111 protein-coding genes and 1 tRNA gene (2 of these 112 cut by a window edge) are annotated in these 115,343 nt (G+C 34.5%); 69 read left to right on the top strand and 43 right to left on the bottom strand.

The window, feature by feature from the left end:
• Nucleotides 1-320, top strand: the 3' end of a protein-coding gene (locus CSW08_RS14495) for a DUF349 domain-containing protein (protein WP_106660588.1). Its footprint begins 1,666 nt before the window's first position; only the last 320 of its 1,986 coding nucleotides appear in the window; its start codon lies beyond the left edge, outside the window; the stop codon is at nt 318-320.
• 36 nt (nt 321-356) lie between these two features.
• Here CSW08_RS14495 and CSW08_RS14490 read toward each other — a convergent pair whose 3' ends face one another.
• The 4 genes from CSW08_RS14490 to CSW08_RS14475 all read right to left on the bottom strand — a co-directional run bounded on the left by CSW08_RS14490 (nt 357) and on the right by CSW08_RS14475 (nt 2,316).
• Nucleotides 357-788 carry a DUF5606 family protein gene (locus CSW08_RS14490; RefSeq protein WP_106660587.1) on the bottom strand — a complete coding sequence of 144 codons (432 nt, stop codon included), beginning with the start codon at nt 786-788 and terminating at the stop codon, nt 357-359.
• Between the two features lie 59 nt (nt 789-847).
• Nucleotides 848-1,435 carry a peptide deformylase gene (gene def / locus CSW08_RS14485; RefSeq protein WP_106660586.1) on the bottom strand — a complete coding sequence of 196 codons (588 nt, stop codon included), beginning with the start codon at nt 1,433-1,435 and terminating at the stop codon, nt 848-850.
• An 88-nt stretch (nt 1,436-1,523) separates the two neighbouring features.
• Nucleotides 1,524-1,934 carry a Holliday junction resolvase RuvX gene (gene ruvX / locus CSW08_RS14480; RefSeq protein ID WP_106660585.1) on the bottom strand — a complete coding sequence of 137 codons (411 nt, stop codon included), beginning with the start codon at nt 1,932-1,934 and terminating at the stop codon, nt 1,524-1,526.
• A gap of 88 nt (nt 1,935-2,022) precedes the next feature.
• Complete coding sequence (locus CSW08_RS14475) at nt 2,023-2,316, bottom strand: hypothetical protein (RefSeq protein ID WP_106660584.1); 294 nt, start codon at nt 2,314-2,316, stop codon at nt 2,023-2,025.
• Nucleotides 2,317-2,647: 331 nt separating this feature from the next.
• On the opposite strand from CSW08_RS14475, the gene CSW08_RS14470 reads away from it, so the two are divergent.
• Genes CSW08_RS14470 through CSW08_RS14460 form a run of 3 tightly spaced genes read left to right on the top strand, consistent with a single transcriptional unit; the run spans nt 2,648 to nt 5,283 of the window.
• A complete protein-coding gene (locus CSW08_RS14470; protein ID WP_106660583.1) occupies nt 2,648-3,463 on the top strand; it encodes a 2,3,4,5-tetrahydropyridine-2,6-dicarboxylate N-succinyltransferase in 816 nt (271 codons plus the stop codon).
• Nucleotides 3,464-4,531, top strand: a complete 1,068-nt coding sequence (locus CSW08_RS14465) for a glycosyltransferase family 9 protein (protein WP_106660582.1) — start codon at nt 3,464-3,466, stop codon at nt 4,529-4,531.
• The gene (locus tag CSW08_RS14460; RefSeq protein ID WP_106660581.1) at nt 4,528-5,283 is read left to right on the top strand and encodes a glycosyltransferase family 2 protein; all 756 of its coding nucleotides are present in this window, start codon (nt 4,528-4,530) and stop codon (nt 5,281-5,283) included. The genes CSW08_RS14465 and CSW08_RS14460 overlap by 4 nt, the downstream gene beginning before the upstream one ends.
• A gap of 1 nt (nt 5,284) precedes the next feature.
• Here the strand turns inward: CSW08_RS14460 and CSW08_RS14455 are convergent, their stop codons facing one another.
• Both CSW08_RS14455 and CSW08_RS14450 read right to left on the bottom strand, forming a co-directional pair.
• Complete coding sequence (locus CSW08_RS14455; protein WP_106660580.1) at nt 5,285-6,049, bottom strand: Kdo domain containing protein; 765 nt, start codon at nt 6,047-6,049, stop codon at nt 5,285-5,287.
• Nucleotides 6,049-6,693, bottom strand: coding sequence for a class I SAM-dependent methyltransferase (locus CSW08_RS14450; protein ID WP_106660579.1), 645 nt, complete (start codon nt 6,691-6,693; stop codon nt 6,049-6,051). The genes CSW08_RS14455 and CSW08_RS14450 overlap by 1 nt, the downstream gene beginning before the upstream one ends.
• 93 nt (nt 6,694-6,786) lie before the next feature.
• On the opposite strand from CSW08_RS14450, the gene CSW08_RS14445 reads away from it, so the two are divergent.
• The gene (locus CSW08_RS14445; RefSeq protein ID WP_106660578.1) at nt 6,787-7,584 is read left to right on the top strand and encodes a glycosyltransferase family 2 protein; all 798 of its coding nucleotides are present in this window, start codon (nt 6,787-6,789) and stop codon (nt 7,582-7,584) included.
• 3 nt (nt 7,585-7,587) lie between these two features.
• On the opposite strand, the gene CSW08_RS14440 is transcribed toward CSW08_RS14445, so the two are convergent.
• Both CSW08_RS14440 and CSW08_RS14435 read right to left on the bottom strand, forming a co-directional pair.
• Entirely contained in the window at nt 7,588-8,505 is a 918-nt protein-coding gene (locus CSW08_RS14440; RefSeq protein ID WP_106660577.1) for a glycosyltransferase family 2 protein, read from the bottom strand.
• A gap of 107 nt (nt 8,506-8,612) precedes the next feature.
• On the bottom strand, nt 8,613-9,713 hold the full coding sequence (locus tag CSW08_RS14435) for a glycosyltransferase family 4 protein (protein WP_106660576.1): 1,101 nt from the start codon (nt 9,711-9,713) through the stop codon (nt 8,613-8,615).
• 76 nt (nt 9,714-9,789) lie between these two features.
• Here CSW08_RS14435 and CSW08_RS14430 point away from each other — a divergent pair, with 76 nt between their 5' ends.
• From CSW08_RS14430 to CSW08_RS14410, 6 genes are all read left to right on the top strand, one after another.
• Entirely contained in the window at nt 9,790-10,350 is a 561-nt protein-coding gene (locus CSW08_RS14430; protein WP_106660575.1) for an L-threonylcarbamoyladenylate synthase, read from the top strand.
• 35 nt (nt 10,351-10,385) lie between these two features.
• Nucleotides 10,386-10,775 (top strand): GxxExxY protein, encoded by a 390-nt coding sequence (locus CSW08_RS14425; RefSeq protein ID WP_106660574.1) that lies wholly within the window; start codon nt 10,386-10,388, stop codon nt 10,773-10,775.
• A 22-nt stretch (nt 10,776-10,797) separates the two neighbouring features.
• Nucleotides 10,798-12,216 carry a CCA tRNA nucleotidyltransferase gene (locus CSW08_RS14420; protein ID WP_106660573.1) on the top strand — a complete coding sequence of 473 codons (1,419 nt, stop codon included), beginning with the start codon at nt 10,798-10,800 and terminating at the stop codon, nt 12,214-12,216.
• 159 nt (nt 12,217-12,375) lie between these two features.
• A complete protein-coding gene (locus CSW08_RS18300) occupies nt 12,376-12,738 on the top strand; it encodes a four helix bundle protein (RefSeq protein WP_203226906.1) in 363 nt (120 codons plus the stop codon).
• A gap of 188 nt (nt 12,739-12,926) precedes the next feature.
• Nucleotides 12,927-13,949 (top strand): COX15/CtaA family protein, encoded by a 1,023-nt coding sequence (locus CSW08_RS14415; protein WP_106660572.1) that lies wholly within the window; start codon nt 12,927-12,929, stop codon nt 13,947-13,949.
• 36 nt (nt 13,950-13,985) lie between these two features.
• Nucleotides 13,986-14,501, top strand: a complete 516-nt coding sequence (locus tag CSW08_RS14410) for an IS1096 element passenger TnpR family protein (RefSeq protein ID WP_106660571.1) — start codon at nt 13,986-13,988, stop codon at nt 14,499-14,501.
• A gap of 12 nt (nt 14,502-14,513) precedes the next feature.
• On the opposite strand, the gene CSW08_RS14405 is transcribed toward CSW08_RS14410, so the two are convergent.
• Nucleotides 14,514-15,572 (bottom strand): hypothetical protein, encoded by a 1,059-nt coding sequence (locus CSW08_RS14405; RefSeq protein WP_106660570.1) that lies wholly within the window; start codon nt 15,570-15,572, stop codon nt 14,514-14,516.
• A gap of 137 nt (nt 15,573-15,709) precedes the next feature.
• On the opposite strand from CSW08_RS14405, the gene CSW08_RS14400 reads away from it, so the two are divergent.
• The 7 genes from CSW08_RS14400 to CSW08_RS14370 all read left to right on the top strand — a co-directional run bounded on the left by CSW08_RS14400 (nt 15,710) and on the right by CSW08_RS14370 (nt 32,353).
• The gene (locus CSW08_RS14400; protein ID WP_106660569.1) at nt 15,710-16,606 is read left to right on the top strand and encodes an ABC transporter ATP-binding protein; all 897 of its coding nucleotides are present in this window, start codon (nt 15,710-15,712) and stop codon (nt 16,604-16,606) included.
• A 1-nt stretch (nt 16,607) separates the two neighbouring features.
• Nucleotides 16,608-17,438: an ABC transporter permease gene (locus CSW08_RS14395; RefSeq protein ID WP_106660568.1), complete on the top strand. Its 831-nt coding sequence runs from the start codon at nt 16,608-16,610 to the stop codon at nt 17,436-17,438.
• 28 nt (nt 17,439-17,466) lie between these two features.
• On the top strand, nt 17,467-20,190 hold the full coding sequence (locus CSW08_RS14390; RefSeq protein WP_106660567.1) for a T9SS type B sorting domain-containing protein: 2,724 nt from the start codon (nt 17,467-17,469) through the stop codon (nt 20,188-20,190).
• A 125-nt stretch (nt 20,191-20,315) separates the two neighbouring features.
• Nucleotides 20,316-25,217 carry a T9SS type B sorting domain-containing protein gene (locus CSW08_RS14385; protein WP_106660566.1) on the top strand — a complete coding sequence of 1,634 codons (4,902 nt, stop codon included), beginning with the start codon at nt 20,316-20,318 and terminating at the stop codon, nt 25,215-25,217.
• Nucleotides 25,218-25,368: 151 nt separating this feature from the next.
• Nucleotides 25,369-28,659 carry a T9SS type B sorting domain-containing protein gene (locus tag CSW08_RS14380; protein WP_106660565.1) on the top strand — a complete coding sequence of 1,097 codons (3,291 nt, stop codon included), beginning with the start codon at nt 25,369-25,371 and terminating at the stop codon, nt 28,657-28,659.
• Between the two features lie 27 nt (nt 28,660-28,686).
• Nucleotides 28,687-30,690 carry an excinuclease ABC subunit UvrB gene (gene uvrB / locus CSW08_RS14375; protein WP_106660564.1) on the top strand — a complete coding sequence of 668 codons (2,004 nt, stop codon included), beginning with the start codon at nt 28,687-28,689 and terminating at the stop codon, nt 30,688-30,690.
• Nucleotides 30,691-30,775: 85 nt separating this feature from the next.
• Complete coding sequence (locus tag CSW08_RS14370; protein ID WP_106660563.1) at nt 30,776-32,353, top strand: Ppx/GppA phosphatase family protein; 1,578 nt, start codon at nt 30,776-30,778, stop codon at nt 32,351-32,353.
• Between the two features lie 180 nt (nt 32,354-32,533).
• On the opposite strand, the gene CSW08_RS14365 is transcribed toward CSW08_RS14370, so the two are convergent.
• Complete coding sequence (locus CSW08_RS14365) at nt 32,534-32,935, bottom strand: hypothetical protein (protein WP_106660562.1); 402 nt, start codon at nt 32,933-32,935, stop codon at nt 32,534-32,536.
• Nucleotides 32,936-33,293: 358 nt separating this feature from the next.
• Between CSW08_RS14365 and CSW08_RS14360 the strand changes: the two genes are divergently transcribed.
• Nucleotides 33,294-33,659 (top strand): DUF1456 family protein, encoded by a 366-nt coding sequence (locus CSW08_RS14360; RefSeq protein ID WP_106660561.1) that lies wholly within the window; start codon nt 33,294-33,296, stop codon nt 33,657-33,659.
• Nucleotides 33,660-33,694: 35 nt separating this feature from the next.
• Here the strand turns inward: CSW08_RS14360 and sucC are convergent, their stop codons facing one another.
• Nucleotides 33,695-34,888, bottom strand: a complete 1,194-nt coding sequence (gene sucC, locus CSW08_RS14355) for an ADP-forming succinate--CoA ligase subunit beta (protein WP_106660560.1) — start codon at nt 34,886-34,888, stop codon at nt 33,695-33,697.
• 202 nt (nt 34,889-35,090) lie between these two features.
• On the opposite strand from sucC, the gene lysA reads away from it, so the two are divergent.
• The 25 genes from lysA to tnpA all read left to right on the top strand — a co-directional run bounded on the left by lysA (nt 35,091) and on the right by tnpA (nt 59,251).
• The gene (gene lysA, locus CSW08_RS14350; protein WP_106660559.1) at nt 35,091-36,326 is read left to right on the top strand and encodes a diaminopimelate decarboxylase; all 1,236 of its coding nucleotides are present in this window, start codon (nt 35,091-35,093) and stop codon (nt 36,324-36,326) included.
• Nucleotides 36,327-36,464: 138 nt separating this feature from the next.
• Complete coding sequence (locus CSW08_RS14345) at nt 36,465-38,687, top strand: tetratricopeptide repeat-containing sensor histidine kinase (protein ID WP_106660558.1); 2,223 nt, start codon at nt 36,465-36,467, stop codon at nt 38,685-38,687.
• Entirely contained in the window at nt 38,687-39,430 is a 744-nt protein-coding gene (locus tag CSW08_RS14340; protein ID WP_106660557.1) for a LytR/AlgR family response regulator transcription factor, read from the top strand. Before CSW08_RS14345 ends, CSW08_RS14340 begins: the two co-directional genes overlap by 1 nt.
• A 200-nt stretch (nt 39,431-39,630) precedes the next feature.
• Nucleotides 39,631-40,410 (top strand): hypothetical protein, encoded by a 780-nt coding sequence (locus CSW08_RS14335; protein ID WP_238987279.1) that lies wholly within the window; start codon nt 39,631-39,633, stop codon nt 40,408-40,410.
• Between the two features lie 312 nt (nt 40,411-40,722).
• Complete coding sequence (locus CSW08_RS14330) at nt 40,723-41,238, top strand: nuclear transport factor 2 family protein (RefSeq protein ID WP_106660615.1); 516 nt, start codon at nt 40,723-40,725, stop codon at nt 41,236-41,238.
• Between the two features lie 124 nt (nt 41,239-41,362).
• Nucleotides 41,363-42,301, top strand: coding sequence for an NAD-dependent epimerase/dehydratase family protein (locus CSW08_RS14325; RefSeq protein ID WP_106660556.1), 939 nt, complete (start codon nt 41,363-41,365; stop codon nt 42,299-42,301).
• Between the two features lie 39 nt (nt 42,302-42,340).
• On the top strand, nt 42,341-43,288 hold the full coding sequence (locus CSW08_RS14320) for a nuclear transport factor 2 family protein (RefSeq protein WP_106660555.1): 948 nt from the start codon (nt 42,341-42,343) through the stop codon (nt 43,286-43,288).
• Nucleotides 43,289-43,571: 283 nt separating this feature from the next.
• The gene (locus CSW08_RS14315) at nt 43,572-44,354 is read left to right on the top strand and encodes a hypothetical protein (protein ID WP_106660554.1); all 783 of its coding nucleotides are present in this window, start codon (nt 43,572-43,574) and stop codon (nt 44,352-44,354) included.
• A 184-nt stretch (nt 44,355-44,538) separates the two neighbouring features.
• A complete protein-coding gene (locus CSW08_RS14310) occupies nt 44,539-44,754 on the top strand; it encodes an EthD family reductase (RefSeq protein WP_203226905.1) in 216 nt (71 codons plus the stop codon).
• A gap of 107 nt (nt 44,755-44,861) precedes the next feature.
• Nucleotides 44,862-45,650, top strand: a complete 789-nt coding sequence (locus CSW08_RS14305) for an SDR family NAD(P)-dependent oxidoreductase (RefSeq protein WP_106660553.1) — start codon at nt 44,862-44,864, stop codon at nt 45,648-45,650.
• 118 nt (nt 45,651-45,768) lie between these two features.
• Nucleotides 45,769-46,806, top strand: a complete 1,038-nt coding sequence (locus tag CSW08_RS14300; protein WP_106660552.1) for a hypothetical protein — start codon at nt 45,769-45,771, stop codon at nt 46,804-46,806.
• 95 nt (nt 46,807-46,901) lie between these two features.
• Nucleotides 46,902-48,224 (top strand): MBOAT family O-acyltransferase, encoded by a 1,323-nt coding sequence (locus CSW08_RS14295; protein WP_238987278.1) that lies wholly within the window; start codon nt 46,902-46,904, stop codon nt 48,222-48,224.
• Nucleotides 48,225-48,501: 277 nt separating this feature from the next.
• Complete coding sequence (ahr, locus tag CSW08_RS14290; RefSeq protein ID WP_106660550.1) at nt 48,502-49,506, top strand: NADPH-dependent aldehyde reductase Ahr; 1,005 nt, start codon at nt 48,502-48,504, stop codon at nt 49,504-49,506.
• A gap of 59 nt (nt 49,507-49,565) precedes the next feature.
• Complete coding sequence (locus tag CSW08_RS14285; protein WP_106660549.1) at nt 49,566-50,441, top strand: ester cyclase; 876 nt, start codon at nt 49,566-49,568, stop codon at nt 50,439-50,441.
• A gap of 5 nt (nt 50,442-50,446) precedes the next feature.
• Nucleotides 50,447-51,754 (top strand): DUF418 domain-containing protein, encoded by a 1,308-nt coding sequence (locus CSW08_RS14280; RefSeq protein ID WP_106660548.1) that lies wholly within the window; start codon nt 50,447-50,449, stop codon nt 51,752-51,754.
• Nucleotides 51,755-51,764: 10 nt separating this feature from the next.
• On the top strand, nt 51,765-52,241 hold the full coding sequence (locus tag CSW08_RS14275; RefSeq protein ID WP_157831505.1) for a nuclear transport factor 2 family protein: 477 nt from the start codon (nt 51,765-51,767) through the stop codon (nt 52,239-52,241).
• A 3-nt stretch (nt 52,242-52,244) separates the two neighbouring features.
• The gene (locus CSW08_RS14270; protein ID WP_106660546.1) at nt 52,245-53,150 is read left to right on the top strand and encodes an amidohydrolase family protein; all 906 of its coding nucleotides are present in this window, start codon (nt 52,245-52,247) and stop codon (nt 53,148-53,150) included.
• Nucleotides 53,147-53,302: a hypothetical protein gene (locus CSW08_RS18150; protein WP_157831504.1), complete on the top strand. Its 156-nt coding sequence runs from the start codon at nt 53,147-53,149 to the stop codon at nt 53,300-53,302. The genes CSW08_RS14270 and CSW08_RS18150 overlap by 4 nt, the downstream gene beginning before the upstream one ends.
• Before the next feature lie 7 nt (nt 53,303-53,309).
• Nucleotides 53,310-53,945: a hypothetical protein gene (locus CSW08_RS14265; RefSeq protein ID WP_106660545.1), complete on the top strand. Its 636-nt coding sequence runs from the start codon at nt 53,310-53,312 to the stop codon at nt 53,943-53,945.
• A 50-nt stretch (nt 53,946-53,995) separates the two neighbouring features.
• Complete coding sequence (locus CSW08_RS14260) at nt 53,996-54,631, top strand: DUF2306 domain-containing protein (protein ID WP_106660544.1); 636 nt, start codon at nt 53,996-53,998, stop codon at nt 54,629-54,631.
• Between the two features lie 11 nt (nt 54,632-54,642).
• Nucleotides 54,643-55,971 (top strand): MFS transporter, encoded by a 1,329-nt coding sequence (locus CSW08_RS14255; protein WP_106660543.1) that lies wholly within the window; start codon nt 54,643-54,645, stop codon nt 55,969-55,971.
• Nucleotides 55,972-56,052: 81 nt separating this feature from the next.
• Nucleotides 56,053-57,375: a DUF418 domain-containing protein gene (locus CSW08_RS14250; protein ID WP_106660542.1), complete on the top strand. Its 1,323-nt coding sequence runs from the start codon at nt 56,053-56,055 to the stop codon at nt 57,373-57,375.
• A 6-nt stretch (nt 57,376-57,381) separates the two neighbouring features.
• The gene (locus CSW08_RS14245; RefSeq protein ID WP_106660541.1) at nt 57,382-58,566 is read left to right on the top strand and encodes a DUF1624 domain-containing protein; all 1,185 of its coding nucleotides are present in this window, start codon (nt 57,382-57,384) and stop codon (nt 58,564-58,566) included.
• 17 nt (nt 58,567-58,583) lie between these two features.
• Nucleotides 58,584-58,733 (top strand): hypothetical protein, encoded by a 150-nt coding sequence (locus CSW08_RS18145; RefSeq protein WP_157831503.1) that lies wholly within the window; start codon nt 58,584-58,586, stop codon nt 58,731-58,733.
• 56 nt (nt 58,734-58,789) lie between these two features.
• Nucleotides 58,790-59,251: an IS200/IS605 family transposase gene (gene tnpA, locus CSW08_RS14240; RefSeq protein WP_106660540.1), complete on the top strand. Its 462-nt coding sequence runs from the start codon at nt 58,790-58,792 to the stop codon at nt 59,249-59,251.
• A 123-nt stretch (nt 59,252-59,374) separates the two neighbouring features.
• Here tnpA and CSW08_RS14235 read toward each other — a convergent pair whose 3' ends face one another.
• A complete protein-coding gene (locus CSW08_RS14235; protein WP_106660539.1) occupies nt 59,375-60,241 on the bottom strand; it encodes a PPK2 family polyphosphate kinase in 867 nt (288 codons plus the stop codon).
• Between the two features lie 125 nt (nt 60,242-60,366).
• Between CSW08_RS14235 and CSW08_RS14230 the strand changes: the two genes are divergently transcribed.
• The 7 genes from CSW08_RS14230 to CSW08_RS14200 all read left to right on the top strand — a co-directional run bounded on the left by CSW08_RS14230 (nt 60,367) and on the right by CSW08_RS14200 (nt 67,491).
• A complete protein-coding gene (locus CSW08_RS14230; RefSeq protein WP_106660538.1) occupies nt 60,367-61,119 on the top strand; it encodes a hypothetical protein in 753 nt (250 codons plus the stop codon).
• Between the two features lie 130 nt (nt 61,120-61,249).
• Nucleotides 61,250-61,579, top strand: a complete 330-nt coding sequence (locus tag CSW08_RS14225; RefSeq protein WP_106660537.1) for an ArsR/SmtB family transcription factor — start codon at nt 61,250-61,252, stop codon at nt 61,577-61,579.
• Between the two features lie 57 nt (nt 61,580-61,636).
• Nucleotides 61,637-62,104 carry a DUF6428 family protein gene (locus CSW08_RS14220; RefSeq protein WP_106660536.1) on the top strand — a complete coding sequence of 156 codons (468 nt, stop codon included), beginning with the start codon at nt 61,637-61,639 and terminating at the stop codon, nt 62,102-62,104.
• Between the two features lie 30 nt (nt 62,105-62,134).
• Nucleotides 62,135-62,752 carry a low molecular weight phosphatase family protein gene (locus CSW08_RS14215; RefSeq protein WP_106660535.1) on the top strand — a complete coding sequence of 206 codons (618 nt, stop codon included), beginning with the start codon at nt 62,135-62,137 and terminating at the stop codon, nt 62,750-62,752.
• Between the two features lie 2 nt (nt 62,753-62,754).
• Nucleotides 62,755-63,801 carry an ACR3 family arsenite efflux transporter gene (arsB, locus tag CSW08_RS14210; protein ID WP_106660534.1) on the top strand — a complete coding sequence of 349 codons (1,047 nt, stop codon included), beginning with the start codon at nt 62,755-62,757 and terminating at the stop codon, nt 63,799-63,801.
• Nucleotides 63,802-64,093: 292 nt separating this feature from the next.
• Complete coding sequence (locus CSW08_RS14205; RefSeq protein ID WP_106660533.1) at nt 64,094-66,376, top strand: DUF262 domain-containing protein; 2,283 nt, start codon at nt 64,094-64,096, stop codon at nt 66,374-66,376.
• Entirely contained in the window at nt 66,373-67,491 is a 1,119-nt protein-coding gene (locus CSW08_RS14200; RefSeq protein ID WP_106660532.1) for a PIN-like domain-containing protein, read from the top strand. The genes CSW08_RS14205 and CSW08_RS14200 overlap by 4 nt, the downstream gene beginning before the upstream one ends.
• Here the strand turns inward: CSW08_RS14200 and murA are convergent.
• The 3 genes from murA to CSW08_RS14185 form a co-directional block, all read right to left on the bottom strand.
• The gene (gene murA / locus CSW08_RS14195) at nt 67,469-68,779 is read right to left on the bottom strand and encodes a UDP-N-acetylglucosamine 1-carboxyvinyltransferase (protein ID WP_106660531.1); all 1,311 of its coding nucleotides are present in this window, start codon (nt 68,777-68,779) and stop codon (nt 67,469-67,471) included. The genes CSW08_RS14200 and murA overlap by 23 nt on opposite strands.
• Before the next feature lie 9 nt (nt 68,780-68,788).
• On the bottom strand, nt 68,789-69,451 hold the full coding sequence (locus CSW08_RS14190; protein WP_106660530.1) for a DUF4290 domain-containing protein: 663 nt from the start codon (nt 69,449-69,451) through the stop codon (nt 68,789-68,791).
• A 70-nt stretch (nt 69,452-69,521) separates the two neighbouring features.
• Entirely contained in the window at nt 69,522-69,815 is a 294-nt protein-coding gene (locus tag CSW08_RS14185) for a DUF493 family protein (protein WP_106660529.1), read from the bottom strand.
• A gap of 296 nt (nt 69,816-70,111) precedes the next feature.
• On the opposite strand from CSW08_RS14185, the gene CSW08_RS14180 reads away from it, so the two are divergent.
• The 5 genes from CSW08_RS14180 (at nt 70,112) to CSW08_RS14160 (ending at nt 74,735) form a co-directional block, all read left to right on the top strand.
• On the top strand, nt 70,112-70,654 hold the full coding sequence (locus CSW08_RS14180; protein WP_106660528.1) for an AAA family ATPase: 543 nt from the start codon (nt 70,112-70,114) through the stop codon (nt 70,652-70,654).
• Complete coding sequence (locus CSW08_RS14175) at nt 70,654-72,558, top strand: RecQ family ATP-dependent DNA helicase (protein ID WP_106660527.1); 1,905 nt, start codon at nt 70,654-70,656, stop codon at nt 72,556-72,558. Before CSW08_RS14180 ends, CSW08_RS14175 begins: the two co-directional genes overlap by 1 nt.
• An 87-nt stretch (nt 72,559-72,645) precedes the next feature.
• Nucleotides 72,646-73,593, top strand: a complete 948-nt coding sequence (fmt, locus tag CSW08_RS14170) for a methionyl-tRNA formyltransferase (RefSeq protein WP_106660526.1) — start codon at nt 72,646-72,648, stop codon at nt 73,591-73,593.
• Nucleotides 73,594-73,783: 190 nt separating this feature from the next.
• On the top strand, nt 73,784-74,056 hold the full coding sequence (locus tag CSW08_RS14165; protein ID WP_100611319.1) for an HU family DNA-binding protein: 273 nt from the start codon (nt 73,784-73,786) through the stop codon (nt 74,054-74,056).
• A 118-nt stretch (nt 74,057-74,174) separates the two neighbouring features.
• On the top strand, nt 74,175-74,735 hold the full coding sequence (locus CSW08_RS14160) for a YqgE/AlgH family protein (protein ID WP_106660525.1): 561 nt from the start codon (nt 74,175-74,177) through the stop codon (nt 74,733-74,735).
• Here the strand turns inward: CSW08_RS14160 and CSW08_RS14155 are convergent.
• Both CSW08_RS14155 and CSW08_RS14150 read right to left on the bottom strand, forming a co-directional pair.
• Nucleotides 74,732-75,574: an aminotransferase class IV gene (locus CSW08_RS14155; RefSeq protein WP_106660524.1), complete on the bottom strand. Its 843-nt coding sequence runs from the start codon at nt 75,572-75,574 to the stop codon at nt 74,732-74,734. The genes CSW08_RS14160 and CSW08_RS14155 overlap by 4 nt on opposite strands.
• Before the next feature lie 68 nt (nt 75,575-75,642).
• The gene (locus CSW08_RS14150; RefSeq protein WP_106660523.1) at nt 75,643-76,032 is read right to left on the bottom strand and encodes an START-like domain-containing protein; all 390 of its coding nucleotides are present in this window, start codon (nt 76,030-76,032) and stop codon (nt 75,643-75,645) included.
• 180 nt (nt 76,033-76,212) lie between these two features.
• On the opposite strand from CSW08_RS14150, the gene CSW08_RS14145 reads away from it, so the two are divergent.
• Nucleotides 76,213-76,286 (top strand) — tRNA-Met (locus tag CSW08_RS14145).
• Between the two features lie 571 nt (nt 76,287-76,857).
• Nucleotides 76,858-77,790, top strand: coding sequence for a helix-turn-helix domain-containing protein (locus CSW08_RS14140; RefSeq protein WP_157831502.1), 933 nt, complete (start codon nt 76,858-76,860; stop codon nt 77,788-77,790).
• Between the two features lie 362 nt (nt 77,791-78,152).
• Here CSW08_RS14140 and CSW08_RS14135 read toward each other — a convergent pair whose 3' ends face one another.
• The 8 genes from CSW08_RS14135 to CSW08_RS14100 form a co-directional block, all read right to left on the bottom strand.
• Complete coding sequence (locus CSW08_RS14135) at nt 78,153-78,941, bottom strand: DUF4138 domain-containing protein (protein WP_106660521.1); 789 nt, start codon at nt 78,939-78,941, stop codon at nt 78,153-78,155.
• A gap of 21 nt (nt 78,942-78,962) precedes the next feature.
• Nucleotides 78,963-79,889 carry a conjugative transposon protein TraM gene (gene traM, locus CSW08_RS14130; protein ID WP_106660520.1) on the bottom strand — a complete coding sequence of 309 codons (927 nt, stop codon included), beginning with the start codon at nt 79,887-79,889 and terminating at the stop codon, nt 78,963-78,965.
• Nucleotides 79,890-79,916: 27 nt separating this feature from the next.
• Complete coding sequence (locus CSW08_RS14125) at nt 79,917-80,522, bottom strand: conjugal transfer protein TraK (RefSeq protein ID WP_238987277.1); 606 nt, start codon at nt 80,520-80,522, stop codon at nt 79,917-79,919.
• Nucleotides 80,523-80,598: 76 nt separating this feature from the next.
• Nucleotides 80,599-81,429 (bottom strand): hypothetical protein, encoded by an 831-nt coding sequence (locus CSW08_RS14120; protein WP_106660518.1) that lies wholly within the window; start codon nt 81,427-81,429, stop codon nt 80,599-80,601.
• A 2-nt stretch (nt 81,430-81,431) separates the two neighbouring features.
• Nucleotides 81,432-82,022, bottom strand: a complete 591-nt coding sequence (locus CSW08_RS14115) for a conjugal transfer protein (protein ID WP_106660517.1) — start codon at nt 82,020-82,022, stop codon at nt 81,432-81,434.
• Nucleotides 82,023-82,060: 38 nt separating this feature from the next.
• Nucleotides 82,061-84,463, bottom strand: a complete 2,403-nt coding sequence (locus CSW08_RS14110; RefSeq protein WP_106660516.1) for a TraG family conjugative transposon ATPase — start codon at nt 84,461-84,463, stop codon at nt 82,061-82,063.
• Nucleotides 84,450-84,734, bottom strand: a complete 285-nt coding sequence (locus CSW08_RS14105) for a hypothetical protein (protein WP_106660515.1) — start codon at nt 84,732-84,734, stop codon at nt 84,450-84,452. Before CSW08_RS14105 ends, CSW08_RS14110 begins: the two co-directional genes overlap by 14 nt.
• A 26-nt stretch (nt 84,735-84,760) precedes the next feature.
• A complete protein-coding gene (locus CSW08_RS14100; protein ID WP_106660514.1) occupies nt 84,761-85,048 on the bottom strand; it encodes a hypothetical protein in 288 nt (95 codons plus the stop codon).
• Between the two features lie 177 nt (nt 85,049-85,225).
• Between CSW08_RS14100 and CSW08_RS14095 the strand changes: the two genes are divergently transcribed.
• Nucleotides 85,226-85,879: an N-acetylmuramoyl-L-alanine amidase family protein gene (locus CSW08_RS14095; RefSeq protein WP_106660513.1), complete on the top strand. Its 654-nt coding sequence runs from the start codon at nt 85,226-85,228 to the stop codon at nt 85,877-85,879.
• Nucleotides 85,880-85,963: 84 nt separating this feature from the next.
• On the opposite strand, the gene CSW08_RS14090 is transcribed toward CSW08_RS14095, so the two are convergent.
• The 6 genes from CSW08_RS14090 to CSW08_RS14065 all read right to left on the bottom strand — a co-directional run bounded on the left by CSW08_RS14090 (nt 85,964) and on the right by CSW08_RS14065 (nt 90,371).
• Nucleotides 85,964-87,214, bottom strand: coding sequence for a type II toxin-antitoxin system HipA family toxin (locus CSW08_RS14090; protein WP_106660512.1), 1,251 nt, complete (start codon nt 87,212-87,214; stop codon nt 85,964-85,966).
• 54 nt (nt 87,215-87,268) lie between these two features.
• Nucleotides 87,269-87,535 (bottom strand): helix-turn-helix domain-containing protein, encoded by a 267-nt coding sequence (locus tag CSW08_RS14085; protein WP_238987276.1) that lies wholly within the window; start codon nt 87,533-87,535, stop codon nt 87,269-87,271.
• A gap of 238 nt (nt 87,536-87,773) precedes the next feature.
• Nucleotides 87,774-88,430: a P-loop NTPase family protein gene (locus CSW08_RS14080; RefSeq protein WP_106660614.1), complete on the bottom strand. Its 657-nt coding sequence runs from the start codon at nt 88,428-88,430 to the stop codon at nt 87,774-87,776.
• A gap of 2 nt (nt 88,431-88,432) precedes the next feature.
• A complete protein-coding gene (locus CSW08_RS14075; protein WP_106660510.1) occupies nt 88,433-88,972 on the bottom strand; it encodes a hypothetical protein in 540 nt (179 codons plus the stop codon).
• A gap of 9 nt (nt 88,973-88,981) precedes the next feature.
• Entirely contained in the window at nt 88,982-89,260 is a 279-nt protein-coding gene (locus CSW08_RS14070; protein ID WP_106660613.1) for a helix-turn-helix domain-containing protein, read from the bottom strand.
• A gap of 265 nt (nt 89,261-89,525) precedes the next feature.
• Entirely contained in the window at nt 89,526-90,371 is an 846-nt protein-coding gene (locus tag CSW08_RS14065) for an RteC domain-containing protein (protein ID WP_106660509.1), read from the bottom strand.
• A gap of 156 nt (nt 90,372-90,527) precedes the next feature.
• Here CSW08_RS14065 and CSW08_RS14060 point away from each other — a divergent pair, with 156 nt between their 5' ends.
• The 7 genes from CSW08_RS14060 (at nt 90,528) to CSW08_RS14035 (ending at nt 96,486) form a co-directional block, all read left to right on the top strand.
• A complete protein-coding gene (locus CSW08_RS14060; RefSeq protein ID WP_106660508.1) occupies nt 90,528-91,238 on the top strand; it encodes a LytR/AlgR family response regulator transcription factor in 711 nt (236 codons plus the stop codon).
• 229 nt (nt 91,239-91,467) lie between these two features.
• Nucleotides 91,468-91,629, top strand: coding sequence for a hypothetical protein (locus CSW08_RS18140; protein WP_157831501.1), 162 nt, complete (start codon nt 91,468-91,470; stop codon nt 91,627-91,629).
• A gap of 206 nt (nt 91,630-91,835) precedes the next feature.
• Nucleotides 91,836-93,776: a tetratricopeptide repeat-containing sensor histidine kinase gene (locus tag CSW08_RS14055; protein WP_162495560.1), complete on the top strand. Its 1,941-nt coding sequence runs from the start codon at nt 91,836-91,838 to the stop codon at nt 93,774-93,776.
• Nucleotides 93,773-94,438, top strand: coding sequence for a response regulator transcription factor (locus tag CSW08_RS14050; RefSeq protein ID WP_106660506.1), 666 nt, complete (start codon nt 93,773-93,775; stop codon nt 94,436-94,438). The genes CSW08_RS14055 and CSW08_RS14050 overlap by 4 nt, the downstream gene beginning before the upstream one ends.
• A gap of 159 nt (nt 94,439-94,597) precedes the next feature.
• Nucleotides 94,598-95,029, top strand: a complete 432-nt coding sequence (locus tag CSW08_RS14045; RefSeq protein ID WP_106660505.1) for a MauE/DoxX family redox-associated membrane protein — start codon at nt 94,598-94,600, stop codon at nt 95,027-95,029.
• A 92-nt stretch (nt 95,030-95,121) separates the two neighbouring features.
• On the top strand, nt 95,122-95,373 hold the full coding sequence (locus CSW08_RS14040; protein WP_106660504.1) for a DUF6520 family protein: 252 nt from the start codon (nt 95,122-95,124) through the stop codon (nt 95,371-95,373).
• 54 nt (nt 95,374-95,427) lie between these two features.
• Nucleotides 95,428-96,486 (top strand): hypothetical protein, encoded by a 1,059-nt coding sequence (locus CSW08_RS14035; RefSeq protein WP_157831499.1) that lies wholly within the window; start codon nt 95,428-95,430, stop codon nt 96,484-96,486.
• Here CSW08_RS14035 and CSW08_RS14030 read toward each other — a convergent pair.
• Genes CSW08_RS14030 through CSW08_RS14020 form a run of 3 tightly spaced genes read right to left on the bottom strand, consistent with a single transcriptional unit; the run spans nt 96,483 to nt 102,464 of the window.
• Nucleotides 96,483-97,997, bottom strand: a complete 1,515-nt coding sequence (locus CSW08_RS14030; protein ID WP_106660502.1) for a peroxiredoxin family protein — start codon at nt 97,995-97,997, stop codon at nt 96,483-96,485. The two genes, CSW08_RS14035 and CSW08_RS14030, sit on opposite strands and share 4 nt — an antisense overlap.
• Before the next feature lie 21 nt (nt 97,998-98,018).
• Nucleotides 98,019-99,437, bottom strand: a complete 1,419-nt coding sequence (locus CSW08_RS14025; protein WP_106660501.1) for a RagB/SusD family nutrient uptake outer membrane protein — start codon at nt 99,435-99,437, stop codon at nt 98,019-98,021.
• A 12-nt stretch (nt 99,438-99,449) separates the two neighbouring features.
• A complete protein-coding gene (locus CSW08_RS14020) occupies nt 99,450-102,464 on the bottom strand; it encodes a SusC/RagA family TonB-linked outer membrane protein (protein WP_106660500.1) in 3,015 nt (1,004 codons plus the stop codon).
• Nucleotides 102,465-103,381: 917 nt separating this feature from the next.
• On the opposite strand from CSW08_RS14020, the gene CSW08_RS14015 reads away from it, so the two are divergent.
• From CSW08_RS14015 to CSW08_RS14005, 3 genes are all read left to right on the top strand, one after another.
• Nucleotides 103,382-103,603, top strand: coding sequence for a helix-turn-helix domain-containing protein (locus tag CSW08_RS14015; protein WP_106660499.1), 222 nt, complete (start codon nt 103,382-103,384; stop codon nt 103,601-103,603).
• A 71-nt stretch (nt 103,604-103,674) separates the two neighbouring features.
• Nucleotides 103,675-104,898, top strand: a complete 1,224-nt coding sequence (locus CSW08_RS14010) for a phospholipase D family protein (RefSeq protein WP_106660498.1) — start codon at nt 103,675-103,677, stop codon at nt 104,896-104,898.
• 93 nt (nt 104,899-104,991) lie between these two features.
• On the top strand, nt 104,992-106,599 hold the full coding sequence (locus tag CSW08_RS14005; RefSeq protein ID WP_106660497.1) for an Eco57I restriction-modification methylase domain-containing protein: 1,608 nt from the start codon (nt 104,992-104,994) through the stop codon (nt 106,597-106,599).
• Nucleotides 106,600-106,611: 12 nt separating this feature from the next.
• On the opposite strand, the gene CSW08_RS14000 is transcribed toward CSW08_RS14005, so the two are convergent.
• From CSW08_RS14000 to CSW08_RS13960, 9 genes are all read right to left on the bottom strand, one after another.
• Nucleotides 106,612-107,568 carry an STING domain-containing protein gene (locus CSW08_RS14000; protein ID WP_157831498.1) on the bottom strand — a complete coding sequence of 319 codons (957 nt, stop codon included), beginning with the start codon at nt 107,566-107,568 and terminating at the stop codon, nt 106,612-106,614.
• Nucleotides 107,569-107,580: 12 nt separating this feature from the next.
• A complete protein-coding gene (locus CSW08_RS13995; RefSeq protein ID WP_106660495.1) occupies nt 107,581-108,006 on the bottom strand; it encodes a hypothetical protein in 426 nt (141 codons plus the stop codon).
• Entirely contained in the window at nt 107,996-109,006 is a 1,011-nt protein-coding gene (locus CSW08_RS13990; protein ID WP_106660494.1) for a cyclic GMP-AMP synthase DncV-like nucleotidyltransferase, read from the bottom strand. The genes CSW08_RS13995 and CSW08_RS13990 overlap by 11 nt, the downstream gene beginning before the upstream one ends.
• Before the next feature lie 94 nt (nt 109,007-109,100).
• Nucleotides 109,101-110,087, bottom strand: coding sequence for a helix-turn-helix transcriptional regulator (locus tag CSW08_RS13985; RefSeq protein WP_106660493.1), 987 nt, complete (start codon nt 110,085-110,087; stop codon nt 109,101-109,103).
• A 1-nt stretch (nt 110,088) separates the two neighbouring features.
• Nucleotides 110,089-112,047: a DUF2779 domain-containing protein gene (locus CSW08_RS13980; RefSeq protein ID WP_106660492.1), complete on the bottom strand. Its 1,959-nt coding sequence runs from the start codon at nt 112,045-112,047 to the stop codon at nt 110,089-110,091.
• A 93-nt stretch (nt 112,048-112,140) separates the two neighbouring features.
• Entirely contained in the window at nt 112,141-112,524 is a 384-nt protein-coding gene (locus tag CSW08_RS13975) for a hypothetical protein (protein WP_106660491.1), read from the bottom strand.
• A gap of 151 nt (nt 112,525-112,675) precedes the next feature.
• Nucleotides 112,676-113,074 carry a hypothetical protein gene (locus CSW08_RS13970; protein ID WP_106660490.1) on the bottom strand — a complete coding sequence of 133 codons (399 nt, stop codon included), beginning with the start codon at nt 113,072-113,074 and terminating at the stop codon, nt 112,676-112,678.
• Between the two features lie 50 nt (nt 113,075-113,124).
• Nucleotides 113,125-114,666 (bottom strand): S8 family peptidase, encoded by a 1,542-nt coding sequence (locus CSW08_RS13965; RefSeq protein ID WP_106660489.1) that lies wholly within the window; start codon nt 114,664-114,666, stop codon nt 113,125-113,127.
• A gap of 11 nt (nt 114,667-114,677) precedes the next feature.
• Nucleotides 114,678-115,343, bottom strand: the 3' portion of a protein-coding gene (locus CSW08_RS13960; RefSeq protein ID WP_106660488.1) for a DUF4831 family protein. The gene runs 711 nt beyond the window's last position; only the last 666 of its 1,377 coding nucleotides appear in the window; its start codon lies beyond the right edge, outside the window; its stop codon occupies nt 114,678-114,680.

Below are 115,343 nucleotides of genomic sequence, written 5' to 3'. Positions count from 1 at the left end.
ATTCTAAAGTATTAGATGACTTGTTTTCTAACTTAAAAATGGATAAAGATGAGTTGGAAATGATAAAGTTTGAAAATAAATTGGAAGACTTGAATAATTCAGATAACAACAAGAATCTTGATAACGAACGCTCTTTTATCCGTAAAAAAATTGACGAAATCAAAGGACAAATCAATCAATTGGAAAACAATTTACAATTTTTCACTAATGTGGATGATGATAATCCCGTAGTAAAAGAAGTGCTCAATAATATTGAAAACCATAAAGACGAATTAAAACTTTGGAAGAAAAAGTTAAGTAAAATAAAAGAACTATATTAAATGAAAAACCTCCAAAATTGGAGGTTTTTTATGATTCTATTCTTCTTCGTCCGTTTTGGATTTTGGCTTTTCAACATCTTCTGAAAAATCCAATAAATCGTGTTGTTGCAATAAATTATACCATTGAACAATCTTCTTTATATCACTAACATAAACCCTATCTTCATCATATTCAGGTAATACACTAAAGAAATATTCTTCAAGTTTATCATTACTATCTTTAGCAGTCACCGTTGTTGGCTGCCCATTTTCTTTTTCTTTTATAATGTTAAGCACTTTTTTAAGAGGCACTTCTTCGGTTAAAGTGTAAATGGCTATTTCGCTTAAAACACTCACATTTTGCCTAACATTTACAGATACTCTTTTTTTATCCAACAACGATTCTGCAACAAAACCACCTCTGGTTTGTGCTATTAATTTATATAATCCTGGTTTACCAGTAATTGATAATATTTTTTCTAAACTCATAAAATAGTTTTAATTTAAAGGATGGCAAATATCATTTGTTTATAGTTGTTTTACAAATATTATCGCTTCTTTTTTGCATTGGGAAATCGCATTCTATAATCAACGTCAATCTCACCCTTAGATATTTTATTGAGTTTCCCCTTAATTAATCGCTTTTTTAATCCAGATAATTTATCAGTAAACAAAACACCTTCAATATGATCGTATTCATGTTGTACTACCCTCGCTATCAATCCTTCAAATACATCTGTATGCTTCTTGAAATTTTCATCTAAATATTCAACTGTAATTTTTGGCTTTCTTAAAACATCTTCCCTAACATCTGGAATACTCAAACAACCTTCATTAAACACCCATTCTTGACCTTCTTCATTTAAAATTTTGGCATTGATAAAAACGCGTTTAAACATTTTTAACGCCATTTGCTCTTCTTCACTTAAATCTTCATCTGAAAAAGGTGCGGTATCAACCAAAAACAAACGGATGGGAAGTCCTATTTGGGGTGCCGCCAAACCTACACCAAAGGCATTGTACATAGTTTCAAACATGTCTGCTATAAGCGTATCCAAATTCGGATAATCTTTAGAAATATCCTCTGCTTTCTTTTTTAAAACCGGATCGCCATAGGCTACAATTGGTAATATCATTTACTTTATTGAATTATTGGATGCAAAAATACAATACTTAACTTTGAATATAAATTTTTTGTGTTTGAAAAAGTATTCTGAATAAAAATTATTTTGAATATAAATAACTTTGCAAAATAAGTGTCGCACTAATTTCATCAACAAGTGCTTTATTTTTACGTTGGTTTTTTTTCAAACCACTATCAATCATCGTTTGAAACGCCATTTTAGACGTAAACCGTTCATCGACACGTTTAACAGGAATATTTGGAAATTCCTCAACCAACCGATTGATAAAAGGTATGATGATGATTTCACTCTCTGAAGCCGTATTATCCATTTGCTTTGGTTCTCCAACCAAAAACAATTCTACGCTCTCTTTCTCGGTATATTCTTTTAAAAAAGCAAATATATCTTTAGTAAACACGGTAGTTAGTCCAGATGCAATAATTTGTAACTCATCGGTTACAGCTATTCCTGTTCTTTTTAAACCATAATCAATTGCTAAAATTCTAGACATATAAACGTTTTGACAAAAATAATGTAATAAATAAAAAAGGCTGCCTTTTAGACAACCTTTCTTAATACTTAGCCTTAATTATTAATATTTAAACTTTTACAGTTTTATTTATTTTAGGAAATAACAAATCAATATTTTCAACGTTTCTTAAACGGTTTAAGTAAATTCTAATGTCGCTATTAGAACGAACTAAAGTAGCTTCAGTTGTTACATCTTCTTTAATTGTTGATACTGTTTCAGAATCATTAGCATTTAAAGAAACCTCTTCATTATTTTGAGAAACCATTACAGTAGATTCAATTTTTTTAGCTTCTACATTATCTTGTGCACTTGCGAAAGAGAAAGAAAGTAATAAAATTAATAAGATGTAATTTGTTTTCATTTTGACTTGGGTTATAATGATGAAACAAATATATAATCACTATGAAGCTCAAACACAATTTATTAGTTATAAGCGGTTGAATTTTCGATTAGTAGTGGAGTGGCAAATTTTTATCGATAAATAGATAAAATGCAAGATTTTAAAGATTAAATACAGCTAAAATGTATTTAATCGGTTTATTTTTTTCTTTCAAAGGGAAAATGAATCTGCTTTTATAGAAAAATGTTCGTTGTGTGACATGATTTCAATGGTTTTTTAAAAACACATTTAAACTAATTCTTTTCCCTTTTTTAAATGATACCTATTATATTTGCCCAAAATATAATTATCAATGACAGAATTACAAAAAACCATAGAACAAGCTTGGCAAGACAGAGCACTTTTAAAAGAAGAAACAACAATAACGGCTATTAGAAAAGTTATTTCTTTATTAGATTCAGGAATCTTAAGAGTTGCGGAACCTATAACTGGGGGATGGCAAGTTAACGAATGGATTAAAAAAGCCGTAGTTTTATATTTTCCTATTCAAAAAATGGAAACCTTAGAAGCAGGCCCATTAGAATTTCATGATAAAATCCCTTTAAAAACAGGGTATGCCGAAAAAGGCATTCGTGTGGTACCGCATGCTGTTGCTCGATATGGTGCCTATATTTCCAAAGGAACTATTTTAATGCCAAGCTTTGTAAATATTGGAGCTTATGTAGATGAAGGCACGATGGTGGACACTTGGGCAACTGTTGGTAGTTGTGCGCAAATTGGTAAACACGTGCATTTATCAGGTGGCGTTGGTATTGGTGGTGTTTTAGAACCTTTACAAGCAGCTCCCGTAATTATTGAAGATAATGTTTTTGTTGGTTCCCGTTGTATTGTTGTAGAAGGCGTACATGTTGAAACAGAAGCCGTTTTAGGTGCCAATGTGGTGTTAACCATGAGTACTAAAATAATTGATGTTACAGGAGATAAACCTATTGAAATGAAAGGAAGAGTCCCAGCACGTTCAGTAGTCATCCCTGGAAGTTATACCAAAAAGTTTGCGGCTGGTGAATATCAAGTGCCTTGTGCCTTAATTATAGGAAAACGTAAAGAAAGTACCGATAAGAAAACATCTTTAAATAATGCGCTTCGTGAAAACGATGTGGCAGTGTAAATGAAAATTTTAATCATACAGCAAAAAATGATTGGCGATGTGCTTACAAGCAGTATTCTGTTTGAAGCACTTCGTTTAAAATATCCAAAAGCACAATTACACTATTTAATTAATGAACACACCTATCCTGTTGTTCAAAACAATCCGTTTATAGATCATTTTATTTTTTTCACTCCTGAATTGGAGAAGAGTAAAATAAAATTGTTCAATCTTGCCCAAACAATAAGAAAGGAAAAATTTGATATCGTTATTGATGCTTATTGCAAGCTATCAAGTAACTTTATATCCGCCTTAAGTGGTGCTAAAATAAAAATTTCTAAATATAAATCGTATTCTTCTTTTATCTATACACATCCCATTAAGTATAAAAACGAATCAACTTCTGTTGCTGGATTGGCTATTGAAAACCGATTACAGTTACTGGAACCTATTGATATTGAACTTTCAAAAATCATTATCAAGCCAAAAATCTATGTAACGGATTCTGAAAAAGAAAAAGCAAAACAAGTACTCTTGGAATCAAGCATAAATCCATCTTTGCCCATTTTCATGATAAGTGTTTTAGGGAGTGGGACAAACAAAACATATCCGTTAGATTACATGGCACGTGTCATTGATTTTGTAGTACAACAAACCAATGCGCGGATACTGTTCAATTACATTCCAAAACAAATTGAAGAAGCAAAATCTGTGTTCATCGCATGCAAACCAGACACACAAAAACAAATTTTCATGTCGGTTTTTGGTGCTAACCTTCGTGAATTTCTTGCGCTGACTTCTCATTGCACTGCCCTGATTGGCAATGAAGGAGGTGCTATAAATATGGCTAAAGCGTTAAATGTGCCGACATTCACCATTTTTTCACCTTGGATTGAAAAGAAAACCTGGGCCTCATTTGAGAACGAGAATAATAGGTCCGTTCACTTAAAAGATTATAAATCTGAATTTTTTGAAAATAAGGAAGGTAAAATAATAAAAAAAGAAACCTTAACTTTATATAAAGAATTTAAGCCTTCATTCTTTTTAGAAAAATTAAATGTGTTTTTAGATAACATCCTTAATAAATGAACAAGCTTACAGCTATTATCCCCACGGGCAATGAAATACACAATATAGAAGCTGTTATCGCCTCTGTAAATTTTGCTGATGAGGTTTTAGTGGTTGATAGTTTTAGCACCGATGGTACTTTTGAAATGGCTGAAAAACTAGCCACAAAAGTCATTAGAAGACCTTTTGATTATCCGTCTTCACAAAAGAATTGGGCCATTCCCCAAGCTAAAAATGAATGGATTTTACTTGTTGATGCCGATGAACGTGTGACACCCGAATTAAAAGCTGAAATTATAGAAATCCTTAAAAATCCAGACTCAAATATAGTAGCTTATTGGATTGGCAGAATTAACCATTTTATGGGTAAACGTGTTCATTACAGTGGCTGGAGAAACGATAGCGTTATTAGATTGTTTAAACGTGATTTTTGCAAGTATGAGGATAAGCATGTTCATGAAGAAATTATTGCTAATGGAATAGTTGGTAAGTTAAAAAACAAGCTGTATCACAATACCTATGTCTCACTTGACAAGTATATGGATAAAATGAATCGATACGCTACCTGGCAAGCCAAGGATTATGACAAAAAAACAGGGACATTAACGCCGTATCACTTTATATTAAAACCGCTTTGGGGTTTTTTTAAGCATTATATTGTACAAAGCGGATTTAGGGATGGTGTTGTTGGCTTAACCATTGGATACATTCAAGGATATGTCGTATTTATGCGCTATGTAAAACTTTGGTTATTACGAAAAGGCAGAGAATAGATTATGACTTCCAAAACTTTAATTTTTTCTTTAAACGTTTCTTTCTGTAAAACCGTTCTTGAAAAGCTTCCGTTTCCTGCCACATTAAATTAAATACCTTTTCGTAATCGTAACCAGTACATTTAGCATATTCATCACTCATGACTTCAATCATGGATTTATGAATGGTAAGTTTTGAAAAGTTTTTAATTCTGGTTTCAAAATCAAGTTTGCCAAAATTCATTCTATTTAAATCCACTAAATAAAATTTATAATCACCCTTATTTAATTGAATTAATGTATTGCCCGGCGAATGGTCTAAAAAATGAATGCCATGCTCATGCAACCCATAAGTAAATCTGGTAAAAGCCCGTAATATGTTTTCGTGATTTGGATAGTTTAAATCCGTTGTCAACTCCCTGTAGGTTAAATCGTAATCCAAGTGCTCACTTATGTAATAGCTTTTCTTAAACAAAAAGGCGGTTGTAAACTCGTAATAAGCAATAGGTTGTGGTGTTCCAATATGCAATTCCGTTAATTTATTTGCATATTCAAAAGAACGTTGCGCCTTGCTTTTTCTGAAAAATCTATAGGCAATCTGATTGATGATATTAGGAATTTTAAAGGATTTGACATTAACCGTCATATCCTTAAACTGAAATAGTTTTAATGAATTACGGTCTTGATTGCCGAATGGATTTCCTTTAACATCAAAGTTAACAATAGAGTCATTTAAAAATTCTTGAATATTATCAAAATCCTTGTGGATTACCTTATTCTGTTTCATTAGCTTACTTTGGCTACAGTAGCAAATTGAACATATTGCATATCTAATTGCGTAAAAAAAGTTAAAGCATAAAACAAATAAGGTTTGATAGATTTACTTTTATTTATCCCTTCATGCTTAACAACAGTATATCCCAATTCCTCATACATTCGCCGAATACTTTTTTTAGTGAAAAATCTTAAATGTGTTTTATCCATCACTCCATGATCTTCATATTTCCAATCTTTATTAACAACTATTTTTCTAAGTGCTTTATAAAATCTAATATTTGGAATGGAACTAATAACAACACCTCCAGCTGATAATTTTTCTTTAATTATTGAAAGGACTTCATAGGGATCTGCTAAATGTTCTAATACATCATTAAAATAAATGGTATCAAAATAATTATTAGGTAAATCTTCAATAAAATCCTCACATCTTCCAATAAAGACTTTATCCAATTTTTTTTGAGCTTCAACCCCATGTTCATTCATGTATTCAATACCCCATACTTCTGCATTATTGTTGGTTTTTATGATTTCAGCAAAAGCTCCATTTCCGCAGCCAATATCTAAAATCCTATTAGCGTTTTTTGGTAGATATTTAAGCATCTCCATGCGTACATTATCATAGTAACCTTCTGGTTTATTTTTGTAATCCATATTCAAAAATATAACAATAAAATTAATGAACTATATTTATTTAATAACCTTATAAAAATAAAAAAACTGTAATTTGCATATTAAATTATTTTTATGTCGAATTACCCTAGTTGCTCTTTAATAACACCCACATATAATTGGCCAGAAGCTTTAGAGTTATTATTACTTAGTGTTAAACAACAATCTCATTTACCCAACGAAGTAATAATTGCAGATGATGGTTCTAAAGTGGAAACTCAAAAATTAATACAAAAGTATCAAAAAGACTTTCCTATACCATTAATACATATCTGGCACGAAGATAATAAAAACCGGAAGCCTGCTATAATGAATAAAGCCATTGCTGCTGCCAAACATGAATACATTATTGAAATTGATGGTGATATTATTATGCATAAACATTTTATAAAAGATCACCTTGATATGGCTAAAAATGGATTGTTTTTGTACGGAAGTCGGGTTAATTTAAAAGAAAATATTTTAACTGAAATTTTTAGAGATAAACAAATCACTTTCAATTTGTTTTCAAAAGGCATAAAAAAAAGAGGCCGTACAATACGGTTGCCAATACTTTCTGAACTATATAAGGAAGAAGATAAAAGATCTTCTAAATTAAGAGGTTGTAATATGTCTTTTTGGAGAGAAGATTTTATACGCATTAATGGTTTTAATGAATCGTTAACAGGCTGGGGAATAGATGATAGTGAAATGATACAGCGCCTCTTAAACATTGGAATAAAGGGAAAGCGGCTGAAGTTTAGAGGTATTGTTTATCATATTTACCACAAAGAACAAGACAAAAGCCACATAAGTATTAACCAACTGATTGAAAAGGAAACTACAGATAAAAAAATAAAATTTATTGAAAAAGGTATTAATCAGTATTTATAAAGATTATTCCAACTGAATTTTTTGTTTTAATTTTAAAGATTTCTGTAAATAGGACTCTGTCAATACCGTAAAAAAAAGTTCAAAATACCTAGGACTAACTATACTTTTAAAAAATAACTTAAATAAAACTATGCTTTTAATTGTCAAATATTTTAAATAAGAATAGTTCTTTTTAATGACATATAGATAAGATATTTGAAGTTCCTTTTTTATGGCGAAATTTTTACCTGTACTAACTCCATGATAATGTAAAAACTTTGTTTCTGGATGCAAACAGCTTTTCAAACCTTCTTTTTTCAGTCTAAAACAAATGTCCATTTCTTCGTAATACAAAAATATATTTGTATCAAAACCACCAACTTGAGCAAAACTGTTGATATCAAAAAACATAAAACATCCCTGAATAAAATCAGCACAACACGTTTTAGTATATTGTTTGTTTTCCCTTCTATCTCTGTTTTTAGGTAAAAATAATTCAACAAATTTCCTGCCTAAAATTTCTTTTCTAATACCATGAAAATAGTCAAAACATGACACCGGATTTCCGTCTTTATTTAATTGTTGTGGCGTAACAACACCTACATTTTTATTTTCATTCATAAATGAGAATAAAGAATTAAGGCAGTCTTCTTTAAACACAATATCATTATTTATAAATGCTAAATACTTACCCGAAGCATATTGCACACCTAGCATATTTCCACCACCAAAACCTAGATTAATTTTGCTTTTAATTAATCTTACACCATCCTTGTTGTTTATCACTTCATTTAAAATAATATAATCTTCTTTAGAAGAAGCATTGTCAACAACTATAACCTCGTATTTTAATTTTGAAGTAGTAACAGCTAATACAGACTTAACGAAATTCACCGTAAGTAGGGCATTATTGTAATTTATTGTAATGACACTTACGTCCATTAATGGAAAACATTTTTGTTTAACAATGGTATAAATCTATAACAATAAATTAAAACAATTGAAATTATCCTTTATTAAAGTATTTATCTCATTTTTTGAGGACTTGTTTAAAGCAAACTGTTGTATACATTTAATGTATTAACAGCGCATTGGCTGGCTGTGAATTTTTTAAAAAGCAATTTGTATGAACGTTCCACAAACATTTTTTGTAGTTCTGCATCAACAATTAGGGTTTTTAAATTCATTGCCAGAAGCTCTGCTTCCTTAATGTTTACAAGCAATCCATTATAACCATGCTGTATTGCTTCAGGAATTCCTCCAGCTTTTGTACTGACCACGGGTATTTTTTTAAAAAAAGCTTCATAAATTGTTAAAGGTAAACCTTCACGCTCTGAAGTCATCAAATATATATCCAATTGAGACAATAAATCCATTGCATTTTCTAAAAAGCCAGTACAGGTAAAATAGGGTTCCAATCCATATTCTTTAATGAGTGGCATAAATTCTTTGGTGTTTTTTCCCTCTCTTCCAATTTGAACAAAATGTACATTCTTAATCTCTTGATTGTATATCAACTCTTTAGCTGTTTTTACCATTGTAACTAAATCTTTCGCATTAGAATGATTTGCTAGATTACCAATTAAAATAGCATGCTCTGGAATATTAAAATCTTTCCTTAAATTAACAAAACTCTTGTTTTCCGACCGTTCTATATTGATGCCATCGTAAACAACACATAATTTATAATAATTTTTTGGTTTAATTACTTTTATAAAAGCCTCCTTAACCGCCTCAGAAACACAAATGATTTTATTAATGTTTATGTAATTATATTTAAAAGTACTTAATAAACCCATTGCTCCGCTTATACCTTTCTTAGAAAAAACAGTAGGTCGTTTTAACTTAAAAATAAAGTCTGCTATAACATAAGCAGTCAAAGAATTACTTGTATGAATATGTATTATATCGGGTTTATACTCATCATTATATTTATTCAAAGATTTTGCATAATTAAATGAATAAGCTTTAACCTTAGGGATACTGGAATATTTAATATTTTTATTTTTTGCAATATTTTCAACTGGACAGTTTTTAAAACAAAATATGGCATTATCAATGCCCAATTTTTGTAATCCAAAAATTAAATCAAATAATTGCTGCTCATTACCTCCCCATCCAGTTGCTCCAGAAACATGTAATATTTTCATCTTAAATTTAATTTTCTATAAATATAAGTCAAAAAAAAATCATGCAAATGTTAGAGAGTTTGCTATTTTTGACGTCATGCAAACCGAAATAAACAAAGCACTACAAATCTTAAAACAAGGAGGTCTTATCCTCTACCCAACCGATACCGTTTGGGGCATTGGCTGCGATGCTACCAACCCAGAAGCTGTGAAAAAAGTATTTGAATTAAAACAACGGGAAGACAGCAAAGCACTTATTTGCTTGGTTGCGGATGACAGAATGCTAAATAAATATGTAAAAAAAGTACCTGAGGTTGCTTTTAATATTTTGGATGTAGCGGATAATCCCATCACTATTATTTACGACGATGCACAAAATTTAGCTGAGAATTTAATAGCTGAAGACCATACCATTGCCATAAGAATTCCAAATGATGATTTTTGTTTTCAATTATTACGAAGATTTAACGGTGCAATTGTATCTACCTCAGCAAATACAAGCGGCCAACCAACCCCAAAATCGTTTAAAGAAATATCTCCAGAGGTTTTAAAAGGTGTGGACTATGTTGTAAATTTGCATCGCGAAAAAATTTGCAGCAAACCATCGTCTATTATTAAATTAGGAAATGATGGAAAAGTACAAGTGATACGAAAATAAAATAACCGCAAATTCGCAAATTATTTTTGCTTTAAATGGAAGACGATTATATATTCAAAAAAGAAAACTATAAAATAGTTGGTATTCTTTTTGAAGTTCATAAAAATCTCGGAAAAGGTTTCTCTGAAATCGTATATAAAGATGCTTTAGAGTATGAATTCCATAAAAATAATATTCCATTTGAACGTGAGAAAGAGTTTAAAGTAAAATACAAAGATACTTTTCTAAAACACAAGTTTTATGCTGACTTTGTTGTGTTTAACAGTATTATATTAAAAATAAAAACAGTGGAGTGCTTTAGTGCAAGTCATTATAATCAATGTTTTAATTATTTAAAAACATCAGGTTATAAACTAGCAATTTTAGCCAATTTTAACTTAATTTCCTTGGAGTACAAACGCATAATAGATTCAAAGAAAAAATAATTTGCGAATTTGCGGTAATAACATGAATTACAAAGAAGCATTAAACCATCCAATATTTGATATTATATCACAATCTGCTAAAGAGCTAGAGCTTGATGCTTATGTGATAGGTGGTTTTGTGCGCGATTTTATTTTAAGTAGAGGCGATGCAAAAGATATAGATATTGTCACCATTGGTGATGGTATAAAACTCGCAAAACAAGTTGCTAAAAATCTTCCTAAAAAAACAAGAGTGCAGGTTTTTAAAACGTATGGAACCGCTATGCTACATTTCGATGGCATTGACATTGAATTTGTGGGTGCCCGTAAAGAATCTTATAATGAAAGTAGTAGGAATCCGGACGTTGAAAGTGGCACTTTGGAAGACGACCAAAACAGACGTGATTTTACCATCAATGCATTTGCTTTGGATTTATCTGAGAATAATTTTGGTAACTTATTAGATCCCTTTAACGGATTAGACGATTTAAAAAAACAAATTATTCGTACACCTTTAAATCCAGATATTACTTATAGTGACGACCCACTTCGTATGATGCGCGCAATTCGCTTTGCAACACAACTTAATTTTAAAATTGAAGAAAAGTCGTTATACGCCATTTCAAAAAATAAGGATAGAATTAAAATCATTACCAACGAACGCATCGCTGTTGAACTCAATAAAATTCTGGAAAGTAATACGCCTTCCGTTGGTTTTCTATTATTGGAACAAACGGGATTATTGGACTATATATTGCCAGAATTAACAGCCTTAAAAGGCATTGACGAAGTTGAAGGCCAACGACATAAAGACAATTTTTACCATACCCTTGAAGTCGTTGATAATATTGCTTTACATACAGACAACCTTTGGTTACGATGGGCTGCTTTATTACACGATATTGGCAAAGCACCCACGAAAAAGTTTAATAAAAAAATTGGATGGACTTTTCACGGACATGAATTTACGGGCTCAAAAATGGTATTTCATTTGTTCAAAAGATTAAAAATGCCATTGAATGATAAAATGAAATTTGTTCAAAAAATGGTATTAATGAGTTCGCGACCCATCGTTTTGGCAAATGAAGAGGTAACAGACTCAGCCGTTCGCAGATTGGTTTTTGATGCTGGGGATCATGTAGATGATTTAATGGTGCTTTGTGAAGCAGATATCACAACTAAAAACCCTAAAAAATTCAATAAATACCATCAAAATTTCAAGATTGTCCGTGAAAAAATTATAGAAGTTGAAGAACGGGATCATGTTCGTAATTTCCAACCACCTATTTCTGGAGAAGAAATTATGGAAACATTTAATATAAAACCTTCAAAAGAAATTGGTTTGATTAAAGATGTTATAAAAGAAGCTATTTTAGAAGGTGAGATTCCAAACGAGCATGAAGCAGCTTATCAATTGATGTTAAAAGAAGGTCTAAGATTGGGCTTGAAAGTTGCAAAGTGACTTAAAAGACGCAAAGCTTCAAAGTGACAAAGATGCAAAGTAGTGACAGAGTCGCAAAGATGCAAAGTGGCAAAGATACGGAGTAGCTAGTCAACCAGAAAAACTCAGAAGCTTTGTAACTTAGAAAACTCTTAAACTCTGAAACTAAAATAAAAACCCATGAAAAGTGAGAATACATATAGAAAATTACTTATTTGGCAAAAATCAGTGGCTTTGGTCACAGATATTTATAAAGAAGTTAAAACATTTGCTTCTGACGAGTTATATTCTTTAACATCACAAATAAAAAGGTCGGCTACATCTATACCAAGTAATATAGCCGAAGGTTACGGAAGAGAAGGGTTAAAAGATTATTTAAGATTTTTAAATATTGCTTTAAGTTCTCTATTCGAACTACAAACGCAAATTGAAATAGCTTATAATTTAAAGTTTTTGAAAGAAGAAAATTTCAATAAACTTTATGAAAACACAAGAGAAATTGAACGAATGTTAACCAGTTTCATTAAAAAAATCAAAGCATAAAAAACTTTGAAACTCTGGAACTTTGATGCTTTGCATCTTTGATACTTTGAAACTCAGAAACTTTGCTGCTTATAAAGTGGTAAAGCGACAAAGTAGCAAAGTGGAAAAGCGAAAAGTAACTAATTAAAAACTCTGAAACTTTGCTACTTTGCATCTTTGATACTCTGAAACTCTGAAACTCTGAAACTTTGAAAAACAAAAAAGACAACAAAAAAGTAATTTACTGGTTATTAACCGGTTGTATCTTAATATTTATTATGGTTATTGTGGGTGGTATTACCAGACTAACACATTCTGGTTTATCAATTTCCAATTACAAACTCATTTCGGGTACGCTACCTCCAATGAATGAGGCCGAATGGCATGATGCTTTTGAGTTATATAAACAATATCCAGAATATCAGAAACTTAACAATCATTTTTCATTAGAGGATTTTAAGGATATTTACTTTTGGGAATGGTTTCACCGCCTTATTGGCAGGTTTATTGGGATTGTTTTCTTAATTCCTTTTTTGTATTTTTTAATCACAAAACAGCTTACCAAACCAACTATAAAAAAATCCATCATCCTGTTGTGCTTAGGTGCGTTTCAAGGTTTTTTGGGTTGGTACATGGTAAAAAGCGGCTTGGTTGATAATCCAGATGTGAGTCATTACAGATTAGCTGCCCATTTAACCACAGCCTTTATAACATTTGCGTACACCTTTTGGGTCGCATTGGATTTAATGTTTCCTTCAAAAAAAGACATCAACACCTCTTTTAGAAATTTAATACGTTGGGGACTAGCTCTTTTAATACTTCAAATTATTTATGGAGCTTTTGTAGCAGGTTTAGATGCCGGTTTTATACACAACCATTGGCCCATGATGAGCGAAGGTAAATTTATGCACGAAACGGTTTATATAGAGCAAAGTCCGCTATACAAAAACTTCATTGAAGGTAAAAGCGGCGTTCAATTTGTTCACAGAGTATTAGCCTATTTTGTCGTGCTTTTTATAGCTGTTATTTGGTATAATTCTAGAAAACTAACGCTAACGAAATACCAATCTTTAGGAATAAATAACTTGTTAATTCTAGTAAGCCTTCAATTTTTATTAGGCGTTTTAACCATTCTTTTACATGTACCAGTTTGGTTGGGAGTTGTTCACCAAGTTGGCGCTTTTTTTCTGTTAAGTGCTATGACATTTACACTGCACAGATTTAGCAAGTAATATAAAAAACATACATTTGCAAAATAATTTTTTACAATGATTTACAGATTTAGAGTCATTCTTGACAATGATACGGACGATGATGTGTTTCGTGATTTAGAAATCCATGAAACCGACTCCCTCGAAGATTTACACAATATTATTACTCAATCTTTTGGGTTTGATGGCACCGAAATGGCATCATTTTATATAAGTAACGACACTTGGGAACAAGGTGAAGAAATCTCTTTATTTGATTTAAGTGACGATAATTCCGCACGATTAATGAGCGAAACCCATATTAATGATGTGGTTCATGAAATTCAGCCAAAACTAATTTATGTGTACGATTTCTTTAGCATGTGGACATTTTTTGTGGAACTAGCTGAAATTGTAGAAGAATCTGAAGGTATAACGTACCCTAATCTGATGTTTGTAAAAGGCCAAGTGCCAGATGATGCGCCCCAAAAATTATTTGAAGCTGATGATTTTGATGACGCTTTTGACGAATTTGAAGATGATTTAGATATAGACGATTACGAAAATCTTGATTTTGATGAAAACTGGAATTAAATTTTCAGGTTGTCAAAATCCTTTTGGATTGACATTTTCGTAATTGTGGGTTAAAAAATCCAACGCATTTTTAAGAATTTGTCCCATAGAGTTGCAGTGCATAAACTTCTCATCTTGAGTATATTCATAGATTTTTCCTTTTAGTAAATTTATGTTTTCAGGCTTAGAAATCACATCTTCTGCCATACATTCTATCAGTTTGTCTATTCTTCCATGAAAACTTTTTAAACGTTTTACCAAAATAGAACGTTCTTCAATTTTGTATTGATCTATAGAAAGTTTCTCAAAACACTCTTGAACCAATTCTACCATTTTAAAGTTTTCCTTAAAAAATTGAGGCCTATAAATATTAAACTTTCCCTCGTAAGATTGCTGATCAAAATCAATGGCTCTTAATTTATAAACCACGTGATCAAAATCATGGGTAGGCACTATCACATAATTATACGAACGCATATCGCCCAAAAGCCGTATCATACAACGTTCGTTAAACTTAACAAACTCTTTGGCAATTTGGGATTTTTCGCTTTTGGTACAATGCGGCAACATATCCTTTATAAACACATCACCAGGAATACCGGCTATATGTTCTTCTATCAATGTGGCATTACTTACCAAAAAATTAAGATTGTAAGGTGATAACATATGTTCAAGCTCTAAACCATAAATACGGGAAGCATCAGCAGTTTTCACATAAAAATAGGTGAAATTGTCATTTAGAATATTCCTGATTTTTATTCTGAACGGATTGGAATTTCCAAACGTACAATAATCAATAGCATCCACATTTAAAAAAGGAATGGTGTTTTCATTGCCATCGGAATGTAAAATGGTGTATACTTTTTTTAGTGATAAATCAATTTCTTTTCTATCAAACTCATTATAAAAAACACGAACCCATAAGGTGTCATTGTCTTCATTATCGTAAACCGCTACCGAACCCTGAAATCTCCTAAGGTCATCATAAAAAATAGGCATTTTTATGTTCCTATTATACTCTGAAAGATACTTGTGTAATTTAGAGTTTATAGGATATGAAGGTTTTTTCTTTGAAATCTTTAAGTCTTCCATACATATTAAATTACTCAAATTTAATGCTTTTTAAAATACCCTTGTAACAAATTATACTAACTATCGTCATACTTTTGTAACTAACCTAGCTGCATCCTGATAGCTATCTGGATTAATCAGTTTAAAAATAATGTATTTTGGATTCTATACTAACCATTAGCAATCTCACTAAAAAATTTGGCTATTTAACAGCCGTCAAAGACTTATCCTTCACCATAAACAAAGGCAATGTGTATGGTATTTTAGGGCCAAACGGCAGTGGAAAATCAACAACACTAGGCATTGTTTTAAACGTTGTGAATAAAACATCAGGCGATTTTAAATGGTTTGATGGTAACACGACCACACATGATGCTTTGAAAAAAGTTGGTGCTATTATAGAACGTCCTAATTTTTATCCCTATATGACCGCTACCCAGAATTTAAAATTGGTATGCAAGATTAAAGGCGTAGCTATTAGTAAAATAGAAGAAAAACTAGACATTGTTGGACTTTTAGAACGAAAAGATAGTAAGTTCAGCACCTATTCCTTAGGTATGAAACAGCGTTTAGCCATCGCCTCTGCCCTCTTAAACGATCCTGAAATTTTAATACTTGATGAACCCACTAACGGATTAGACCCTCAAGGCATCCATCAAATTAGGGAGATCATAAAACAAATTGCTAGCCAAGGAACGACCATATTATTAGCATCTCACCTACTTGATGAAGTTGAAAAAGTGTGTTCTCATGTGGTGGTATTGCGAAAAGGTGTTAACCTCTACTCTGGTAGAGTGGAAGACATGATATCCAGTCATGGTTTTTTTGAACTAAAATGCAATCATATTGAAGGCTTAGTAAAAGTGCTTGAGAATCATCCCTCATTTGGAACTATAAAGGTTAAAGAACAACTAGTTACCGCTTTTTTGAATGAACCATTGAAATCTGAAACATTAAACAAATTGCTTTTTGAAAAAGGGATTGTTTTAACACATCTTGTTCAGCGTAAAGAAAGTTTAGAAGAGCAATTTTTAACATTAACCAACAACAAATAGCATGTACAGATTACTGAATATAGAATTACATAAACTTAAACATAGTCGGTCTAGTAAAATTTTAATCATTACCTATTTCGTTTTATTGACCTCTATTGCGCTTGTCGCTGCCATCAAGTTTGATATCGGCCCCATAAAATTTCATTTGGCAGAAATGGGGATATTTAATTTTCCGTATGTATGGCATTTTAATAGCTACATTTCTGCTATTTTCAAGTTATTTCTTGCCATAGTTATCGTGTCTATGATGTCAAATGAGTATAGTAACAAAACCATAAAACAAAACTTGATAGATGGATTAAGTAAAAAGGAATTTATTTTATCTAAATTTTATACCGTTATCTTATTATCAGTAGTTTCTACCTTATTTCTATTTGTAGTGTCCTTGATTTTGGGATTGATTTTTTCTAGTTATACAGAATTCAGTATCATCTTCTCTGACTTGGAATATCTTTTAGCCTTTTTTATAAAACTAGTTGGTTTTTTCTCATTCTGTTTATTTTTAGGCATTCTGGTTAAACGATCTGCTTTTGCACTCGGATTTCTTTTTGTCTGGCAATTTATTGAAGGTATTATGTTTGGTATATTAAGATGGAAAACAAATCCAGACATTGCTAGCGACATCATGCGCTTTTTTCCTCTTAATGCGATGTCAAACCTTATAAAAGAACCTTTTACCCGCTTAAGTGCCGTACAATCGGTGGCCAATCAAATTGGCGAAAAATTTAATTTTGATTACGCCATACATTGGTATGAAATTGCTATTGTGATGGGTTGGACTGCCCTATTTATATTTTTATCGTATTTATTATTGAAAAAGAGGGATTTATAATATCTTTAAAGGCATTTGCCAACTAAAGATGAAATACTTAATATCCATTATATTCTTTTTTTCAAGCCTTAATTTATTTGCTCAAAGTGAAGCCGCCAATTGGTATTTTGGTTTTGGTGCGGGCATAAAATTCAATCAAGCCAACGGCACGATTACATCTTTAAATGATGGGATACTGACTACTTATGAAGGTTGTACTTCTATATCCGATGATACTGGTAATTTATTATTTTACACAGACGGAACAACTATTTGGAATAAAAATCATGGTGCCATGGCTGGAGGTTTATTAGGAGATAGTTCTAGCACACAGTCTGCCATTATAGTTCCGAAACCAGATGACCCCAATATTTATTACGTATTTACTGTTGGTTCTCAATTTAATAATACGGGCTTGCACTATTCTGTTGTTGACATCACCTTAAATAATGGTCTGGGAGCTGTTACCGGTTATAACACAAGATTGTTAAACGTTAGCTCAGAAAAAATAACAGCCGTTTTAAAAGACTGCATTTCTAAATCCATGTGGGTGGTTTCATTTGCTTCAGAAGATGGAAATAATGAAACTTACAATACATTTCATGCTTTTGAAGTAAGTAATAGCGGCGTTAATGGCAATTCTGTAAAATCCACCTTTCCCATTAGTATAATGGATCCAAGAGGTTATTTAAAATTATCACCTGACGGAACAAAAATGGCTTGTGCAAACTTCACCGCTAGTAATGAACCGCAACATTCACAAGAAAAATTATTTCTATATGATTTTGATACTGCTACAGGCATAATAAGCAATCCTAACAGACTTACTATTAATGGTCCAAACAATAATCCTTACGGTTTGGAATTTTCACCCAATAGCCAATTATTATATGTGCATTCATCCAATGCTTTTCAGTCAAATAGCTTTGATTTAGATGATGACCCTACAAACCATCGCTCTACTTTAACTCAATTTGATCTTACACAGACCAACATTCAGGCCTCGCAAGTGTCTATTGATGACCGGCAGCTTTTTAGAGGCGGTTTACAATTAGGCCCAGATGGTAAAATATACCGAGCTTTATCGGCAACTTATCAAGTAGGTTTACCTTATTTAGGTGTTATTAATAACCCAAATAACGTTGGCACTGCCAGTAATTATCAGCACAACGCCATAAATCTGTCTCCAAACCAATCTTCTCAAGGGCTTCCTCCCTTTATTCAGTCCTTATTCAATATACAAATTGATATTATCCAAAATGGAAAAAGTGACATCAGTTTAGCGCTTTGCGATGGTGATTCATACCAACTCACTTCTGAAAATATATTAGGTGCCACCTACACTTGGACAAAAGATAATATAGCATTACCTAACAATACGTTTGATTTAACGGTGACGTCCAGTGGACATTACAAAGTATTAATAAACCCTAATAATGGGGATTGCGAAATTGAAGGACAAGCTCATGTGCTTTTTAACCCAAACCCAACCATTGAAAATAAAACATTAATTCAATGTGATGAAGACGGTGTAAAAGATGGTATAACCACATTTAACTTAAATGAAGCTTATAATGAGCCATATCCCGGAGCAACTTTAGTGTACGATTTTTTTACTGATATGGCTGGAACTAATGAAATTAATGGCGATTCTTATAATAACACCAGTAACCCTCAAACTGTTTATGTTAGAGCAACAAATGTGGATACCGACTGTTTCTCTTTTTCGGAATTAACTTTAGCTGTCAGTTTAACAGATGTTAACGATACCGTTTTACCTCCAGTATGCGATGACGATGGTATTGAAGATGGGTTACATGTTTTTAATTTGAATGATGCCACTGCCGAAATATTGGATGGAATTCCAATCATAGATCTAGAGGTATCTTACTATGAAACTTACGAAGATGCGCTTTTAGAAGTTAAAAAATTAGGAGGAAACTATATAAATACACAACCATATTTCCAAACCATTTTTGCAAGAGTCGAAAATTCAAATGCTTGTTATGGCATAAGTGAGGTTGGGTTAATCGTAAATAAATTACCCAATATACAGCTTACTGGTGTTGATTATTACTGTTTAAACAAATCACCAGAATACATCACCCTTGATGCTGGACTTATAAATGATAGTCCAAATAATTATACCTATTTATGGTCCAATGGAGACACAAATTACCAAACCCAAGTGAATGCCGTTGGAGATTATACCGTAACCGTTACCAGTAAAATTAATGGATGTAGCAAGACAAGGACAATTATTGTGGAATCTTCAAATATCGCCACAGTTAAGGACATTAAAGTAGAGGACGTCACTGAGAATAATACCATTACCGTTTTGGTAACTGGTGAAGGCATTTACAATTATTCTTTGTACGATTCTGAAAATAATATATACAAACCTTACCAAGGCAGTAATGTTTTCGATAACATATATCCTGGTATATATAATGTTAATGTAAAAGATACAGAAAATGATTGTGGCGTGGTTAATAGTCAGGTTTCCGTCATTGGTTATCCAAAATTTTTCACTCCAAATAACGATGGTGTTAATGATAGTTGGCAAATTAAAGGTATATCAGACATGTTTCAACCAAATACCAATATTACTATTTATGATCGATTTGGAAAATTAATTAAACAATTGGATCCGTTGGGAGATGGCTGGGATGGCAGATTTAATGGAGAAAGACTACCTTCAGATGATTATTGGTTTTCTGTAAAACTTCAAGATGGGCGTATATTTAAAAATCATTTTTCATTGAAATATTGATTTCAATGACCTCTTAAAACATAAAAAAAGTGTTTTTCATCGTTTTTTTTTGCATTTCATCTAAAATATATTTAATTTTCCCGTTTTATATTGCTATCAATATTGTTTTACCCAAATAAACCTAAATGACTAGAAACCTATATTTTTATTTTACTGTATTATTTTGTAGTGTTTCTATTTCATTTGCACAAAAAATAACAGTAAATAATCCTGGCAGCCTAGAAGATTTAATACTAAATAATCTTATAAATGGTTGTGTTGAAGTTTCTAACATTACATCGTCCGTTAATGGAGATAGCAACGGGATTCTAAGTTATGGTGAATTTAACCGAGCGAATTCTAACTTCCCTTTTGAAAATGGCATCATGTTATCTACTGGCAATGCATTATCTGCCGGAAATTCTTCAATAACAACAACACTTAGTGAAGGCTCAGTGGCATGGGGCTCAGACCCTGATTTAGAAGCTGCTTTAGGCGTTAACAATACACTCAATGCGACGTCCATAGAGTTTGATATTATATCTACATCAAACCAACTTCAGTTTAATTATTTGTTGGCATCCGAAGAATACGAGGGCGTAAATTCCTGCCAATTTTCTGATGGGTTTGCCTTTTTAATAAGACCAACTGCAAGTGCAGCGCCATATGAAAATATAGCCTTGATTCCAAATACAACTATCCCCGTAAATACGGGAACCATTCACCCCCAACTTGGGCCAAATTGTCCTGCTGTTAACGAACAATATTTTGATGGGTATAATATAGGGGATACTAATTATGAGGGAAGAACAACTGTATTAACGGCATCGACAACCATCATTCCTTATGTACAATACCATATAAAATTAGTAATTGCTGATCAATCTGATCAAACTTTTGATTCAGCCGTATTTATTGAAGGGGACAGTTTTAATATATTAGATCTTGGTGAAGACATTGCAACCTGTTCCAGTTCCGTTGTTTTAGACGCTGATATCCAAAATCCATCTGCTACTTACAGATGGTTTTTAGACAATATTGAGATTGGTGGGGAAACCAATAGTACATTAAATGCTATTCAAAGTGGTACTTACAGAGCGGAAGTTTCAGTACCCTTGGGGGCTAATACGTGTGTAGAGGAAGATGAAATCGGGGTCGTTCTAAATACAGAAGAAAATATTAATCCAATATCCCCATTACAATTGTGTGACGACTTAAGTGGAGATGGTATTGAAACTTTTAACCTTTCCAATAAGGATACGGACATTGCAAATAATAATTTACCATTTACAAACTATACTTTCACATATCATTTATCTGATTCTGACGCTAGGAATAATTTGAATAGTATCAATTCACCAATTCAAAATACCTCAAACCCGCAAACCATATATGTTCGTATTGAAGAGTCTGGCACAGGCTGTTTGGGTTTCACTACATTTAACCTCATAGTAAATCCTGTTCCCAACATTACCGATCCATCACCTCTTGATGCTTGCGATGGTGATTCTACTCCAGATGGTTTCACTATCATTGATTTAACTGAAAAAGATGACGAGATTACGGGAGGACAAAGTAATCTAGTAGTAACATATCATTATAACGCTTTAGATGCCAATAGCGGTAACAACGCTATTACAACGTATACCAATAGTAACACACCATCAGATATGGTTTACGTTAGAGTTTATAACATACAAACTGGCTGTTACGATACAACAACTTTGGATATTAATATAAATGTCAGCCCCATTGTAAACACAGAGACTCAGTTAATGGATGCCTGTGATTCTGATTTAGATGGCTTTGACACATTCGATTTAACAGAGGTTTTAGGAGATGTCTTAGGAGGTCTGAATGGTGTAACCACGTCTTTTCATGAAACTTTTAATGATGCTGAATCTGGCACAAATCCCATTGCTAATCCTTCAAATTATGCGAATATACAGCCTAATGTACAAACGGTATATGTGAGAGTTGAAGACAATACTACGGGTTGTTCTACAATAGTACCCATAGAAATTCACACAAATTTATTGCTTACAGGAACTGCAATAGAGAATTATGCACTTTGTGATGCTGAGGGCAGTGGTGGATCCATCGCTTTTGATTTAAATATCGTTGAGGATTACATAGCAAATGATATCCCTAATGTTTCTGTGACATTTTATGACACTGAAGCTGATAGGGATAATGATATTAACCCCATTCCAAAAAACGTATCCTATCCCGTTAGCAATACAAGTCCAAAAACAGTATATATAAGAATAAGCAACGGTATTTGTGATGAGGTTTCGGAAATTAGGTTAATAGTCAACCCAATTCTGTTATTTAACCCTGCTGCACCATTAACTTATTGTGACAATGATGATGATGTTACGGATGGTACCATTAGTGTAGACCTATCTTTTTTTGATGATATTGTAACCAATGGTAACACCGATTTCACACCTAGTTATTTCCCATCCCAAACAGATGCTGAAAACAATTTTAACCAACTCCCACCCTTTTATACAGTTTCAGGAACAGAGACTATTTATGTTAGAATTGAAAATATAGATACCGGATGCTCAACAGTATCAAATTTCGATATCCAGATTATTCAAGCCCCAGATACTGAAACGCTCGATCCTATAATTATTTGTGATACGGACCAAGATGGATTTTCTATAATAGATCTCAATGCTATTTCTAATGATGCCGTGTCCGATCCAACCTTATTCAATATAAATTTCTTTACATCTCTTGATGATGCAGAAGCAAACACCAATACGATTCCCATTGCTGATAGAGCTTCATACAATACTATGACACAAACCATTTATGTAAGAGTAGAAAATGCTGAATGCTATAAAATTGTACCACTTGAGATCATTATTAATACGTTGCCTATTATTCCCGATATAGAAATAATGCAAATTTGTGAAGATGATAATGATGGTATTGAAACTTTTTTGTTTTCGGATAAGGATGATGAGATTTTGAATGGCCAATTAAACAAAGTCGTTTATTACTTTGAAAATCAAACAGATGCTGAAAATGGAATTACCGCAAATGCTATCGATAAAAATGCCCCATACACTAATACCTCAAGTACGCAACCTATCTATGTTCGTGTGGAAAATATAACAGATCCTAATTGCTTTGCTACAGATTCATTTACCATTAGGGTTTCTTCTAACCCTGTTTATAATACTGCCTTTGAAAATTATTTTCTATGTGATGATGAAAGTAATGATGAAAGACATGTATTTGATTTGAGTGAAAAAATTGCAGAGATTCGGCAAGGCTCTCCAAACCCAAATAACCTAGATGTTACGTTTCATCTAACTTTTAATGAAGCTCAAGTTGGGTCTAATCCGTTACCGTTACAATATACGAATGCTACAAATCCACAAAATTTGTTTATTAGAATACAAGGTACGGATACCCAATGTGTCGTAATAGATGACTTATCAATTAATATTATCCCTTTACCAAACCTAACGGAAGCCAATCCACTTGTCGTATGCGACACCGATTTGAATCGTTTTGATGGAGTGACAGCATTTAACCTTGATAATGCCGATTACCAAAATTTAGACAGGATTCAAACAGGTATTGAGGTACATTACTTTGAAAATTTTGATGATATCAATCAAGATGATGCTTTAGATAATAGTTTGTCAATCAACAATCCAACAAACTATATTTCAAATACTAAAACGGTTTATATTAAAGTAACCAATACCATTACCGAATGTTTTTCGGTAATCCCTTTAGAACTTGTGGTTGAATCTCCACCGGCTTTCAATACAATAGGAACCATTGAAATTTGCGATAACGACACCGATACTTTTGATTTATTACAAGTAAACGGCATGCTTCTGAATAATCTCAGTTCGGTAAATATTTCGTATCATAATTCACCCGCTGATGCTGATAATAACGCTGCCCCCATCGGAAATACATTCAATTACACATCAACAAACCATACTATTTACGTCAGGCTTACAAATATAAATTCCAGTTGTTATATTACAACATCTTTCAACTTGCAAATCAACCCAAACCCTATTGCCAATACACCACTGGATTTAACAGAATGTGATGATGATTATGATGGCATTTTTGAATTTGATTTATCACAAAACAATGATGATGTATTAGGGGGGCAAAATCCAACAATATATTCAGTAACTTATTACACCGATTTAACAAATGCCGAAGCAGGAACAAATGCTGTGAATAATTCACACCCAGCAGCTAATGGTGATATGATATACGCAAGGTTGGAAAATAACAACACTACATGTTATGATATTGCACAATTTACCGTTTTTGTAAATCCGTTACCTGTCATACCTGTAAATGATGTTATTCCTTTATGTGTAAATGATTTACCACTAATTATAGATGCAGAGACAGGAAACCCTAATGATACCTATTTATGGTCCACTGGAGAAACCACACCCCAAATAGAATTAGGCCTTGGAGACGCTGGTGATGATTATTGGGTAACCGTAACAAGACCTTATACCAATGCACCGACTTGTGAATTTACCAAGCCATTTTCAGTTATTGAATCCGCAATAGCCGATATAAACTTTACAGCTACTGTTGATTTTGCAGATCCCAATAGCATTACGGTAGATGTCTCAGGAATTGGAGATTATGTCTACATTTTAGATAATGGCGAACCACAAGAATCCAATGTATTTGATAATGTAACCCTGGGTACGCATACGGTAACGGTAAGGGATTTAAATGGCTGCACGGATGTTTCCCAAGAAGTGACCGTTTTTGATATCCCTAAATTTGTAACCCCTAATAACGATGGTTATTTTGATAGATGGCATGTTGTTGATTTTACACAATTACCTGGCACTGTTGTTTATATTCATGATAGATATGGCAAACTTCTAAAAACCTTGCCCCATACATCCCAGGGCTGGGATGGTACGTACAATGGTTACAATATGCCTGCAGATGATTATTGGTTTGTTGCCAACATTGTTCAACAAGGCAATGCATTTACCATAAAAGGACACTTTGCTTTAAAACGATAGCTCTCTAACAAATTATTTAAATTTTTTTTTTGCAAAAACCTAAAAAACAACACTTTACATAATTATTATTCGTACATTAGTGTAACCTTATATAAGTCAGGTAGCCCCATTTCATAGTTGTTTATAATCACTCTTTAATTATAGATTGCTTATGGGTACATTAAGGCTTGCTATATTTATTGCTTTTAATCTCTTTCTTGCCTTAAATTCTTTTGCCCAAAAGGAGGCCAATATTTGGTATTTTGGAAATGGCGCTGGTCTAGATTTTAATAGTAGTTCGGCTGTTGTTTTAACTGATGGGCAAACTCAAGCCCTTGGTTCTGCATGCATGTCTGATAGTAATGGAAACCTTTTGTTCTATAGTGATGGCATTACTGTTTGGAACAGAAATCATACAGTCATGCAAAATGGGATGGGTTTATTAGCTGGATTAGATTTAGAATATTCTGGCCAATTTGTTATTGCTATTCCTAAACCCAACAGCTTAAATATCTATTATATATTTACTTCAGACCATACATTTGGTTTGAGATATTCTGAAATAGACATGTCTCTTGATAATGGTTTTGGAGCCATAACAAACATAAAAAATGTGTATTTGTCACCAGCAAATACTACAATAAGTGCTGTACATCATGCGAATGGTCAAGACATTTGGGTATTAACACATGGATGGGCCAATACCGAATTCTATTCTATTTTAGTAACATCATCAGGGGTCATCACAACACCAGTAACAAGTTATGGCTACCCTTTAACATCATATTGGTACGGAGTATTAAAATTTTCTCCTAACGGACAGAAGCTCGTGACAATGGGTGATGAAACGTCTGTTGCTTTATTCAATTTCGATAATACGACAGGTTTAGTTTCCGATCCTTTAAAAATTAATCTTGGTGTTTCTTTTGGTTTATTAGGAGCTGAATTTTCACCATCAGGAAATGTCCTTTATATTTCAGGAAGTTTTTATAATAGCAATTTTACATACAATTTATGGCAATTTGATCTCACAGCTACAAATATTTCCAGCTCTAAAGTTATCATAAGTAGTGCGATAGAAAGCCAGTGGGTTTATCAAATGCAGTTAGCACCTGACCAAAAAATTTATGCTGCTGGAAGCGCTTCTACAGGATATATTTCAACAATAAATTTCCCAGAAATAATTGGAACAGCCTGTAATTTTGAAACTCAAGGAATTTATTTAAATGGTGGTAATGCAGGTGATGCTCTTCCACAATTTATCCAATCTTACTTTTATGTCAATATAGAAACCGAAAATGTATGTTACGGCGAACCCACCCAATTTCAATTTAACAGTTCCAAAAGTTACGATAGTCTTCTTTGGGATTTTGGAGACGGCTATACTTCTACAGATGAAAAGCCTTTACATACCTATAACAATGTCGGAGATTATACAGTTACACTTACGGGAACCTCGGGATTAAAAACCACTACCGCTACAAAGGTCTTAACTATTTATGAAAAACCCATTGCTTACCCAGTGGCAGATCAAATACTTTGTGCACAAAAAGAAACAGAAGTATTTTACGATTTATCAACACATGCCCCAACGGTTTTAAATGGACAAGACCCAAATATTTTTAAACTTACATATTATCTAAAAACAGAAGGAGAACCAGATTTTGAGCTCCCATTTCCACCTGGAGACATTCCAATAGCAGAAATTCGGACCAACAATAATGTAGGGATATTCAATATTAAAATAAACATCAGGAATATCAACCATCCCGAATGTGAAGATTCGGTAGTTTTTAATATTCATTTGACCGCAATCCCAAACCCAAGTCAAACAATTGTTGATTTAAATTCTTGCGATAATTTAAGTGTTGGCACAGATAGTGATGGTTTTGTACTATTTAACTTAACACAAAAAGAAACCGAAATTTTGAATGGGGAATTGCCAAATGATTTTGATATCAAATATTTTAAAGATGCCGATTTGTCTAACGAGATTATATTACCTAGTCAATATCAAAACACAGCAAGTAATGAAACTATTTATGTAGAAATCTCAAACAAAATCCATCCAGAATGTAAGGCTACAACCTCATTTAAAATAAAGGTGTTTGCCTTGCCAACAGTTTTGGAACAGGTTGACCTTAAACAATGTGATGATGATGTTGATGGCTTTAGTTTGTTTAATCTGAATGAAATTATTGATGAGATAACCCCCAATGCCATTAATGAAATTGTCACTTTTCATGAAACCGAGGCCGATGCCATCTCTGGAACTTTTCCAATTGCCAATGTTACTGCCTATAAAAATGAAACCGTAAGTTTTGATACCCTTTGGGCCAGAATAGAGAACAGTAGCGGCTGTTTTAAAACATCCCAGGTGGATCTGACGGTTACGACCACCCAAATACCCGGTACGTTTTTAAGGGAATACTATGCCTGCGATGCTATGGAAAACGGAATCGCCGCTTTTGATTTTAGCATTGTAAATGGAGAGATTTTGGACATGTTCCCTTCCGGACAGGAACTGGTCATTAATTATTATAGAAATGAAGCGGATGCCCTTTCCGAAACCAACCCTATTGCAGATATCTCCAATTATAGCAACATAGGATATCCCTATAATCAAGATATTTATGTAAGGGTGGACAGTAAAATAGATAACGATTGTATTGGTTTGGGATCTCATATTAAATTACATGTGGAACCATTACCGGAATTCAACATTGAAACACCTCAAATAGTATGTTCATCAGATCCTTTATTTACCGTTATTTTAGACCCCTTGGAAGCTGACCCTCTTGAGACATTTACGTATTCTTGGATGCTTAATGGTATTGAAATAGCAACTAGCCCTACCCTTACGGTTTCCACTCCAGGAACCTATTCCATTGCATTGACAAAAACCAATGGTACTGGATGTTCTAACAGTAAAGAAGTATTTGTTAATGCGTCGGAAACCGCCGACATAACCCTAACCGACGTTGTCATTGTGGATCTGTCGGAAAACAATAGCATTACCATAAAAAATCCTTCCAGTCTCGGTAATGGCGATTATTGGTTTGCACTGGAATCAACCAATGGACTAATTTCATATCCATATCAAGATGAACCCATTTTTGAGAATTTAAAAAGCGGTATTTACACCCTATTCGTTGAAGATAAAAAAGGATGTGGTTTAGTTACCTTACCAATTTCTGTTATTGGCTATCCAAAGTTTTTTACTCCTAATAATGATGGTGTCAATGATACTTGGCATATACAGGGTATTAATGCTTTTATCCAATCACAAACCAATATCTATATTTTTGACCGCTATGGTAAACTGTTAAAACAGCTAAATCCCAATGAGAATGGCTGGGACGGTACTTATAACGGCTATGCCCTAACCACCGATGATTATTGGTTCAAATTATCATTGCAAGATGGAAGAACCGTGATGGGTCACTTCGCTTTAAAACGATAACACACTTATTTTGCTTAATTTTGCATCATGCAATTTAAAGTCGAATCAGGATTTAAACCTACAGGAGACCAGCCACAAGCCATCAAACAGCTTGTTAATGGTATAAACAGTCATGAAAAATACCAAACTCTACTTGGCGTAACGGGCTCTGGAAAAACCTTTACGGTGGCCAATGTGATTCAAGAAGTACAAAAACCCACATTGGTTTTGGCACATAATAAAACCTTGGCGGCCCAATTATATTCCGAATTCAAGCAATTCTTCCCCAATAATGCCGTAGAATATTTTGTGTCTTATTATGATTATTACCAGCCCGAAGCTTATATTCCTGTGTCTGGGGTTTATATAGAAAAAGATTTATCAATCAATGAAGAGATTGAAAAGATGCGATTAAGCACCACGTCTTCCCTACTTTCTGGTAGACGAGACGTGTTGGTAGTCGCTTCGGTTTCTTGTTTGTATGGCATTGGTAATCCGGTGGAATTTCAAAAAAATGTGATTTCTTTAGAACGTGATCAAGTGATTTCCCGAACAAAATTATTGCACCGATTGGTACAAAGTTTATATTCTAGAACTGAGGGTGAATTCAACCATGGTAATTTCAGAATAAAAGGAGATACGGTCGATATTTTTCCAAGTTATGCTGATGATGCGTTTAGAATTCACTTTTTTGGAGATGAGATTGAAGATATTGAATCTTTTAATATTCAAAACAACAAAGTCCTTGAAAAATATGACCGCTTAAATATTTATCCAGCTAATATGTTTGTGACATCACCCGATGTCTTACAGGGCGCTATCAAGGAAATTCAAGATGATTTAGTTAAACAACACGATTATTTTAAAGACATAGGGAAACATTTAGAGGCCAAACGTTTAAAAGAACGTACGGAGTTTGATTTGGAAATGATTCGGGAATTAGGCTATTGCTCTGGTATTGAAAACTATTCAAGATATTTAGATGGTCGTTTGCCGGGAACCAGACCTTTCTGTTTGTTGGATTATTTCCCAGATGATTTTTTAATGGTGATTGATGAAAGCCATGTGACTATTTCCCAAGTCCATGCCATGTATGGTGGTGATAGAAGCAGAAAAGAAAATTTGGTAGACTATGGTTTCAGATTACCAGCAGCTATGGATAATCGTCCGCTTAAATTCGAAGAATTTGAAGCATTACAAAACCAAGTTATTTATGTGAGTGCAACTCCTGCCGACTACGAACTTCAAAAAACTGATGGTGTGTATGTAGAGCAAGTAATTCGTCCGACAGGCCTTTTAGATCCCGTTATCGAGGTTCGTCCAAGTTTGAACCAAATTGACGATTTAATTGAAGAAATCCAGATTCGTGTTGAAAAAGATGAGCGAACGCTTGTTACAACGCTAACAAAACGGATGGCTGAGGAACTGACTAAATATTTAGATAGGATTCAAATTCGCTGTCGTTATATCCATAGTGATGTAGATACTTTGGAACGTGTTGAAATCATGCAAGATTTGCGTAAGGGATTATTTGATGTGCTGGTTGGCGTCAACTTATTGCGTGAAGGATTGGATTTACCTGAAGTATCCCTAGTTGCCATTTTAGATGCCGATAAAGAAGGTTTTTTACGTTCGGCGAGGTCTTTAACACAAACCGTTGGTAGAGCTGCTAGAAACTTAAATGGTAAAGCCATTATGTATGCCGATAAAGTGACCAATAGCATGCAAAAAACCATGGACGAAACCAATTACAGGCGAGAAAAACAAATTGCTTACAATACAAAACATAATTTAGTTCCTACGGCATTAAATAAAAGTCTGGATAATGCTTTATCCAAAAATTCGGTGAGCACTTATAGTTATGAATTGGAAGCGCTTAGGGCAGCAGAACCTGAAAGTAACTATTTAAGTAAACCAGAATTAGAAAAGAAAATCCGTGAAAAACGAAAACTAATGGAAGAAGCTGCTAAAGCTTTAGACTTTATTGTTGCTGCAAAACTGCGCGATGACATAAAAGTATATCAATCCAAACTAGAAAAATTGAACATTTAATACGTTTGTTTTGATAATTATTTTTTATTTAAAGGAAAGTGTGAAAAATGCATCAATATCTTTTAATATTTAAGTACATTATAAAATGATTGAACCTAATCAAATTACACAACCAACCAAACGAATTGCCGCAATAGACCTTGGGACAAATTCCTTTCATGCTGTTTTAGTGGATATTTATCCCGATGGTAGTTTCCGTACAATAGATAAACTTAAAGAAATGGTGGTACTTGCTGAAAAAGGTATGCATCACCATTTAAGCGAAAAAGCCATGGAACGTGGAATTGATGCTCTAAGGCGGATAAAATTTTTATGTGACAGCCAAAATGTAGAGCATATATTGGCCTGTGCCACCAGTGCAATAAGGGAAGCCAAAAATGGTGGAGACTTTATACAGAGGGCACTTGACGAATTAAGTATAAATGTGCGTGCAATTTCAGGAAAAATAGAAGCAGAAATGATCGGATATGCCATACGCCACAGTATCGCCCTAGATAAAGAAATGGTACTTATGGTTGATATTGGAGGTGGCAGTGTGGAATTTATAGTGGGGAATATTAATGGCTTTCATTATTTTAAAAGCTTAAAATTAGGAGTGGCAAGAATGGCAGCTCAATTTGTAAACTCAGATCCTATTATCCAAAAAGAAATAGAAGCGTTACAAAATCATTTTAGGGAAGAGTTAAGTGAAGTTGCTGGCGTTCTTGAAAAGTATCCAGTAAAAACTATCATCGGTTCCTCAGGTACCATGGAAAATATCGCTGCAATGATTGCTCATCGTAACTCAAAATCAGCTTCCATAACTTTAAATGAATTTGTTTATACCCATAAAGACTTTCAGTCTTTTTACAACTATTTTATCGAACTCAATAAAAAACAACGATTAAAAGAAAAGTATCTGGAAGAAAAAAGGGTTGATATTATTAACCCAGGCATGGTGTTGGTTAACTTGATGATAGATGATTTTAATATAGAAAACATAAAAATCTCTGAAGCTGCGCTGCGCGATGGGATGATAATAGATTACATCAATAAGGAAAAGGAAAAACCTAACTCACAACTGGCAGTTCATATTACCGATCCGTGCGAACGGAGCATATATGAATTACTGCGTAAATGCAATTGGTTTGAACAACATTCAACCCATGTAGCAAACATGGCTCTTCAGCTTTTTGATGCTTTTAAAAAAGACCTTAATTTATTGGAATCTGATCGTGAATTGTTAAAATATGCTTCTCTTTTACATGACATTGGTTATTATATATCACACAGCAAGCACCATAAACACGCCCTATATATTATTAGAAATTCAGATCTCAGAGGGTTTAACGAGGATGAAGTAAATTTAATGGCTCATGTAGCAAGATATCACAGAAGATCTACACCAAAAAAACGTCATAAAAAATTTAAATCTTTGCGCAAAGGCTTACGCAAAAGAATAAAAAAATTGTCTGCGTTACTGCGTGTCGCAGATGGATTAGATAGGAGTCATTTTCAAAACGTTCAAAATTTAGAAATCAAAAAAAATAAAAATAAAATCTCATTTTTGATTACTACTGAAGGTGATCCTGAACTTGAGATTTGGGGAGCCACACGTAAATCTGCACTTTTTGAAAAAGTAACTGGTAAAACTCTCGAAATTTTTGACTTAAATAAAACCTAAAAATAATAAAGATTGAAAATCCATAGTTTTTTGATTACCATTTAATTTGCATTATTAATAAAGTTATCATTAATAACTCACGAAATTAAAAGTTACCAAAATAAACTAGAAAAGCTAAAAGTTTAAAACTTTTAGCTTTTCCATAACCCTAGATAATCAATTAAAACTTAGCCGAAATTTTTAATTGTATTGGGTTTTAAAAATATCAATTAAAACATCTGGTGGAACGATTTTATTCGGAAAGCTTTCCATTAAGTATAAAACCTTACTTATTGATTCATGACTTAAACCCATTCTCAAACCGAAGTTATATAATTTTATAGCGCCCTTGTTTGAACTCTCACTATCAATATTCATCAACAAAACCAAACGGTGAAATTGTACAATACGCTCACTATGTGATTTTAAATGTGTATAAGTTACAGGGTGTTCTATTAAATATTCAAAATCTTCACGAGATATATCTAATTGTCTAGCTACACCTAATAAAAAATTATATTCAATATTCTTTATGTCTTTATCATATTTAGCAAAAGCTATCATTTCGGATAGAAGACTCAACTTTTCTACTCTATTAACCATACTTTTGAGGGATTATTAATTAACAATATAAAGGTACGCAGAAGTGCCATTTCATAATCGTTGATATAATGTAACTTATCGAAAAGTGAAACGTATTTAATCGTAGATTTTATTTATTTCATCTCAAATATTTTTTTTTAGCTTAGAAAAACATCTTAATATTGCAGAGTTTTAACACTAAAACTGTTTTATTTTTTATACATAATATATTGAATATCAATATATTATATTAAATTTTTGTTTTTTAATTTTTAATTTGAATCAAATAAAATTAAAGTATCTTTATAAAAAGTTAGAAAACGCTAGAAAGGCATGTGCTAAAGGTAAAATCGATGAAATACACATATAATAAAGGACTATGACAAATAATGATATTTTGAAAAAATTACGAGTGGCATTAAAACTTCGTGACGATGATATTGTAGCTATTTTGATGTTGGTGGACTTTAGAATATCAACAAGCGAACTTGGTGCTTTTTTTAGAAAAGAAGACCACCCAAAATACATGGAATGTGGCGACCAAATTTTGCGTAATTTTTTAAATGGCTTGGTGATCCACTTAAGAGGCCCCATGCCTTCTAAAAATTCCAACAAAGAAAAAAATCAAAATTCCAAAACTGGGGAAACAGAACAAGGTGAAGTTTCAGCTAAAGCGATACCAAAGAAGTTTGTAAAAAAGAAAAGCTTATTACACTCTAAAACAAACAAAAAGAGCAACGAATAACGTTGCTCTTTTTTTGACTTAAAGTATAAACGTTATTATTGCGCCAATACTTTTTGAACTTTATCGGCTGCTTCTTGAAACTCGGTAGCACTTAATACTGCCAAACCAGAGTTGTCAATCAATTCTTTTGCAATGTCAGCATTGGTTCCTTGTAAGCGTACAATGATAGGCACCTTAATGGTTCCCATATTTTTATAAGCATCAATAACACCTTGCGCAACTCTATCACAACGTACAATACCTCCAAATATATTAATAAGAATAGCTTTTACAGCTGGGTCTTTCAAAATAATTTTAAAAGCAGCTTCTACACGAGCAGCATCTGCCGTACCACCAACATCTAAAAAGTTTGCTGGCTCACCTCCTGCTTGTTTAATTAAATCCATTGTTGCCATAGCCAAACCTGCTCCGTTAACCATACAACCCACGTTTCCATCAAGGTCAACATAATTCAACCCAACTTCTTTAGCCTCTACTTCTATAGCATTTTCTTCACGTAAATCACGTAAATCCAAATAATCTTTATGTCTGTAAAGCGCATTTTCATCGATAGTCACTTTAGCATCGACCGCTAAAATTAAGTTGTCACTTGTTTTTAAAACAGGATTGATTTCAAATAACGACGCATCAGATTTAACGTAAGCTGTGTATAGGTTGGTAACAAACTTTGTCATTTCTTTAAAAGCATTTCCAGACAGTCCTAAATTAAAAGCAATGCGTCTGGCTTGAAATGGCAATAAACCTACAGAAGGGTCAATTTCTTCAGTAAATATTAAATGAGGCGTTTCTTCTGCTACCGTTTCAATATCCATACCACCTTCGGTAGAATAAATAATCATATTTCTACCTGTACCTCTATTTAATAAAACAGACATATAAAACTCACTTGTTTCACTTTCTCCAGGGTAGTATACATCTTCGGCAACCAAAACTTGGTGTACTTTTTTACCTTCAGCAGATGTTTGAGGTGTTATTAAATTCATGCCAATGATTTTACCAGCAATCTCTTCTACCTCTTTTATATTTTTAGCAAGTTTGACTCCACCTCCTTTACCACGGCCTCCTGCGTGAACTTGTGCTTTTATAACATGCCAACTTGTGCCTGTTTCCGCAGTTAATTCTTTTGCAGCAGTTACTGCTTCTTTTGCATTTTGGGCTACAATACCTCTTTGAATTCGTACTCCAAAACTACTTAAAATCTGTTTACCTTGATATTCGTGTAAATTCATAACTTGCTTAATCTTTTTTAAGAAAGGCAAATGTAAATAATACCTATTAATTACACTAATATTTTATTTGTGAATGCTAAAAAAACTAAATATAATTTCAAATTGTTATATATTTAACAATTTGTTTAATTTGTAAAATTTTTTATTTATTTATTTTTTATTGGAACTAAAAAAATATCTTTGCGGAAAATTAATGAAGACTATGGATAGAGGTCAATTGCTGAAAATAGCAGAAGAATTTGGAAGCCCCATTTATATTTATGATGCTGAAAAAATTGAATCGCAATATAAACGATTAACGAGCGCTTTTAAATCAGTTAAAAAATTAAAAATAAACTATGCTGTAAAAGCATTATCAAATATATCGATATTAAAGTTTTTTAATACGCTTGGTTCTGGTATTGATACGGTTTCCATGCAAGAGGTACAACTTGGTTTGGCTGCTGGTTTTAAACCACAGCAAATTATTTTTACGCCAAACGGTGTGTCGTTACATGAAATTGAAGAAGCGTCTAAACTGGGTGTGCAAATAAATATAGACAATTTGTCTATTTTAGAACAATTTGGAACCAAACACCCAAAAACACCTGTTTGCATTCGTATTAATCCGCATGTGATGGCTGGTGGAAATAGTAATATTTCCGTTGGGCACATAGATTCTAAATTCGGAATATCCATCCATCAAATTCCACATTTATTGCGTATTATCGATAATACCAAAATGAATATTAATGGTATTCACATGCACACCGGTAGCGATATTCTTGATATTGATGTGTTTTTATATGCCAGTGAAATATTGTTTGAAACGGCTAAACAATTTAAAAATCTTGAGTTTATAGATTTTGGTTCTGGTTTTAAAGTGCCTTACAAAGCTGGTGATATAGAAACCAATATTGAAGAATTGGGACAAAAATTGTCTGATAAATTCAATGATTTTTGTAAAGAATACGGTAAAGACCTGACGTTAGCTTTCGAGCCTGGTAAATTTTTGGTAAGTGAATCTGGCTTCTTTTTGGCACAGGTAAATTCCGTTAAACAAACCACATCTACGGTATTTGCACAAGTGGATTCGGGCTTTAACCATTTAATAAGACCCATGTTTTATGGTTCTCACCATGACATCATAAATATTTCAAACCCTGAAGGTCGTGAGCGATTCTACACGGTGGTGGGTTATATTTGTGAAACCGATACGTTTGGCAATAACAGGCGTATTAATGAAATTAACGATGGTGATATCTTGTGTTTTAAAAATGCTGGAGCGTATTGTTTTTCAATGGCTAGTAATTACAACTCAAGATTCAAACCTGCTGAAGTTTTATGGTACAATAACAAAGCCCATCTTATTAGAAAAAGAGAAACGTTTGATGATATTTTAAACAATCAAATAGCCATTGATTTTGCGCCAAAAAAAGAAAAACAGTTAGTTAAATAAACCGGATTAAATCTTAGTTATTAAAAATGCTCAACGTTTGTTGGGCATTTTTTTTAGTATATGGGGTGATAATTTAATATATTTATAAAAAATTCCCCTAAGTCTTTTAAAGCTTAAATAATTATTAAGAAAGACTTTATGCGACATTTTATTATTATATTCTTCTTCAAAAAGATATTCTTCATTTTCTTTTATACTGTAGAATTTCAGTTTAATATTAAAAAGCGTAGCCTAATAGAAGTAATTCAAGTTCTAAATGGCAAAGCTATTACCCGAACCTATATTAACTCCTTAATATGCTGTACTGTTCTACTTTATTATTTGAGCGGGTTTTCACAAAATTCCCAAGTCAAAAATAGTACACCAAAAACAGCACTTGACAGCTCTCTTTTTTATACAAACAAAGCGCTTAAGGTATTGGATCTTGGGGAACTCCTTCATCAGACAAAACTTTCTAGTTTGCAATTTAAAAAAATGAGTGTTTGGCACAACCTTTCTTCAAATCAAGTTACTGCTTTGAGTAGAGCCTATCAGGACAAGGCATTATGGTTTAAAGAAATGCCCCATTTTAACCGGGACAGTACTGTTTTTTATTTTGATATGGCTGAGCTACTACTCCAGAACAGCCAGCCCTTACAATATGAACATTTGGCTGATTTGTATCGTGATATCACGGATAGAGCGAATAGGTCTCATAACTTTAATGTAGTGGATTCACTCGCACCCATAGGTTGGGCTTACTACGAAAAAATACCTGAAAGCAAAAAAGATAAGGTTTTGGGTTATGACTTATTGATCAATTGGGCGTTGATAAAAATCATAAGAGGAGAACCAAAACCGGGACTCGAGCTTTTTGTAAAAGCATTGGACTTGTTAAAAGATGATTCCCGACCAGAGATTCAGCTTAAGTTATTGAAAGATAAGGGTAGGTTCTATTATCAATATGGTTTGCCTGAAGAAGAAGAAATAGCAATTCAACATATAAAAGAGAGTATGATTGGCTATCAAAAATCAAACTACCCGGAAAAGAAAGAGTCCCTTGTCATTGCCTACAAGATATTGTCTTACCATTTTGAAGATTCAAATCCCGATTCGACTGACTATTATATGAACCAATTTCAACAGCTATTGCCCCAACTCACCAATCCCTTTCATCATACTTGGTACTACTACTCGATGGGCAGTAATCTAATTAAAAGGGGGAAATATGAAGAAGCAAAATCTTACCTGGTGAAAACCATACAACTATTAGAGGAATATGACCTCACTACGATTGATACTTATCAATTTGCACATTCCAGTATAGGGGACATTGCCAAGGCAGAAGGCAGATATGATGAAGCCATTGCCTATTATGAAAAAGCCAAGAATTCCTCAATTGCAATTAACACCAAAGCAAATACGGCATATTTTATCAACAAATTATTCAGTATTTATGAGCTCAAAGGCGACTACAAGACCGCTCTTGAATACCATATTGAGTGGACAGAGGCCAATCAAATTATCGAAGTAGAAAGAAACGAAAGAAGTCTTCGTGAAAGTGAATTGCAGGTGAATGTTCTCAAACAAGATCAAGAGCTTGCTGCTAATCAGCGACAAAAAATTATTTATATTGTTGCCTTAGTCATTGGTGCTTTACTGCTCGGGTTATTATATCGTAATTACAGACTTAAACAAAGGAGTAATCAGAAACTAAAAGCATTGAATGGAGAGTTAGCGGATAAAAATGTTTTGCTTGATAAACGCAATGCGGAAAACGAACTGCTCCTCAAAGAAATTCATCACCGCGTTAAAAATAATCTGGAGCTTGTTAAAAGCTTAATTTCATTGCAATCTGCTCAATTAGAAGATTCCGAAACCAAAGATGCTATGATTGCTAGTCAGAATCGCGTACAATCCATGGGCATCATTCATCAAAAATTATATCAAGGTAACAATTTAGGAAGTGTTGAAATGAAGGATTACTTTCTTAATCTAGGGGAAGGCGTTCTAGATACTTTCAATGCCGAGGATAAAGTTAAAATAGAATGTGCCATGGATAACCTAGAATTAGATTTAGATACCGCTGTTCCTATTGGATTAATTGTCAACGAACTACTTACCAATGCTTTAAAATATGCATTCCCTGAAGACGGAAAAGGCAATATCATGATTAGCCTTTCACAATCCACACCAGAAACCTTGACCTTAAAAGTTGCCGATAATGGCGTTGGAAAAGTTATAGGTTTGGCACCAAAAGGCACTGGCTTCGGTTCGCAATTAATACAATTATTGACACAACAATTGAATGGAAACATGACGGAAACCAATGAAAGGGGAACTTCTGTAGAATTCCAGTTTAAAGTTAAATCTGCCGCATAATGGGACAAGCAATAAAAATATTGATAGTAGAAGATGAAATGATCATTGCAGCCAACATTTCGTTGCAACTTTCCCAACTCGGATATGAAGTCACGGGCATAATCCCTCGCGGAGAAGAAGCCATTCTTCATGTTAAACAAAATCAACCGGACATTGTGCTCATGGACATTCAATTAAAAGGAGAACTAGATGGCATAGAAACGGCACAAATTATGCAAAATGATTTTGACATTCCTATTATCTACCTGACAGCAAATGCCGATGACGAACATTTCAATAAAGCAAAATCCACGCATCCGTATGCCTTTATTTCAAAACCGTTCAAAAAACTGGACTTACAGCGCGCCATTGAACTCACGGTGTCTCACATGCAGTCTGAAAAAATTGGAGATCAGACATTGAATGGCAATAGCGTTTCCCCTTTCATTTTAAGTGATAGCATCTTTGTGCGTCACCACGAAAAAATGGTAAAAGTGGACATCAAGGACATTCTTTATATTGAAGCCGAGCGCAACTATTGTCGCATCCATTCAACAGACAAACAATATCTTTTAGTGATGACCCTAAAGGATATGGACGAGAAATTGCCCCAAAAACATTTTATAAGGGTCCATCGCTCATTTATTGTCAACCTTTCCCAAATCGATGAAGTGGCCACAAGCCATATAATTATCGACAAAAAAGCCATCCCAGTCAGCAAAGCCCTAAAAGAGGAATTGCTAAATAGATTGCATACCATCTAATTCCCTGTTTCCGTTTTCTTTCTGAAAGCTTTCGATAAGTTAATTTATCGATTCGGACAGGATATGCATTCCTTCGTCCTAAATCACTTTGTTTTTATAATGATTATCAGTTATTTAGATATAGAATCACACTTGATTCAACATATTTTAACCATTAAACGCTATTAATCATGAAAACTTCAAAAACTTTTTACAATCACTTGAACCCTAGACGCAGGGCAAGTAAAATCTTAAAAAACGTGTTGTTAACAGCTATCGTGCTGGGAATGGCATCCACCATCAGTGTTGCACAAAACCAAGCCTATTGGATTCACACAGATCAAGTAAAACCATCAAAACAGGCGGAATATGAGCAAGTGAGCAAGGATTTTGTAGAAGCCTGCAAAAAGCACGATCTTAAAGGTGCAGATTGGTCGGTTGCACATAGTAATGACGGCAACTATGTAAGTATTTCGCCTGTAGAAAACTGGGCAGCATTTGATAAAAACCCATTGGCACCATTAATGGAAAAAATGGGAGAAGAAAAATTCAGGGCACTTTTTGCACGATTCAATGAATGCTATGATAAGCATGGTGATGCTATCATTTATCTCAACAGCGATCTTTCTTATATGCCCAATGGGTTGACCACAAACACTGTTGGTGAAGATTACAGAAAATGGCATTATCTATATGTGACGCCACGCAATTCGGCAAAACTTCGAGCCAAAATCAAAGAAATCAAAGACCTCTATGAAAAGAAAGGCGCCAAAGAACATTTTAGAATCTACCACAGTGGATTTGGAAATATGGACGAATATTTTCTGGTGAGTATCTCTGCAAAAGATGCACAATCTTACGAAAAAACATCGGACGAAACTGAAGCACTTTTGGGTGAAGAAGGCAAAAAGCTAATGAACGAAATGTTTGTCTTGCTGGACAGATACGAATCCAAAACTGGAAAGATGAGACCAGATTTGGGATATGTCGCAAAATTATAACCAACTAAACCTCATAGACCAAACCTCTATGAGGTTACTTTTAAAAAAACAATGACACGCCATCACTGATTGCTAACTCAATGAAATCTGTGTCCTATGGGAAAATGAATGGGAGAATCTCATTTTTTAAAGACCTGAACATTCAACAAATTGAAGAATATGTGGTTTTGGTGACAGGCATTTAACCAGTCGTAAAGCCAAGGAAATTGAAGTTGTCTTACTAGAGTTTCAACATCTGTGGTGGCTGAAGGATGGCAAAATAATCAAGTTAGACCAATAAATCAAAATACTAACCAATTAAAATTAAATATTATGAAAAAACTATTAATGGTGGGACTTGCAGTAGTCCTGCTTACATCGTGTAATAAACAAGAAAAACGCTACACACAAAATTCTCCCGAAATCGATACTTATAAAAAGGTAATGGATGATTACAAAACATTGAATTGGGAAGATTATCCAACACATTATGCTGATACTGCAAAAATAGCTAACAACGTAGTTGAAGAAAAAGCACTTACGGTTTCTCAAGCTATAGAAAAAAGCAAAGAAGACGCCGCTATGTTCTCTTGGGTTGTTGAAAAAGAAGAATATGAAATGGTTATGACTGATGAAGAGGAAACTTGGGTTAATTTTTGGGGTATATGGAAAGGAACCATGAAATCAACTAATAAAGAATATGTCATTCCATTTCACAGCACGGCTCGTTTTGTAGATGGAAAAATTGTAGAAGAATTTGGGTATTGGGATAACTCTGAAATTGTATCAGACTTATTGCAAATGGAACAAGAATCAGCATCGGCTACCAGCAATTCCATATCAGAATAATTATTGCAAAATAGGCAGGTCAATTTGTGGAGACAAATTTGTCAATTGCTGTTGCCCGGCTGGCTGTATTTTTAAATCATAAGATCTAACCAAAAAGAGACTCCCGATTTCTCGGGTAATTAATATGAAAAAAGTAGGTATCATAGGTGGTTCAGGCTTCATAGGGAGCTACATCACCAAGCAATTTTTAGAAAACGATTATGAGGTTAAAGTTTCTGCAACCGATATTTCTCGCGAAGATAAATACGAACATTTAATGACTCTTAAAAATTCTGAAAATCTATACATCAGCGAACTCAATGTCGAAAACAAAGCGGCATTAGCAGATTTTGTAAATGATTGCGATATGGTCATCCATAGTGGAACACCATTTCAATTGAGTGTGGACGATGTTCAAAAAGACCTCTTCATTCCGACCATCAAAGGCACAGAGAATTTTTTGGAAGTCATCAATAAAACGCCAAGCATCAAAAAAGTGGTTTTAATCGCTTCCGTGGCCGCTTGGAATACGGATTTCCCAATGCCAGCAGGTGGCAAGAGCTTTACGGATACTTTTGATGAAAACGATGCAAGATTCACCAGTGAGCAAAGTCACCCGTATTGTCAGGCAAAATTTATTGCCAATCAAGTTGTGGAAAATTTTATAAAAAACAATCCTAAAACTTCTTTTGAAATCAGCACCGTATCACCAGTAGCCGTCATGGGAAAATCATTATCTAATAGAGAAGATTCCACTTCAACTGGCTTGCAATTCTTAATCAAAAACAACATTGCTCCAGACGATTTTATTCAAGCGATGTACGACAATGATGTGCCATTTGCCATTGTAGATGTTGCCGATGTCGCCAACGCCACTTTTAAAGCAGCAACCACTAAAGGTTTACACGGGAAGGATTATCTCCTAACTAGTGAAACCTATAAAGTGTCTGATATCCGTGCCATGTTGAATCATCAAGAACCAAAAGAAAAGGCACAAATAATATATAAAAACAATTTGGCTAAAACCGATTTAGACGTTGACTTTAGACCTGTAAAAGAAACATTAAATTCTTATTCCAATTAAAAATGCACAAACAATTAATTAATCTAAAATCAAATACAAATGAAAAAACAAACATTACTTCTCGTTCTTGCTTTAATATGCATTTTTACAACATTTGGTCAAAAGAAAACAAATGGAACTATTTATAATGATCATCCGGTAATCACAGTAGTTGAAGACATGACAAAAGCTTTTGTAAGTGGTGATTCAGACAAAGTTGCTAGTTATTTAACAGATGATTTTAAATCATATAACGGTGTAGGCTTAAAAACTAATGATAAAGGATGGGATAAAGCAGCATTTTCCAGTAATGCCAAAGGTTGGTTTGATGCTTTAGATTATTTTACCATCACACGATCAAAAGGTGCTTATCCAGATGCTTTAGAATACAAAGAAAGTAATCAAAAAGATGTGGTTTGGGTTCAAACATGGGAAGATATAAAGGGTGTTCACAAAAAAACAGGTGTAAAAGTAAACATGCCATCCCACAGACTTATTGTTGTAAACAAAGACAATAAAATACAAACCATAATAAATTATACCAATCAAAGTATTTTTGATGAAATTGGCCGCAGTTTTGTAAACAGAACAAATGGCACCATTTACAATCACCACGATAACATCAATACGGTTCGTAAGCTAACTTATGCTTATGAAAATGGAGACCTAGACAAAACCATGAGCTTTTATAGTGATGATGCCAAATTCTCTGACATCAATATGGAGTTTAGAAAATCGTACACCAAAGCTGAAATAACACCTATGTGGAAAACATTTTTAGACGAATATGAAATAAAAAGTATAGATATGATAGGCTATCCTGATTATTTGGAATATGAAATGAACGAAGGTCGTGAAGTATTGTCTTGGTGGAATTATCATTTAATACGCAAATCTGATAAAAAAGAAATCACCGTGCCGTTTCATTTTAGTGACAGCTTTAATGCCGACGGAAAAATAGTTTCAGAAATGGCTTACTACAGTCAAGCATTACTTAATGCAAAATAAAATTAATTATAGACAGCTAAAAAAATAGCTGTCTATATTATTTGTAATCAATATTTTAACTAATATTGACATATACTTCCCTAAGTCTTTAACGATACGATTATTACAAAAAAGACTAAATGCAACTTGTACCTACGAAAGAAACAAATCAATTATATCACACAAATAAATTTAAAACATTGGTCTCCATGAATTGGGAATTTCTTTTCAACCGGCCAATGGGTTTTTAAAAACATCCAATTATTGAAATAAATACAATCGTTTTAATTTAAAATCTATTATTATGAAAAATTTACTAATTCTTATCGCATTAATGTTTTTAGGCAATAGTGTTATTGCTCAGGACAAACTTTTTTTGATATTCGAGTTCATGAAAGTGGACAATGAGCAAGAAGCAGCCTACATGGAAACGGAATCTTTTTGGGAAAAAATTCACGAGCAAAGAGTTAAAAATGGGGATATTTTAGGTTGGGATTTATGGAGCCTGCAACCTGGCGGTGAAAATGATGGGTATCAATACTTAACAGTTACCCTTTATAACGACCCTGTAAAAATGATGAGTAATGCAGGGAATTTCGAGTCAGCCTTGAAAGCAGCTTATCCAAAAATGACTGAAGCAGAACTTAACAAAACATTCAACAACACCGCAAAATCAAGGGACTTGGCGAAGCGTGTTTATCTTGAACAAATTGCCACCACAAAAGGCAGTTTTGATATGCCGATAGGAACAATTACTGGAATAAATTTAATGAAAGCTTCTGACGGAAATTATGAGAAATATGAAACATTTGAAACAGAAATTTTTCAGCCTATGGCTCAAAAAGAAGTTGATGCTGGAATCAGGGAAAGTTGGGACCTGATGCGTTACATGTTGCCAACAGGGAGTGATGTTTATGCAACGCACATAACAGCCGATATGTACAAAGATTATAACCAGCTATTTAATGGCGGAACTGTGGTTGGACCAGAATTGTCTGAAGATCAAATCAAAAAAATTCAGGAAGGATTAACAACACGAGACCTGAAATATAAATATTTGGCTACGCTTATAAAGAAGGTGCGATAAAACTAAAAAAAATATTTATTGGGTCTATTCCAAAAATTAGACCCATTAAGTTTTTTTTAAATGCAATAATCACATAACGTCATGAAAAAATATCATAAAAAATCTTGTTGCTTAATTAAAAAGTGGACAAATAGTAGTTTATCAAATCAATTATATAGCACAAATTAAATTTAAAACAAAGATCATGATTAAACTAACAGTACTTTATGGACACCCGACAGATGTGTTGGTTTTTGAAAATTATTATGCCAACACCCATTTGCCCAAAGCAGCAAAAATGACTGGGCATGAAAAGTTTGAACTTACCAAATTTTTAAGTGGCCCTGATGGCACAAAACCCGACTACCATCGTATGGCTGAATTCTGGTATCAAAGTCCGGAAGCATTGCAGGAACTATGAATACACCTGAAGGACAAGCTACAGCGGGCGATCTTCCCAACTTCGCAACTGGTGGGGTAACATTATTAGTGGGATCCACTGAATAATCATATTAAACAAAACTAACCATGGAAACAGCAAATAACAAAAAAAGACTAGACGGAAAAGTGGCACTAATCACAGGAGCAACTGGTGGCATTGGAGAAGCCACAGCAAAACGATTTCTTGAAGAAGGCGCAAGCGTGATGCTTGTTGGACGTTCCGCCGAAAAATTAAAAGAAACACGAAATAGACTTAGCGATTTTGAAAATGTAGCCGATTTTATAGCGGATGCAACAGACGAAGCAGCTATGGCAGCAGCTTTTGAGGCGACCATCAAAGCATTTGGTGGTTTAGATATTTTGCTGGCAAACGCAGGAACTGAAGGTAAATTTGCCCCTATTGAGAACCTGACTATGGATGGGTTTGAAAGTGTTCTTCGTACCAATGTCATTGGGGTTTGGCTATCCATGAAATATGCCGTTGAGCCCATGAAGAAACGTGGCAGTGGTTCTATAATCGCGCTATCATCAATCGCGGGAATGATAGGATCACCAACAATGTCCCCCTACATTGCCAGCAAACATGCGGTTTTCGGTTTAGTAAAAACTGCAGCCTTAGAACTAGCGGCTTCCAATATCCGTGTCAACGCTATCGGCCCAGGTCCCATTAACAATCGTATGATGCGTTCTCTGGAATCGCAATTCAGTCCCGAAGATCCAGCTGCTGGACATGAATTTGTTTTATCGCTTGTGCCTATGGGTAGATATGGCACCAACGAAGAAGTAGCTAATTTGGCTCTGTTTTTAGCCAGCGATGAATCTACCTACTGTACGGGTGGCATTCATATGATAGACGGCGGATTTATAGCAGGATAGCCAAAATTTTTGAAATCCAGTGTGGGAAATAAAAGCAATCAATTACTTGAATAATATTCAATCTGTCTCATTGATTTATAAATAGCTAAAAATATTCAATCAACCAAAACCAATCAAAATGAAGTTAAAACAATCATTAATCGTGGCTTTAATACTCAGTATTATAGGCCTAACTTCTTGGGAACTATTCTGGCGTTCTCAAGGTTATTACCCAACTTTAGATGATAACAAAGACCTTTGGGCAGTTCAAAGGGCAAAACTAAAAACCCTTACAAATCAAGATGTGGTGCTAACAGGTTCATCACGTGTGTTATTTGACATTCAACTTGATGCTTGGGAAGAAGAAACAAAAAAACGCCCATTACAGTTGGCTTCAGTAGGTTCTTCACCATTACCCATTTTTCACGATATTGTTGAAACTACAGATTTTGCTGGCACCATCATAGTTGGAGTCACACCAACATTATTTTTTTCAACTACATACCCGTTAGCTGATCCTTGGCGTAGGACTCAAATAAGGGCTGATTTTCACCACGAAAGAACGTATGCACAACGTCTTAACCATCATCTTTCAATTCCTTTACAAAACAGCCTTGCTTTTATGATAAATTATGAGGAGAGAGGATATGCTGATGAAATAAACTTAAGAGGTTTACTTCAAAAGGTTAAGATTGGTAACAGAATAAAAAATGATTTTCCTGCTTTCCATGATTTTGGTGATATTGATTTAGATAGGAATATGAAGATGAGAGAAAAAACGGTGACTGATACCGCTTTTGCCAATAGTATTATAAGAGTTTGGGGCTGGTATGCAACTGCTTTTCCTCCTCCCGATAAAGCATCTACGATGCCATTTTTTGTTAAAGACGCCAAAAAATTTATGGCTAGGGGTGGAAACTTAATTTTACTTAGATGTCCATCAACTGGTGGTTTTAGAATGGGCGAAAATGCCGTGTCTCCAAGAAAAGACTATTGGGATGAATTGGTTGCTCAAACCAAAGCAAAAGCCTACCATTTTGAAGATTATGAGCAATTAAAGTATTTAGATTGTCCCGAATGGTCTCATTTATCTGTTAAAGATGCTAATTATTTTACTAAAGAACTGGTTAAAATAATGAAAGCAGATGGTGCATTGTCTCATTCTAAAACTAATTAATCATGTTATTTAACTCATTAAGTTTTATATTATTTTTAGTAATAGTCTTAGCATTATACTATTCAAAAATATTTAATTGGACATCAAAAAAAAGAATGCTTCTTTTTACAAGCTATATTTTTTATGGCTTATGGAACCCACCTTTGGTTATCTTATTATGGATTTCAACTCTTGTGGATTGGACAACAGGAAAAAAATTAGCAGTTGAAGTAAATCAGAAAAAACGAATGTATTGGCTCTTGCTTAGTATGTTTGTCAATTTAGGATTTTTAGCTTTTTTTAAATACGGTGATTTTTTACTTGAAAACTTTGTACTCCTTTTGAATGCTTTTGGTATTGATTATGAAGCACAACCAATGGGTATTATCTTGCCAATGGGAATTTCATTCTACACCTTTCAAACCATGTCCTATACCATAGATATGTATCGAAAAAAAATAGAGCCTGCAAGAACTTTTTTAGATTTTGCTTTATATGTGACCTTCTTTCCTCAATTGGTTGCAGGACCCATTGTAAGGGCACAAGAATTAATCTCTCAGTTTTATGAAGAAAAAAAGGCCACTTTAAATCAGTTTATTTGGGGTCTCTTTTTAATGACGATTGGTTTGTTTCAAAAAGTCGTCATGGCAGACACGTTGTTGTCCCAAACGGTTGATGACGTTTATGGCTCTGGTAAAATTTTAAATTTTTGGGATGCATGGATGGGAACTTTGGCTTTTTCAGGTCAAATATTTTTTGACTTTGCCGGCTACTCTACATGTGCCATTGGTATAGCATTGATGCTCGGTTTCTCGTTACCAGATAATTTTAAATATCCATATGCGTCTTTAGGTTTTTCTGATCTGTGGAAACGTTGGCATATAACGTTATCCAGTTGGTTAAAAGATTATTTGTACATACCATTAGGAGGAAATAGAATTGGTGTCGTTAGAATGTACGCTGCACTTATGATAACGATGCTACTGGGAGGTCTTTGGCATGGGGCTGCATGGACATTTATTGTTTGGGGTGGTTTACATGGCATTTATCTTATTTTAGAAAGGTTACAAAGACAATATATTCCATTTAAAATAACAGCTTGGAATGGAATTTTTTTAGCTTTTACCACATTTACATGCGTTAATATCACTTGGGTGTTTTTTAGAGCCAGAGAATTTAAAACAGCTTGGGATATGATTAAATCTATGTTTTATTTAAATCCTGAAGGCGAAAAAGTTTTGGGGTCTTTTGATATTGTTAAAGTAGGTGTCATTATTGGCCTGCTTTTTCTTTGCCATTGGTTTATGAGAAATTCAAGTTTGAAGCAAGTTTCAGAAAAAATCCCACCTTATGTATTAGGCATTGTCTGGGCTATTATGTTTTTCCTAATAGTTATAGCACAAGGTAGTGGTGAACAATTTATTTACTTCCAATTTTAATCAAATACATGCTTTCAATTAATCGCTTAAAACTAATAATAAACTAAAACCAATAAAAAAATGAAAAAATCAATATGCTTTCTAATAGCCCCAATTGTATTATTCACCTTGTCTTGTTCAAACTATAAAACTGAAAAGGACATTAAAGTGCACACCCAAGTTTGAGATAAAAGCCAGAAGGTTGCAATTATCGGTAGCATGAGAACTGCACTAATTTTCTATATACCGAATGAATCAGTTCATTTTATAAAATATAAATTATATAAATCATTAAATTATGAAAGTATCAGCATTAGCCGCTAAAGGCCCCAATCAAAAATTAGAACCGTTCTCCTACGAAATGGGAGAACTTGGAGCAGAACAAGTAGATGTCAAAGTCCTCAATTGTGGAATCTGTCATTCAGATCTCAGCATGATGAACAATGAATGGGGAATGACCGCCTACCCCATTGTCCCAGGCCACGAGATTATTGGTGAAATAGTAGCCGCAGGCAATGCGGTTAAAAATATCAAAGTTGGAGATAAGGTTGGCGTTGGCTGGTTCTCTGGATCTTGTATGTCATGCCATGAGTGTATGGATGGATCCCATCATCTCTGCTCAAAGGCCGAATACACCATTGGCGGCCGGCATGGTGGCTTTGCGGATTATGTTCGAAGTCATTGGTCTTGGGCAATTCCATTACCGGAAGGAATAGACTTGGCAAAAGCGGGGCCATTGCTTTGTGGTGGAATCACAGTCTTTAATCCAATTCTAATTGCAGGGGTGAAAGCTACTGACAAGGTAGGGGTTATCGGAATTGGGGGCTTGGGTCATATGGCACTCAAATTCCTAAACAAATGGGGATGTGAGGTCGTTGCATTTAGCTCCAACCCAAGTAAAAAAGAATCTATTTTGGCAATGGGAGCGACCAAAGTGGTGGATTCCACCAATCCTGAAGAATTGGCTAAAATCGCTGGCACTTTAAATTTTATCCTGAATACCACCAATGTAACCCTGGATTGGAATTCCTATTTAGTGGCGCTGGCTCCTAAAGGAAAATTTCACAACGTAGGCGCGGTCTTGGAACCTTTGGCTATTCCTGCATTTACGCTACTGACTGGAGAAAAATCAGTTTCAGGAAGCCCTCTTGGTAGCCCAGCACTCACCAGAACCATGCTTGAATTCTGTGTTCGTCATGACATCTACCCGATTACTGAAGAATATCCCATGTCAAAAGCAAATGAAGCTTTAGAACATTTAAAATCAGGAAAAGCGCGTTTCCGAATCGTATTGAAAAACTAAAAAACTCACTTAAAAGCGAGTAAAACCGATTAATCTATTAAAACAAAACCATAAACAAAATGAAAAAATCAACAATCTTAGTTCTTCTATCAATTTCTTTATTAATCTTATCCTGCACCAACGCTAAAACAGAAAGAGGCATTAAAATGTACTCCGAAACTTGGGATCGCATCATCAATGATGCTAACCTAGATCTTATCAATAATACTAATTTCACAGAAGACATTACACTTATAACGAGTCCTGAAAACATTGTCGGAATTGATGCTTTTAAGGCCTATTACCAAAACTTCCTTACTGGCTTTTCAGATATAACATTTACCGTTGTAGATGTATTTGGACAAGGGGATAGAATTGTAAAACATTGGAACTTTAAAGGAACAAATACCGGCGAATTCTTTGGTATGCCTGCAACTGGAAAAACTGTAGATATTAATGGTGTAACACTAGTTAAAATGAAAGATGGCAAAATTGCAGAAGAACAAGATTTTATGGATAATATGGTATTCTTACAACAATTAGGCATGGTGTCTTCTCCTGAAAATATGGGTATTATTAACAATTTATATAAAGCTTTTGAAATTGGCGATATGCCAACAGTTTTGGGCGGTATGGATGCTAAAGTTGTATGGAATGAAGCCGAAGGCAATGCTTATGCTGATGGCAATCCTTATATAGGGCCAGATGCCGTGTTAAATGGTGTTTTTGCTCGTATTGGTGCGGAACATGAGTATTTTAAATTAGAGAATATTCAACTTCATGAGATGAGCAATAATCAGATGCTAGCAACTTTGCGGTATGATGCTAAATTAAAAGCAAATGGAGCAACTTATAATGTGCAAGCAGCACATCTATGGACGCTAAATAATGGGAAAGTGATTGCATTCCAACAGTATGTGGATACCAAAAAATTAAATGATGCTATAAATAACTAAAACCAATGGTAACCACAACCAACCAACCCTTATTCAACCCAACTCAAAAAAAATCACGTATCAATTCATTGGATGTTATTAGAGGCATCGCGTTATTAGGCATTCTTTTAATGAATATCAATGGCATGGGTCTGCCCTTTGCTTATGATGATCCAACTATTGCTGGAGGCTCTGAAGGTCTAAACTTAAACGTCTGGATTACCAACAATATGCTTTTTGAAGGTACCATGAGAGGTTTGTTTACACTTCTTTTTGGGGCAGGTATTATTTTATTGACTTCTCGTTTAGAAAAAAATGGCGCTGGCATTTTAACTGCAGATATTTATTATCGAAGAATTTTATGGCTTTTGTTATTTGGACTCATTAATGTTTGGATTTTATTATGGCACGGTGATATTCTTTACCCTTACGCCATTTTTGGTTTAATGCTCTTTCCCTTTAGGAATGCTAGTATTAAAAAACTAATTATTTGCGGTTTAGTATTACTGGCAATAGGAACACTATGGAACGTAAGTGATTATCAAAACAGCCTTAAAACCCAAAAAGAAGGATTAGAAGTTCAAACTTTAAAAGAGAAAGGTATTACACTTTCAGAAAATCAAGAAAACAGTTTAAAAGATTGGGAAAAATTAAAAACTAAACATACACAAGAAGAAGTAACCAAGCGAATTAAGGAAATGCATCAGGGTTATTGGCAAGTAGTTTTGGCGAAAGTAAAAATGAATCAATTTATGCAAACCTGGTTTCCTTATAGAATTTGGGTTTGGGATATTTTAAGCTATATGCTATTGGGTATGGCATTTTTTAAATTGCGCATATTTCATGGAGAACGTACCAATGTATTTTATTTTTTGATGCTCTTTATTGGTTATGTCGTTGGACTATCGGTAAATTACTATGAAACAAAGTTGTTATTGGATAGTAATTTTGATGCCATTATCCTATCAAAAACTGGTCAAACCTATCAAATCGGACGTTTTTTTACCACCATTGGTCATATTGGATTATTTATGTTGTTTATTAAATCAGGTATTCTTGGGTTTCTTCAAAAAGCATTAGCTGCCGTTGGCACAATGGCACTTACCAATTATTTGATGCACAGTGTTATTACGTCTATAATATTCTATGGCTTTGGATTTTCCATGTTTGGTAAACTGCAACGTTTTGAGTTGTATTACGTTGTTGGTGGCATTTGGATAATCCAATTAATCGTGAGTCCAATCTGGCTTAAATACTTTCAATACGGCCCATTAGAATGGTTATGGCGTTCATTGACGTATCAAAAGAAGCAACCGTTTAGAATTTCAAAATAAAAATCCAAGCATGAAAAAATCGATAGTATATCTCACAATAGCTTTCATAAGTATGAATAGCTTATTGGCTCAAAAAAATGATAACGAAACAGTAAAAAAAGAGCTTGAAGAAGCCTTTGCAAAAATGTGGAAAAACACAACGTTTACCAATGCGAATGACTATTTTAAAACGGACGTTGCTGACGACTATTTCACCAATAATGCCGATGGCATCAGCCAAACAAAAGAAGAGTTGTTCGCTGACAAAGACAGGCTGAAAATGCTTGAAATGGCCACTTTCGAATTCTATGACAAAAAAATAAGAATCTATGGTAATGTTGGCATTATTAACGGAAGATCTAAAGCATTTTTTGATGGAAAATATGTCGCTGAATTTTTGTACACAGCTGTATTTGTCAAAGAAAATGACATCTGGAAATATACAAGTTGGCAAGGAACTTACTCAAAAAACTCACCAACACCAGAGCTTCCTATGTTAAAAAATTAAATTATGAAACAAACAATCTTTTTATTACTTGCCTTTATCAGCTTCACAATTCATGCCCAAACCAAGGTCATTGATATGCACATCCACTCTTACTCCGACAGGGATTTTGGCGAACGCGAACCGGCTTCCGATCATTATGGTGTAAAAGGTTCCAGTGATGCAGAGTCGCACCGACTGGAAACTTTTGCTGCATTTAAAAAATTAAATATTGTAAAAGCCATAGTGAGTGGGAATCCTGAAAGTGTTGAAAACTGGGTCGAAAATGACACCGAGAACCGAATCATCAAAGGAATTCTCATGTTTTCACCTGATGATTATGGGATGACGATTCAAAAATTTGAACAAATGGTAATTGATAAAAAGATTGAAGTTTTTGGAGAATTAGCACCTTATTACTCAGGAGGGACTTTAAGCGATGCTATTTGGCAACCTTATTTAAGAATCTGCGAACAATACGATATTCCTGTAGCCGTGCATACGGGTGGTGGCGATCCAGGAGGCACCTATTCATGGTCTCCAAAAGCACGATTATTGTTAGGAGATCCGTATCATATTGAAGATGTACTGGTAAAGTACCCGAAACTGCGAATTTACATGATGCACGCTGGAGGTGAAGACTGGCCAGAACATGGAATTCGTCTTATGGCATACTATCCGCAATTGTATACCGATGTGGCTGTGATGTTATGGGTAGAACCCAATACCCAACGCTACATAAAAGAATTCCTTAAAAATGCTAAAGAAGCAGGATATTTAGATCGTGTCATGTTTGGTTCGGACCAAATGATTTGGCCTTATGCCATTGAAAAATCTATTGATTTTTTAAAAAGTTTAGAATTCCTTTCGGAACAAGACATGGCCGATATTCTATACAATAACGCCGCTCGTTTCCTGAAATTAACAGAATGAGATACTCATTTACGATGATAAAATTCTTTAGATACATCCACAAAAAACTGCTTCAAGAAGTCTCGCCTACTGGACAGGTAGGTAAAAATAAAAAAGCTTCCGATGCTAAAGGATTGATGTTCAAAGTTAGCTTTTATTCCAAAAAGCAATAGTAATAGAATGGAAACACACTATCGGAAATTAGGGTACATATTTTTATTGATAATTCCTTTAGTAATTATTGGATTTTACCCAAGCTATTTTGGATTATTCCCGGAGTTTAATGAACATATCGATGTTTTTGTCCATATACACTTTTTGTTGTCTTTAGTATGGATTGCAATATTAATAACTCAGCCTTTGCTTATTATAAATAAAAAATATAAATGGCACAAACGTATTGGTAGGAGCACTTATATCATTTTCCCGCTATGGATATTAAGTTTTTTGGTCATGATTTATAAGGTGATACAAAAAGAACATTATGATTATTTGGTTTTCCCTATTGGGAATATGCTTATCCTCATCATTCTTTATGTTTTGGCTATCAAACACCGTAAAAAAACTGCAAAACATATGCGCTATATGATTGCCTCTGGTATTGTGCTTATTGACCCAACTATTGGACGATGGACTTTTAACATTTTTCAGGATGATTTAATCGCCATGCCCATAACGTATACCATAATGAACCTTATTCTGATAGGCTTAATTTGGATGGACAAACGGAATGGAAAAGATTATAAACCTTATGTTGTGGCCTTAACATGTTTTCTAATATATAACATCGCATTTTTTATGGTGTATTTGAATTGATAGAATAATGAGCTTAATAAAAAGAAACTAACCACCAAACTATAAATATCATGAAAACCATAAGTATTATTAAAATCACAAAACCCCCATCCTATTTAAAAATAGCGATTTGGACGTTCCTTATTTTATTGGCAGGTAAATTTATTATTAAAGATGCACTACCCTACTATGGGTTTACTAAAGAAGCTTTTGGTAGATATTGGGATTTTAAATGGGCTTTAATTGGTCATATTTCTGGCGGAATAATCGCTCTAGTTATTGGCCCATTTCAATTTTGGAAAACGTTCAGAAATAAATACCTAATCGTACACAGATGGATGGGAAAAACTTATTTAATAGCCATATTAATGGCTACTATTAGCTCAACGTATTTAGCTTGGACTAGTGGCATAAGAATAAATTTCTCTTGGGCTCTTTCTTTACAAGTATTGGCCTTTGCATGGTTTACTACAGTAACCATGGCTTACATATCCATAAGAAGAAAACGCGTTCAACAACATAAGGAATGGATGATAAGAAGCTATGTGGTCACTTTTGCTTTTGTAACATTCCGTTGGTTAGTAGATTTACCTTTGGTAGTTGGACTCATGGAGAATTTTGGTGAAAGAGGACCAGCAATAATTTGGTTGAGTTGGACTATACCGCTATTGATTACGGAAGTCGTATTAAACTGGAATAAGAAATAAATCCAACCGATATGCAGCAAATATCAGTAAGTTCTGAATTAACAGAACTAAAACATAAAAGTTACTTGTCTGAAAATACCATTTTAAGGTATTTAGCTTTTTCAGCTTTATATATTTCTGAAGGTATTCCAATAGGAATTACACTTTTTGCTATTCCCGCATGGTTGGCAATGAACAACACATCACCTATTGCTATTTCAAGCTATATTGCTATAATTACCCTTCCATGGACTTTTAAAATGATTTTAGCTCCTATAATTGATCGTTACACTTTATTGTCATTAGGTCGTAAACGCCCTTGGATTATTATAAGTCAATTAGGTTTAATTATTAGTTTTTTAGCTATTGGTTTTGTTGAAAACCCTACTTCTAACTTAACAGGTTTAATGATTGTTGGCTTTATGACTAGCTTTTTTGGTGCCACCCAAGACATAGCTATAGATGGTATGGCTGTAGATATTATTCCTGAGCATCAACAAGCCAGAGCCAACGGCGTTATGTGGGGATCTAGAATAATTGGACAATCGTTATCTTTATTGATTGGGACTTCTTTAATAAACATCGTGGGCTTTACCAATGCCATTTCTTCCTTAGCACTCGTTGTTGCTATTCTAATTCTGGTTCCTATTTGTATTAGAGAGCGCCCAGGCGAAAAATTAATGCCATGGACTAAAGGTAAAGCCTCCGAGATTTCTAAAAATGCCCAACTATCACATTGGAGTGATCTTTTGAAAAGTCTATTTAAAGTGATTACGCTTCCTTCCAGTATTTTTTTAGGAACGGGCATATTTATAACAGGTACATTAAGTGGCATAATGACTGCATTCTTACCCATTTTTACAGTTCAGGAATTAAAATGGACCAATACGGATTTCTCTCATGTCTATTCAGCTGCTACCCTGGTAGGTGGTTGTTTCGGTATGTTAATCGGTGGTTTTTTAATTGACTTATTAGGAACTAAAAAAATGATAACCATACTTTTAACATTGGTGATGTTTCTCTTAATAATTCTTGGGCTTTCCCCAAATAGTTGGCAAAATACCACCATCATTTATGGCTTTGTTATCCTATACTATTTAATCATTACCTTTTTTGAAATAGCTGTGTTCGCTTCTGCCATGAAACTATCGTGGATAAAAATATCAGCCACACAATTTACGCTTTACATGACCCTGAACAACATAGGATATGCTCTAGGTGCATGGCTCTTAGGATTGCTTAATGAAAACTTATCTTGGGGTAATATTTTACTATGTATGGCCATGTTTCCTTTAGTAGCCATGCTTTTTTATAAAATGATAAATGCCCCTAAACATATGGCAAGTATTGAGAATTTCTAATGATAAATAATATCCGATTCATTTAAATAAAAAATCTGAAATTAATAATTTAAATACATCCGATTTTAATAACTAACCAATATGACCACAACAGACACCTCACTAAATCCTCTAAAACTCTCTGAAAGGATACAATCCCTTGATATTATGAGAGGGATTGTTTTATTTGGGATATTATTAATGAACATTAACGGTATGGGACTCGCAGGAGCCTATGAAGACCCTACCGTTAGTGGTGGTTCAACGGGATGGGATTTAACTACTTGGATTACTACCAATATGCTTTTTGAAGGCACCATGAGGTCATTATTTTCACTTTTATTTGGCGTTGGTATGTTTATTCTTCTTGATAGACTCGAGAAAAAAGGGGCTGAAATTCAAGCTGCAAATATTTATTTTAGAAGACTTACTTGGCTATTGGTTTTCGGTTTGATACACGGTTATTTATTGTTGTGGACTGGCGAAATTTTATACAACTACGCGTTAATGGGTTTTTTGGTATTCTCTTTCAGAAAAATGTCACCGAAAAAATTAATACTCATTGCAGTCCTATTAATTTCAATTGGTACATTATGGGAATTCAGCAGATACAATGATGATTTAAAATTTTTAGAAGAAGTTTCAACAGTACAGCAATATAAAACGGAAGGAAAAGAGTTAACTAAAGAGTTAAAAGAAGCTAATGATAAATGGGAAAAAATTGAATATGAAAAATCTCCCGAAGCTATTGAAAAATATGTAACTAATATGCGTAAAGGTTATTTGGACATTGTCGTTTTTTTGGCTCCCATTAACAGACATTATAATGAAAATGATCCTTATAGATATGATGTTTGGGATGTATTGAGCATGATGCTTATAGGTATTGCACTCTTTAAATTGAATATATTATCCTCAGAAAAATCTTTTAAGTTTTATGGTTTAATGGTGTTGGCTGGTTATGGTATTGGATTAATGATTAATTATTACGAAATCAACCTAATCATTAAAAGTGGATTTTCATATCTTGGGTTTTCAAAATCGTTTCTAACGTATTACATTGGAAAAACAACTGTTTCTATGGGGCATGTAGGACTCATCATGCTATTTTGCAAACTACCTATTTTAAACTGGTTAAAAAACAGCCTTTCTGCTGTTGGTAAAATGGCTCTTACCAATTACGTTATGCACTCTATTTTTTCTATGTTCATTTTTACTGGGGCTGGATTTGGATTGTTTGGAACCTTTCAACGCCATGAATTATTATACATTGTTTTTTCTATTTGGATTTTTCAATTAATTAGCAGTCCTATTTGGTTAAGATATTTTCAATTTGATCCATTAGAATGGATTTGGAGAAATTTAAGTTACCAAAAAAAGCATTTATTGAAAAAACAAGTTATAAAACATGAAACAATTAACTAACCCTATATGTCTGAAATAAAATCCGCCAGAATTGAATCCATCGATATTTTAAGGGGCTTAGTAATGGTCATTATGGCATTAGACCATGTTAGAGATTATTTTTATTATGGATCGTTTTTTAACGACCCAACGAATTTAGAAACCACAACACCGCTTTTGTTTTTCACACGGTTTATAACTCATTACTGTGCACCTGTTTTTGTTTTTTTAGCGGGTACTTCAGCATTTTTATATGGAAACAATAAAACAAAACTAGAACTGTTTAAATTTTTATTTACTCGAGGTCTTTGGCTAATTTTATTGGAAATAGTAGTCAACACCTTTATTTGGACGTTCGATTTTACTTATAGCCTTCTCATATTCCAAGTCATTTGGGCTATTGGTTTCAGTATGGTGTGCTTATCCATTCTCATTTACCTTCCTAAAAAAATTATTTTAATTATTAGCATCATACTGATTGCAGGGCATAATCTATTGGATGGCATTGTGATGCAAGGTCAAAGTTTTCAGTCCGTCATGTGGTATATATTACATCAACAACAAACTTTAACCCCAAATCCAGATTTTATGATTTTTTTACATTATCCTGTAATTCCGTGGATTGGAGTTATGGCACTTGGTTATTGCTTTGGAACTCTTTATAAGAAAGATTTTGATGCTACTTTAAGACAGAAATGGCTATTAAGATTGGGGCTAGGTGCTTTAGCGCTTTTCTTTGTTTTAAGGGGCATTAATATGTATGGCGATTTAGAGCCTTGGACAATACAAGATACAACAACAAAAACCATTTTATCATTTTTTAATGTGACAAAATATCCGCCGTCTTTAGTATATATTTTAATAACCATTGGTCCTTCATTATTATTTTTATATGTTATTGAAACTGTAAAAACTAGACTAACCGATTTCTTTTTAGTCTTTGGGCGTGTGCCACTATTCTATTACTTCTTGCATGTTTTAGTCATCCACGCTTTTGCAATATTAGGAATACTCGTTTTTGGTGGCCATTGGCGTGATATGATTTTAACACAAGACGTCTTTGCAAATGCTAAACTTATAAATTATGGTTACTCGTTACTTGTTGTTTATTTGGTGTGGATAGGAATTGTATTATTTCTATTCCCATTTTGTAAAAAGTACATGGTTTATAAAGCAACTCATAAAGATAAATGGTGGTTGAGTTATTTGTAAATTTAAAAAGAAGATTCATGATAAAACTCTTCAGAGACATCCATAAAAAACTATTGGCAGAAGGCAAAACCACTAACTACCGTAAAATATGCCATTGGCGAAATTTTGCTTGTAGTATTTGGAAAAACCGTTTTATGTCCCGTCAGGGACGACATATTGGTAGCTAGAATACATACAAAATCAAATCCTCGTGCCTTTAGGTACGAGATATAAACACGCAATTATGGCAAACACCTATACACAAATACATATTCAAGCCGTTTTTGCGGTGCAAAACAGACAAAGTTTGATTAAAAAAGAATGGAAAGATGAACTGTTTAAATACATCACGGGAATCATCCAAAACCACGGGCATAAAGTATTGCAGATAAACGGAATGCCAGACCACATTCATATTCTGTTTGGGATGCGGCCTACACAATCGCTTTCAGATTTGATGAAACAAATAAAACAGGATTCATCAAAATGGATAAACAATAAAGAATTTGTAAATGATAAGTTTTCATGGCAAGCAGGTTTCGGAGCTTTTTCATATGCCAAATCGGAGGTGCCCAATGTGATAAATTACATTAAAAACCAGGAGCATTATCATAAATCCATAACATTTCAAGATGAATACTTACAATTATTGAAAGCATTCAATATTGAATTTGATGAACGCTATATTTTAAAATCTGTACAATAATATATTTTGTGCCTAAAGGCACAAAACCATTTTAACGCATAAAAGCTGCCAAGATAAAGTCCCTAACGGGACAAAATAATCTAAAACCAAATGATAAAATTCATTAGAAACATCCGTAAAAAATCACTCATTCTTCAACTGCTCTATATACATTTTTAAATTCTCTTGAATATCATCATCTAGTTCAGGTTCTTTAATATCGGTATATTCTTTTAAGGTATCGTACATTATTTTAGCAACAATGTAGCGAGCGGAATCTTTATCATCTGCTGGAATATTATACCAAGGGGCATGAGGTTTAGTTGTCCTGTTAATAGCATCTTCATAACACACTTGGTAATTGTCCCAAAGCTTTCGTTCTTCTAAATCGCCTGGAGAAAACTTCCAATTTTTTTCTTTTTTATCCAAACGCCTTAATAGCCTATCGCGTTGTTCATCTTTAGAAAGATTTAAAAAGAACTTAAAGATTATGGTGCCGTTTTCGGCAATGTGCTTTTCAAAATTGTTTATTTGTTCAAAACGTTTATGCCAAAAAGCATCATTCACATCCTCAATAGAATTTACCGTTGGAATGTTTTCACCCAATATATAATATGGATGCACACGAGTGACCAAAACGTTTTCATAATGGGTTCTATTAAAAACACTAAACTTACCTCGTTCTGGCAGTGCCACTGCATGACGCCATAGATAATCGTGCCTTAGTTCAAGCATGGTAGGTGTTTTAAAACTATGTACCACAACGCCCCTAGCATTAAAATCTTTAAAAACCTCCCTGATTAAACTATCCTTTCCGGCTGTATCCATACCTTGCAAACAAACTAAAACGGCATATTTTCCATGTGCATACATGGTATCTTGGATATCGCCAAGCTTCTTCCTTATATCTTCAATTTCTTTCTCAGCCTTGTCAATTACCATTTTTGTTTGTAAATCCTTTACGGATATGCTTGAGGTGATTTTAAAATCATTTATGTTTACAGACTCCATCTTTTACTATTTATTTGATTATATCTCCTAAATATACTAAAATATATATTCGACGAACTACATTCTTATTAATTAGGGTTTTAATATATTTGACCTACCTACTTATTAACTTAAACCCAAATGTTATGGAAAAACATTACTTTTTTTTATGCTTTGCATTATCTTCTTTGGCCTTTTATGGACAAACAGCTTGTGATGGTGCTAACTCGGATTTGATTTACGCCTATTCCCACGTAAAGTCCTCCTACAATTCAAATAATATATCCCATTTAAAATATTACGCAAACAGATCTTTAGAGGTGTTTGAGCGTTCCAAGAAAAAATTAAAAGAGTGTGGTTGTGAAACTGCTTTTGATATGGCATACGAAGCTGCTCAACTCCTAAGTAAAGTTGAAAGTTCCGAAACTTATGAAGATGGACGTTTTTTTGTTAAAAGAGCCAGGGATATTGCACAGCAAAGTGTTACAGAACTTGATAAATGTACCGTTCCAACTAAAGACTTTCAAGTTAATAATGACCGTGACGCACAACTGACCTCTTTACAAATCGAACAAGAAAAATTAAAACAACAACAAGAAGAGCTAAAACGCAGAGCGGAAGAAATTAAAATAAAAATGGCAGAACAGAATGACATGGCATTACAACTTAAAAAAGAAGAATTGATTAATTCATATAAAAGTGCTATTTCATCCAATATTGAAAGCTATAATAACGCTCTAAAAGTCTGCAATTGTAATCATGCCCTGATAAAATTAGAAGAAAAAAATACCGATGTTTCAGAAAAAAGCATTGAAGACATTAAATCGTATTATTTAAATAGCCTGAAAGGATTAACATCACATTATTTAGCACAGTTAAATTTGTGTGATAGAAAATAGTCTTTTATTATAAAACTAAGGGGATGTCTCCGTTTTAACTTTTTTGAGACTAATAAAACAAAAAATCATTAAAAAAATTTGTTCATTAAGATATTAATCGTAATATTGCAATGAAACAATATAAACGATTATGGGTTTAACTAAAACAGACATGTTTACCGACCAACAAAACGACATTGCCCTCATAGCAAAAGTGTTCGGTCATCCCGCAAGAGTTGCCATTTTACAGCACTTATTTAAAACAAATGCTTGTGTTTGTGGTGATTTAGTTACTGAAATCGGACTTGCCCAACCCACTATTTCCCAACATCTAAAAGAACTAAAAAATTTAGGGCTTATTAAAGGAAACGTAGAAGGTACCAGCGTGTGTTATTGTATCGACACCGATAATTGGGCCAAAATGAAAAACATCATGTTTCAATTTTTAGATCAAGATATCACTAAAGGAACGTGTTGCTAAAAAAAAATTTAATATCATTAATCGTATCATCGCAATAAACAAATAAATACTCACATTATGAAACTATCAGAAATTAAAACCCTACTAAATCAATCAAGCAAAATAGCTTTTCAATTACCAAATGGCGACTTAGTGCCTAACCATTTTCATGTGACCGAAGTTGGTAAAATAACCAAACACTTTATAGATTGTGGTGGCACCGTTCGTAACGAAGAAATCGTGAACTTCCAATTATGGAATGCCAACGATTACGACCATAGGTTACATCCAGAAAAGTTATTAAAAATCATTGAACTTTCAGAAAAAGTTTTGGGAATTACAGACTTAGAAATTGAAGTAGAATATCAGGGAGACACCATTGGAAAATTCGGATTGGATTTTGACGGTACTAACTTTTTGTTGACTACAAAACAAACCGATTGCTTGGCAAAAGATAACTGTGGCGTGCCTTCACAAAAACCAAAAGTAAAACTTTCGGAAATCAAGGCTGAAGCGTGTTGTGCACCAAACAGCGGATGTTGCTAAGAAAGTCTCATATAAAAAAGCCAATACAGCATGAAAGTATTCCAAAAAATAGAAAGTATCATTGCCACATTAAAGGTTGAAACTATTTCCAAGGAACGCAAAGAAACCTTACAACCATTGATTGATTTCGTTCAAACAAAAGTCAATGACAATAAGGAGATTCGTATCAATTTCATTTGCACGCATAATTCACGCAGAAGTCATTTATCGCAAGTTTGGGCACAAACCTTAGCGTTCCATTTCAATATAAAAAATGTATTTTGTTATTCGGGCGGCACGGAAGCTACAGCTTTGTTTCCTATGGCAGCGAAAACATTAGAAAGCTCAGGTTTTCAAATAAAAACCATTTCAGAAGGAAACAATCCCATTTACAGCATCAAATATGCAGATAATGCACATCCTATTATTGGATTTTCTAAAAAGCTGGATGATGATTTTAATCCGAAATCAGACTTTGCAGCCATCATGACTTGCGATTCGGCAAACGAAGCCTGCCCGTTTGTTGTAGGTGCAGAAAAGCGCATCCCCATCACGTTTGAAGATCCCAAGGCATTTGACGGCACACCGCAACAAGCTGAAAAATATAATGAGCGTAGTTTACAAATCGCTACCGAGTTGTTTTACGTATTCTCTAAAATCAGTCTTTAAACATGGCGACACATAAAAAATTGAGCTTTTTAGATAGTTATTTAACCTTATGGATTTTTATCGCCATGGCATTAGGCGTTGGTATTGGTTATTTTGCGCCATCATTCCCCGAGATCATTAACTCCTTTAATAGTGGCACGACAAACATTCCCATAGCCATCGGACTTATTTTAATGATGTATCCACCATTGGCGAAGGTCAATTATGCCTTGTTGCCAAAGGTGTTTCGCAACACAAAAATTCTATCGATATCATTAATCCTCAATTGGATCATTGGTCCGGTGTTGATGTTTATTTTGGCAATCACGTTTTTGCGGGATTACCCAGAATATATGGTGGGGCTCATTTTAATTGGCTTGGCGCGTTGTATAGCCATGGTGCTGGTTTGGAACGACCTTGCCGATGGCAGTAGCGAATATGGTGCTGGTTTGGTGGCATTAAACAGTATTTTTCAAGTGTTTGCCTATAGTTTTTATGCTTGGATTTTTATAACGGTGCTACCACCCTATTTTGGGTTTGAAGGAGCCATTGTAGATATTTCCATCGCCACCATTGCAGAAAGTGTGGCTATTTATTTGGGAATCCCATTTGCATTGGGCATTTTAAGTCGGTTGATACTCGTAAAACTAAAAGGCGAAATCTGGTACAACGAAACATTTATCCCCACCATTTCGCCAATAACCTTAATAGCACTTTTGTTTACCATTGTTGTGATGTTCTCGCTAAAAGGTGAATTAATTGTTGAAATCCCGATGGATGTTTTAATCATAGCCGTGCCATTGCTTATCTATTTTACGGTCATGTTCATCATTGGGTTCTTTGTCACTAAAGCAACGGGTGCCGAATATGATAAAACGGCGGCAGTCGCCTTTACGGCGGCAGGCAATAATTTTGAATTAGCCATCGCAGTTGCCATTGCGGTATTCGGACTCAACTCTGGGCAAGCCTTTGCAGGCGTTATTGGCCCCTTGGTGGAAGTGCCTGCCTTAATTCTATTGGTTAAGGTGTCCTTTTGGTTAAGGAAAAAGTATTACCTAAAAACGGTTTAAGTAAAATAAAAAATAATTCTATAAAATGTATCGGGAAGCTTATTGTACTAAGGTTCTCGATACAAAATACTTCGTGCCTCACTATTTCACTCGAAATGACAGGCTAACTAACTGAAAACATAATTAATAACTCAAATGTCAATTAGAGTAAATTTGTGGAGCGAGCGAAACAAATTTGTATCGAGATAGGTTGTTTATCAATTGTTTATAACTTTTTTCCCTTATAACAAATTTTTGTAGTAAAAAACATAAATTCGCTTTACCCCAATAATTGAAAACTAAACATTGATTGATGAATACAAATGAAATTTTTGAAAATCTAATAAAAATTGAACCAAAAGTGGTATCTATTGAAACCCTCTTTAATAATGAGGAAACTTTAAGAAATACCAAATATGATCCAGATTATCAAAGAAATTATGTTTGGGATGATGATAAAGCTACATATTTCATAGAAAGTATTTTACTGGGAACTGAAATACCTCCTATAATTTATTTTAGAAATGGTGATAGAATAGAGATTATTGATGGTAGACAAAGATATCAGACAATTCTGAGATTCATTAAAGATGAATTTAAGTTAAAGCATTCAGGGTTACATAAACTAAACAAAATAGGAATTGCAACAAAAAATTTTAAAGATATTGGAGGCTTAAGGGATGATTTTTGGGATACAAAATTAAGGATTATTGAATTCAGCTTTCATACAAAATCATCAACTATGGATGCCTTAGAGGATATTGTGAAAAAAGAAATTTTTAAACGGTATAATTCTGGAATAACCCCTTTGAAGCCAACTGAAATTGATAAAGCCTTTTATTTTGAAGATGATTTAAATTCTTTCATTCAAGAAAAATTAAAAGCTGATAAAATAATCTTTTTTGAACTACAAGACCTATTTTATTTTGACAAAAGCAACATGCAAATTTTACTTAAAAAAGTAAGACAGCTGTTAGTACAACACAAAATACCTATAAAATATTATGCAATTAAAAAAGACACTGTTATATCAAAATATTATGAAATATTATCATCACAAATTGATGAATCGAATATAGAGGAAGTATTTAGTAAATTTTTAGTTAAAATAAATATTTTAAAACGCTTAAAAAGCGAGATAACCACAAAAAATTTCTTCTTTAATAGATTAGTTTCTGAATGTGTTTTTTGGGCATTATCTATAGTTGAGGATAATAAAAACTCTTTAGTTGATATTAATCAAAATTTCATTAAGGATTTAGCTGAATTTATTAATAATCAAAAGGGTGTATTTGAAATGGATAGAAGTTCTTTTTCTAAAGAATTATTAAGTAGATATACCGTAATTGGCAACTATTTTCATGAAAAACTAAAAGTTTCTTTTAATGATTATTTAATTACTACTACTGAATTTAAAAAAATAAACAAGGAAAGAGATGATATAACCCCCCAACAAGTAGAAACTAGTTTTGATGATTTAAGAATTAATAAACCAGAACCATCTTCAATCACTATTGTTGATATTTGTAGGCAAATGGAACGTCAAAGATTTTTGTTACGCCCACCGTACCAAAGATCAGAAGTAAAGAACAGAAATAAATCATCAGCGATAATTGAAAGTATTCTACTTGGAATTAAATTACCTCCAATATTTGTTTATAAGAGAGAAGACGGTGTGTCAGAAGTTTTAGATGGACAACAAAGACTTTTATCTATTTTAGGTTTTTTGAAAAAGGAATATTTAGATGAAAATAATGTAAAACAAATATCTAATAAACATGGCTATTCTTTAAGCTTAAAAAATGGTATTCTTACATCTTTACATGGAAAAAACATAGACAAATTAGATCCAGAGCAAATCAAAAAAATAAACAATTTTGATTTGTGGATAATTGAAATTAATCACAGATATAATAAAGATTTTGAACCGATTGATTTGTTTCTTAGATTAAATAGCAAACCTTATCCAATAAAAGAGAATACATTTGAAATGTGGAATTCCTATATAAATAAGGAAATAATTGAAACTGTCAAGTCTATTTTAAAATCAAATCAAGATTGGTTTTATTTTAGAAAAAATAATAAAAGAATGGAAAATGAAAATCTATATACTGCCTTGATATATCTCGAATATTTCCAAAGAAAAGACACAAATAGTTCAAATTACCCTTTAGAATATTATAAAATTGGAGATAAAATCAATTTTAGAATACGATCAAAAACAGAAATAACCAAAATTCTTGAAAACCCACAAAATAAGTATGATTTATTAATATCATGTGAAGATTTAAAAAACAATTTTATTTTTAAAGTTAAATCCATTGTTGAAGATGATGGTGAGCAAGATAGTATTGATATATTAAATAAGAATCTTGAAACAATTTTTAATGTTTCATCTTCTGGTAGAAGGACGCAGCAAAGTTTCTATGCCCTTTGGCATTTCATTTCAAAAGTTTCTCTAAAATCAATAAAACTCAATAAAATTAGTATAAGACAAGAATTACATGAATTATTTCAATTAATGAACATGATAGATAGTAAAGATAAATTTGAGAATAAAATAAACTCATTTTGGAATAAATATACAGCAAAATGAAAAAAGTTTTTCAAGAATACTTTCCACTTGATGACCAAGTCTTATCTGAATTGTGGAAAGATGCAATTTTTGTTTTTGACACCAGTGTGTTACTAAATTTATACCGATATTCTCAAAACACTTCAAATGAATTTATCGATATAATAACTATGCTCAAGGAAAGAACCTGGCTTCCTTTTCAAGTCGGATTAGAGTTTAATAAAAATAGGCTGAATGTTATAAGTGATCAAAAAAAGAATTATTTGGACTTTGAAAAAAAAATACATTTACTTATTGAAGAAATTGAAAATCAAAATAGAAATCCATTCTTTTCAAAAGCATTGACAGAAAGAATAGTCTCAATAAAAAAAGATTTAAATATAGAAATTGAACAAAGAATTAAAGAATATGATGATAGTTTAAAAATTGATCTAGTTTTAGATAAACTAAACCTTGTTTTTGAGGATAAAATAGGAAATGAACTTAGTTCAGAAGAAATTAATAAATTTCAAAAAGAAGGAGAAAGACGTTATAAAAATAAAATACCTCCAGGATATTGCGATTTAAAAAAACCCGAAAATGAACGCTATGGAGATTTTTTTCTGTGGCAAGAGATTATTAAAAAATCAAAAGATGAAACAATTGATGTTATTTTTGTTTTAGATGATAGAAAAGAAGACTGGTGGTTCGAACATCAAGGAAAAACCATTTCTCCAAGACCTGAATTATTAAAAGAATTTCGATTAGAAACTAAAAAAAATATTCATTTTTATAAACCTTTTCAATTTCTTGAATACTCAAATAAATACTTAGAAAGTAAAATTGGGGAAGATGTAATTCAAGAAGTGAAAAATTATGAACATATAATAAGAATAGATAAAAAATTTATTCAAATTTATTTAACTCTCCAGGGCGATATTAAAGATATACACTTACTAACAAATGATATAAAAAATACTGGTTACAATATTTTAACAGAATCTGATAAAAATGAAACTACTCACTTTTTAAACATTACTTTACCTAACATACCAGATTTAGAAAGAAGGTTTAATTCAAAATTTATTTCTAAATTATCAGAATATAAAATTAAACTAATTGAAATAAACAAAACTACTCCAACCTCTCAATCCTAGCCCCAATAGCACGTAAACGTTCATCAATATTCTCGTAACCTCTATCAATCTGCTCGATGTTTTGTATGGTTGATGTGCCTTTAGCAGACAAGGCCGCAATCAATAACGATACACCAGCACGAATATCGGGCGAGGTCATGGTCATCGCTTTTAAAGTCGATTTAAAATCGTGCCCAATAACGGTAGCACGATGCGGGTCGCATAAAATAATTTTGGCACCCATATCAATCAATTTATCCACGAAAAACAAACGACTTTCAAACATTTTTTGGTGAATAAGCACACTACCTCTAGCTTGTGTCGCCACTACCAAAATAATACTCAATAGATCGGGTGTAAATCCTGGCCAAGGCGCATCGGAAATGGTTAAGATAGAACCATCAATAAAACTTTGTATTTCATAACCATCGGTATGTGCCGGAATATGAATATCGTCACCACGTCTTTCAACGGTGATGCCCAATTTTCTAAATACGGTTGGTATGATGCCTAAATCGTCCCAAGACACATTGGTTATGGTCAGTTCACTTTTAGTCATCGCCGCCAAACCAATCCAGCTACCAATCTCAATCATATCGGGCAACATGGTATGATGCGTACCGCTTAATGTTTCAACACCATCAATAACCAACATATTAGAACCTACACCGCTAATTTGTGCGCCCATGCGGTTAAGCATTTTGCATAATTGCTGTAAATACGGTTCGCAAGCAGCGTTGTAAATAGTGGTTCTGCCTTCGGCAAGCACCGCAGCCATCACAATATTGGCAGTTCCCGTTACCGAAGCTTCTTCAAGGAGCATATAAGCGCCTTTTAATCTATCGGCTTCAACACCGTAAAATTGCTCTTCTTTATTATATCTAAATTTGGCTCCTAAATTAATAAGGCCTTCAAAATGGGTATCTAATCTACGTCGTCCGATTTTATCACCTCCCGGTTTCGGAATGTAACCTTTACCAAATCTGGCTAACATCGGGCCCACAATCATAATCGAACCACGTAACCCACGACCATCTTCTTTAAATTCGTCGGATTCCAAATATTTTAAGTTAACCTCATCCGCTTGAAACGTATACGTCCCTTTGCTGATTTTTTCAACCTTAACCCCTAACTTTTTAAGTAGGCTTATCAGTTTATTAACATCAACAATATCTGGAATGTTATTAATGGTGACAAGATCTGGAGTAAGAAGTACGGCACATAAAATTTGTAACGCTTCATTTTTGGCTCCTTGAGGCTGAATGCTTCCTTTTAGTTGGTGGCCTCCTTCAATTTTAAATGTTCCCATAGGTGGTGGTTAGTAACGTTTTCTTGGGCGATTGCTTAAATTACTCTTTTTATGGTGGCCTCCTCCTTTTTTGTTATTACTGGTGGCAAATTTGGTTTTACTACGCATTAAACTCGTGGCATCAGACAAGTCTTCTTCCGAATTCTGTAAATTTATTTTTCCACCGGAAAGCTCATATAAATGACCGTAAATAACATCATCTTCCACAGTGTCTTTGTTCCAATTTAAAAAACACTTTTTCATGTGGTTGGCAATGGTAAATATAAGCGCTTCCTTAAGGTCGCCCTCATCCCAAGTATTGGCAACGTCTATCATCGTTTTAATATTGTTTCCGTAAAAACGATATTTAGGAAAGTTTTGTGGATATTTTAATGGATCTGGTCGTTCTGCCAGTAATTCCCTAGATGGTTTTGGGTAGGGTGAATCGACGTCCAATTCAAAATCGGCCATAATAAACAGCTGATCCCAAAGTTTATGCTGAAAATCGGGTACATCACGTAAATGCGGTTGCATATTTCCCATAACCGCTATTATGGCTTTTGCCACTTTATCGCGTTCTTCTTTGGTGTCTCGGGTTTTAGCGAAATGAATCATTTTCTGCATATGGCGACCATATTCTGGAATGATTAAATGTTCACGCTCTGTATTGTATTCTAAATCGTCTATCGTCAAAATTAAAGTGTGTGTAGAGTTAAATATTTCTGCATGTAGTTGTTATGCTTGCGCAAAATACAAAAAAAAATTAAAGACTTATGACACCTTCGACTTTTTCTGCAACTTCAAGGTACTTTTCTATAACAGCATCTGGATTTCTCATTAAAATATTGATGGAAACACTGGTATACTTGCCATTTTTAGATTCAGTCGTATTAATAACAGCGCCCATATTATCAAAAATAGCTTCTAAAATGGCTATTTTATGCACATCTGTGGGAATAATGAATTTATATAGATATTCTGCCGGCCAATTGGCACTTTGCCGTAATTGCTCTCTTAATTTATTGTAAAATTCATCCGAATTTGGAGGTGTACTCATAGTGAACTCATTTAAACTTTTTCAATTGGCTAAAAAATTGCCCTTTTGCACCCATTTTTCGTCTTTTTTTCTTTCCGTAGCGCTACTATGCAACTCAAAAAAGCCTTCAAATGGACACAAAAATGAATAATTTTCGCTTCAATCCAAAAAATTTAAATGAGTTCATGCAATTCTAAGCTACAAATATACGGTTTCCTTTTAATTTATAAAGTCACCCATAGGATTTGAGATAATTTTAACTCTAAATTGGTAGTCTTCATTTTAATTCCGATTTTTACAGCTAAAATCTTTCCAATTTGAACACGAAAAGAATTGTTATTACAGGTGGCCCAGGCACAGGAAAATCGTCTATAATAAATGAATTGATACAGCGAGGCTTCACCTGTCTTGAAGAAATTTCTAGGGACATTATACTGGACGCTCAAAAACAAGGCGTTGACCAATTATTTTTAACGAATCCGTTATTATTTAGCGAACGTCTTTTAGAGGGGCGAAAACAACAATATACAGATGCCTTGAATGAAACGGCTAATCCTGTTTTTTTTGATAGAGGTGTTCCTGATATTGTCGCTTACATGGATTTTAAAGGGGAAGATTATCCGCAGCATTTTACAGACGCCTGCAAAGATTGTGTATATGATTATGTGTTTATTTTAAAACCTTGGCAGGATATTTACACCAGTGATAATGAACGTTATGAGGATTTCGGACAAGCTATGCAAATCCATGAACATTTATTGAATACGTATCAAAAATACGATTACAAGTTGTTGGACGTCCCTTTTGATACCGTTGAAAACAGGACCAATTATATTTTAAAAACCCTAACTATTTTATAGTGAACCATCCTGTAAACATATTAGAACGTTACTGGAAGTTTACAGAATTCAGGCCTTTTCAAGAAGAAGCCATCAATGCGGTATTACAAGGCGAAGATACCTTTCTTTTATTGCCCACTGGTGGCGGAAAATCATTGTGTTTTCAAGTACCCGCCTTAATTAAAGACGGCATTTGTATAGTGATTTCACCATTAATTGCCTTAATGAAAGAACAAGTACAAACGCTGCAGGACAAAGGCATTAAAGCCATGGCGTTAACCAGTGGGATTTCGTATGCACAATTAGATACACTTTTGGATAATTGTATCTACGGAAATTATAAATTTTTATACCTCTCGCCCGAACGTTTACAGCAAGAATTGGTCCAAGAACGCATCAAGCAAATGAACGTGAGTTTGATTGCGGTTGATGAAGCGCATTGTATTTCGCAATGGGGAAACGATTTTAGGCCCGCTTATAAAAACATTGCGCTGTTACGGCAATTGCAGCCCACAGTTAATATGATTGCTTTAACGGCATCGGCAACACCTAATGTGGTTCAGGATATTATTAAGGAACTTGATTTTATTAATCCGAAAGTCTTTAAACAATCGTTTTCCAGACCCAATCTGGCTTACATGGTGTTTCATGAAGATGATAAATACTATCGCATAGAAACCATTTTAAAGAAATATAAATCGGCTTCCATCATCTATGTCAGAAATCGGAAACTAACGGTGGAATTAAGTGCATTTTTGGAATCCAAAGGTATTTTGGCAACATATTATCATGGTGGACTTTCAAACGCTGAAAAAGACACGCACATGAACCTTTGGTTACACAATAAAAAACAAGTCATGGTTGCCACCAACGCCTTTGGAATGGGCATTGATAAACCCGATGTTAAAACGGTCATCCATTTAAATTTGCCGGAAAGCATGGAAAGTTATTTTCAAGAAGCTGGTAGGGCTGGTAGAAATGGCGACAAGGCGTTTGCTGTTATTTTAAAGAACAAAAGTGATGAAGTGCTGATTAAAAATCAGTTTTTAAATGTGTTGCCCACTGTCGATTTCATCAAGCAAGTCTATAGAAAGCTATGCAATTATTTTCAAATTCCTTATGGTGAAGGTGAATACCTAACCTTCGATTTTGACTTTAATAGCTTCTGTAAAACCTATGATTTTAATAGTGTATTGTGCTATAATGCCTTGTTGGCGTTGGATAGAAATAGCGTCATTGGTTTATCCAAACAATTTAAAAACAACATATCGGTTCAGTTTATCATTGCAAGTAATGCGCTTTTTAGCTATTTGGAAAGGCATCAAAACCTAAGTATTGTTGTAAAATCCATGCTCCGTATTTATGGTGGTATTTTTGATCATGACACTAAAATAAACACGTCCATCATTTCTGAAAAAGCATCGGTTACCGAACCTGAATTGATTTCGGCATTATTGCAATTAGAAAAAGATGGCATTATTAAGCTAAATTTGGCGAAAACTGATGCGCAAGTGACGTTTATTGAACCTCGGGAAGATGATAAAACAATCAACCGGATTGCTTACATCATCAATCAGCAAAACGAGCTGAAACAACAACAAGTGAAAGCCATGCTCGATTATGTTGAAAATGATTCGGTGTGTAAAAGCATACAGCTCCTCACCTATTTTGGTGAAAAAAATGTAGCACCTTGTAATATCTGTTCGGTTTGTGCCAATACTAAAAAAGCAACTCCACCTCAAGATGCCAAAACGATTAAAAACCGTATTATTGAATTACTGGAAACGGGAGACCAGTCGTCAAGAATCATAGAAACCACTTTAGGCGTTTCAGATAAAGACCTAAAACCCGTGTTGCTATTAATGCTGGAACACGATATTATATCGATAACAAAAACAAATACTTACAAACTAAGTCATTTATGAAATGAGCATTCCAAAATATTTGTCTTTTTTGGGATTATAATATGCGAATTGCATCTGACAATTAAAAAAACAATAAAATACCAACAGATGAAAAATTTAAGGATTGTATTTATGGGCACCCCCGATTTTGCGGTGGCAACATTAAAAACCCTAGTTGAAAACCATTATAATGTGGTTGGCGTTATAACGGCGCCAGATAAACCAGCGGGTCGCGGACAAAAACTGAGTGAAAGTGCCGTAAAGCAATATGCAACATCACAAAACCTAACAATTTTACAGCCAACCAATTTAAAAAACGAGGCTTTTTTAGAAGCATTGAAATCCTTAAACGCGAATCTCCAAATTGTAGTCGCTTTTAGAATGTTACCCGAAGCCGTTTGGAACATGCCAGAATACGGCACCTTTAATTTACATGCATCGTTATTACCAAACTATAGAGGTGCCGCACCTATTAATTGGGCCATCATCAATGGTGAAACAAAAACGGGGGTCTCCACCTTTTTTATTGACGACAAAATTGATACCGGCGATATGATTCTTCAGGAAGAAATAACTATTGATTCAGAAGAAAATGCTGGAAGTTTACATGATAAACTCATGGACATTGGTAGTCAATTGGTTTTAAAAACAGTGGCATTAATTGAAAAAGGACATCCTAAAACCGTTCCGCAGAAAGACCATGCAAACATTAAAACGGCATATAAGTTAGACAGGGACAACTGTAAAATAAATTGGAATAGTTCATTGGACACTATTTACAACCACATTCGTGGGTTGAGTCCGTATCCAGCAGCTTGGTGCACCTTAGTTAATGGGAATGATACCTTGGATGTTAAGATTTACAAAGCAGAAAATGAAGTTGACAATCATTCCAAAAGTATAGGAAGCATTATGTCGACGAAGAATGAGCTAAAAGTGGCTGTTGCTAATGGATACATTATTATCACAGAGATTAAACTTCCAGGAAAACGTACTATGGACATCAAATCGCTTTTAAATGGTTATAAATTTGAAGGAGATGCCAAAATGCTCTAAACCCTTAGTATCATTGACCTTTTCAATTAATCGATGAAATACCCTACCCTTATTAACAAATGGGTTAAGTTATCAACAATAATGCGGATTTCCCTCGTTATTACTTGCATGATTGCATAATCCGTATAAATTTGTAATAGGATTTAACAAAAACGTTTAACCTTATTATTAATAATTAAACTTTTATATTATGAACAAAACAGATTTAATCGACGGAATGGCAGAAAATGCTGGAATCACTAAAGCAGCTGCAAAAAAAGCTTTAGATTCTTTATTAATTGATATCGAAGGTGCTTTACAAAAAGGCAAAAGAGTATCTTTAGTTGGATTTGGTTCTTGGTCAGTTTCTAAAAGAGCTGCAAGAGAAGGAAGAAACCCTCAAACTGGCGCTACTATCAAAATTAAAGCTAAAAACGTTGTTAAGTTTAAAGCTGGTGCAGATTTATCAAACGCTGTAAACTAATTGTTTACTCCAATATTTAAAAAAGCTTTCTAAAATTTAGAAGGCTTTTTTATTTTAAATCCATACTTTATTGTTTTTTAAATAAAAAAAAACTAGATTTAGTTAAAATTTAATTGGCATGATAACTATGAAACCTAAAAGAGGTGACTTATTAATAGCCGAACCTACCATTATAGGCGATTCTTCTTTTAATCGTTCAATCATCCTTTTAGCAGACCACAATGAAGAAGGTTCTATTGGATTCATACTTAATAAGCCTTTAGAATATACCATTAACGATTTAGTTCCAGAAATTGAAGCCCCTTTTAAAGTTTACAATGGAGGGCCGGTTGAGCAAGACAACTTATATTTTATACATAAAGTTCCAGAATTAATACCTAATAGTGTCGAAATTTCATTAGGAGTATTTTGGGGAGGTGATTTTAATAATGTGGCAGATCTCATAGCCAAAAAAGAAATAAAAGAAACGGACATTCGGTTCTTTTTAGGATATTCTGGTTGGGAGGTCAATCAATTGGAAAATGAGTTAAAAACAAACTCTTGGTTGGTCACCGAAAACATTTACAAAAAGGATATTATTGCCAAAGACTATGAATCTTTTTGGAAAGAAAAAATGCTGGAATTTGGTGGTGAATACAGTATTTGGTCCAATGCTCCAGAGAATCCAAATTACAATTAAATTACACTTATTTTCTCGTTCAGTTTATTTAAAAGCAATGTCGATACATTGTTTGCGAATATTTTTTTTCTATATTTTGTTATCGGCTGAATACCCACTATAACATTTGTCATAAATAATTCATCGGCCTGTTGAAGTTCAAAAGGCGATATGGATGTTTCTTCTATGGTATATTCTGGCATACTTTTTATAATCTCAATAAGTTGTTTACGCATGATTCCTTTTAAACAACCATCTAAAATAGGTGGTGTTTTTATCGTATTGCCTTTTACAAGAAATACATTGCCGTTTAAAGCTTCTACGACTTGCTTATCGGTATTTAAAAGTAAGCAGTTTTGCAACTTGTTTTCTTTAGCATAAATGCTACCAATGACATTTAAAGCCTTGTTATTTGTTTTTAAAGTAGACAGTAAGCCTGGAGCTATAAAATAGTCTTTAAATAAATCTACTTCATACACAGGACCTTTAATGGTGTATAGATGATTTTCAAGAGGCTTGGCTATTATTATAAAACTAATGGCATTGCTATCTGGTAAATACAATCCGCCTTCATTTCTATGAATAAGCAATTTAACTCTTGCCGATGTATCTCGTAGATTATTAGTTTCTAAAGTTTTGAGTATTTGGTCTTCTAGAAATTCCATAGTAAAATTCATGGGAATCTCCATTCGCATGATACGCATGGAAGCCATCAACCTGAAATAATGATCTTCCCAAAACAAAATGTTACCTGCAGAAACCTTTATAGTTTCAAAAAGGGCATCACCGTAAGCATAGCCCCTATTGTTTATCGATAATATGTTATTGTCTTCGGAAATAATGCCGTTAAAATTCGTCATAAAAAAATACCCTATTCCTTCATTTTTGGAATAGGGCAAAGATATAATTTATATTCTTTTGGATAGAACTAAGTCGACCCTAAAACTTGTTTTAAACTAGAGATTTGATTATCCCAAAGCATTTTAGCTTGATCAACTTCATCTTCTTCAGCAAAATCGGTTACTATAATGGATACATCTTTAGTGATTTCATCTACTTGGATTTTAATCTCAAAAAACACGGCTTTATCATCTTCATCAGCTACCCATCTAAATTTAACACGTTCATCACTTTTTTTACTTAGCAGTTTGGCTTGTTCTTCGCTATCATCCCAAATAAAGGTAAACAACTCACCTCTAGAGTTTACGTTGTCTGAAAACCATTCAGACAATCCCGAAGGGGTAGATATGTATTGGTATAACAGTTGAGGAGATGCATGTATTGGGAACTCAATATCAAATCTAATTTTTTCGTCCATAAGTAATTTAAATGTTTACGATGCTCAATATATACATTAATTGGTAAGATTAACAATAATTTTTAAAAATATTTTACATAAGTAAAGTTTGTAAGCATCAATATTGTTTTTATATTTGCAGCCTTAAATTAGGCGAGGTAGCTCATCCCGATAGCTATCGGGAGGTTAGAGCGCAAATATGGCGAGGTAGCTCAGCTGGTTAGAGCGTCGGATTCATAACCCGGAGGTCGGGGGATCGTGCCCCCCTCTCGCTACTAGTAATAACAAGGGTTTCGAGAGATTGAAGCCTTTTTTTTATGCCTAAAAAATAGCTTGGGTACAACATAGGTACAACATTTCATTATTTTATAGGTACTCATACTAATTGAATCTAATTGACCATATTTGGTATTAAATAAAATTATTTACTGGATTCCTTGACATAACTTTAGTTTCTAGATAGGTAAACCTAAAAAGACAAACTAATGATAATTTCCCAACACCTGAACTTTATTTTGAAAATTCAACACTTCTTTGTTAAGTCTTTTTAGTATTTTTACTTTCTTCCTAAAGATAAGTAGTATGCCCCAATTTATTATAAATTCAACCTTGATTTGGGCTGGAGTTTTAGGTTTGTTTGTTATGTACCTAATGTTATTCTCCTATAGCTCCAACAAGTTGATTAATGCTTATTTGGTGGCGATATTTGTGTTGTGTTCCATTCGAAATATTCTATTAGGTTTTACAGATGAATCAGGCAATGGTCTCACGTTCAATCCAAAATTCATTAATCCAATATTCCTTCTAATAGTACCTTGTCTGTTTTTATACTTCAAGTCATTAGTTATGGATTACAGAAGATTCCAAAAAGAAGATTTGATCCATTTTATTTATCCCTGCCTAATTTTAGCTTTAAATTTGCTACAAGAATATCTCCATATCTTGGAATATCAATTGATTGAGGATATGCGCTTTGTAACTATAGTGATGTTCTTTATTCTTTATATAATCCTTTCCTATAAAATACTTAATAAAAACTTATGGAAACAGCCCCGAAAGGATTTTGTGGATCCCAGGCATGATAGTTTGATAAAAAACTGGACGTATTTTATCTTTATTATGTCATCGTTAATGTTTTTCAGGATAATATATTCTATCGGCGTTGAAAAAATATCTAATGAACCACTTCAAGCTTATAGGTTTTCAATTATGGCTGTTGTTCCATGGCTTTTAATTTATGGAAAAATTTTAATTACTCCTGAAATTTTATATGGATATCCTAGATTTAAGAAGCGTAAGATAAAAGATCAAGAAGTAATCCCGATAAATGATAGGGCATGGATTTATGACGAGTCTACTATTTCAAATTTTCAAAAAGAAATTTTGAAATGTGGCATGAAAAAAAGAGTGCTATCTCAAATCATTACTTTAGAAGATTTTATACACCAAACCAACCCTTTCAGAAATACCAACGTATCCATTCATAATTTTGCGAATTTTGTTGACCTGCCAACTAGCCATTTACATTATATTTTTAAATACCATTCAGTTATGTCATTTGAAGAATATAAAGTAAGTTGTATGGCAAATGATGCCAAAAAACTTATAGAAGATAACGATTTTGAATTTTCAAATTTAGAGAGTTTATCCTTAAAAGTAGGGTTTACGAATTACACAACCTTTGTGAATGCTTTTAAGGAACAAACTGGACGGGAGCCAGAAGAATATTTAATATGGAAAAAACAGATTGAGGAGTTTGAATTCATGCCATATGCTTGAAAAAAAAACAACTCTATTTCTACTCAAAAAAATATTATTTTTTGGTCATTTAATTTCATATCAAACGTCCGAATAATTCGTTGTCATCATGAATGGGAATACGATAGCGATAAAATAATAGTTTTGATGAAGAACCGACTGGATTCAAACCTAATATCTTGAGCCAAGTGTTTACAGTACCTGTGTGGAATTCTATACCTTATGTTGACTATTTGTGAACTTAAAAATTATACCAAGTAATTCTTGTCAATTTCCGTCTATCACAAAGGTATTAATTTACACATTCAATTCAAAAGTTGTCAATAATTAGCCATAAAAAAACACCTGAAATAGGTGTTTTAAATAATTGTATGTTTCCCATATCACATTAGTGATATTTTTCTGTTCCCATGCAATTCCCCCATTTCCATATTCAACTTTTCGTCCTTTCCTAATACAAATTTAGGAACCACAAAAACAAATTTAAATGATCCTCGGTTTAAAATAATACTAGGTACTTTATACTTATAAATAATGTTTTGCTTTAATCTCTGGTAAGATGTTTTTCGTCCATTATTTTCAGTAACTACGTGAATATTTAAATAATCCAATTCAAAATCGATTCCAGAATTGTTTTTTACTTCCATAGCGAAATATACCTCATTTTTATCATAAACCATTTTCAACAATTTTAAGACCATGCCATTTTCTCTTTTTGTGGCAACAGGATAATGTTTTGTCTTCAATAGATATTCTGAAAACCTTTTATAAATGGATTTTTCTTTGTTGTTTTTTAGGGTATCCATTGCAATTAGGGATCCAACCTCTTCAGGTTTCTCATTCCCCATACATTCTTCCTCATTTATAAAATAATTCAGCTTGGTTAATGTCTTTTCGTATTTTAAAATGTAGGCGTACACATTTCCGTCTTTGGTAATCGTCAGTAGATTGCTTGCATCACCCGGTGTGGCTTGCAACAATCCAAAATACTGTTCATTATCCCTATTGTAAGTGAAGGCAAAGTTATCCGCCCCTGTTATCCCTTGACGTATTGGCTTAGGAAAAAATAGGGCGACGTTCATATGGTCATTGGCATAGATGGTGTCCAATGGTTGTTGTGAATGCATCACAATAGATAAAATCAATATAAGGTATGTAATAATTGTTTTCATGATTAAATGTGTTTTTGCCCTTTATTGGGCTTTTAAGATTAATTGATAATTGTTTAATACAGTCACCTTAATAGTTCTGTTATCACGCTGAAAAAGTTTCTTAACCCCTCCAACTTGAGGAATTCCTGCAATGTTTATATCCTGAACAACATCATCCACGACTTCCCTAGTGGCATCCTCCCTGAAACTGTTCTCTATATAAATGCCCTCACTGCCATCCTGCAAGTCAAAGGCTTTCAGTTTTACTGGTTGATGGTTAATGTTTTCAATGTTTATGATGGTTCGGTTTGGACGAAAGCTCACAAATCCATAAATGGGTGTATTTCTAGGTATATTGATGCCATTAATAATGGCATCTTCCATTAAACGCATGCTCAATCTATAATTGGCCTTCACCGTTTGAGTGCCATCCACGATAACGGAAATGGATGGATCCGAATTCTGGAATTTATCTATGTAGCTTGCTTTAGGATTCGAAGCAAAAAAGAGTTGATGTTCCAATCCCAATTCCTTGGTGGAAGTGACAGCTTTCATGTTTAGAACTATAGTATCCGCTTGGGGTTTGAAGTCTTCAATTGGAACTTCAGCAATATTATTTTTCAAGGTATTCTCCGAATACTGAATACGGCCTTCGTTATAGATACTATCGATCATTCTCATCTTTTCCTGGTCCATCAAATCTGGGTCATAGACTCCGGTGGAATCCAATAACCGGTCATCATAGATGCTCGGGGCATTGGTCTGCCTGACTTCCTTTAAATCGTTCAGGGCATCTAGCTTCGATTCATAGGTTTTTTGTCCTTCTTCCAATTTAGGTAACGGAATTTGATTGTTCTCAATTGAGGGGTTATCATCACTGCCCATAATGAGCATAGCATATGCCACAATAAAGAGTACAACACACAATAGTGTGGCAGCAAATACGATTTTGTTCTTTTCAATTTTCATAATATTTAGATCTATAAGCTAATCCTATTATTGGTTTTTAAGGTTCTCCAATTTCCGTAGGCTATTTTCAAAAAAGTTGGTAATCAACAAGCCATGGGTATTATTTGGAAAGTTTCTATCCACATGTATCAGGTCTCCAGAGGTTTTTAGTTCATAGGCATCGGTAATGGTCCCTCGATTGACTTCAAATATGGTCAGGGTCTCAAACCTATAAGGTTCCTTATTAATGTCTAAAATGGTTTTAATGGAGACTACTTTTTGAACCAAGGAATACTGAAGTAACCGGTTATAGACACCGTCCGCTTTCTTCTGTCTGTAGAGGGCATCTATAGTACCATTTCCCAACCAAAGCGCCTTTTCTAGGTGCTTTTCATAGTTACTGGCATCAATATTATAGAAATAGGTATGGAACAGCTCCAAATGCGCCAAGGCTTCCACTTCTATGTTTTCCTTTTGTTTGACAAGTTTTAAAGGAATCACGCTTCCGTCCGTATTCACCACAAAGGCACTGTTTATGGTCTCTTTATGTAATGCCATTACAGACCATACGGAAATGATGCAGATCATGACTGCCCCTATGACAACGGCCAATACCACAAAGCGGTTTAATTTTAGAACATTATAGATATTCATATATGGAGTTTTTGTTTTCATTTGTGCTAATCGATTTTATTTTTAAATCCCAATTATTGGGTCATTTGAAAGGGCCTTAGTCACCACTGGAAAAGAGTTTTAAAGTAAAAGTGGTCGCCTTTCTATATAGTTTGAATTTCAATAGGACTATAAAGCCTATGGATCCCAGTTGAATAACAGGGGCGAACACTTGACTGCCCCAATCCGTTCCAAACAAGGTGGACCAAAAGTTGGTATTGACCTCTGTATAGAGATTGTTTACAAATACATTGACCAGAAAAAAGGCGGGTACCAACATATAGACCCCGGCATATAGCTTAAAGAAATTATAGGCCAGGCCCCTGAACTTTTCAAAGACCGCTAGACTGATGACCAATGGAAAAAAGGCTTGCATGATCCCTAACAGAAAATAGCGTTCAGCTAAGAACAGAGGATAGATAAAAATATCCAGCAGCCACAAAAAGAGGCCCAATATAAAAGCGATGACCTTCAGCCCGAACAACGGAGTGACTAAGGCCTCATACAGCAATGCCATGGCTTTTTTGGCGGCTTCCAAAGCACCCACATCCTGTTCAATATCGATATCCTGCATCTGTAACGGGAGGAGTGCCGGAGCCGTATCCCGATATTGGGTCTCGATGGCCACTAATATGGCATCAAAAACGTTCAATACCTGTGTGGAGAAAATGACCAGAATGACCACCGCAAAATTCTTGGCAAGTTCCGTCGGTGTCAATCCCCAGGTATAGCCGTCGTTATTGGCTACACCTTCGTTGTATTTCTTAAGGATATTGACCAAAAAGAACAAAATCGCCAAGGTTTTCATCCCCGTAATGGTATACTGGGCGAAATCACTGTTCTTTATCGTGGTAAAGACTGCATCCACATATTCCAATCCTATGGACATCCCTAATAATTGACAGTTCGGTTATTGATCTTGTCCTGCATGTTCCTAAATGCGATGATCTCTCTATAACGCCTGGTCTTAGCCTCAATTTCCGCGACCATTTCCCTGGACTCCAATTCCTTTTGGTTTAAAAATTGAGCACGCTCCGCATCGGTCATATTTAGGGTATTATTGGATAGTAACTGACTTACAAAGTCCAGATCATCCAAAGCTTGTTCTATAATGGCATTAAAGGATTCGGATATCCTATTGACCTCCCCTGGCTTGATATAGGGCGAGTTCAATAGCTCCCGTAGATCATTCTGTACCATATCAAAAAGCCTTTGATTGTTTCGGGTCAGTTTCTTGACAGCGTTCAATTGTTTGACAATGTTGCTTACTTTTTCAATACGCTCCTTCTGCTGTTTTAAAAACTCAACGGTTTTCAAAAGTTCTGAAGTTTGCTTTGCGGATTCCACCAAGGATTTGGCAAGGCTTATAAAGTTGGTGTTGTCATAAACCGGCATACCTTGCGCATTGGCATTGGTGCCCGATATACTCAGCAGTAACAGCCATGCTGCACCTGCAATTGTTTTCTTAAGTACATTTTTCATTTGTTTTCTTTTTAATGGTTATTATTAATTAATGCAGTCTAAGGCTGCTTGATAAATTCTTTTATGGCCTGTTCCATATCTTGTGTCCTATTGTATATGGTCATTATGGCTTCGTTCTCTGCGCCATCCGTGAGATAGGCGGCATACACTTCCTTCGGGACTTCCAACCTGAAGATGTTGCTTTCCTTACCGATCTTGATGAATATTTCGGTATACTTTTGAGTCCCCGACAGCTGGTTCCTGATCGATTTTAACTGGTTCAGGTCATGGCTGGACAGACTAAGTCTGTTTTTTAATTCTTCGTAACCTTTCTCGTTACGAAGGCTATATATAACCTGAGTGTTCTCCAGAATACTGGCAGAAGTGGAATTGTTGGGCAATTGGTTAATGGATTGTAGGATGATCCCAATGGCACCGTTCTGTTTCCTGATGGCCTGATAATAGAATTCAACACTTTCCAATACGTTCCCAAACTTCAGTTGCTTGGCAAACTCATCAAACAGAATGATGCCCTTTTCAGCCTTGTTCCTCCATATGGTCCGTTGGATGGCCGATTTAATAAGCTTCAACATGACCGAAAGGATTTCCTTATTGTCCTTAACTTCATCAAGCTCAAAGACAATGAGCCTCTTGTCCTCGATCTTGTAGGTTTGGTCTTCACTAATGCTAAACAGAAAACTATATAATCCCGAACCGACATATTCAGAGAGGATGTGCAAAAAATCATAGACACTGAAATGCGTGTCACTGATATTAAGACTGTTGACCAATGTATCTTTATTTGTATCTACAAATTGGTACAATGATTCCAAGGAATGATTGCTTCTAATTGAAGCATAATAATGCAACAATACCTTTTTCATGGCTACCTCCTCAGCTTTTTTGGCTTCCTTTCCGGATGCCAAAAGTTCTAAAAGGAACATGGCCAAATCTTCTAAACGCTCCGGTGTCAGATCTGCATCCGTTGAAATATAAAACGGATTAATGCCCAGGTTTTTACCTTGCTCGTATCTAAGTATGATATGGTCTTTTGGATACAGTTTCGCAAATTTGGAATAGGAACCACCCAGATCGATAATGACCAAACGCACACCACTTTCAAAATACTGTCTTAGGATGTTATTGGCCAAAAAGGACTTCCCTTCCCCTGTTGGAGCAAAAATGGCAAAATTCCGGGCCTTGATGCGTTTCTTTTTCTCGTCCCAAACATCCTTAAGAATAGGCACATTATGCTGTCTATCATTGAAGATAATTCCCTGTGAATCCGACTTATAATTGGTGTTGTTGATATATAAACATAAGGCATGCTTTAAATCGGTAACATACAGATCGTCATTGGAGAAATTGGAAGCAAAACAACAATACGAGTTCAAGAAGTAATGTTTCCGTTCCTCGCCGTTGGGATAATAGGGAACGATGTCCAGTTCCTTGAACTCTGCCTTTATCTTGGACGCGATTCGTGACACGTCTTGGACTTCCCTACCCCAAAATACGATGTTGAAGTGTCCCCTGATGATCCGGGACGAATCATCAGAATTAATCATATCAACAATGTCCTCGATCTTTTTTAGGATGACTTTATTTTGTGTACCGAAATTGGAACTTTTATTGAGTTCCTCTATTTTCTTCTCCAGCAGTTTCCGCCATTTGTGCTTGTCATCCAAATAGATGATCTGGTTTACGATGTGGTTTTCATTGAGATTAAGGCCTAAACCATCCATAAATCCTTGATGGAACACAAAATCATCGGAGGTAAACCTATCATTGGTCTTACTGCTCTGGGCCACCTCGCCAAAACAAAGTTCACTATTGATTGCCAATACATCAAAATGGTTATCCCCAATTTCGATATCGGATTTCTTAAGCTGAATATCGGTATCGAAGCCTTCATTAAATCCATTGAAATAGGTGCCCGTTAGATTTATGATCTCGTTTTGGTTCAATGGCATGAGGGACACTTTCCTGCTATTGTTGATAAAGGACACTGCATCATGAACGGCCGTGCTAAACTCTTGAAGTTTATGGTCCATTTGTCTATGGATCCCTTTCGCAATCGCACGAAACGGATTGATAAACTTTGAAGTGTTCAGTGCTTTGTTATAGGGCATTATAAAAAATAGATAACACCGATGTTCAAGATATTCCCTTCCCTTAAAGTAGTCGTAGGTCGCCCGTTCCAAAAAGCTGTGGTTTGGAATGTTCTGGGCATCATATAATGTCTTCCGATAAATATCCTGTTTATGGACGATGGTACCAATCGGCAAGGATTTAAACCCTTGAAACCATGCACCATGGATATCCTCAAAGTCTGACTCTGATAACGAAAATATTTCCGGTACATCAACACTGTAACACAATAGTACATTGCCATTATTTGCAAATACCATGTGGTTTTGGATATCCAAGATGGGATGGTATGCAGCAAGGTTAATAGTCTTCATAATCCAATTGGTTTTGTCTTTTATTACTAATGGTTTTGGGAAACACTTTTTTTAATTGCCATAGGGATGGGTTTTTGGTAACATGTGTCAATACGATATATAAAATGGCATTGAAAAGAAACACCCCGATGATGACCATAACACTGAAGGAAAAGATGATAAACAGCAGTGAGCCAATAATGGCCGTCACCATCAGGGCAAACAATGATATGGGCAAACCCATGATCATCGCTCGCTTTCTGATATTTTTATATACTTCGTACTTTTTCATGGCTCCTTAGAATAGCTCCCAAAAATTTATACGACGATGCCTATCAGATAGGTAAAGATGCCCACTACCGCCCCTGCAATCAGTACGAATACCAATACCCGGGTAATGCCCTTTTTTAAATCGGCATTTTCTCCAAAGAAATGGCCTGCATTAAATAGAAAGCCGATTAAAAAGATGACCCCCAAGATGATGGGGAAAATGGTCCGTATCGTGTCCGAAACATCATTTACGGAATCTTCAATGCCCCCAATTTGAGCAAACATAGCGGTTGAAACAAAGCCCAAAAGCAAGCTTAAATAGATTGATTTTTTCATAAGAATAAACGTTTAAATTTTTAATGGTTTCGATATATGAAAATTACAATATATTTGTATTTAAACAACTGATTATCAATATTTTAATTAAAAAATAATATTTGATTTAGATTGTTTTCAATTGAAAACAAAAGGCATTAAACCGTATGGTTTTGAACATTAAAAAATCGCTGAATTATGAAAAAAAACTTAAAATGGAACCTTAAAAACGTCGTATTTCTTCTAGCCATGCTGAATACGTGCTTGGTTTTTGGTCAAAATCCTGACCCAAAAAAACGAATCATTATTGATGTGGGACATGGTGGCCATGATTCCGGGGCTGTAGGCATCCATGGCATAAAAGAAAAGGATATTGTTTTGACAGTTGCCAGGAACATTTTGAATCTTAATGACATCGTATTGAATGGAAAATTGGAATTGTATATGACCAGATATCGTGATACATTTATATCCCTCTCCGATAGAGGCCGATTGGCAAAAGCCTTATATGCCGATGTGTTTGTGTCCCTGCATTGCAATGCCTCCCTGGTTAATTCCAAGGGCATGGAGGTTTATGCACATAACTCGGACAATGCCCATCTAAAAGCATCCACTACCATAAGTTTAGCCATTCTGAATGAGAGTTCCAAAAAATTGGGGTTTGGAATACGTGGTGTGAAGTTTTCCAATTTTCAAGTATTACGCGACATGTCTGATTTTTGTCCTGCGGTTCTTATTGAATTGGGATTTGTGACGAATTGGGATGAAGCCAGCTATTTCTTAAAACCCACAAATATTAAAGCACTGGCTTTGGCCATACTAATGGGCATCATTAATTATTTGCGAATTTGAAAGGTTCCCTTAAATATTTTAAAACGCTAAAAACAAGTCTCCTTAGTTGTTTTAAAAGAAACTGTCCATTCGTTGAAATGGGTTCTATGTGTTAAATGCCTTGGACATAAGCTCCTGTTCCCTTCTGGAAATCCCTAAGGCATTGGCTTCCTTTTTCCATTCCGAAACTGCCGATGAAACTTCAGCTATTATGGCATCCATTTCCAGTTCTGTCAAGCGAAAAAATAGGCCCACACTTTTGGCCAAACCATAATCCAGTTCGTTGTTATGCACATCGATATTCAAGGACAAACCATCTTTATCTATGGATGGGTTTAAATCATAGGCTGGTGAAAGTACCCATCCTAGGCTTGTTAAGATAAAGCCATGGTTTCGCAGGTGGTCATCCGTATTTGAAATGGCTATATTGAATACGATTCTACGCCACAGCTGTTCCAGGTTTTCATTGACCATGGCACCTTGGTTTTGAATGAATTCTGCCAGATCCAAATAACTGGCTTGCTGGTCCCTGATGGTGTCCTCATTGTTTCCTGTCATGGTCATTGCAGATGCAAAATGGACACGTTCACCTTCTTCACGATCAAATCGCTTTGTAAAAAATGTATTAAATTGTCCCGATACCTTTTCTATCCTTGATGGCGACATGTGAATGCCTGCCTTTAGTGCCAATCGATAGGCCAAATATTCCCATGCCGCTTTATCCGTTGTATCATTTTTGGAAGGGAATTTAGCAATCCATGGCTCATTATTTTCGTCCAAAATATTTGCTTTAGGCCGTGCGCCTCCTAAAGATGATCCTGGTGCCATTAATATGTCCAGCCACTTTTTAACGTCATCACTGGCTTCTTCATTTTCAAAACCTTTTGCCGCTTCTTGCAGCTCGCGTATGGATGACCATGGAGGTGTTGGTGTTTGGTCGTTATCATCCAAAAAAGGTCCGTTGATATCCGTCTTGAACCGTAAGCCCCCCATACGGCTTTCATCATACACACCCAACAAATAATCCACTTCGTATAATGTCCTTGCCCTTTCCCCTTTTATATTTGCACGTTGTACCTCCTTACGTTTCATTAGTGTACGCCCCCAGGTATCCGGCATACTGTCCAAGAACACCCCAAAGTTTACCTTATTGTTTGGATATTGTGGACCGGTATAGAATTGTATATCCGGATCCAAGAGCATTTGTTGTTTGGATGCCACCCAGCCCTTTTCATATTCAAAACTAAAGGCCTTCCTTCCCTTGGCATGTAATGCAGAAAGGGTTCCTATCAATTGGGGTTTTTGCATGCCTTTCCAATGGGCGAATACATATATGTCTAATTTTCCAGTTGCCATTTTTGGTTTTAATTTAAAAATTTAAAGATTTATTGACCCCGTACTTAATAATGGTTAAAGCAACTCTAGGTCCTGGAGTTTTCTGCCAAACCCATCATCAGCTGCCAACTTCAAAAAATCTTCCTGAAGGCCCAATGCGCGCATCACGTTGAAATAGGCCCCTATGGCTACACTAGGATTTCCCGTTTCAATTAGGTACAAGGTACTCCTAACAATATCTGCCCTTTCAGCAACTTGCGCTTGGGTCAGTTTCCTTCTTCTACGGGCCAACTTAATATTAGCACCCACCTGTTTAAGGATGTCCTTATGCTTTGGAAACAATATTTGTTTTTTCTTTCCCATTCCTTAAATGATTGTTATTTCAAGCAAATATAGTTATTATGATTGAAATAACAATCATTTATTTTTTGTTATTGTATTATACTATTGATGCATGCAATCGGAAAACCATCTTTTGTCCTTATAAAACTTTGGCAAATTTTCCTTGTTTTTGCCAAAGTTTAATGGATCCTTAAGACATATTATCCTTTGAAAATAAGCCTTTATATTTTCCTAAAACTTATGTCCTTTTATCTTTGCTCCCATCATCAAACGCCACCAAATTAAACAACTCCCTCATACGTGAACGTACCCGAATGCCATAGCGCTCTTCCAATTCCTGGGCATTGAGATTGGTGGTAGCATGGGTCTTGATGCTGTAGCCTAAAAATAAATCATATCTGGAAAGCAGGACTTCACCCATGACATTACAATCCTTACCATAATGCCTTCCCATGGGTTCTACACCTAGATCATCAAAGCAAAAGCACTGTCCATTGCCAAAATCCTCGATGGTTTTATAACCGATGTGGTTAAATCCAAAAACAATATTTCTGGAAGGCATCATTTTATATGGCTTTTGATGTGGCACTATGTGCCTAAGCAATTTCATCAAACTGGTTTTACCGCAACCTACGGGACCGGTCAACAAAACACCCTTACGAACATCCATATCCAACTTTTTACAGTTGGCCTCATCACGGATCATATAATTGCAAAGCCTAAAAACGATTTCACTGTCTTCATCGAATAGCTTAAAGCCCGCACCGAACAATAACTTCCCTTTGGCGTTCAGGTAAACAAGTATTTTATCAAAATCATAAATAATCAGGTTGTTCTGGATATGCCCTAAGGTATATTCCACGTTACCTTCCAAAATGATATATGGTTTTTGGATAATCATAAGGGCTCATTGTATTTTTTATCCGTGCTTGTTTTTAAGTTGTCCCGATATGGGGAAGCTCCATTCCGTTTGCCATCCGTTTCAGAATTTTCAAAAATCAAATTTTTTAAATTTTCCCGTTTGTTTAAGTTTTTATTGTTTTCCAAGGTTTGTATATGTTTGTTTATAGATACCACTGCTTGTCCACTACTTGTCCCAATATTGGTACGGCTTAGGTCCAGAGCTTGTCCAGAACTTGTCCCAAAATCGAACATCTTAATGCGGCTGCCCTTAAATGGGTTGTGGGAGGGTGCATATAAAATATAGCTCCAAAGGCTTAATTCCTTGATACAACGGTGGTAGGTACTTTTGGATCCAATTTTTGAAAACGACATGACTTCCTCGCGATTGATATAGAATTCGGTTTTGAAATAATTCAGGTTCCATAATTGGAAGAGTGCAACATAGAGACTGATATGTGTTGGATTGAGCCTGGTATCCCTAGAGAAACACAAAAAAACCGCATTAAGGTGCTTGATATAATTAATCTCCTCCAAAATGGCCTTTTAGAATTTGTTATGGACCCTATTGCTTTCCAAAAGTTGCATGATTTCCTTATGGTCATAATATAGCACCCCGCCAACCTTGGTATATGGCAGGGTGCCATTGATACGTAGGTTTTGCAGGGTTCCTGGGGAAATCCCAAGGAGTTCCCTGACCTCAGGTGATTTTAGCCATTGCTTGGTTTGGTGCCCTGATTGGTTGTTCAGTAATTGTTTGATATCATTCAGTAATTCCGTTTTAAATTCCCGAAGATCTTCCGTAGTGATGATGGTCGCTCCCATAAGTAACATTGATTTTAAAAAACAAAGCCGTCCGTGTTATCATCCCTAAAAATAACGTTTGGACGACTTTGCACTGATTTGACTTTCGTATGGCAAAACTGGGAAACAATTTAATTCCTTATTCACAAGGCACACCCAACTTGGGTGATTTTTTCCAAAGGCTCTTTTAAGATTTTTTATAAAAATTTTAAAGTAATCTGATTTTAAAACCATACAAAACAGGACGGTAAACATGAGTTATAAAAAACACCCATCTTGGGTATTTTTAACGGTCTAAATTCAGCATATGTTGATCAAGTGATTCCTTCAGCTTATCTATAAACTTTGTTCTATGTAACTTTCTGGAGCGGATCTCTGAATAGGTTCGATAATAATCCCCTAAATCCGTTTCCAAAAGTATTTCAAATGAATCAGCTATGTCATTGATATTAGCGGCACCGCGATTTATAGCACCCGATGCGTGTAAGGCATAAATCAACTCAATTAAATCCACTTTAGTACTCGTCCAAAACAGCTTTGGTATTGAATTTCCCTTATGGGATTCGGTAATTTTCACATAGCCATTATCAAGTTTTCCTATTTCCTTTTTCGAATAGACAATCAACTGATTATAGGCCATAATGACGGCTACAGAACTATCATGGCTCGTAGAAAACGGTATGTCAGTTACAACATGTAAGGTATCTAGATGGAAGGTAATTTCTGCATCCCTACGCATAAAATAGTGCTCATCTAAGAAGGTAGCACCACTGCGGTAATAATGATAAAATTCCTGATTATTGTTAAAATATTCCTGCAATTTATCAATTTGGGTTACAAAATACTGTCTTTGTGCTTCATTGGTACTTCTAGGCCGTTTACTTTCCATGGTAAAAAGCTTCCTGTAGTAAATAAGTTTACCAAACACTTGAGGTTTTATATGTTTAAAAAAATGTATTTCTTCATCTTTTCCACGAAACCCCTCAAGGACGACCTTATCTCTGAGTTTCTTAATGACCAAAGTGATTTTTCTAATGCCTTGCTCAGATTTGGAAAGAGCGTCCAATGGTTCACGCTCTAGACATTCCAGGTCTTGATTCAGGTCATTCAAATAGTCTTCATAGATATTCATTGCCGGATGAAATTATATTAAAAAAAATTGTTTACCTGGATACAAAATAGCTGAATCACCCTATCTCAGTGTAGATACTTTGTATATTATTTTTATTCATTTCATCTACTAAGCTCTATCACCAACTTAATAATTTAAAAGCCATAATTAGCAGCTTTGAAAAATTATTTGATTATAGACTCCGATGAAGAATCCATTCGCTTAATCGAGCATGAATTACAAAAAACAGGAAGGTTTGAATTATTGGGAAACACAGTATGTTTAAATAAGGCTCTTGATCTAATTATAACGCACCAACCTGATTTGGTATTTATAAATGTCGACGGTGTTTTTGCCGATGCTTTTAGATTTACCCTGGAGCTACATCTTTATAAAATACCCCTTCCAGCATTTATTGCTTTATCTACCAACACAGAACTCGCCTATCAATCCATCAAACATGAATTTTATGATTACTTAATAACGCCTTTGGCCTCTTGTGAAATTAACAAAAGCATAGCAAGGTTTCAAAAGAAGCCTGTCACTGATGGTAAATTAGTTTGTCTTAAATCATACAAAAACTACCACTTTTTGAATACGCAAGCGATTATTCTTTTGAAGGCTGACAACAATACCACGGACTTTCACATGCTGAATGGAGACATCATTACGGCTTTTAAAACCTTAAAGACTTTTGAAAATAAATTACCTGATCATTTTAAAAGGGTTCATAAAAGTTTTATCATCAACACCTCAGAGGTTAATCGCATCGATTTTGGTAAAGGTATTTGCAAGCTAAACCATTTTAAAAACCTAATCCCCTTCTCCAAAAAATACCAAGGGACTATGGATGCCATTTTTTCGTCACTTCCCAAGATAACGTTCTAATTGGCGTTACACTGCCTTTTAAAAACCAGACGCTCCCTCATGGAAACCACACCCTCACTAAAGCCATGGATTATTTGACTTCCACAACATTTAGGACTACTAAATTAGACGAAGAAAGCTGCTTTTAACGGGACCTTTTTGAGGTCATGTTTCCATTGTGCACAATACAATCACTTGTCAGAAACACTTCTGACTCCAAAACATTTGTGTAATTAAAAACATTAATACTATGAGAATTTCCATAAACCATATCCTATTGGCAACCTTATTACTGAACTTTTTTATGTCCTGCACACCCACTGAAATCCACCAAAAAAGCACGCCTCCTGCCGAAGTGGTGGCCACTGGTGATGATTCCAGTGTGCGTCCGGATAATGATAAAGATGACTAAACCTTCGTGTAAACACGTTTATTTCGATTTTTAATCCAGCCTTTAACAGTTTTTGTTAGAGGCTTTTCCTATATTACAGGTCTCTCTTATATGTGGTGAAGTGCTGTAACTTAAAATATAACCTAGCTTCACTCCTTTTCTGTATGCTGTTTTTGATGCTCTTCTTTGTGGACTGCAAGGATCGATCGGAATTTAAACACCATGATATGGATAGAGGAGACAGTATTTCTGTGCTTCTTCAAAAGGTTAAAACAGACCACCTTACCAATGCCCAAAAAGGTATTTTACTCCAAAAAGCTTTCCGATTAAGTGAAACTACTGTGGATTCAGTAGCATTGGAGCATCTCAACACTATTGCATACCAAGCTTATAAGAGTCACGATTCTGCACTTTTTTTCGCTTCGGGACATAAAGCATACACCTTCGCCGTTCAATTGCAGGACACCGCAAAGATTGCTGATATGCATTGGAATTATGGGGCATATTACCTAAGGCAGCTAAGTTATGACAGTTCATATTATCATTACCAAAAGGCGCGCAAACTTTTTCATGAAACCGAAAATACGTTTTATGCAGCTAGGATGCTCTATAACATGGCCTTTATTCTTAGCAGACTCAGGGATTACACAGGTGCGGAAGTGTATTTGTTTCAAGCCATTGAAATTTTTAAACCCCTGAACAAACATAAACAGCTTTACCTGTGCTACAACCTTTTAGGTGTTATCTATGAGGAACTCGAAGACTATGATAAATCCTTATCCTATCACCAAATGGCTTTGGATTATTTGGATAAGCTTGAAGATAAATCCCTTTTTCTGCAAGATAGTTACAATAATATGGGGCTTATTTACCAAAAACAAGGAAACCAAAACCAAGCCATTGCTTATTTTGAAAAAGCATTAAAAATAACAGACTTAAGGGCAATTGATCCCTTTCTTTATGCCCGCCTGATTGACAACAAGGCTTTTAGCAGATTTCTAAATAATGATACCTCAGATTTGCCTAAGGCTTTTTTTGAGGCACTACATATTAGGGATAGCATGCATAATATTTCGGGAGTGATTATGAGTAGAGCCCATTTAGCAGTCTACTATGCCAAGCAAAAAGATACTGCCATGGCTTTAGACCATGCCAAAAAGGCCTACAAATTATCCCAACATATCAAAAATAATAGAGACATTCTTCGATCACTGGAGTTACTTTCTAGACTTGATACTAAAGGTAAGGACAAATACCTGGAACAGTATATTATCATAAACAAGCTGGTTCAGGCTCAGGAACGAAACACGCGTAATAAGTTTACCCGTATTCAATATGAAACAGATCAGTATATCGCCCGAAACAAACAGCTATCCTCTAGAGTGACTTGGACTTTTATAGGCGGATTGGTTTCCTTTCTACTCATTTTTTTGGCCTATCTCATTTATCGACAAAAATCCCAAAATAAACTATTGCAGTTTGAAACCAATCAGCAACGGGCCAATGAGCAAATCTACCGGCTTACACTGCAACAACAGGATAAACTACAACAAGGTCGCAACCAAGAACGGATTCGCATTTCCGAAGATTTACATGATAGCATCCTAAGCGATTTATTCGCCCTTAGAATGGGTTGGAATTATCTCGAATTAAAGGGCGAGGACACGGCCATTAAAAAACACCAATTCTATCTTGAGGAGTTGCAGGGCATCGAAAAGAAAATTAGGGAGCTGTCACATGAACTGAAGAACAACATGATGGAATACCCCATCGATTTTATTTTTATCGTAGAAAGCTTGGTTTCCAAACGCAGTAAAATTGGAAAGTTTGAATATCAGTTACGGCATGATGGTAATATTCCATGGGAACAGATAGACAACCTCATTAAGGTAAACCTCTATCACATTATCGAGGAAGCGTTACAAAACTGTATAAAACATGCTCAGGCCTCTAGTTTTATTTTGCAGTTTTTATGGTATGGCAACAACCTAACACTTGAAATGACCGATAATGGTATTGGTACACGCGGCAAACGTGGCTCTGGCATAGGGCTGAAAAACATTCATTCCAGAACGAAAAAAATGAACGGTACGTATGCTTTAAAATCGACACAAGGCAAAGGAACCAAAATAACAATTAATATTCCAATAATCCCCGAAAAATCATGAGTAAAAAACAATACCGCATTTTATTGGTTGACGACCACCCCTTAATTACCAATGCTTATGAAAATGCTTTTATAGCCTTTGAACAGGAAAACAACATCCATTTTCATATAGATATTGCCCATAGTTTTCTTTCGGCTTTAAACACCTTGGAAAAGAAACGGTACGATGTGGTATTCTTGGATGTGCAAATGCCAACCATGGAACATGAAGGTTTATACTCTGGTGAAGATTTAGGGGCACGAATCAGATCTCAAAGCCAAACTACTAAAATTGTCATCATTACCACTTTTAATGACAACTACCGCATCCATAGCATTATTGAACATGTCAGCCCTGATGGTTTTCTTATTAAAAATGATCTTACACCGAAAGAATTGGAATTGGCCATTTCCCGCATCTTGAATAATCCGCCTTATTACAGTAAAACCGTGATACAATCCATGCGTCAATTTATCAGCAATGATTTTATTTTGGATAAAACGGATAGAAAACTATTGTACTATTTATCCAGAGGTGCCAGTTTAAATGAAATTGCCAACATCCTGTCATTGTCTAGAGCGGCAATAGCTAAACGCAAACAACATTTAAAAGAAGTTTTTAATGTGGAAGGTGGTGAAACCTTAGCCTTGCTTGAGAAAGCACGCGACAAGGGTTTTATTTAAAAAATTAAACCTTAACCTATAAAAGTAAGCTATTCAAAAATCCAAAAAGTAGACTATTTGTATAAAAAAAGTATTCAAATAGTCTACCCTTTCCTAAAACGTATCCTGTAATTTTATAACCTGAAACAACATCCGGCGTAACTTAATATTTTACTTTATATGTCAGTGCGCCCATACCATATACTCTTCATAGAGATCATTTGTTTCCTGTTTATCCTTCTGTTTTCCTATGCTGCAATCAGTAAACTATTGGATTTTAAAGTATTTAAAATTCAACTTGGTCAATCGCCCTTGTTAACTGTTTTTGCCGGATGGATAGCTTGGGTGATTCCCATAATAGAACTGATGATAGCGCTATTACTAGCGATTCCTAAATACCGGTTGGTAGCCCTTTATGGGGCCATAAGCCTGATGAGTCTTTTTACCTTGTACATTATTGCTATCCTAAATTTTAGTGATTATGTGCCGTGCTCATGTGGAGGGATTTTGGAAACCATGGGATGGCAGGAGCATTTGATCTTCAATGTCGCTTTTTTGTGCCTTGCCATCATGGGTATACTGATAGTACCACAAAAAATAAATTCAACATAAATAAAAACAGATAAAAAACTTCAATTGTACAGTTGATCAAGGGGCACCGAAAACCTTTAACAGAGTAGGATTAACTTTAATATTTTAATATCATGAAAAAATTAAAAAAAATCATGTTTGCAAGCGTTGCCTTTCTATTTGCCGTAGTGGCCGCTTTTGCCAGTAAAAATGTATCTTCCACTGATAGTATAGACCAGTACTATGCTAAAGATGGTGCCGAATGTGTAGCAACAGATTGCAGCCCTTCAAATCAAGGAGAATCTTGTAATTTCATCGTGTATGAAGAGGATATCTCAAATGAGTGCTCTACTCCTGTAACGGTTTCTACATACCGTCTGGAATAATTTAAACAAGAAGGAACTGGTTTCTCCCCAGTTCCTTCTTATACATCTTCTTCCATGAAAACTAAAATTTTACGTATTGTTGGATGCCTTATCCTAGGTATGCTCCCTGTTTTAATTCTGAACTTAATACCTCATACTAACCATAAAAACGAGAGTGCATTCATCCGAAGATTTCCACCTCATTTTTTAGCCAACAAAAACACTATAAATATAAAAACAAATAGGGGTTACATCACTGGAATGGATAGCTCAAAACTGTATATTGGTTACGCTACAACACCTTTAAAACTTAGTTCATTTCAATGGGATTACAATGAATTCTTGACTTCTTCCTTCTCGATCAAGGACAGCTTCCCCATCGCATGGAAAGTATTAAAAAACAGTGTTTTTGAGAATCATATTTACCTTATGGAAGGTCTGACCCCAAATATTTTTGAAAGCTCCTTAGAAAAAAATGTTTTGTTTCGAAAAAAAATAGACAGTGTTACCTTTACCGATTGCCTACCTCTTTCGACTTCCCTATTTATAGTTAAAACCTTTAATACGCAACGGACCCAACAAGTTTTGGCGTTGTTAAGGGAAGGTTCCAACAACCTTCACATTCCAAATATGAATTTAAAAAAGCAAGTGGATGGTTTTTTTTGTGTTGATGGAGACCTTATTTACAATAAGGAAGCTGAACGCATCATATATACCTATCGTTATCGCAATGAATTTTTAATTTTTGATTCTAATCTAAAGTTTTTATATGCTGAAAACACTATTGACCCTAATTTCCAAGCTCAAATAAAGGTTAGTAGCATAAAGGAACATGGCATGGAAAAAATTATACTGACCGCTCCACCCCATGTCGTCAACAAAAAAAGTTTCAGCCAAGGACAGTGGCTATTTATAAACTCCAACATCATTTCAAAAAATGAAGACCAGCTCCGATTTCATTCCAAATCCGTCATCGATATTTACGAACTGGAAAGCGGCGACTATAAATACAGTTTTTACATTCCTTCATATGAAGGACTAGTCATGAAAGATTTTGCTTTTTACAACAATACCCTAGCCGTTCTATATGACCAGGGTATCATTGTATTTAATATGGGTATTACAAAAAACTAACGTTCTAAAGCTTCATTTATTAAAGCCACTAATTCCTTTGATTTTCCATGCTTTGGTGGGGCCGAAGAGTATATGCGTCCTTCCCTATCAATAATCATGGTTGTAGGACCACCCTTAATCCCATAGTACAATGTGAAATCATGCTTAAACCCTAAGCCCCCTGTATATAAGTTCACATATTCCTTGAGTCCATAGCGCTCGGATTCAACACTTTTTAACCATTGGTCCTTGGATTTGTCACCCGAAATAGATACAAAAACCACATCGGGGTTATCTTTAAACAGCGGATACACCTGATGATCCACTTCTTTGGCCAAATACAGGCAACCTGAACAACCTGTAAACCAAATATCCAAATAAACAACCTTCCCTTTAAAATCGGATAATCTGACCATATTTCCTTCCGTATTAGGTAGATTAAAATTAAAAGCGGTGGCTCCTCGTATTTTTCTACCATACATGGTATCAATGATTGCTTTTAATTCTGGGGTTTTTATTAAATCATAACTCATTTGAAGGCATTCCTCAATACCGTAAGTATCCTGAACATTTAAACTTTGTAAATTATAAAGCAATAATTTTTCCCTTAACATTCCCGAATATTGGTTTCGCCAAATTTGACATAAATCACTAAATCCCTTTGCATGGATATGCTCATACCGATAATCAGGATTTTCGGGATCCCCTAGTTGTAATTGTGCAATAGCCATATTCGATAAAAACATGATGTAGTAAGGGGAACTAGCCAAGATATCACTTGGTAAGTTTGTATTTAAACTTTCGTCAAATAGCTTTCGATACTGTTGAATTTGCTTTGTAGAACAGGTATCGACATGCATATTACTAACAAATGTTTTTAAATAAACGCCATTTTCCCCATAAATATCTGCTTTCATGATTTTAAATACCCGATCTGACAATGAATCCTTTACGGTTTCCAACGCCCTAATTTGAATATTGGACAGTGAATCCGCAATTTGGACCTTGTTGCTTAAGGCTGCGAATTTATAACCATAGCGCCTCTGGATTTCCCTTCGATTCACTTTATAACCTGATTGAAAATTTTGCCACTGTACCTTAAACTTTTCTGAACCAGTTCCCGAAAACTCGTATACATGCTCTTCCTTAGACTCGTCTATTTCTATGTGGATATTATCCCCAGGCTCTACAAGAAAATTTCTTAGGGCATCCCCCCATCGCTGACTTTTCTCTCCTGCTCGTTTTTTATAAGAACCTATGGTAATCCTTGTAGGTTCCTTAATATCTTTGGATTTGAATAAAAACGTTCCATTGGAGCCCGTATAAATGGTAGTATCCTTTGTACCGAATAATTTGGTCTCTGGAATAAGGCCACCAAATAATATACGGATACTATCTCGAACACCGCCATTTCCCTTTATTGTTCCACTAATTGTCACGTAGGATTGTTTTTTGGGCACCTCATTGGTCTTACAGGCATAACAAAACCCAATAACAAGTATCGTGATTTGTATTATAAACACTTTTTTCATTTTTTATTATTTGTTGCTTGATTAATAGCCCTCATTTTGGCTTATATTCGGATTGCGATCGACCTCTTTTATAGGAATGGGATATAATTTGGCCGTATACCTCCATTGGGATTTAACACTTGACAATACCTGATCGACCAACCCTGTACGTTTTAAATCATACCAGCGGTGTCCCCATTCCGCAAATAATTCTACTTGGCGCTCTTTATAAATGGCTTGCAAAATTTCTTCGCTACCTTCCGCCCCACTATCGGACAATCCAGAACGATTCCTGATGGTATTTAAATCCTCCAGGGCACCTGACAGCTTATTCAGACGCGTCCTAGCTTCCGCACGAATTAAATATTGCTCGGCCAGTCTAAGAACCATGGAATATTCTGCTAGTGAAGACGATAATCGAATTTTATATTTATATGGAAAATACCATATTCCAGAACTATTACTAACACTTCCTATCCAGTTGGCATATCGTAAATCACCACTTTCAAAACTGTTCAATAGGGTTTCTGATACCGTTTCACTGGAAACTGGCGCACGGGTGGCTATAAATCTATAACCTTCCATCGTATTAAAATTAGGACGTACTGGCATTAACTGCCAAATAGCCTCACTGCTATTCTTTAAAAACACCTGATTGGCATTAGGAAGTACTTCAAATAACGTGGAATGCTCTATAAGTTGTGTCGCTTTGACCTCCGCTAAATCCCATTGTTCGGTGTAAAGATACACCCTCGCCAAAAGGGCCTTGGCCGCCCAACTACTGGGACGAATCCGTTCACCTGAAGAGACACCGAAATCTATACCCAATAGTGTTTCCGCTGCGCTAAGGTCACTTATAATCTGCGTATAAACTTCGTTTACTGAACTTCTAGATGCTTTGGCATTGGCCTCATAATCTGAACCCAAATGAAGTGGCACATCACCAAAGTCATTAACCAAATAGAAGTAACAGAACGCGCGAATAAAAAGTGCTTCGCCCTGCAATTGTTCGCGCAAGGATGCCGAAACCCCTGTAGAAAAATCCAATCCTTCCAAAATACTATTTACCGTGTATATATACTGATACGGCTCTTCCCAAAAATAACGCTCCAACTCAGAATTACTAGGGACTACGTTGTTATTATAAAATGGATCTGGAGCTCCGTTTGCGACGAGCTCATCACTGGCTAATCCATTTTTCACGGTAATGCTATTAGCAAACCCACTGGCATATCCAAGGCCACCCACCATTCTACTGTATACACCATCCATTACCGCTTTTGCGGTACGGTCATCCTCAAAAACAGTGGTACTAACCAATTCGGTTTTGGGTGGATCCACTTCTATAGACTGATCACATCCTTGAATTAGGTAAAATAACATGAGACCAATCAAGGTCAAATGACTTTGAAATAATCTAAACTTCGGTAATACTAAACTTGTATCTAATTTTATTATCATGATTTCTGGTTTTTAAAATGAACATTGAAGTCCAAGACTTATAACACGTAACGGTGGTAAAGAACGCACCCCTCCTTCAGGATCCAGTCCTTTATAGTCCGTAATGGTAAAAAGGTTTTGTCCTTGAATATAGAGTCTAGCTGAAGTGAATGGCAGACGTTCCGTAGGAATGCTATACGATAGATTTACATTTTTAATACGGATATAAAAAATGTCCTGATAAAAGTTATCCGCAAAATTTGTATTGGTGTAAGCGGTTCTCGCCTGGTTAAAACCTTGTGTGAATTTTTGAAAGGCTGCCACATCTCCAGGCTCTTGCCAACGGTCCAGTACTTCTGCGGATTGATTGCTTATATTCCCCGGTGCATAAAAAAACATGTTCAAGTAGTTTAGGCCTAATTCCTTGTTAAACTGTAATAGACAATCCAGAGTAAGGCGTTTATAACGAATGCTGTTCAAAAACCCTCCATAAAATTCTGGTCTTATATCTTGTAGAAATTGATAATCATTAGGAATGGAGATGGCACCATCCATATCAACATCTTCAAACCCATAAATGCCCGTATCTGGATTTACGCCGGTACTATGAAACGCAGGTACCACAAACAAACTTTGACCGACACGATACCTATTGGCATGCACAGAGGTTTCTAGATCAGGGTACCTAACAAGTTTGGTTTTAGGAATGCTTAGGTTAAGGCTTGATTTCCAAGTAAAGTGTTCCGTATTTATATTAATGGTTTCCAAATTAAACTCCCAACCACTATTTTCAACGGTGGCATTTAAATTGGATTGAATGTTTGAAAATCCTGTGCTTAACGGTAAAGGCAAGCCTATTAATTGGTTATCAGACCTATTATTATAATACACAAGAGACAACATTAAACGATCCCTGAAAAAACCTAAATCCATGGCAGTCTCAAACTTCTTGTTGCGCTCCCAACCAAAATCGGAATTATAAAGCCGGGTAGGATAAAGTCCTGACACGCCCTGATACGCATAACTTGTTGGTGAGTAAGTATCCAAATAGCCATAATCCCCTATTTGGTCATTTCCTGTAGTACCATAACTAGCGCGCACTTTCCCATAACTAAAAACACGCTTTGCTTCAAAAATGGGTTCTTCAGAAACTATCCAGGCCAGTCCCACTGCTCCAAAGTTAGCGAAGCGGTTTTCTGGACCAAAGCGACTACTACCATCCCTTCTTCCCGTTAGGTTGACATAGTAACGCTCTTTGAATCCTAGATTGAGCCTTCCATATACCGCCTGATACTTATACTCTGATTGGCTCGAGCGTAAAACAGTGACTGAGGCTGCTGCGGCAAGATCCTCCATGAGTGCATCATTACTATATCCAGACCCACTGAGTGTTTTGGAACTTTGATTATTTTGCTGTATCGTTGCCCCAACCAAGGTCTTTAGGGACAGATCTCCCCATGTTTTCTGATATTCCAATTGGGGTTCCATAATCCATGAACTTACTTTAGTATCTGCAAAATCGGATGATTGCGGAGATGTGGATGCCGGATTTCTCGAACTACTTGGTCTTATTGCTATTTCATCCCGGTGCATGTTATTGTACCCTATACTGGTGCCCAACTTTAATCCATCAAAAATTTGATAGGCGAATTGAGCATTGGCAATAAAATTCGTATTCTGTGCCTCATATTGTCGCTTGGTGTATATCAACGGATTAGTAATATCCCTAAAAAATACCAAGTCGCCATTGTCATCCAATAATTCAGGGGTATTGGGTGGCAAAGTCAATGCTGAATAGGTAAGATCGACGTTAGGAAGCCCACTATCCTCCATAGCATACATTATATTTACAGCAGCCGTAAAGCGATCATTCTCTGATCGATGGTTCATAGCCGAATTGAATGAAAAACGCTTATAATCAAAATCCCCAGGAATTACAGTAGTCTCTTTATAAGCACTGGCTCCTGCAAGGAATTGGGTATGCTCGCTACCACCAGATACTTTAACTTGTGCATCTGATATATAGGAAGTCCCTCCAATGAGTGTGTCTTGCCAATCGGTATAACGTTGTTGGTTCCAAACCAACAAATCGGGCGCATTGGTGGCTGTAGGCGTTACACCATCATTAATAAAGGCCTCTTGTCTCATTTCTAAATATTGTGATGTATTTAATAGATCCATCCTATTTGCTACGGACCCAACTCCAGATTGAAAATCAAAAGAAACCTCTGTTTTCCCCACTTTTCCTCGTTTGGTTGTAATGAGCACGACACCATTGGCACCGCGTGACCCATAAATGGCTGTTGCATCGGCATCTTTTAAAACCTCAACACTTTCAATATCAGAGGGGTTGATGCTACTTAACGGATTGGCATTGGAGACGATTTCCGTGCCTAAAGAAGCCAGTGTGCTGGATATAAAGGGAACGCCATCAACTATATATAAGGGATCATTTCCCTTGGTGATGCTATTCTGTCCTCGAATTCGGACGATAAAACCTCCTCCTGGAACTCCAGACCGTTGTTGGATGTATACTCCAGGCATGCGGCCTTGTAATGCTGATAGTGGATTGGCAACTGGTTGGGTTTCGATTTCCTTTGCGGTTATCCTTGAAATATTTCCAGTACGCTCCCGGTCGTTAACGGTATAGTACCCCGCATTGATTTCCACGGTGCTTAGTGCCGTGATATCGGTTTCCAAAACCAAGTTCAGTTCGTTTCGTCCCTGAACAGCAATTTCATGGGTTTTAAAGCCTATAAAGGAAAAAACGAGTGTTTCATTGGCATCCACTTTAATGGTGTAAAACCCATTAAAATCCGATACCGTTCCTTTTTGGGTGCCTTTCACACTGATGGCAACCCCAGCCAAGGGCAAGCCTTGGGTATCGGTGATGGTGCCATGGACTTCGGATTGCTGTACCGCCACACTTGGCAGAGAATTTGCATGAAAAATTAAAGGGCTTAAGGTAGTAGCATGACTTGGGACAGTCAACAAGTAAAAAACAAGGAATAGGCTATTCCTGTAGATGGTCTTATCAATATTTTTCATATGTGATGATTATTTGTTTTTCAAAGGTCATATGCAATCGCTTTTTTTTATTGGTATTTGGTTTACCAAGTCCTAGCGATTTCATATTTTTGAATTAGAATTAAACATTTATTGTTAAATCGAAGCCTCCTACAAGACCGTGCAAAAGTTTGTTGGAGGTTTTTTTGTTGTTTTTTTATATCATAGGCATAAACATTTAAAAGGTTATTACTATGGAAAGCCCACCGCCGTTGTCTGTTGCAGCCAGACGGTGGCGGTGTCCTTCCAATGACTAATTCAGAGGTTTATTTATAAGCTGCCCAAACGCACGGCGTTTAGGCATGAAAACCTTTGATGCTCGGATTTTATAATTGTGGAATCGTGGATTATGGGATACAGAGTATAGCGTTATCCGAAAATGGTGTGAGAGGACCATCCCATAATTAGGTGTCAACTTAAATTGGATTTTTGGGCTTTTTACTAAACAGAATATCAAACACAGAAAGTCCAAACACATATAAATGTTGTAAAGACCTTCTTTGTATAAAATAACAAAACGTGTTTCGCATGCTCTTTTTGGTTTAACAATGAACCCATGCCATGCTTCAAATACTATAAAAAACAAACGCTAAGAAAATGTTGAGTAAAAACCTAAAATGTATGGAAACAGAAAAGGCGCGGAACTCAGCAAATTGCCCTTGGGGTACTGGTATACCTTTGCAACAATAAGTGAGCCCACGCCCTAAGACGTGAGCATCTTACTTATCATCTCGCTGCAAAAATTACCAGTTTTCAAGGACGAGAATCCAAGCGAATGCTTCTAATATTATCTATTTGAAGAATCGCAAAATTAATAATTCAAATGCTAATATAAGAAAAATATTTAACCAAACATATATGTGTGCTTTTATTTTATAATAATACATGAAATTTAGACTGTGGAGAGTGAAGAGCAAAATAGAGCAATAGTTAAACTGGGTTTAAAAATAAGAAAAATTAGAGAAGAGTCTACTGATTTTTCTCAAGAGAAATTAGCCTTGGAAGCAGATCTATCAGAGAATCAAATACGAAGAATAGAAAAAGGGCAAACGAACCCTACTATAAAAACACTTCTAATAATAGCAAAAGTATTGAAAGTAGACCTAAAGGATTTATTCTGATGCAATAATGCACAGAAATTATTGGATTTCGAAATTCATATCGATGAATAATAATATTTTGAAGATTTAGTATGAGAGTAACATTTTTGGGTCAAGGTTATAATTTAAGAGCAAATACATCAGTTGCACAAGTACTCATCGATTCTTTTGCGAATAATTCTTTTCACACCTTTAAATGCATGGTTGCTTTTGCTAGCCCAAGTGGTGTATCTGGCTTAACTGAACACATTAATAATTCCAGAACTCATATTGAAACCACTCGCGTCATTATAGGTGTAGATCAAGATGCTACTTCAAGGGAAGCATTGGAGAGGCTTTTAGAATGGAACGCAAATGTGTTTGTGTTGTACTCTGCGCAACCGAATATATTTCATCCAAAGATTTATATTTATGAAGGTGAGAATGCTGTTTCAATAATTATTGGCTCCAACAATCTTACTCAAATGGGATTGGTAAAAAACATTGAAGGAGCAGTACACATTACATTTAATAAAGATGATATTGAAGGCAACGATTTGCTTGACGACATAAATACCTACTTTGATCCACTTCTTACAGGTGAGAACCCTAATTTAAAGCCATTAACTACTGCACTTATCGAACAGTTAGTAGAACATGGAATTGTTCCAACAGAAGCCGAAAGAAGAATAAAATATACTAAAGATCTTCGTCCGCCTATTCAAGAAGGAGACAATGGTAACCCAAGAGTCAATATAAGAACCCTTTTTCCATCAATTGGGTTACAAAATTTACCAGAAAATTTTAGGCCTGAAAGAAGAGAAAGGATATTACGACCAGCAGTGTTATCGACAGAAAATAATAATGAAAGTCTAGTAGTATCTGCCCCTGCCCGTAATTATGTGGAAGTATGGAAAAGTAAACCTCTAACTGAACGTGATTTGAATATTCCAACTGGAGCCAATACAAATCCTACAGGATCGATGTTGCTTAAAAAGGGACTGATGAAAGGTATAGACCATAGAAATTATTTTAGAAATAGCGTTTTTGCAGATTTAAATTGGCAATCACATCCTAATCCGGCTTATACCCATTTAGAAAAAAGTTCAGCTAATTTTGAGATAAAAATTGACGGTAATAGTATGGGAAATTTCAATCTTACAATCAATCATAACAAAGCTACTGATACGAAAGCCTACAAGCAAAAGAATGCTATGACTAATTTAAGTTGGGGAAATGCAAAGGCTACAATTGCAAAAGCAGACTTTTTAGATAAAACATTAACCTTATTTAGAGACATAAATTCAATAAATCATTTCGTCATAGAAATTGAATAGTAATTGTTCAAAACTGTTTTATAAGTATTCAAATTTTAACTTGCTTTTAGTACCAATCTGATAGTATTTTTACTAACCAAATCAAAATACAGAATGCAGTTAATAAAAGAAGCTTCACACGATAAACTTAGAGGTGGGTTTTATACTCCAAAAGCCATAGCGGATTTTATTTTAAAGTGGGCTTTCAACGGAAATAAAACATTAGATATTTTGGAGCCAAGTTGTGGTGATGGGATTTTCCTGAAAGCAATAAGAAAAGGAAATTATGAATATAATTCTGTAACGGGGGTCGAATTGGACAAAATAGAAGCTTTAAAATCTGAAAATGTAAACTTACCAAATACCAGAATAATAAATGATGATTTCCATAACTACTGTATTAATACCAATGAAAAATTTGATTTAATTATTGGAAATCCACCTTATATCCGTTACCAATATTTCAACAAAGAGCAACAAGGTTTTGCGGCAGAAATATTCGAACGAGCAGACTTAAAGTATTCTAAGCTGACCAATGCCTGGGTATCATTTGTTGTTGGTTCATCACTCCTCTTAAAAGATGAAGGGAAAATAGGTTTTGTATTGCCCGCAGAAATCCTGCAAGTATCATATGCTAAACCTTTGCGTAATTTTCTAGCTCATTTTTATCACAAAATAAATATTGTTTCTTTTGAAAAACTGGTTTTTCCGGATATTCAGCAAGAAGTGGTATTATTGCTGTGTGAAAAGAATAAAACAAAAACTCATTTAATAGAGCATCTTGAATTAAAGGATGCGTCTTATTTAAAGAAACTAGATATAAGTAAATTAAAGAGTCCGAAAAAGAAAATTGATTTTAAATCTAATAAATGGACATTTTACTTTTTAGAGCAGGAAGAGATTGATTTTTTGGAACGTTTACAAGAATCAAAACTCATACCGAAGCTTGAAAAATATGCTAAAGTAGAAGTAGGAATTACCACTGGTTCAAATCCTTTTTTTACAGTGCCTTCATCAACAGTGCAAGAATATGAATTACAGAAATATTCTAAACCTTTAGTAGGCAGGAGTGTACAGGTTCCGAGTGTAATATTTACAACAAAGGACTGGGAAATAAATAAAATTAAAGAAGCCAGAACACATTTATTAGCTTTTCCAAAAAAGTCAGAACTAAACGGAAGTGATGGAGCACGTAAGTATATTGCTGAAGGTGAGAATCAAAAAATTCATAAAGGATATAAATGTGGCATTAGAGACGAATGGCAAATTATCCCATCATTACGTGTGTCTGAGGCGTTGTTTATAAGACGTAATAATCAATACCCTAAGCTTATTATAAATGAGGCAGGAGCATATACTACGGATACTATGCACCGAGTGACTGTGAAGCCAAACGTTGATATTCAATCTTTAACAGCAAGCTATTATAATTCGCTCTCGCTTGCGTATACTGAAATATGCGGCAGAAGCCATGGTGGAGGTGTGTTGGAGCTAATGCCAAATGAAGTTGAAGAAATTTTATTGCCTTATCATTCAACCAACGCTTTATTACTTCCTTTTATAGACGAAATGATTCGTGCAAAAAAAGACATTTCTGAAATATTAGAAATAACTAATAAACAAATTTTGAAGAAAAATTTTGGACTTTCAGATAATGATATCCAGCTTGCAAATGGAATTTGGAAAAAGTTGAGTCAGAGAAGGTTGAATAGGGGGAAGTAGAAATCGAATTTATTAAATATCAACTATTTCAACGTTAACAATTCCTTTTGTAAACGCATTTCCATTGATTAAATACTCAAGTGTGCGTTTAAAATTTCTAATTTCTCTTTCTTCTAAAATTTGTTCTTTAACGGTTTTACCTATGTGCTGTTTTTTTGAATAGAGTTCTACAGCTTTATTTAAAGCATTCAAAGTAAAAGGAATGTCGACTAAATGTAATTCACCATTCACAGCTTTGGATATATCTACAGAAAAATCATAGTCTCTTATTTCTTTACGTACTACATTCAGTTTGCCCCAACCATCTTTTAATCTTTTAGCTTTAACCTTAGAAAACATATCGTCACTCAAATCATTTGGTATTAAGATGGTAAATTTTAAATCTTGTATTTGAAATTTTCTATTTCCTGCTAAAGAAAAGTTTTTCTTCTTTACTTTATCTTCCAGTAAACGCTCAACAGTTCTTACAATAAAATTACTAAAGTAGCCATATGCTAGTGCTGTAGATGGCAAAAACCCTAAGTCAAAAGTTTTTTCTTTGTTTAAAATATGTTTTTTTATTTCATCTACACATGTTTTTATATGAATATCAAAGTTAGGGTCATACCTATTAGGCACAAAAGGCAACGTGATTCCAGTTAAGTCAGAAGGGATTTTTGTGTTTTTTTCTAGTATATAAAATACCTTTGAATGACCTAAGCCTCCTGAAAACAATCCAAATTCAAATAAAACATTGTCTCTACCTGTTTTTTGTTGCTTTTTGCGAGAGGTAATAACGTCATCTGCTGTGGCAATTAATATAGCGTAGTCATAAAAGGCTATTTGTCCAGTTAAATTGTCAAAATTACTTTTCCCAATTTCAAATGCTTCTGTCCAAGCCCTGCAGTCAGCAAAACCTTTTAACTGTTCAATTACTTTTTCTGTTACTTTCTTTCCTTCACGGGAAGAACCGATAAATATGTTTGGCAAGAAGTCCATTTTTTAAATTTTTTTATGTTCAACATATGGGTGCAACCATCGACCTATTATTTGGTATAATTCATAAAAAACAAACCATTCATGAGTCCAAGGTATAATTGTTTCGTGGATGTGAGATTTACAAGTATACAAGAAATCTTTAGGGTAGTATAGACATAGGCTTCCATCGCTATACATGTGTATATCATCATTATAAGCTATTTTGGGAGATAAAGGGAATACTTTTGGTGAAGCATTAGGACACCATTCAACAATATAATGAAAAACTGGTGAAAATTCTGATGGTTGGAAATAACCATGGCATAACAGTTTTCCATTCTTAATTTGAAATTTCAAAAACGGAAAGTGTTTTTTGAGCAATCGTATCTCCAACAAAATTGCTAAATGAGTTTTCATACCACGAATGGGTATATATCGTTTAACCGCCATAATTTCGATGGGGTTTGTGATTTACACCTCCCGAAGTATTAATACGGCCACTTTCATCTAGTAAAGCAGAACCACTCAATATTTGATTGGCTGAAAACATTAATGCTCTTTCTTTAGCATCCACATCTTCGTTTACGCCTAATGGATATCTATCTCCTAAATATTTTCTCCATATTTTAGATGCGGCTAATTGATTTTTTTCGTCTAAGGCATTCTTTGCATCATCAACAAACTTGTCTAGTTCTTTTTTAAATTTATCCTTTTGTTCTTGTTTTAATTTATCTGTCAAATCATCAAAGGGTTCAACTGGCGAGTCGCAAACAACATTCCAATAAAGTTCAGATTGAATATTTTTCAAAGTATGGTATAAACTTTCATCGTCTCTGTCAATTTTTTCTGAAAAATTATTTGCAGCCCAAACGGCAAATGCAATACCACTAGGCATTTTAAAGTTGCACTTTGAAACCCAAACTTTCAGGTATTTAATAATTTTAACTAATTGTCCATTTGAATCTTTATGTTTCTCTAACCATTTAATCATATGCCAAGGATCATCTTTAACCCATCCGATGCCTTTAACTGCCATATATGCATAGTCTTCATTTTTTACCTCATAATAAATGGGAAAATCAATATTATAGGCTGATTTATAAAATACGCGAATGCATTTTTTTCTATGCTCAGCCCCACCTGAAGTATGGTCTTTTACGGCATCATAGACATACTTCTGAACCGTTTCTGCGGCAACATCAGGAATTTCGGGTAGATACACCCCTCGATCAGAATCATACGTTCCGTCTTCTTTGATAATAATTGTTTTCATATCCTTTGCACTAGAACCTTGAGTGAAATAGGACGTGTTCATATTTAGTTTATCCTTAATTTTGGCAGAAATCTTCTTTTCTAGTGCTTCACGTGAAGTTTTCATTTGTTGCATTTGCTCATTTGAAGGAGTAATGACTTTATTAAAATCTTGAAAAAGTTTGTTACAATTTGCCATTTTATTTGAAATTAATGGGTTATTAATATGGCAAAGTAAATTCATCATGACGAAATGGAACTTCGTGGCCAATTTTTTTTGTAATAATTTGTTGTTATTTGTACAAATTAGAAATTTTTAACAGTATTTTTTTAAGTTGTTTAACAACTGAGGCTGGTGATAGTATTTCAACATTATCACCGTATCCAAGAACTTTTTCATAAAATTCCCAAGAAGGTTGAACCTTGACAGAAATGCAAAATTCTTTATCAGTATCAATTAATATTTGTTGAGTAGAGTGAATTTTTAATGTTTTAAGATAATTACCTTGTAATGGTTTAAATTTTAAAATAACCTCGATAGCAGCACCTTCAACAGTAACACCAAAGGAATACCTGAAATAATCTTCAAAATCAAAAACACAAGGTATAAATCTTTCATTCAAAATTTTCAATTCCTGAATCCTGTCAAGTCCATATGTAACAACTCCTTTATGATTCATCCCAATTAAGTACCATCTGTGACGATCCTCTTTAAGTAAATATGGATGTATTTTGGAATTTTTGGAGTCTCTATCACCAAATTTTTTATATTCCAATTCAATAATCGAATTTGTATCAATAGCTTCAACAATTTTTGGAATCCACTCATTTCCTGTTAATACCGATGAATTTTCTGTTTGAACTATTACTTTTGCTTTATCATTTTCAGAAATACCTTTCCTAATTGTAACAGCATTCATTATTTTTTCGATTGCACTTGAGAAATCTTTGAAGACTTCATAATCTTTATATTGATTAAAATTTTGAGCATAAAAAGTTAAAGCACTAATATCTTCTTCTTTAAGACCGAATTTGGAAATAGTATATTCACTATCAATATAATAATATGCTTTTCTTGAATTACAATAACCAATCGGAGCTTGAAGGACAGGGTCGTCAATCATATCATTAATATCATTATTAATGGTCTTTTCTGAAACCTTCACACCAACATAATTCTTTATGGCATTTACTAGTTGCTTAGTTTTTACATAGTCATTCCTTCTAAGCTCTCTATTTATTATTTGATACCTTAAGGAAGATTGTTTAGAATTTGCCATATTACCTTTGTGTAAGTTCTTTGAAATGTTCAAAAAGCATCACCATTGCTAGGGTATCCAATTCGCAATATTTTAAAAGTGCAGTGCTTAATTCAATGAGTTCATCTTGACTTATATCTGTGTACTGCATTTTCCCATAAGCTGTTAAAGCGGCCCCTCCATCAGCTAGCTCATCCATACCTGAAACCAATTCATCCAATTCTTCAACAGACCATTCTGCAAATAATTTTGGTAATTTTTTATATGGATTCTCGTAAATATATCCATCATAAGTTAACCAAATATGGTTATCGGATAGATTTAGGCTGGTTAAACAAATTTCACTAATCGGTTTAGAATATTTACTTTGTAAAACTTTACTTGTATTAAGTATGGCAGGCAAAACATATTTAAGTGAATTAGACCCTTTTGTTAATGGGTTGTAATAATATTTTTTTAAAATATCCCATAAGTCTATCATGTCCCTATTTCCATTCCATTTTTCCGCGCTGTCACTTTTCGAATGTGATATATTTTTTATAAATAATTTAAGAGGTTCGGCATCTGATTCGTTAGAATTTCTTAATTGATCATAAATTGCGTTGAGAATTGAGTTTTCATGATTGCTGTACCGGAAAATAGTACCATTATCATTTTCAAGGGCATTTTTTAAAGCTCTAATAAAATCAAAGTTAGGAAAAGCACCTTTTGAGTTATTCAAATATTGATAGGAATGCTCAACGTTACCGTCTTTAGAATAAGTATGGATAGAAAACTGAAAAGCTATTTGTTCATAAGGTCTTCTGCCTTTATTAAAAGGAAGAGGCACTGCACTTGTTTCAAAATCAATAAAATGTAAGGGATAATTCCATTTATTCATTTCAACTTTTAGACCCTCAACATCTGCATAAACTGAGTTATCACCTTCTATTTCTTTTGTTATTTGTATCCATTGCCGCTCACTCATTGATAATTTGCCTGGTTCAATCTTTAAACCAACATTTTCTTCTGTAAGGTCGTCCATAAAATAAATGCCTTTGTTAAATAAGTCGGCTCCTTTTCTAAATGACCATACATCAAATGTTTTGGCTTTTGAAAAATCATTATCACCCCAATTATGTTGCTTTTGAAAACATTCTTTAAATCCAGACTTTAAATTATCATTACTTTCGATATCAGTAACAAATTCGCATGATTTGCAACCAAATGAAGTTGACCAATTGGTATAGGTATCACTTATATAATTTGTTTTTAAAATGCGAACTGCCTTGGTAAAATTCAGCTCAGTTGAATAGACTAATTCATCATTAATTATGAGAGAGACAATTGCCGATACGTCTTTAACCCCAAGAACACTATCACCAGCACTTGCAAGAGAATCAATCATTTTGACAACCCCTGTTCTATTACTTGTTTTCTTACTAACCCTAAAAAATTGATTTAGACCGTCAACAGTGGATTTTTTAGTCTTGTCAGCCATCATTATCATAGATTTTATATTCCAATTAGGAAAACACAGTTGCATTACGTATTTCTGGAAAGCAATATCAAATAAGTAAGGTTTCCAGCCAGCAAGAAGTCCTCCTTGTTTTCCGACAAAAATATAATCATCAGTAGGGTCATAGGATTTCGATTTCACTTCAATTAGCTTAATCTGGCTACCTTGTTTAACGAGAATATCAGTTCTGATAAATAATCCATCACGCAAAAAGGCCGCTTCATAAATAATAATATTTTCTTGTTGTAGTAAGGTTTGGGTCTGATCCCATAAATATTGATAATCTCCATCATTACCTTCAATTAAGACACCTCCTGGATAGTGCATCCTAGCATATTCTTCAATTTGAAATCCTCCTTCTGCTAAAGCAAGTAAAAAAGAATCTTCTTGCTTTTTATTAGCGTATTCTGTTTTACCTGTATAAAACAATTTATTAGGGCATTCAAGACCAAGTTTAAACCTAGATTTACTTAATACTCGCATTTTGATAATTTTTAATAAATAGTCTGATTGAAGTTTTTTAAATCAAAATCTACCTCATAATCATAGGCGAAAAAATGGTTAATAATAGTAATATTAAATTTCTTCTTCTTGGCGTTCATCCCAAAATTCACCGATTAATACCATTTCCTTACTAATAAAATTAATATTGAAAGTCAAACTCATTTCATGTTCGTATTCTTTATCTAAGTCGGCACATCCATAATAATGATGGGCTGTAAATTCAACCGTAAATTCTCCATTTCCATTTTCATCTATATAAATTGAATTTTCATCGATTGTGTAACTATAAACCTGTCCCTGTGTTCCATCAAAATAATCATAAGAGTTTAGGAGTGTCAATATACTACTATTATCTACGTCTAAATTATTTATGAATATATCATTTACGGTTTCAGCATTACTTTTAATTGCTTCTAATAAATCTGTTTCTAAAATAAACGTTCTGTTATGTTGCATTAAAAATTAATTATAGTTATACTTTCGAAATTTGAAGAATCATTGCCTTTTTAGTGAGAATTTTTTTGAGTTTAAGTTTAAAGTTTGCGGATAACATCAAGACCGATTCCTAATCCTAGGAATAATCCAGATAATTTTTTTAATAATTAAATTACTTGTCCAATTTTATAAGTCCTACTATAAGACTATAAAAAATAAGAATCATACTAGATAATGCACCATTGTAATATATGTTAAATTCATCTCCAGAAATTACATAAGCCCAAATAATAAAAGATACCGTGGAAATAATGATGTGTTTTAATTTGGGTTTGTTTTCTTCTGCCATATAATTAAGATATATTGGAGTCAATATAAGACAACCTGCAAAGGCAATTACTTGTGAAATCAGCACATAATCATTAACACTTTTAGCTAAAGAAATTAATGTCAGATATGCAGCTACAATTTCTGCAGGGATCAATGAAGATACTTTGTCCAAGTATTCCTTAGTATTGTTTGAAGTGTTAGACCTGGCTGGCGACGGAGATTCATAATACAATCTACTCATGATATAAATGTTTTAATTAAAATGTTTTACTGAATAATGTTCAAATGCATTTAAACAATATTTAAGGCTTCAAGCGCATTAACCCTTCCATATCCATATCTTGAATGATGCCCAGATTGGTTATAGTTAACTTTGCCCACTTTGTCACAAGATTTTCTCATAGCATCTCGAACTTCATACCAAAACAACCCGGGATTCTTTGCTAACAATAAAGCACCTATACCTGCCGCCAAAGGTGCTGCAAAACTAGTTCCTGTACTGAGTCCATAATTGCCTCCAGAATTACAACTAAACACATCAACTCCTGGTGCCAGAAAATCAAGTTCCGGTCCATAAGCCGATCCATCTTCTAAGTCATCCTTGTTTGACCTCCCAACGGAAATTATCTTATTACATGCACTAACTTCATCCGTTCCATCCATTCCATCTATTGTGAAATTTCCGTTACTTACTGCCCAAAAAATTGGTGTACCCTTTCCATTTCTTCCGCTAGTAACAGCATAATTAATAGCATCTTCTAGAACGGATTCCATAATCCAATCAGCCCCATTTGGCCCTAAACTGCATGCAATCACGTCCGCACCCTTATCTGGAGTCATAGTATGGATTTCCAAATTAGGATTCGCGGCATAAGCTATTGAGCGAGCAAGAGTTGTTTGTGTTCCAACTTGGTCAGGAAGACATGAAATAGGTATAAATTCAGCCTCATTTGCAGAACCTACAATTCCCAAATTATTAATCCTCGGTAAAGCCATCCCAGCGCAAAATGTCCCATGATTATTATCGGGATAGCCTATTAAAGAATTCCGGAAACTTCCATTATTCAGAAAATAACCTGCCGAAGTCTGATAGATGGATGGACTTATATCTGGATGCAAAACGTCAAATCCATTGTCAATAATAGCCAATTTGACACCCCTGCCTTGAGTCATATTCCAGGCTTGTTCTCCTTTTATATCTGCACCCCTCTTACCCCCATTACTACCATCATTGTTCAAATGCCACTGCTTGCTATATAAAGTATCATTTGGCTTTAGACGTTGATTTATACGAGAAAGCATTTGTGGCTCTATATAAATTACTTCATCCATTTTAGACATTTCATTAGCTTTATCAATAATATCACCTCCAATATTAAGTTCTACCTCGAATAAGTTTGGAGCGAACCTTAATTTTCTAATTATTTTCAAAGCATTCATTTCTAATATTGACATGATTTCGGATTCATCTAGATTTGGTCGGAACTTTACTGTAAGTTTATTTGTGTCAATTATCAAATTTCCTGTTTCATCCTTATATATATTACTGAAGGCTTCCATTGAACGATCCGATACCATAAAATCTCGCATTTCCCTAACTGGGGTCTTTGGAGCAACAAAAATCCATCCTGCATTTGCATAAGCTTCCAAACTATCTGCTTCATCCTCGAATTCTATCTTCAATTGTTCAAATGTATTACGAGCATCTGGATCAAATCTATAGGTTATTTCATCAAACATCTTTCGAGTGTTTAAAATAGGTTTAATAGCTCTTACACCTTCTATGCTTTCAACACTTACCTCTTTTCCTCTTACATAATATTTCTTTTTCATTTTATTATTCTTTATAATGCATCCTTAAGTTCTTTGTTTTTCTTTTTTGCTTCTAACAGTGCATTTTCTTCATTTAAATTGTCTAATTCACTTTTACCATCGATGAGTGATTTTATATCAGAAAAAGTACCTTGAATAGATTCAATATTACTACTTTGAAATATAGCTTTTGAGTCTGTTGATATTGATTGTAAATTGCCTAAATTTTCATAAAAAGTTGCATTAACCTTATCCATTTTATAAGGAAGATAAGCTATAACGCCACATTGAGGCACTGGAATTGTAGAAATCAATGTTGGCTTACCGGCAAGGGTTATACTGACAATTTTATTTTTTGGAATCCGGTAGGGAAAACCTTTTTTATCAGAAGTACTCTCTGTTGTTTTCATTAATAGACTGCCATAATCTTTTGTTCTTGGTTCCATAATACTTAATTTAACTAACTCACCTTCTTTTTTTGTAGTCATAAAATCAATGGGGTAGATTACGCCTTCAGATTTTGTGCTCAAAAATATTCCTTTATCAGATCCAATATTATTCACACAAAACAAATCTATTTCAATATCCGTATAAGTGTTGGGAGGTGAAAAAGTAGGACAATCAGGATCGATAAGAAACCTAAAAATTTTAGTTTCCTCTTTTTTTATTCCAATTAGTTCTTCTAATTCATTAGCAAT

Origin of the sequence: Confluentibacter flavum (assembly GCF_002843175.1) — a bacterium.
Taxonomy (GTDB): domain Bacteria; phylum Bacteroidota; class Bacteroidia; order Flavobacteriales; family Flavobacteriaceae; genus Confluentibacter; species Confluentibacter flavum.
The sequence above is the reverse complement of the archived record's forward strand: the minus strand, read 5'-3'. Positions and strand labels throughout refer to the sequence as shown.

What these genes read in the sequence shown, in the direction of transcription:
- CSW08_RS14420 (WP_106660573.1), top strand. Translation starts at nt 10,798, where the DNA reads ATGAATTACAAAGAAGCATTAAACCATCCAATATTTGATATTATATCA.
- CSW08_RS14285 (WP_106660549.1), top strand. Translation starts at nt 49,566, where the DNA reads ATGAAAAAATCAACAATCTTAGTTCTTCTATCAATTTCTTTATTAATC.
- CSW08_RS14140 (WP_157831502.1), top strand. Translation starts at nt 76,858, where the DNA reads ATGGATTACAGAAGATTCCAAAAAGAAGATTTGATCCATTTTATTTAT.
- CSW08_RS14310 (WP_203226905.1), top strand. Translation starts at nt 44,539, where the DNA reads ATGATTAAACTAACAGTACTTTATGGACACCCGACAGATGTGTTGGTT.
- CSW08_RS14330 (WP_106660615.1), top strand. Translation starts at nt 40,723, where the DNA reads ATGAAAAAACTATTAATGGTGGGACTTGCAGTAGTCCTGCTTACATCG.
- lysA (WP_106660559.1), top strand. Translation starts at nt 35,091, where the DNA reads ATGGATAGAGGTCAATTGCTGAAAATAGCAGAAGAATTTGGAAGCCCC.
- CSW08_RS14410 (WP_106660571.1), top strand. Translation starts at nt 13,986, where the DNA reads ATGATTTACAGATTTAGAGTCATTCTTGACAATGATACGGACGATGAT.
- CSW08_RS14020 (WP_106660500.1), bottom strand. Translation starts at nt 102,464, where the DNA reads ATGAAAAATATTGATAAGACCATCTACAGGAATAGCCTATTCCTTGTT.
- CSW08_RS13990 (WP_106660494.1), bottom strand. Translation starts at nt 109,006, where the DNA reads ATGGCAAATTGTAACAAACTTTTTCAAGATTTTAATAAAGTCATTACT.
- tnpA (WP_106660540.1), top strand. Translation starts at nt 58,790, where the DNA reads ATGGCAAACACCTATACACAAATACATATTCAAGCCGTTTTTGCGGTG.
- CSW08_RS14340 (WP_106660557.1), top strand. Translation starts at nt 38,687, where the DNA reads ATGGGACAAGCAATAAAAATATTGATAGTAGAAGATGAAATGATCATT.
- CSW08_RS14200 (WP_106660532.1), top strand. Translation starts at nt 66,373, where the DNA reads ATGAAAAAAGTTTTTCAAGAATACTTTCCACTTGATGACCAAGTCTTA.
- CSW08_RS14205 (WP_106660533.1), top strand. Translation starts at nt 64,094, where the DNA reads ATGAATACAAATGAAATTTTTGAAAATCTAATAAAAATTGAACCAAAA.
- CSW08_RS14115 (WP_106660517.1), bottom strand. Translation starts at nt 82,022, where the DNA reads ATGAAAAATGTACTTAAGAAAACAATTGCAGGTGCAGCATGGCTGTTA.
- CSW08_RS14125 (WP_238987277.1), bottom strand. Translation starts at nt 80,522, where the DNA reads ATGAATATCTATAATGTTCTAAAATTAAACCGCTTTGTGGTATTGGCC.
- CSW08_RS14425 (WP_106660574.1), top strand. Translation starts at nt 10,386, where the DNA reads ATGGAAGACGATTATATATTCAAAAAAGAAAACTATAAAATAGTTGGT.
- CSW08_RS18300 (WP_203226906.1), top strand. Translation starts at nt 12,376, where the DNA reads ATGAAAAGTGAGAATACATATAGAAAATTACTTATTTGGCAAAAATCA.
- CSW08_RS14490 (WP_106660587.1), bottom strand. Translation starts at nt 788, where the DNA reads ATGAGTTTAGAAAAAATATTATCAATTACTGGTAAACCAGGATTATAT.
- CSW08_RS14365 (WP_106660562.1), bottom strand. Translation starts at nt 32,935, where the DNA reads ATGGTTAATAGAGTAGAAAAGTTGAGTCTTCTATCCGAAATGATAGCT.
- CSW08_RS14055 (WP_162495560.1), top strand. Translation starts at nt 91,836, where the DNA reads ATGGATAGAGGAGACAGTATTTCTGTGCTTCTTCAAAAGGTTAAAACA.
- CSW08_RS14455 (WP_106660580.1), bottom strand. Translation starts at nt 6,049, where the DNA reads ATGAAACAGAATAAGGTAATCCACAAGGATTTTGATAATATTCAAGAA.
- CSW08_RS14380 (WP_106660565.1), top strand. Translation starts at nt 25,369, where the DNA reads ATGGGTACATTAAGGCTTGCTATATTTATTGCTTTTAATCTCTTTCTT.
- CSW08_RS14095 (WP_106660513.1), top strand. Translation starts at nt 85,226, where the DNA reads ATGAAAAAAAACTTAAAATGGAACCTTAAAAACGTCGTATTTCTTCTA.
- CSW08_RS14250 (WP_106660542.1), top strand. Translation starts at nt 56,053, where the DNA reads ATGACCACAACAGACACCTCACTAAATCCTCTAAAACTCTCTGAAAGG.
- CSW08_RS14280 (WP_106660548.1), top strand. Translation starts at nt 50,447, where the DNA reads ATGGTAACCACAACCAACCAACCCTTATTCAACCCAACTCAAAAAAAA.
- murA (WP_106660531.1), bottom strand. Translation starts at nt 68,779, where the DNA reads ATGGGAACATTTAAAATTGAAGGAGGCCACCAACTAAAAGGAAGCATT.
- CSW08_RS18145 (WP_157831503.1), top strand. Translation starts at nt 58,584, where the DNA reads ATGATAAAACTCTTCAGAGACATCCATAAAAAACTATTGGCAGAAGGC.
- CSW08_RS14435 (WP_106660576.1), bottom strand. Translation starts at nt 9,713, where the DNA reads ATGAAAATATTACATGTTTCTGGAGCAACTGGATGGGGAGGTAATGAG.
- CSW08_RS14460 (WP_106660581.1), top strand. Translation starts at nt 4,528, where the DNA reads ATGAACAAGCTTACAGCTATTATCCCCACGGGCAATGAAATACACAAT.
- CSW08_RS14185 (WP_106660529.1), bottom strand. Translation starts at nt 69,815, where the DNA reads ATGAGTACACCTCCAAATTCGGATGAATTTTACAATAAATTAAGAGAG.
- CSW08_RS13980 (WP_106660492.1), bottom strand. Translation starts at nt 112,047, where the DNA reads ATGCGAGTATTAAGTAAATCTAGGTTTAAACTTGGTCTTGAATGCCCT.
- CSW08_RS14100 (WP_106660514.1), bottom strand. Translation starts at nt 85,048, where the DNA reads ATGAAAAAATCAATCTATTTAAGCTTGCTTTTGGGCTTTGTTTCAACC.
- CSW08_RS14465 (WP_106660582.1), top strand. Translation starts at nt 3,464, where the DNA reads ATGAAAATTTTAATCATACAGCAAAAAATGATTGGCGATGTGCTTACA.
- CSW08_RS14475 (WP_106660584.1), bottom strand. Translation starts at nt 2,316, where the DNA reads ATGAAAACAAATTACATCTTATTAATTTTATTACTTTCTTTCTCTTTC.
- CSW08_RS14070 (WP_106660613.1), bottom strand. Translation starts at nt 89,260, where the DNA reads ATGGGAGCGACCATCATCACTACGGAAGATCTTCGGGAATTTAAAACG.
- CSW08_RS13985 (WP_106660493.1), bottom strand. Translation starts at nt 110,087, where the DNA reads ATGGCAAATTCTAAACAATCTTCCTTAAGGTATCAAATAATAAATAGA.
- CSW08_RS14275 (WP_157831505.1), top strand. Translation starts at nt 51,765, where the DNA reads ATGAAAAAATCGATAGTATATCTCACAATAGCTTTCATAAGTATGAAT.
- fmt (WP_106660526.1), top strand. Translation starts at nt 72,646, where the DNA reads ATGAAAAATTTAAGGATTGTATTTATGGGCACCCCCGATTTTGCGGTG.
- CSW08_RS18150 (WP_157831504.1), top strand. Translation starts at nt 53,147, where the DNA reads ATGAGATACTCATTTACGATGATAAAATTCTTTAGATACATCCACAAA.
- CSW08_RS14120 (WP_106660518.1), bottom strand. Translation starts at nt 81,429, where the DNA reads ATGTCCATAGGATTGGAATATGTGGATGCAGTCTTTACCACGATAAAG.
- CSW08_RS14260 (WP_106660544.1), top strand. Translation starts at nt 53,996, where the DNA reads ATGAAAACCATAAGTATTATTAAAATCACAAAACCCCCATCCTATTTA.
- arsB (WP_106660534.1), top strand. Translation starts at nt 62,755, where the DNA reads ATGGCGACACATAAAAAATTGAGCTTTTTAGATAGTTATTTAACCTTA.
- CSW08_RS14150 (WP_106660523.1), bottom strand. Translation starts at nt 76,032, where the DNA reads ATGGACGAAAAAATTAGATTTGATATTGAGTTCCCAATACATGCATCT.
- CSW08_RS14440 (WP_106660577.1), bottom strand. Translation starts at nt 8,505, where the DNA reads ATGGACGTAAGTGTCATTACAATAAATTACAATAATGCCCTACTTACG.
- CSW08_RS14320 (WP_106660555.1), top strand. Translation starts at nt 42,341, where the DNA reads ATGAAAAAACAAACATTACTTCTCGTTCTTGCTTTAATATGCATTTTT.
- CSW08_RS14445 (WP_106660578.1), top strand. Translation starts at nt 6,787, where the DNA reads ATGTCGAATTACCCTAGTTGCTCTTTAATAACACCCACATATAATTGG.
- CSW08_RS14295 (WP_238987278.1), top strand. Translation starts at nt 46,902, where the DNA reads ATGCTTCTTTTTACAAGCTATATTTTTTATGGCTTATGGAACCCACCT.
- CSW08_RS14305 (WP_106660553.1), top strand. Translation starts at nt 44,862, where the DNA reads ATGGAAACAGCAAATAACAAAAAAAGACTAGACGGAAAAGTGGCACTA.
- CSW08_RS14345 (WP_106660558.1), top strand. Translation starts at nt 36,465, where the DNA reads ATGCGACATTTTATTATTATATTCTTCTTCAAAAAGATATTCTTCATT.
- CSW08_RS14325 (WP_106660556.1), top strand. Translation starts at nt 41,363, where the DNA reads ATGAAAAAAGTAGGTATCATAGGTGGTTCAGGCTTCATAGGGAGCTAC.
- CSW08_RS14405 (WP_106660570.1), bottom strand. Translation starts at nt 15,572, where the DNA reads ATGGAAGACTTAAAGATTTCAAAGAAAAAACCTTCATATCCTATAAAC.
- CSW08_RS14430 (WP_106660575.1), top strand. Translation starts at nt 9,790, where the DNA reads ATGCAAACCGAAATAAACAAAGCACTACAAATCTTAAAACAAGGAGGT.
- CSW08_RS14010 (WP_106660498.1), top strand. Translation starts at nt 103,675, where the DNA reads ATGAGAGTAACATTTTTGGGTCAAGGTTATAATTTAAGAGCAAATACA.
- CSW08_RS13995 (WP_106660495.1), bottom strand. Translation starts at nt 108,006, where the DNA reads ATGGCGGTTAAACGATATATACCCATTCGTGGTATGAAAACTCATTTA.
- CSW08_RS14215 (WP_106660535.1), top strand. Translation starts at nt 62,135, where the DNA reads ATGAAAGTATTCCAAAAAATAGAAAGTATCATTGCCACATTAAAGGTT.
- CSW08_RS14220 (WP_106660536.1), top strand. Translation starts at nt 61,637, where the DNA reads ATGAAACTATCAGAAATTAAAACCCTACTAAATCAATCAAGCAAAATA.
- uvrB (WP_106660564.1), top strand. Translation starts at nt 28,687, where the DNA reads ATGCAATTTAAAGTCGAATCAGGATTTAAACCTACAGGAGACCAGCCA.
- CSW08_RS14090 (WP_106660512.1), bottom strand. Translation starts at nt 87,214, where the DNA reads ATGGCAACTGGAAAATTAGACATATATGTATTCGCCCATTGGAAAGGC.
- sucC (WP_106660560.1), bottom strand. Translation starts at nt 34,888, where the DNA reads ATGAATTTACACGAATATCAAGGTAAACAGATTTTAAGTAGTTTTGGA.
- CSW08_RS14450 (WP_106660579.1), bottom strand. Translation starts at nt 6,693, where the DNA reads ATGGATTACAAAAATAAACCAGAAGGTTACTATGATAATGTACGCATG.
- CSW08_RS14035 (WP_157831499.1), top strand. Translation starts at nt 95,428, where the DNA reads ATGAAAACTAAAATTTTACGTATTGTTGGATGCCTTATCCTAGGTATG.
- CSW08_RS14370 (WP_106660563.1), top strand. Translation starts at nt 30,776, where the DNA reads ATGATTGAACCTAATCAAATTACACAACCAACCAAACGAATTGCCGCA.
- CSW08_RS14360 (WP_106660561.1), top strand. Translation starts at nt 33,294, where the DNA reads ATGACAAATAATGATATTTTGAAAAAATTACGAGTGGCATTAAAACTT.
- ahr (WP_106660550.1), top strand. Translation starts at nt 48,502, where the DNA reads ATGAAAGTATCAGCATTAGCCGCTAAAGGCCCCAATCAAAAATTAGAA.
- traM (WP_106660520.1), bottom strand. Translation starts at nt 79,889, where the DNA reads ATGAAAATTGAAAAGAACAAAATCGTATTTGCTGCCACACTATTGTGT.
- CSW08_RS14235 (WP_106660539.1), bottom strand. Translation starts at nt 60,241, where the DNA reads ATGGAGTCTGTAAACATAAATGATTTTAAAATCACCTCAAGCATATCC.
- CSW08_RS14300 (WP_106660552.1), top strand. Translation starts at nt 45,769, where the DNA reads ATGAAGTTAAAACAATCATTAATCGTGGCTTTAATACTCAGTATTATA.
- CSW08_RS14005 (WP_106660497.1), top strand. Translation starts at nt 104,992, where the DNA reads ATGCAGTTAATAAAAGAAGCTTCACACGATAAACTTAGAGGTGGGTTT.
- CSW08_RS14110 (WP_106660516.1), bottom strand. Translation starts at nt 84,463, where the DNA reads ATGAAGACTATTAACCTTGCTGCATACCATCCCATCTTGGATATCCAA.
- CSW08_RS14040 (WP_106660504.1), top strand. Translation starts at nt 95,122, where the DNA reads ATGAAAAAATTAAAAAAAATCATGTTTGCAAGCGTTGCCTTTCTATTT.
- CSW08_RS14225 (WP_106660537.1), top strand. Translation starts at nt 61,250, where the DNA reads ATGGGTTTAACTAAAACAGACATGTTTACCGACCAACAAAACGACATT.
- ruvX (WP_106660585.1), bottom strand. Translation starts at nt 1,934, where the DNA reads ATGTCTAGAATTTTAGCAATTGATTATGGTTTAAAAAGAACAGGAATA.
- CSW08_RS14135 (WP_106660521.1), bottom strand. Translation starts at nt 78,941, where the DNA reads ATGAAAACAATTATTACATACCTTATATTGATTTTATCTATTGTGATG.
- CSW08_RS13965 (WP_106660489.1), bottom strand. Translation starts at nt 114,666, where the DNA reads ATGAAAAAGAAATATTATGTAAGAGGAAAAGAGGTAAGTGTTGAAAGC.
- CSW08_RS14395 (WP_106660568.1), top strand. Translation starts at nt 16,608, where the DNA reads ATGTACAGATTACTGAATATAGAATTACATAAACTTAAACATAGTCGG.
- CSW08_RS14165 (WP_100611319.1), top strand. Translation starts at nt 73,784, where the DNA reads ATGAACAAAACAGATTTAATCGACGGAATGGCAGAAAATGCTGGAATC.
- CSW08_RS18140 (WP_157831501.1), top strand. Translation starts at nt 91,468, where the DNA reads ATGAGAATTTCCATAAACCATATCCTATTGGCAACCTTATTACTGAAC.
- CSW08_RS14385 (WP_106660566.1), top strand. Translation starts at nt 20,316, where the DNA reads ATGACTAGAAACCTATATTTTTATTTTACTGTATTATTTTGTAGTGTT.
- CSW08_RS14155 (WP_106660524.1), bottom strand. Translation starts at nt 75,574, where the DNA reads ATGACGAATTTTAACGGCATTATTTCCGAAGACAATAACATATTATCG.
- CSW08_RS14105 (WP_106660515.1), bottom strand. Translation starts at nt 84,734, where the DNA reads ATGAAAAAGTACGAAGTATATAAAAATATCAGAAAGCGAGCGATGATC.
- CSW08_RS14315 (WP_106660554.1), top strand. Translation starts at nt 43,572, where the DNA reads ATGAAAAATTTACTAATTCTTATCGCATTAATGTTTTTAGGCAATAGT.
- CSW08_RS14045 (WP_106660505.1), top strand. Translation starts at nt 94,598, where the DNA reads ATGTCAGTGCGCCCATACCATATACTCTTCATAGAGATCATTTGTTTC.
- CSW08_RS14230 (WP_106660538.1), top strand. Translation starts at nt 60,367, where the DNA reads ATGGAAAAACATTACTTTTTTTTATGCTTTGCATTATCTTCTTTGGCC.
- CSW08_RS14050 (WP_106660506.1), top strand. Translation starts at nt 93,773, where the DNA reads ATGAGTAAAAAACAATACCGCATTTTATTGGTTGACGACCACCCCTTA.
- CSW08_RS14030 (WP_106660502.1), bottom strand. Translation starts at nt 97,997, where the DNA reads ATGAAAAAAGTGTTTATAATACAAATCACGATACTTGTTATTGGGTTT.
- CSW08_RS14065 (WP_106660509.1), bottom strand. Translation starts at nt 90,371, where the DNA reads ATGAATATCTATGAAGACTATTTGAATGACCTGAATCAAGACCTGGAA.
- CSW08_RS13970 (WP_106660490.1), bottom strand. Translation starts at nt 113,074, where the DNA reads ATGAGTAGATTGTATTATGAATCTCCGTCGCCAGCCAGGTCTAACACT.
- CSW08_RS14025 (WP_106660501.1), bottom strand. Translation starts at nt 99,437, where the DNA reads ATGATAATAAAATTAGATACAAGTTTAGTATTACCGAAGTTTAGATTA.
- CSW08_RS14160 (WP_106660525.1), top strand. Translation starts at nt 74,175, where the DNA reads ATGATAACTATGAAACCTAAAAGAGGTGACTTATTAATAGCCGAACCT.
- CSW08_RS14245 (WP_106660541.1), top strand. Translation starts at nt 57,382, where the DNA reads ATGTCTGAAATAAAATCCGCCAGAATTGAATCCATCGATATTTTAAGG.
- def (WP_106660586.1), bottom strand. Translation starts at nt 1,435, where the DNA reads ATGATATTACCAATTGTAGCCTATGGCGATCCGGTTTTAAAAAAGAAA.
- CSW08_RS14255 (WP_106660543.1), top strand. Translation starts at nt 54,643, where the DNA reads ATGCAGCAAATATCAGTAAGTTCTGAATTAACAGAACTAAAACATAAA.
- CSW08_RS14270 (WP_106660546.1), top strand. Translation starts at nt 52,245, where the DNA reads ATGAAACAAACAATCTTTTTATTACTTGCCTTTATCAGCTTCACAATT.
- CSW08_RS14390 (WP_106660567.1), top strand. Translation starts at nt 17,467, where the DNA reads ATGAAATACTTAATATCCATTATATTCTTTTTTTCAAGCCTTAATTTA.
- CSW08_RS13975 (WP_106660491.1), bottom strand. Translation starts at nt 112,524, where the DNA reads ATGCAACATAACAGAACGTTTATTTTAGAAACAGATTTATTAGAAGCA.
- CSW08_RS14470 (WP_106660583.1), top strand. Translation starts at nt 2,648, where the DNA reads ATGACAGAATTACAAAAAACCATAGAACAAGCTTGGCAAGACAGAGCA.
- CSW08_RS14265 (WP_106660545.1), top strand. Translation starts at nt 53,310, where the DNA reads ATGGAAACACACTATCGGAAATTAGGGTACATATTTTTATTGATAATT.